Annotated in this window: 105 protein-coding genes (1 of these 105 only partly in view); 75 read left to right on the top strand and 30 right to left on the bottom strand. The window is 49.4% G+C overall.

The window, feature by feature from the left end; translation table 11 throughout:
* Nucleotides 1-16 precede the first annotated feature (16 nt).
* The 3 genes from mobB (at nt 17) to EJN92_RS02825 (ending at nt 1,434) form a co-directional block, all read left to right on the top strand.
* The gene (gene mobB, locus EJN92_RS02835) at nt 17-553 is read left to right on the top strand and encodes a molybdopterin-guanine dinucleotide biosynthesis protein B (RefSeq protein ID WP_126126438.1); all 537 of its coding nucleotides are present in this window, start codon (nt 17-19) and stop codon (nt 551-553) included.
* A 65-nt stretch (nt 554-618) separates the two neighbouring features.
* Entirely contained in the window at nt 619-819 is a 201-nt protein-coding gene (locus EJN92_RS02830) for a YjfB family protein (protein WP_126126437.1), read from the top strand.
* Between the two features lie 189 nt (nt 820-1,008).
* Nucleotides 1,009-1,434 (top strand): hemerythrin domain-containing protein, encoded by a 426-nt coding sequence (locus tag EJN92_RS02825; RefSeq protein ID WP_126129736.1) that lies wholly within the window; start codon nt 1,009-1,011, stop codon nt 1,432-1,434.
* Between the two features lie 10 nt (nt 1,435-1,444).
* Here the strand turns inward: EJN92_RS02825 and EJN92_RS02820 are convergent, their stop codons facing one another.
* Nucleotides 1,445-1,663, bottom strand: coding sequence for an RNA-binding S4 domain-containing protein (locus EJN92_RS02820; protein ID WP_126126436.1), 219 nt, complete (start codon nt 1,661-1,663; stop codon nt 1,445-1,447).
* Between the two features lie 239 nt (nt 1,664-1,902).
* Here EJN92_RS02820 and EJN92_RS02815 point away from each other — a divergent pair, with 239 nt between their 5' ends.
* The 8 genes from EJN92_RS02815 to EJN92_RS02780 all read left to right on the top strand — a co-directional run bounded on the left by EJN92_RS02815 (nt 1,903) and on the right by EJN92_RS02780 (nt 11,405).
* The gene (locus EJN92_RS02815; protein WP_126129735.1) at nt 1,903-2,157 is read left to right on the top strand and encodes a BufA1 family periplasmic bufferin-type metallophore; all 255 of its coding nucleotides are present in this window, start codon (nt 1,903-1,905) and stop codon (nt 2,155-2,157) included.
* Between the two features lie 32 nt (nt 2,158-2,189).
* Nucleotides 2,190-3,068: an MNIO family bufferin maturase gene (gene bufB, locus EJN92_RS02810; protein ID WP_227869677.1), complete on the top strand. Its 879-nt coding sequence runs from the start codon at nt 2,190-2,192 to the stop codon at nt 3,066-3,068.
* Entirely contained in the window at nt 3,061-3,873 is an 813-nt protein-coding gene (locus tag EJN92_RS02805) for an HvfC/BufC N-terminal domain-containing protein (protein ID WP_126126435.1), read from the top strand. Before bufB ends, EJN92_RS02805 begins: the two co-directional genes overlap by 8 nt.
* A gap of 85 nt (nt 3,874-3,958) precedes the next feature.
* Nucleotides 3,959-4,429: a DoxX family protein gene (locus tag EJN92_RS02800; RefSeq protein ID WP_126126434.1), complete on the top strand. Its 471-nt coding sequence runs from the start codon at nt 3,959-3,961 to the stop codon at nt 4,427-4,429.
* Between the two features lie 262 nt (nt 4,430-4,691).
* Nucleotides 4,692-5,921 (top strand): efflux RND transporter periplasmic adaptor subunit, encoded by a 1,230-nt coding sequence (locus EJN92_RS02795; protein ID WP_227869676.1) that lies wholly within the window; start codon nt 4,692-4,694, stop codon nt 5,919-5,921.
* A 2-nt stretch (nt 5,922-5,923) separates the two neighbouring features.
* Nucleotides 5,924-9,040 carry an efflux RND transporter permease subunit gene (locus tag EJN92_RS02790; protein ID WP_126126432.1) on the top strand — a complete coding sequence of 1,039 codons (3,117 nt, stop codon included), beginning with the start codon at nt 5,924-5,926 and terminating at the stop codon, nt 9,038-9,040.
* A 237-nt stretch (nt 9,041-9,277) separates the two neighbouring features.
* Nucleotides 9,278-10,633: an SGNH/GDSL hydrolase family protein gene (locus EJN92_RS02785; RefSeq protein ID WP_126126431.1), complete on the top strand. Its 1,356-nt coding sequence runs from the start codon at nt 9,278-9,280 to the stop codon at nt 10,631-10,633.
* Between the two features lie 91 nt (nt 10,634-10,724).
* Nucleotides 10,725-11,405: an OmpW/AlkL family protein gene (locus EJN92_RS02780; protein ID WP_194074958.1), complete on the top strand. Its 681-nt coding sequence runs from the start codon at nt 10,725-10,727 to the stop codon at nt 11,403-11,405.
* Between the two features lie 105 nt (nt 11,406-11,510).
* Here EJN92_RS02780 and EJN92_RS02775 read toward each other — a convergent pair whose 3' ends face one another.
* The 3 genes from EJN92_RS02775 to EJN92_RS02765 form a co-directional block, all read right to left on the bottom strand.
* Nucleotides 11,511-12,506, bottom strand: a complete 996-nt coding sequence (locus tag EJN92_RS02775) for a GGDEF domain-containing protein (protein WP_126126430.1) — start codon at nt 12,504-12,506, stop codon at nt 11,511-11,513.
* A 97-nt stretch (nt 12,507-12,603) separates the two neighbouring features.
* Nucleotides 12,604-13,467: an HDOD domain-containing protein gene (locus tag EJN92_RS02770; protein ID WP_126126429.1), complete on the bottom strand. Its 864-nt coding sequence runs from the start codon at nt 13,465-13,467 to the stop codon at nt 12,604-12,606.
* Complete coding sequence (locus EJN92_RS02765; RefSeq protein WP_126126428.1) at nt 13,464-13,790, bottom strand: hypothetical protein; 327 nt, start codon at nt 13,788-13,790, stop codon at nt 13,464-13,466. The genes EJN92_RS02770 and EJN92_RS02765 overlap by 4 nt, the downstream gene beginning before the upstream one ends.
* Before the next feature lie 367 nt (nt 13,791-14,157).
* Here EJN92_RS02765 and EJN92_RS02760 point away from each other — a divergent pair, with 367 nt between their 5' ends.
* From EJN92_RS02760 to EJN92_RS02750, 3 genes are all read left to right on the top strand, one after another.
* Nucleotides 14,158-14,814 carry a DUF1345 domain-containing protein gene (locus EJN92_RS02760; protein ID WP_126126427.1) on the top strand — a complete coding sequence of 219 codons (657 nt, stop codon included), beginning with the start codon at nt 14,158-14,160 and terminating at the stop codon, nt 14,812-14,814.
* An 89-nt stretch (nt 14,815-14,903) separates the two neighbouring features.
* Nucleotides 14,904-16,142: a nucleoside recognition domain-containing protein gene (locus EJN92_RS02755; protein ID WP_126126426.1), complete on the top strand. Its 1,239-nt coding sequence runs from the start codon at nt 14,904-14,906 to the stop codon at nt 16,140-16,142.
* 18 nt (nt 16,143-16,160) lie between these two features.
* Nucleotides 16,161-16,625, top strand: a complete 465-nt coding sequence (locus EJN92_RS02750; RefSeq protein WP_126126425.1) for a hypothetical protein — start codon at nt 16,161-16,163, stop codon at nt 16,623-16,625.
* A gap of 157 nt (nt 16,626-16,782) precedes the next feature.
* On the opposite strand, the gene EJN92_RS02745 is transcribed toward EJN92_RS02750, so the two are convergent.
* Nucleotides 16,783-18,096 (bottom strand): TRZ/ATZ family hydrolase, encoded by a 1,314-nt coding sequence (locus EJN92_RS02745; protein ID WP_126126424.1) that lies wholly within the window; start codon nt 18,094-18,096, stop codon nt 16,783-16,785.
* A 74-nt stretch (nt 18,097-18,170) separates the two neighbouring features.
* The gene (locus tag EJN92_RS02740; RefSeq protein WP_126126423.1) at nt 18,171-20,072 is read right to left on the bottom strand and encodes a response regulator; all 1,902 of its coding nucleotides are present in this window, start codon (nt 20,070-20,072) and stop codon (nt 18,171-18,173) included.
* A 549-nt stretch (nt 20,073-20,621) separates the two neighbouring features.
* On the opposite strand from EJN92_RS02740, the gene EJN92_RS02735 reads away from it, so the two are divergent.
* Entirely contained in the window at nt 20,622-21,410 is a 789-nt protein-coding gene (locus EJN92_RS02735) for a hypothetical protein (RefSeq protein ID WP_126126422.1), read from the top strand.
* A gap of 180 nt (nt 21,411-21,590) precedes the next feature.
* Nucleotides 21,591-23,159, top strand: a complete 1,569-nt coding sequence (locus tag EJN92_RS02730) for a methyl-accepting chemotaxis protein (RefSeq protein WP_126126421.1) — start codon at nt 21,591-21,593, stop codon at nt 23,157-23,159.
* Nucleotides 23,160-23,263: 104 nt separating this feature from the next.
* Here EJN92_RS02730 and EJN92_RS02725 read toward each other — a convergent pair whose 3' ends face one another.
* Nucleotides 23,264-25,363, bottom strand: a complete 2,100-nt coding sequence (locus tag EJN92_RS02725) for a M13 family metallopeptidase (protein WP_126129732.1) — start codon at nt 25,361-25,363, stop codon at nt 23,264-23,266.
* A 564-nt stretch (nt 25,364-25,927) separates the two neighbouring features.
* On the opposite strand from EJN92_RS02725, the gene EJN92_RS02720 reads away from it, so the two are divergent.
* The 5 genes from EJN92_RS02720 to EJN92_RS02700 are packed head-to-tail and all read left to right on the top strand — an operon-like array spanning nt 25,928 to nt 28,775.
* On the top strand, nt 25,928-26,209 hold the full coding sequence (locus EJN92_RS02720) for a hypothetical protein (protein ID WP_126126420.1): 282 nt from the start codon (nt 25,928-25,930) through the stop codon (nt 26,207-26,209).
* Between the two features lie 53 nt (nt 26,210-26,262).
* Nucleotides 26,263-26,787 carry a hypothetical protein gene (locus EJN92_RS02715; protein ID WP_227869674.1) on the top strand — a complete coding sequence of 175 codons (525 nt, stop codon included), beginning with the start codon at nt 26,263-26,265 and terminating at the stop codon, nt 26,785-26,787.
* 1 nt (nt 26,788) lies between these two features.
* Nucleotides 26,789-27,325, top strand: a complete 537-nt coding sequence (locus tag EJN92_RS02710) for a hypothetical protein (RefSeq protein WP_126126419.1) — start codon at nt 26,789-26,791, stop codon at nt 27,323-27,325.
* Nucleotides 27,326-27,366: 41 nt separating this feature from the next.
* The gene (locus EJN92_RS02705; protein ID WP_126126418.1) at nt 27,367-27,861 is read left to right on the top strand and encodes a hypothetical protein; all 495 of its coding nucleotides are present in this window, start codon (nt 27,367-27,369) and stop codon (nt 27,859-27,861) included.
* Nucleotides 27,862-27,887: 26 nt separating this feature from the next.
* Nucleotides 27,888-28,775: a hypothetical protein gene (locus EJN92_RS02700; RefSeq protein WP_126126417.1), complete on the top strand. Its 888-nt coding sequence runs from the start codon at nt 27,888-27,890 to the stop codon at nt 28,773-28,775.
* Nucleotides 28,776-29,053: 278 nt separating this feature from the next.
* Here the strand turns inward: EJN92_RS02700 and EJN92_RS02695 are convergent, their stop codons facing one another.
* Entirely contained in the window at nt 29,054-29,644 is a 591-nt protein-coding gene (locus EJN92_RS02695) for a response regulator transcription factor (protein WP_126126416.1), read from the bottom strand.
* A 182-nt stretch (nt 29,645-29,826) separates the two neighbouring features.
* On the bottom strand, nt 29,827-31,815 hold the full coding sequence (locus EJN92_RS02690) for a sensor histidine kinase (RefSeq protein WP_126126415.1): 1,989 nt from the start codon (nt 31,813-31,815) through the stop codon (nt 29,827-29,829).
* Nucleotides 31,816-32,002: 187 nt separating this feature from the next.
* Here EJN92_RS02690 and EJN92_RS02685 point away from each other — a divergent pair, with 187 nt between their 5' ends.
* The 5 genes from EJN92_RS02685 to xerD all read left to right on the top strand — a co-directional run bounded on the left by EJN92_RS02685 (nt 32,003) and on the right by xerD (nt 36,773).
* On the top strand, nt 32,003-33,007 hold the full coding sequence (locus EJN92_RS02685; protein WP_126126414.1) for a TRAP transporter substrate-binding protein: 1,005 nt from the start codon (nt 32,003-32,005) through the stop codon (nt 33,005-33,007).
* A gap of 79 nt (nt 33,008-33,086) precedes the next feature.
* Entirely contained in the window at nt 33,087-33,638 is a 552-nt protein-coding gene (locus tag EJN92_RS02680) for a TRAP transporter small permease (RefSeq protein ID WP_126126413.1), read from the top strand.
* Nucleotides 33,635-34,915, top strand: a complete 1,281-nt coding sequence (locus EJN92_RS02675) for a TRAP transporter large permease (protein ID WP_126126412.1) — start codon at nt 33,635-33,637, stop codon at nt 34,913-34,915. The genes EJN92_RS02680 and EJN92_RS02675 overlap by 4 nt, the downstream gene beginning before the upstream one ends.
* Before the next feature lie 416 nt (nt 34,916-35,331).
* A complete protein-coding gene (locus EJN92_RS02670; RefSeq protein ID WP_126126411.1) occupies nt 35,332-35,853 on the top strand; it encodes a methylated-DNA--[protein]-cysteine S-methyltransferase in 522 nt (173 codons plus the stop codon).
* Complete coding sequence (gene xerD / locus EJN92_RS02665; RefSeq protein WP_126129730.1) at nt 35,850-36,773, top strand: site-specific tyrosine recombinase XerD; 924 nt, start codon at nt 35,850-35,852, stop codon at nt 36,771-36,773. Before EJN92_RS02670 ends, xerD begins: the two co-directional genes overlap by 4 nt.
* 54 nt (nt 36,774-36,827) lie before the next feature.
* Here the strand turns inward: xerD and EJN92_RS02660 are convergent, their stop codons facing one another.
* Nucleotides 36,828-38,024: a glycerophosphodiester phosphodiesterase gene (locus EJN92_RS02660; protein WP_126126410.1), complete on the bottom strand. Its 1,197-nt coding sequence runs from the start codon at nt 38,022-38,024 to the stop codon at nt 36,828-36,830.
* A 74-nt stretch (nt 38,025-38,098) separates the two neighbouring features.
* Here EJN92_RS02660 and EJN92_RS02655 point away from each other — a divergent pair, with 74 nt between their 5' ends.
* The 3 genes from EJN92_RS02655 (at nt 38,099) to fabI (ending at nt 40,351) form a co-directional block, all read left to right on the top strand.
* Entirely contained in the window at nt 38,099-38,590 is a 492-nt protein-coding gene (locus tag EJN92_RS02655) for an aminoacyl-tRNA deacylase (RefSeq protein ID WP_126126409.1), read from the top strand.
* 98 nt (nt 38,591-38,688) lie between these two features.
* Nucleotides 38,689-39,294 (top strand): glycerol-3-phosphate 1-O-acyltransferase PlsY, encoded by a 606-nt coding sequence (gene plsY / locus EJN92_RS02650; RefSeq protein WP_126126408.1) that lies wholly within the window; start codon nt 38,689-38,691, stop codon nt 39,292-39,294.
* A gap of 274 nt (nt 39,295-39,568) precedes the next feature.
* The gene (gene fabI / locus EJN92_RS02645) at nt 39,569-40,351 is read left to right on the top strand and encodes an enoyl-ACP reductase FabI (RefSeq protein WP_126126407.1); all 783 of its coding nucleotides are present in this window, start codon (nt 39,569-39,571) and stop codon (nt 40,349-40,351) included.
* A gap of 66 nt (nt 40,352-40,417) precedes the next feature.
* On the opposite strand, the gene EJN92_RS02640 is transcribed toward fabI, so the two are convergent.
* Genes EJN92_RS02640 through modA form a run of 4 tightly spaced genes read right to left on the bottom strand, consistent with a single transcriptional unit; the run spans nt 40,418 to nt 43,383 of the window.
* Nucleotides 40,418-41,287, bottom strand: a complete 870-nt coding sequence (locus tag EJN92_RS02640; protein ID WP_126126406.1) for an ABC transporter ATP-binding protein — start codon at nt 41,285-41,287, stop codon at nt 40,418-40,420.
* A 13-nt stretch (nt 41,288-41,300) separates the two neighbouring features.
* Nucleotides 41,301-41,990 carry a molybdate ABC transporter permease subunit gene (gene modB, locus EJN92_RS02635; RefSeq protein WP_194074956.1) on the bottom strand — a complete coding sequence of 230 codons (690 nt, stop codon included), beginning with the start codon at nt 41,988-41,990 and terminating at the stop codon, nt 41,301-41,303.
* Nucleotides 41,987-42,397 carry a TOBE domain-containing protein gene (locus EJN92_RS02630; RefSeq protein WP_126126405.1) on the bottom strand — a complete coding sequence of 137 codons (411 nt, stop codon included), beginning with the start codon at nt 42,395-42,397 and terminating at the stop codon, nt 41,987-41,989. Before EJN92_RS02630 ends, modB begins: the two co-directional genes overlap by 4 nt.
* Nucleotides 42,394-43,383, bottom strand: coding sequence for a molybdate ABC transporter substrate-binding protein (gene modA / locus EJN92_RS02625; RefSeq protein ID WP_227869673.1), 990 nt, complete (start codon nt 43,381-43,383; stop codon nt 42,394-42,396). The genes EJN92_RS02630 and modA overlap by 4 nt, the downstream gene beginning before the upstream one ends.
* Nucleotides 43,384-43,606: 223 nt before the next feature.
* On the opposite strand from modA, the gene EJN92_RS02620 reads away from it, so the two are divergent.
* The 13 genes from EJN92_RS02620 (at nt 43,607) to EJN92_RS02560 (ending at nt 57,636) form a co-directional block, all read left to right on the top strand.
* Entirely contained in the window at nt 43,607-45,073 is a 1,467-nt protein-coding gene (locus EJN92_RS02620; protein ID WP_126126404.1) for a DEAD/DEAH box helicase, read from the top strand.
* A 405-nt stretch (nt 45,074-45,478) separates the two neighbouring features.
* Nucleotides 45,479-46,531: a selenide, water dikinase SelD gene (gene selD, locus EJN92_RS02615; RefSeq protein ID WP_126126403.1), complete on the top strand. Its 1,053-nt coding sequence runs from the start codon at nt 45,479-45,481 to the stop codon at nt 46,529-46,531.
* 22 nt (nt 46,532-46,553) lie between these two features.
* On the top strand, nt 46,554-47,489 hold the full coding sequence (gene tal, locus EJN92_RS02610) for a transaldolase (protein ID WP_126126402.1): 936 nt from the start codon (nt 46,554-46,556) through the stop codon (nt 47,487-47,489).
* Nucleotides 47,490-47,688: 199 nt separating this feature from the next.
* Nucleotides 47,689-48,729, top strand: coding sequence for a recombinase RecA (recA, locus tag EJN92_RS02605; protein ID WP_126126401.1), 1,041 nt, complete (start codon nt 47,689-47,691; stop codon nt 48,727-48,729).
* Between the two features lie 71 nt (nt 48,730-48,800).
* Entirely contained in the window at nt 48,801-49,265 is a 465-nt protein-coding gene (gene recX / locus EJN92_RS02600) for a recombination regulator RecX (RefSeq protein ID WP_126126400.1), read from the top strand.
* Between the two features lie 210 nt (nt 49,266-49,475).
* The gene (locus tag EJN92_RS02595) at nt 49,476-50,033 is read left to right on the top strand and encodes a DUF2889 domain-containing protein (RefSeq protein ID WP_126126399.1); all 558 of its coding nucleotides are present in this window, start codon (nt 49,476-49,478) and stop codon (nt 50,031-50,033) included.
* A gap of 77 nt (nt 50,034-50,110) precedes the next feature.
* Nucleotides 50,111-51,292: an ADP-forming succinate--CoA ligase subunit beta gene (sucC, locus tag EJN92_RS02590; RefSeq protein ID WP_407701547.1), complete on the top strand. Its 1,182-nt coding sequence runs from the start codon at nt 50,111-50,113 to the stop codon at nt 51,290-51,292.
* Nucleotides 51,293-51,306: 14 nt separating this feature from the next.
* Complete coding sequence (gene sucD / locus EJN92_RS02585) at nt 51,307-52,188, top strand: succinate--CoA ligase subunit alpha (protein ID WP_126126397.1); 882 nt, start codon at nt 51,307-51,309, stop codon at nt 52,186-52,188.
* A gap of 361 nt (nt 52,189-52,549) precedes the next feature.
* Nucleotides 52,550-53,356 (top strand): Stp1/IreP family PP2C-type Ser/Thr phosphatase, encoded by an 807-nt coding sequence (locus tag EJN92_RS02580; RefSeq protein ID WP_126126396.1) that lies wholly within the window; start codon nt 52,550-52,552, stop codon nt 53,354-53,356.
* A gap of 47 nt (nt 53,357-53,403) precedes the next feature.
* The gene (locus EJN92_RS02575; protein WP_126126395.1) at nt 53,404-54,033 is read left to right on the top strand and encodes an FHA domain-containing protein; all 630 of its coding nucleotides are present in this window, start codon (nt 53,404-53,406) and stop codon (nt 54,031-54,033) included.
* A 249-nt stretch (nt 54,034-54,282) separates the two neighbouring features.
* The gene (locus tag EJN92_RS02570; RefSeq protein ID WP_407701533.1) at nt 54,283-54,768 is read left to right on the top strand and encodes a pilin; all 486 of its coding nucleotides are present in this window, start codon (nt 54,283-54,285) and stop codon (nt 54,766-54,768) included.
* Between the two features lie 240 nt (nt 54,769-55,008).
* The gene (tfpZ, locus tag EJN92_RS02565; RefSeq protein WP_126126394.1) at nt 55,009-55,788 is read left to right on the top strand and encodes a TfpX/TfpZ family type IV pilin accessory protein; all 780 of its coding nucleotides are present in this window, start codon (nt 55,009-55,011) and stop codon (nt 55,786-55,788) included.
* 135 nt (nt 55,789-55,923) lie between these two features.
* On the top strand, nt 55,924-57,636 hold the full coding sequence (locus EJN92_RS02560; protein ID WP_126126393.1) for a PglL family O-oligosaccharyltransferase: 1,713 nt from the start codon (nt 55,924-55,926) through the stop codon (nt 57,634-57,636).
* Between the two features lie 160 nt (nt 57,637-57,796).
* Here the strand turns inward: EJN92_RS02560 and EJN92_RS02555 are convergent, their stop codons facing one another.
* The 3 genes from EJN92_RS02555 to moaC all read right to left on the bottom strand — a co-directional run bounded on the left by EJN92_RS02555 (nt 57,797) and on the right by moaC (nt 61,352).
* The gene (locus EJN92_RS02555; protein WP_126126392.1) at nt 57,797-58,030 is read right to left on the bottom strand and encodes a hypothetical protein; all 234 of its coding nucleotides are present in this window, start codon (nt 58,028-58,030) and stop codon (nt 57,797-57,799) included.
* The gene (locus tag EJN92_RS22060; protein ID WP_126126391.1) at nt 58,023-60,569 is read right to left on the bottom strand and encodes a putative bifunctional diguanylate cyclase/phosphodiesterase; all 2,547 of its coding nucleotides are present in this window, start codon (nt 60,567-60,569) and stop codon (nt 58,023-58,025) included. Before EJN92_RS22060 ends, EJN92_RS02555 begins: the two co-directional genes overlap by 8 nt.
* Nucleotides 60,570-60,815: 246 nt before the next feature.
* Entirely contained in the window at nt 60,816-61,352 is a 537-nt protein-coding gene (moaC, locus tag EJN92_RS02545) for a cyclic pyranopterin monophosphate synthase MoaC (RefSeq protein ID WP_126126390.1), read from the bottom strand.
* Nucleotides 61,353-61,480: 128 nt separating this feature from the next.
* Between moaC and EJN92_RS02540 the strand changes: the two genes are divergently transcribed.
* Nucleotides 61,481-63,022 carry a M48 family metalloprotease gene (locus EJN92_RS02540; RefSeq protein WP_126126389.1) on the top strand — a complete coding sequence of 514 codons (1,542 nt, stop codon included), beginning with the start codon at nt 61,481-61,483 and terminating at the stop codon, nt 63,020-63,022.
* Between the two features lie 60 nt (nt 63,023-63,082).
* Here EJN92_RS02540 and EJN92_RS02535 read toward each other — a convergent pair whose 3' ends face one another.
* The 4 genes from EJN92_RS02535 to EJN92_RS02520 all read right to left on the bottom strand — a co-directional run bounded on the left by EJN92_RS02535 (nt 63,083) and on the right by EJN92_RS02520 (nt 65,507).
* The gene (locus EJN92_RS02535; protein ID WP_126126388.1) at nt 63,083-63,721 is read right to left on the bottom strand and encodes a DUF2946 family protein; all 639 of its coding nucleotides are present in this window, start codon (nt 63,719-63,721) and stop codon (nt 63,083-63,085) included.
* Between the two features lies 1 nt (nt 63,722).
* Nucleotides 63,723-64,676, bottom strand: coding sequence for a hydrolase (locus EJN92_RS02530; protein ID WP_126126387.1), 954 nt, complete (start codon nt 64,674-64,676; stop codon nt 63,723-63,725).
* Between the two features lie 25 nt (nt 64,677-64,701).
* Nucleotides 64,702-65,133: a YybH family protein gene (locus tag EJN92_RS02525; protein ID WP_126126386.1), complete on the bottom strand. Its 432-nt coding sequence runs from the start codon at nt 65,131-65,133 to the stop codon at nt 64,702-64,704.
* Nucleotides 65,134-65,297: 164 nt separating this feature from the next.
* Nucleotides 65,298-65,507 (bottom strand): zinc-finger domain-containing protein, encoded by a 210-nt coding sequence (locus tag EJN92_RS02520; protein WP_126126385.1) that lies wholly within the window; start codon nt 65,505-65,507, stop codon nt 65,298-65,300.
* Nucleotides 65,508-65,764: 257 nt separating this feature from the next.
* Between EJN92_RS02520 and EJN92_RS02515 the strand changes: the two genes are divergently transcribed.
* The 9 genes from EJN92_RS02515 to EJN92_RS02475 all read left to right on the top strand — a co-directional run bounded on the left by EJN92_RS02515 (nt 65,765) and on the right by EJN92_RS02475 (nt 74,665).
* Nucleotides 65,765-66,484, top strand: a complete 720-nt coding sequence (locus EJN92_RS02515; RefSeq protein WP_126126384.1) for an AzlC family ABC transporter permease — start codon at nt 65,765-65,767, stop codon at nt 66,482-66,484.
* Nucleotides 66,481-66,804, top strand: a complete 324-nt coding sequence (locus EJN92_RS02510; protein ID WP_126126383.1) for an AzlD domain-containing protein — start codon at nt 66,481-66,483, stop codon at nt 66,802-66,804. Before EJN92_RS02515 ends, EJN92_RS02510 begins: the two co-directional genes overlap by 4 nt.
* Nucleotides 66,805-66,915: 111 nt before the next feature.
* Complete coding sequence (locus EJN92_RS02505) at nt 66,916-68,109, top strand: phosphoglycerate kinase (RefSeq protein WP_126126382.1); 1,194 nt, start codon at nt 66,916-66,918, stop codon at nt 68,107-68,109.
* A 58-nt stretch (nt 68,110-68,167) separates the two neighbouring features.
* A complete protein-coding gene (gene pyk, locus EJN92_RS02500) occupies nt 68,168-69,601 on the top strand; it encodes a pyruvate kinase (protein WP_126126381.1) in 1,434 nt (477 codons plus the stop codon).
* A gap of 21 nt (nt 69,602-69,622) precedes the next feature.
* Nucleotides 69,623-70,687 (top strand): class II fructose-bisphosphate aldolase, encoded by a 1,065-nt coding sequence (fba, locus tag EJN92_RS02495; RefSeq protein ID WP_126126380.1) that lies wholly within the window; start codon nt 69,623-69,625, stop codon nt 70,685-70,687.
* Between the two features lie 93 nt (nt 70,688-70,780).
* The gene (locus EJN92_RS02490) at nt 70,781-71,677 is read left to right on the top strand and encodes a phosphoribosylaminoimidazolesuccinocarboxamide synthase (RefSeq protein ID WP_126126379.1); all 897 of its coding nucleotides are present in this window, start codon (nt 70,781-70,783) and stop codon (nt 71,675-71,677) included.
* Between the two features lie 95 nt (nt 71,678-71,772).
* The gene (gene purE / locus EJN92_RS02485) at nt 71,773-72,234 is read left to right on the top strand and encodes a 5-(carboxyamino)imidazole ribonucleotide mutase (protein ID WP_407701546.1); all 462 of its coding nucleotides are present in this window, start codon (nt 71,773-71,775) and stop codon (nt 72,232-72,234) included.
* A gap of 113 nt (nt 72,235-72,347) precedes the next feature.
* On the top strand, nt 72,348-73,559 hold the full coding sequence (locus tag EJN92_RS02480; protein WP_126126377.1) for a 5-(carboxyamino)imidazole ribonucleotide synthase: 1,212 nt from the start codon (nt 72,348-72,350) through the stop codon (nt 73,557-73,559).
* Between the two features lie 92 nt (nt 73,560-73,651).
* Nucleotides 73,652-74,665, top strand: a complete 1,014-nt coding sequence (locus tag EJN92_RS02475) for an L-threonylcarbamoyladenylate synthase (protein WP_265415603.1) — start codon at nt 73,652-73,654, stop codon at nt 74,663-74,665.
* A gap of 15 nt (nt 74,666-74,680) precedes the next feature.
* On the opposite strand, the gene EJN92_RS02470 is transcribed toward EJN92_RS02475, so the two are convergent.
* Both EJN92_RS02470 and EJN92_RS02465 read right to left on the bottom strand, forming a co-directional pair.
* The gene (locus EJN92_RS02470; RefSeq protein ID WP_126126376.1) at nt 74,681-74,941 is read right to left on the bottom strand and encodes a SemiSWEET transporter; all 261 of its coding nucleotides are present in this window, start codon (nt 74,939-74,941) and stop codon (nt 74,681-74,683) included.
* A 63-nt stretch (nt 74,942-75,004) separates the two neighbouring features.
* Nucleotides 75,005-75,514, bottom strand: coding sequence for a flavin reductase family protein (locus EJN92_RS02465; protein WP_126126375.1), 510 nt, complete (start codon nt 75,512-75,514; stop codon nt 75,005-75,007).
* Between the two features lie 171 nt (nt 75,515-75,685).
* Here EJN92_RS02465 and EJN92_RS02460 point away from each other — a divergent pair, with 171 nt between their 5' ends.
* The 8 genes from EJN92_RS02460 to EJN92_RS02425 all read left to right on the top strand — a co-directional run bounded on the left by EJN92_RS02460 (nt 75,686) and on the right by EJN92_RS02425 (nt 82,609).
* Complete coding sequence (locus EJN92_RS02460) at nt 75,686-76,045, top strand: hypothetical protein (RefSeq protein ID WP_126126374.1); 360 nt, start codon at nt 75,686-75,688, stop codon at nt 76,043-76,045.
* 125 nt (nt 76,046-76,170) lie between these two features.
* The gene (gene miaB / locus EJN92_RS02455) at nt 76,171-77,496 is read left to right on the top strand and encodes a tRNA (N6-isopentenyl adenosine(37)-C2)-methylthiotransferase MiaB (protein WP_126126373.1); all 1,326 of its coding nucleotides are present in this window, start codon (nt 76,171-76,173) and stop codon (nt 77,494-77,496) included.
* Between the two features lie 221 nt (nt 77,497-77,717).
* Nucleotides 77,718-78,899: a PhoH family protein gene (locus tag EJN92_RS02450; RefSeq protein WP_407701545.1), complete on the top strand. Its 1,182-nt coding sequence runs from the start codon at nt 77,718-77,720 to the stop codon at nt 78,897-78,899.
* Complete coding sequence (gene ybeY, locus EJN92_RS02445) at nt 78,883-79,335, top strand: rRNA maturation RNase YbeY (protein ID WP_126126372.1); 453 nt, start codon at nt 78,883-78,885, stop codon at nt 79,333-79,335. The genes EJN92_RS02450 and ybeY overlap by 17 nt, the downstream gene beginning before the upstream one ends.
* A 477-nt stretch (nt 79,336-79,812) precedes the next feature.
* On the top strand, nt 79,813-80,715 hold the full coding sequence (locus tag EJN92_RS02440; RefSeq protein ID WP_170174857.1) for an ion channel: 903 nt from the start codon (nt 79,813-79,815) through the stop codon (nt 80,713-80,715).
* 128 nt (nt 80,716-80,843) lie between these two features.
* Nucleotides 80,844-81,281, top strand: coding sequence for an Mpo1 family 2-hydroxy fatty acid dioxygenase (locus EJN92_RS02435; RefSeq protein ID WP_126126370.1), 438 nt, complete (start codon nt 80,844-80,846; stop codon nt 81,279-81,281).
* A 192-nt stretch (nt 81,282-81,473) separates the two neighbouring features.
* A complete protein-coding gene (locus tag EJN92_RS02430) occupies nt 81,474-81,899 on the top strand; it encodes an outer membrane lipoprotein (protein ID WP_407701544.1) in 426 nt (141 codons plus the stop codon).
* A 104-nt stretch (nt 81,900-82,003) separates the two neighbouring features.
* Nucleotides 82,004-82,609 carry a DUF4337 domain-containing protein gene (locus EJN92_RS02425; protein WP_126126368.1) on the top strand — a complete coding sequence of 202 codons (606 nt, stop codon included), beginning with the start codon at nt 82,004-82,006 and terminating at the stop codon, nt 82,607-82,609.
* 297 nt (nt 82,610-82,906) lie between these two features.
* Here EJN92_RS02425 and htpG read toward each other — a convergent pair whose 3' ends face one another.
* From htpG to EJN92_RS02400, 5 genes are all read right to left on the bottom strand, one after another.
* Nucleotides 82,907-84,823 (bottom strand): molecular chaperone HtpG, encoded by a 1,917-nt coding sequence (gene htpG, locus EJN92_RS02420; RefSeq protein ID WP_126126367.1) that lies wholly within the window; start codon nt 84,821-84,823, stop codon nt 82,907-82,909.
* A gap of 292 nt (nt 84,824-85,115) precedes the next feature.
* Nucleotides 85,116-87,272: a sensor histidine kinase gene (locus EJN92_RS02415; RefSeq protein ID WP_227869671.1), complete on the bottom strand. Its 2,157-nt coding sequence runs from the start codon at nt 87,270-87,272 to the stop codon at nt 85,116-85,118.
* Nucleotides 87,273-87,374: 102 nt separating this feature from the next.
* The gene (locus EJN92_RS02410) at nt 87,375-88,283 is read right to left on the bottom strand and encodes a transglycosylase SLT domain-containing protein (protein ID WP_157984301.1); all 909 of its coding nucleotides are present in this window, start codon (nt 88,281-88,283) and stop codon (nt 87,375-87,377) included.
* Between the two features lie 75 nt (nt 88,284-88,358).
* Nucleotides 88,359-89,279, bottom strand: coding sequence for a transporter substrate-binding domain-containing protein (locus EJN92_RS02405; protein WP_126126364.1), 921 nt, complete (start codon nt 89,277-89,279; stop codon nt 88,359-88,361).
* A 61-nt stretch (nt 89,280-89,340) separates the two neighbouring features.
* Nucleotides 89,341-90,555, bottom strand: a complete 1,215-nt coding sequence (locus EJN92_RS02400; protein WP_126126363.1) for a GGDEF domain-containing response regulator — start codon at nt 90,553-90,555, stop codon at nt 89,341-89,343.
* Between the two features lie 585 nt (nt 90,556-91,140).
* On the opposite strand from EJN92_RS02400, the gene typA reads away from it, so the two are divergent.
* The 3 genes from typA to trhP all read left to right on the top strand — a co-directional run bounded on the left by typA (nt 91,141) and on the right by trhP (nt 95,551).
* Entirely contained in the window at nt 91,141-92,973 is a 1,833-nt protein-coding gene (gene typA / locus EJN92_RS02395; RefSeq protein ID WP_126126362.1) for a translational GTPase TypA, read from the top strand.
* A 244-nt stretch (nt 92,974-93,217) separates the two neighbouring features.
* Nucleotides 93,218-94,093 carry a DMT family transporter gene (locus EJN92_RS02390; protein ID WP_227869670.1) on the top strand — a complete coding sequence of 292 codons (876 nt, stop codon included), beginning with the start codon at nt 93,218-93,220 and terminating at the stop codon, nt 94,091-94,093.
* Between the two features lie 93 nt (nt 94,094-94,186).
* On the top strand, nt 94,187-95,551 hold the full coding sequence (gene trhP, locus EJN92_RS02385) for a prephenate-dependent tRNA uridine(34) hydroxylase TrhP (RefSeq protein WP_126126361.1): 1,365 nt from the start codon (nt 94,187-94,189) through the stop codon (nt 95,549-95,551).
* 259 nt (nt 95,552-95,810) lie between these two features.
* Here trhP and EJN92_RS02380 read toward each other — a convergent pair whose 3' ends face one another.
* Nucleotides 95,811-96,746 carry a methyltransferase domain-containing protein gene (locus tag EJN92_RS02380; protein WP_407701543.1) on the bottom strand — a complete coding sequence of 312 codons (936 nt, stop codon included), beginning with the start codon at nt 96,744-96,746 and terminating at the stop codon, nt 95,811-95,813.
* A 257-nt stretch (nt 96,747-97,003) separates the two neighbouring features.
* Nucleotides 97,004-97,990 carry a type II secretion system F family protein gene (locus EJN92_RS02375; protein WP_126126359.1) on the bottom strand — a complete coding sequence of 329 codons (987 nt, stop codon included), beginning with the start codon at nt 97,988-97,990 and terminating at the stop codon, nt 97,004-97,006.
* Between the two features lie 354 nt (nt 97,991-98,344).
* Between EJN92_RS02375 and EJN92_RS02370 the strand changes: the two genes are divergently transcribed.
* From EJN92_RS02370 to epsF, 12 genes are all read left to right on the top strand, one after another.
* A complete protein-coding gene (locus EJN92_RS02370; RefSeq protein WP_126126358.1) occupies nt 98,345-99,052 on the top strand; it encodes a DUF6445 family protein in 708 nt (235 codons plus the stop codon).
* A 259-nt stretch (nt 99,053-99,311) separates the two neighbouring features.
* Entirely contained in the window at nt 99,312-103,409 is a 4,098-nt protein-coding gene (locus tag EJN92_RS02365) for a DEAD/DEAH box helicase (protein ID WP_126126357.1), read from the top strand.
* A 643-nt stretch (nt 103,410-104,052) separates the two neighbouring features.
* Nucleotides 104,053-104,664 carry a hypothetical protein gene (locus EJN92_RS02360; RefSeq protein ID WP_227869668.1) on the top strand — a complete coding sequence of 204 codons (612 nt, stop codon included), beginning with the start codon at nt 104,053-104,055 and terminating at the stop codon, nt 104,662-104,664.
* A gap of 219 nt (nt 104,665-104,883) precedes the next feature.
* Nucleotides 104,884-106,842 carry an alkaline phosphatase gene (locus tag EJN92_RS02355; protein ID WP_126126356.1) on the top strand — a complete coding sequence of 653 codons (1,959 nt, stop codon included), beginning with the start codon at nt 104,884-104,886 and terminating at the stop codon, nt 106,840-106,842.
* Between the two features lie 87 nt (nt 106,843-106,929).
* Entirely contained in the window at nt 106,930-107,580 is a 651-nt protein-coding gene (locus EJN92_RS02350; protein WP_126126355.1) for a PEP-CTERM sorting domain-containing protein, read from the top strand.
* 95 nt (nt 107,581-107,675) lie between these two features.
* Entirely contained in the window at nt 107,676-108,257 is a 582-nt protein-coding gene (locus tag EJN92_RS02345) for a hypothetical protein (RefSeq protein ID WP_126126354.1), read from the top strand.
* Nucleotides 108,258-108,554: 297 nt separating this feature from the next.
* Nucleotides 108,555-108,980, top strand: coding sequence for a VanZ family protein (locus tag EJN92_RS02340; RefSeq protein ID WP_126126353.1), 426 nt, complete (start codon nt 108,555-108,557; stop codon nt 108,978-108,980).
* A 286-nt stretch (nt 108,981-109,266) separates the two neighbouring features.
* Nucleotides 109,267-110,511 (top strand): XrtB/PEP-CTERM-associated polysaccharide biosynthesis outer membrane protein EpsL, encoded by a 1,245-nt coding sequence (gene epsL / locus EJN92_RS02335; protein WP_157984300.1) that lies wholly within the window; start codon nt 109,267-109,269, stop codon nt 110,509-110,511.
* Nucleotides 110,511-111,896, top strand: coding sequence for an undecaprenyl-phosphate glucose phosphotransferase (locus EJN92_RS02330; protein ID WP_126126351.1), 1,386 nt, complete (start codon nt 110,511-110,513; stop codon nt 111,894-111,896). The genes epsL and EJN92_RS02330 overlap by 1 nt, the downstream gene beginning before the upstream one ends.
* 244 nt (nt 111,897-112,140) lie before the next feature.
* Nucleotides 112,141-113,142: an EpsD family peptidyl-prolyl cis-trans isomerase gene (locus EJN92_RS02325; RefSeq protein WP_227869806.1), complete on the top strand. Its 1,002-nt coding sequence runs from the start codon at nt 112,141-112,143 to the stop codon at nt 113,140-113,142.
* 56 nt (nt 113,143-113,198) lie between these two features.
* A complete protein-coding gene (gene epsE, locus EJN92_RS02320) occupies nt 113,199-113,990 on the top strand; it encodes a polysaccharide export protein EpsE (RefSeq protein WP_126126350.1) in 792 nt (263 codons plus the stop codon).
* Between the two features lie 133 nt (nt 113,991-114,123).
* A protein-coding gene (epsF, locus tag EJN92_RS02315; protein ID WP_126126349.1) for a chain length determinant protein EpsF crosses the window boundary here: on the top strand, nt 114,124-115,343 show its 5' portion. Its footprint extends 187 nt past the window's final position; 1,220 of the gene's 1,407 nt are visible here — the first part of the coding sequence; its start codon is at nt 114,124-114,126; its stop codon lies beyond the right edge, outside the window.

Below are 115,343 nucleotides of genomic sequence, written 5' to 3'. Positions count from 1 at the left end.
TTTTTGATGATTAAATATGGAACTCGGAACACAATTGCTAGGCGTAGTGGGATGGTCCGGCAGCGGTAAGACCACCTTGCTCGAATATCTGGTCTCGCACTTAGCGGCACAAGGCAAGCGGGTGAACGTGCTCAAGCATAGTCATCACGATATTATTCTCGAGCCAGCACACAAAGACAGCGCTAGACTCAGACGCGCTGGCGCGGCAGAAATTTTATTGGCCTCGCCGTATCGTTACGCGCTGGTGCATGAGTTGCGCGATGCTCCCGAGCCAACTTTGTCCGAATTATTATGCCGTCTGGCACCCTCCGATCTAATCCTGGTGGAAGGTTTTAAGTGGGAGCCTATCGCCAAACTTGAGATTCATAGACCCTCCATTGGTAAGCCTGCCATCTACCGCGAAGATAAGCATATCGTCGCGGTCGCCTCCGATGTGGCGGCGCCAGAAGACTTGCCAGCGGGCGTGATTTGGCTAGACTTGAATCAGCCCGCAATGGTGTTGGAATGGCTAAACCATGCCATGCAAAACGATTTATTTGCGATTCGTGCTTAAAAAACCTAAAGTATGCAAGCGCGCCTGCCGTTACCCTTAGTAGTTAGAGGATAAGGGGAATTGTCATGGACGTTAACGGTATTGCAAATGTAGCATCAACCCTGGCCGATGTCGGTACTAGCCAAGCTGTGAGTCTGGCGGTCCTGAAAAAGGCCATCGATTTTGGCACCGAGAGCGCCACAGCTCTGATAGAGGCGATCCCGCCGGCACCGACTACACCAAATTTACCTGCGCATCTTGGGCAAAATATTAATACTTCTGCCTGAATCGCCCGCACTGTATTTGTTAAATACCTATCATCCAAAATAGCGCTGCTAAGTCAGCGCTATTTTTTTGTCTACAAAACTAAGGCTGAGTCCATGCACCGTTAGTAAATTCTGAGCTTGCGCAAACTTTGCCAGGCACATTAGTGGATAATTCGTCTTAGTAAATAATTTGCAAAAAAAAGGAAAATGATGACAACAGCTGCGTGGGGATGGTCGGATCGACTGGTCTCGAAATTTGAACCTATGGATGAAACCCATCAGGAATTTGTCAGTTTATGTGCCGCGCTAGCGCTGGCTGATGACGAGAGTTTTTTGCAAAGTTTAGATGCCTTGATCGTACATACCGAACAGCATTTTGAACAAGAAAACCTCTGGATGCGCGAACACAGCTTCCCGCCTTTAGGCTGCCATCAAAAAGAGCATGACGCGGTACTCGAATTGATGCAGGAAGTGCGCCGCAGCGTCGCCGCGGGTGATACCGAACTAGGCGCACGCTTAGCTGAGGAATTACCACACTGGTTCGAGCACCATGTCGATAGCATGGACAATATGCTCGCGCGCTTCATGCTAAACCTTAGCGATGAAGTTGCTCCCTCGCTGACGCAATCGGCTTAATTGCATCTAATCAGGCGGCTTTGACCTTGATCGCGACGTCGCCTAGTGTCACCAATTGACCATGGCGAATCTTGGCGGTCTTGCGCAGTTCTAGTTTACCATCGACCTTGACGACGCCCTTGGCGACCAGCATCTTGCCGGCACCACCGCTATCGCACAAACCCGCCAATTTCAATAGTTGGTTCAGTTCTACGTATTCACCGTCTAGGGTAAAAGAAACTTGTTGCATAAATGGTCCGTTTTTGGGTTGAAGTTCTTGGGGCGAAGAGCATACACCATTTAGGCTTTTTATAGCGTAGACAATTCCATGTTAAAGTTCTAAGGCTTATATTTTAAGAAATTTTATTTGGCTTGCCGAAATTTTTTAAAAATAGGTGTAAGGTATTTTCGCTTTGATCGACTATTCTCTGTAGTCGCAATGATAGACCCGCTTAAGGGATGGTACTTTTTAAATTCAAGGAGATGGACATGAGTAACAAAGCATTGATCGCAGTGGCATTGGCTGGTTTGATGGGCTCTTCTATGGCAATGGCCGCTGATGGCGCAAAAACTGAAAAATGTTTTGGTGTGGCCAAGGCAGGACAAAATGATTGTGCAACAAAAAATGGTACACATTCATGCGCAGGTCAGGGCAAAAAAGATATGGATGCGAATGAATGGAAAAAAGTACCTGCCGGTACTTGTGAAAAAATGGGCGGCAAGCTCGAAGCACCTAAAGCTTAAATTTTTTAGCTTTACAGCAAAGATCATTATTTGTGGATATCCCGATTTCTACAGATAAGCTACGCAAACCCGCCGCCGCCTTGTCGGGCAATGGCGTCGGTTTGCGTAGTCAGCATTACCCGGATTTTCTGAAAGCACCAGTGGCGATAGACTGGTTAGAAGTTCATTCCGAAAATTATTTTGGTGCTGGTGGTTATGATTTGCATGTCTTACATCAATTGCGGCGCGACTATCCGATTAGTTTACATGGGGTCGGCCTTGGCCTCGGTTCTCAGCGCGGCTATTCAAGCCAACACCTAGAAAAATTGCAGCGTCTGGTGCAAAGAATCGAGCCTGGCCTCGTGTCTGAGCATCTGTGCTGGGGCAGTGTTGCTGGCCGCCAGATGAATGATTTACTCCCTATGCCTTTGACACGCGCGGCTTTTGATCTGCTTGTCAGCAGAGTGACTCAGCTCCAAGAGATACTGAAACGCCAGGTTTTAATTGAAAACGTCTCAACTTATCTGCGGTTTGCCGGAGATGAATTTTCAGAGTCTGAATTTTTGGTGCAATTAGCTAAAAAAACCGGCTGCGGTATTTTGCTCGATGTGAATAATTTGTATGTGAATCAATGTAATCACGCTGAGGATGCACATGCGGCATTGCAGTGCTTTAGTCAGCTTCCGGCCAGCAGCATAGGTGAAATCCATCTAGCTGGCCATTTACTGACGCCAGAGTGCGTGGTCGATCATCATGGTAGCCAGATCGCCGCTCCCGTGTGGGCTTTGTATCAAGATGCTTGCAGCTTGTTTGGCGCGGAAATTCCGACCTTAATCGAATGGGATACCGATATCCCTGAGCTCGATGTTTTGCTGGCGGAGGCGAATAAGGCCGAGCAGTGTCGCGTACTAGAACGGGCCCTAAATGGCTAACCCGACTAACCAGGCGAACATGGATGAGGACAGCACGACTGACTTGGAGACCGCGCAGTCCTTGTTTGCCGCGGCGCTGTTGGATATTTCAAATACTCACTCCGCCTTAGACTTATTTTCTAATGATGCGTCTCAGCGCGAAGGACGCTTGGCTTTTTACCGGGGAAATTTGAATGCAATCTGGAGCCAAGCTCTGGTAAATGCTTATCCGGTACTGCAGCAATTAGTCGGACAAGATTTTTTTGAGCAAATGGCGCGCGCCTACGGGATCACCTTTCCCTCAGCTTGCGGGGATTTAAATTATTTCGGAGCCGATCTGCCGCGCTTTTTAAGCGCCTCTAGTATGACCGCGGCGTATCCGTATTTTTCTGATGTCGCCGCTTTGGAGTGGCAGGTGCACCGCGCTTATTACGCCGCCGATGCCGATGTGCTGAGTCTGGGATCGTTGTTGGCAGGTGCTGGCCAGGATTTGCAAAGCGCTAGGCTTGATCTGCATCCTGCCACGCAATTGCATCAATCTGCGAGCTCCAGTGTGGATGTATGGCTGGCGCATCAGCCAGGCTCAGCGCTGAGCTTGCCTAGGGAATTGAATAGCAAAAATTTTGCGCTGGTCACTCGCAATGAGTGGCGGGTCCAGGTGCATGCTCTGGACCACGCAGCCTATCTGGCATTGCAGGCATTGGCTCAAGGAAATACCATAGAGCTGGCGCTGGAATTGGCGATGGAGCAGGACGCGCAGTTTGATATTGCGACGCAACTCAATCTATGGTTTTCGGCCTCCGCATTTTCAGCGTATTCTGTCTAGGCTGTTGCAACAATCGCGCTCAACAATGTAAGTAAATGCTGGCTGTTTCGACTTAAAGTAGTCAACAATAAATTTGGAAAATACTATGAACTACTTTTTGCAGCTACATCGTTTAAGTATGCGTTTTGATTCTTTGCTGGAAGAGTGGGGCGTCTCGGTATTAGCCTTGGCCTTGCGTATTTTCGTGGCGTGGCAGTTTCTGAAGGCGGGCTGGATCAAACTTGCGGACTGGGAATCGACTCTTTCTTTGTTTCGAGAAGAATACATGGTACCGCTTTTGTCGCCCGAGTTGGCCGCGGTAATGGGTGCAGGTGGCGAGCTATTCTTTCCGCTCTTGCTGATCGTTGGTGTCTTTTCCCGCCCAGCGGCCTTGGGCCTGTTTGCCGTCAATGCCATGGCGGTGATTTCTTACCCTCAGTTGTGGCAGTTTGAATGTCCTGCTGCCATCAATGATCATTTTTATTGGGGCTTGCTCTTGCTGGTTTTGATCATGGTGGGACCTGGCAGATTTTCTGTGGATCAGCGCATTAAGAACATGGATAGGCTGGCAAATTGAGTTCTTGAAATTGAGCGTGGGCTTTGGCAATTTAAAAGGAGGGCACAGTCTCTCCTTAGTCATTTAAGCGCATCGTAGTGCAGTTTTGTAAAAATTAATTTAAAGTAGCGTAAATGATAGCGTTTTGAGAACTTCTTCTCATTTGCCCGGTCAGAGTCTACAAAAGAAAATCTCAAGAATAAAAATTCAGACTTTGCTGCTATTTTTTGGCAAGCATTAAGCAAGGCCCTCGATGGCACCCTCACCAATGACAAAGAAAATTATGCACACAACTGGCCGCCTTACTGCCTCTTCCTTTCTACAACGCTGGCGGCTGCCCTTATTGGGCTTGTTAGTCATTCTCATTGCTGGCACAGCTTATTTAATCTATGCAAAAAAATCCAGTGCCGATGCGCAAGAGCATGCAGACAAAGACAGCAAGACTAAGCTCGTGTTTGAATTGGCAGCGATCGATGTACTCAAATCTGAAATCCGTGATTTGAATACCAGTCTGGCGATTTCTGGATCCTTGGTGCCTCTTAATCAGGTCACGGTGCGTGCCAAAGTGGGCGCAGAAGTACGCGAGACCCTAGTGCAAGAGGGAATGGCGGTGACTAAGGGGCAGGTCTTGACGCGCTTTGATGCTGCTGATTTACGTGCACGATTGATCACGCAAGACGCCAGTGTCGATGAGGCGCAGGCTAAGTTGGCGATGGCGAATAAAAATCGCAATTCGAATGAAAGTCTGCTCCAGCAAAAGTACATTTCTCAAAATGCCTTTGACGTGACGAATAATAGTGTGGAACTGGCGCAAGCGAGTCTCAAATCGGCCATGGCACAACGTCAGGTCGCACAATTGGCACTGGCCGACACCGAAGTGAAAGCACCCATTGATGGCATTGTCAGTAAGCGGCATGTACAGGCCGGCGACAAGGTGTCACTGGACAGTCCGCTATTTGCTATCGTTAACTTGTCACAATTGATCCTGGAAATGCCAGTTCCTGCGTCTGAAATTCCGCGAATTAAAATTGGCCAGTTGCTCAATTTCAAGGTAGATGGTTTTGGCACGCGTAGTTTTAGTGGCCAAGTAACTAGAATTAATCCTGCGGCCGAATCGGGCTCGCGTTCTATGCTGGTGTATGCAGCGGTGAATAACGCCGATGCGGCTTTAAAGGCAGGTATGTTCGCCAAGGGTAGTTTACTACTCGAAAAATCGTTGGCTATGCCTGTGATACCACTAGTCGCATTGCGTCAGCAAAATGGCAAAGACGTGGTCTACACCTTGGTGAATAACGTGGTGCAGGTCCAGACAGTTAAGCTAGGTGTGCGCAATGAAGATGAGGGCCTGGTGCAAGTGTTAAGCGGTTTAGCGCCGGGTGCGATTGTGATCTCTGCCAAATTGGATGCGATTAAACCGGGTAGTAAAGTAAGCCTACCTAAAGTGGAGGCTAAATCGGATGCGTCTATGCCCAGTATGCCCACTAAGTCCACAGCAACGACGCTAAAAGGTTAATCATGTGGGTCACTAAAGTCAGTATTCAAAATCCTGTGTTTGCGACCATGATGATGGTGGCACTACTGGTGTTGGGCGTGTTTTCCTATCAAGGTCTAGGCTTGGAGCAGATGCCGAATGTGCAGGCACCTGGGGTGTGGATGGAGGTACTGTATCCAGGCGCCTCACCAGAAATCGTCGAGAACGATATCACCAAGCCAGTCGAGAACGTCGTCAATACGATTAGCGGCGTGAAACGTATCATGGCAAGCTCGTATGAAGGGCGGGCTGGGATATGGATAGAGTTTCAGTTGTCAGTCAATGCTGATCGCGTATTGCAGGAAGTGCGCGATAAGGTCGCGCAGATACGTCCGAGTTTTCCTAAGGATGTGAAAGACCCGTTTATCATCCGTGGCGGACAAGACGGTAACGATAGACCGGTAGTGCAGATGGCAATTAGTTCTAAGCAACTGAGCCTGCGCGAATTATCGAGTTTAACCGATCAGATTATCGCCAAAAAATTCCAGAGTGTGCCTGGAGTCGGGCGCGTTGATGTACGTGGTGCGGTGGTGCGCCAGGTTCAGATTAAGCTCAATCCAGACCGGATGGCGGCCAATAATGTGGGCGTAAACGAAGTTTTGAGCGCGATCCAGGCGACTAACCAAAACATGCCTGCTGGTCTGATCACGCTTGGCTCTCAAGATCAATTAGTGCGTCTTGAGGCGAAAATTCAGGATGCCCGTGGCTTTAATAAAATCATCGTAGCACGGCGTGCTGGCACTCCGGTCTACCTGGAACAAGTCGCCGACGTGATGGATGGCGAAAGGGAAGAGTTTTCGATTTCTCGCTTGAACGGAGAACGCGCCATCGCTGTGGCAGTTTCAAAAATACAGGATGCCAATATCGTTGAGGTGGGCGACGGTGTGATTGCCGCTATCGCTGATTTAAAGACGCGCTTACCAAAAGATGTGGTGATTAGTGTCAGTGAAAATAATGCCGACTATATACGGCAAGCACTCAATGGCGTGAAAGAAACCATACTCGAAGGTGCCGTATTGACGGTACTGATTGTATTTTTATTTTTGCATTCATGGCGCAGTACGATTATTACCGGCCTGACTTTGCCGATCTCGGTGATCGCGACCTTCATCGCTTTGAAGGTCTTTGGTTTTACCCTTAATCTATTGACCATGATGGCGCTCTCTTTATGCATAGGCTTGCTAATCGATGATGCCATCGTGGTGCGCGAAAATATAGTGCGGCATCTGGGTATGGGGAAAAATCACCGGCAGGCAGCCGAAGACGGTACCAATGAAATAGGTTTGGCAGTGATGGCGACCACATTTGCGATCGTCGCCGTATTTATCCCTGTGGCATTCATGAAGGGCATGATAGGACAATTTTTTTTCCAGTTCGGGATTACTGTCTCGGTGGCGGTGTTAGTTTCTCTTTTTGTTAGTTTTACCCTAGACCCTATGTTGTCTTCAGTCTGGCATGACCCTAGTGAAAACCGGTTTCAACGCTTGCCGATACTGGGACGCATGATGGAAAAAATTGAACATGGCATAGAGTGGCTGCACGCAGTGTATGGACGTTTGCTGGAAATGGTATTGCGCAAACGTAAAACTACTCTGACTCTGGCGTTTGCACTATTCATAGGTAGTTTCTTTTTGCTGCCATTGATAGGCGCAGAATTTATACCTGAGTCCGACGAGAGTCAGATCATGTTAAATCTAAAAACACCGGTAGGTTCGAGTTTGCATTACACCGATGAAAAAACGCGTCAGGTCGAAGATATTTTGAAAAAGATGCCAGAGATAATCACACTCAATACCAGCATAGGCATAGAGAATGAAAGGAATACGGCACAAATCAATATCAAGCTACATCGCCCTAGTGCCATGCATAGAAAGTCGCAAAAACAATTGGAATCGCAAATACGCGAGCGTTTGCAGACTATACCCGGGATAGAGGTGGGGGTAGGTTTTGATAAACCAATTTATATCGCTATTTTGGGGCCAGATGCGGATAAATTACAGGAGGTGATTGCTGAAGTCATGCGCAAGGTCGGCGCGATTAAAGGCATCGCTGACTTAGAGAGTAGTTTGACGGGGGCCAATCCTACCGTTTTGGTAAAAGTAAATAATGAGCTTGCCAATGATTTGGGTTTATCGGTGCAGCAAATCGGCTCGGCACTGCGGCCTTTTGTTGCCGGTGACACCATAGGGCAATGGCAGGCGCCAGATGGACAAAATTACGAAATTAACGTGCAATTACCTAAATCTGGACGGCAGAAAATTTCTGACTTAGGCGATTTATCCTTGGCGAGTAGTCGTCTTGATGCCATTGGTAAGCCGGTGATGGTGCCCTTGCGGCAGGTGGTCGAGTTTGTTACCAGCACCAGTCCACGTGTGATCAAGCGTCAGAATTTACAGCGACGTGCTGCCATTTACGCCAACGTTGAGGGACGCCCTAGCGGAGACGTCGGCAACGAAGTTCAGAAGCTGGTAAAAACCATAGAATTGCCGCCTGGTTATCGCTTTGATATAGGTGGGCAAACTCAGGAAATGCAAGAGTCTTTCAAATCGGCGCTGGCAGCTTTGGGTATCGCGGTGATTTTTATTTACCTGATACTCGCCTCGCAATTTGGTAGTTTTTTGCAGCCGCTTGCGATCATGACGGCGTTGCCGTTTTCCTTGATAGGGGTGTTGCTTGCCTTGCTGGTCACGGGCAGCACTTTAAATATGTTTTCGATTATCGGCTTTATTATGCTGATGGGACTGGTGACAAAAAACGGGATCTTGCTGGTGGATTTTATCAATCAGGCGCAGCGCCATGGCATGTCACAACATGATGCGATACTGGCCGCCGGGCAGGTACGTCTACGCCCCATCATGATGACCACACTGGCGATGATCTTTGGCATGTTGCCGATGGCGATAGGCATGAGCGAAGGCGCCGAGTCCCAAGCGCCTATGGGACGAGCCGTGATAGGCGGTATCATTACTTCGACCATGCTCACTTTATTGGTGGTGCCTATTGTGTACACCTATCTGGATCATTGGGGCCGAAACGCTCAGAGGTATTTCTCCAAAAAGCCAAAGTCGCCAGACGAAAATATCAAAGCTGAGTCAATTTAAAAGCTCAAAATGCCCTTTAAATAAGGGCATTTTTTATGTTTGGTAAAGATGCTTCTGAGATATTTTTGAAAATGTCTCTTTTTTGTTAGAATAAATACTCTAAATAGTATTTTTCTGTATTCAGGCTTTCCAGCTGGGTGCGATACTCTTCTATAAGTTTTTAGTACGCTCGTTCCATTAATTTTAGTGGTGCGGGAAAGTTATTGACTTACATAAAATTAATTCATCGGAGACAAAATGCGTCAAACCAAATTTACCTTGGCACTTTTAACTGCAGTTGCAGTATTAGCTGGCTGCGGCGGTAGTACCAATAGCGCGGGAGATCAAACTCCAAAATTTAAATACAGCGCGCAAGTGTCTTTTGGCGATAGCCTCTCTGACGTCGGCACCTATGCAGTCGGCACGGTTCTGGCACTCAAGGGCGGAAAATTTAATATTAATGGCAATAGCGTTGCGACTAATCCCGCTTTGACAGGGAAAAACTGGACTGAGTTGATGGCTGCGCAGTTGAATTTGCCGGCACCATGTCCGGCAATGACGGGTTTGAATGGTAATGCTGCCAAAGGTTTATCTGTGCCGGTGGTAAATAATCCTGGCTGCTATGGCTATGGACAAGGCGGCGCACGTGTAACTAATCCAGTCGGTCCAGGTAATGCACTGACGGGCTCGGATTTAGGTGCCTTGACTGTACCAGTTGCCACCCAGATTAAAAATCACCTGGCCGCAGTCGGTGGTAAATTTAAAGGTGATGAGCTGGTGTTCGTGATGGCCGGTGGTAATGATGCCCTGATGCAGTTGGGAACGCTATCTGCTGGTGCAACTAAAACAGGTCAAGACAAATTTGCGAGCACCTTGGTTGGTTTGTTGGCCTCTGGCGCGACGAGTCCAGCTACGGCGGCACAAGCAATCGGTATCGCTATGGCGACCGAAAGTGCACGTGCAGGTCACACCGATGAGAGTGTAGTTGGCGCTGCTGTTGGCGCTGCCGCAATCCAAGCGGGAAATTCTTCGGTCGCAAGCCCAGCTGTGTACGGTCCTATGGTGGTTACTGCAAAAGCTGCAGCTACCACAGCGGGTTCCGATTACGCGAAAGCAAATGGACCAGCAGCCGTCGTGGCGATGGGGGTTGCCGGTGCCGAGCTGGTCGCTTTAGTCAAGACGCAAATTATCGCCAATGGCGCTACTCGCGTAGTCGTCAATAACCTGCCTGATCTGGGAACCACGCCAAATGGTCTTAGCCAAAGCGCTGAAACTCAGGGCTTGATCAATCTGATGGTGAAAACTTTTAACGACCAACTGAATGCAGGTCTGGCCAGTGAAGCGAAAGTTGTATTAGTCGATGTGTTCTCGGTTAGTCATGATCAAGCTACAAATCCAGCTCCTTATGGTCTGACTAATGTGAAAGACATGGCTTGCGATTTGAGTGTGGCGAAAAATCCACTGGAAAGTTCGCTCGCTTGCAATGCTGCGAATCTGGTGGCTGGTGATGTAAGTCACTATCAGTTCGCCGATTCGGTCCATCCTACTCCGTTTGGCTATTTGTTATTGGCACGTTATGTGACTGAACGCCTAGTGGTCAAAGGCTGGATGTGAGACTAGCGATGCCTGACTGTTTCATCAAAACAGTCAGGCTGACAGTATCTGCAAATGGCGTTAGCCATACTAAAATGAATCTGGAGACACAATGAAATTACATATACAGAGCGCAGTGAAAATGCTGGCAGTAGCGGCAGCGATGACAGTAGCGGCTAGCGCCTCGGCGCAAAGCGCAGGCCAATGGACAGTTAAGGCTGGTTTGAACGTGATCACACCTAAGGTTGAGAGTGGCGATTTGTCGGCTCCGGCCTTGCCTCATACCAAAGCGGCGGTCGGTACCGATACTGAGCCTGTGCTCATCATCACTTATAGCCTGACCGATCATATTGTTATGGAGCTTCCTTTAGGCTTGCCTTACGAGCATAACTTGTACGGTGCCGGTGCAATTGAAGGCACGGGGATGCTGGGTAGTTCTAAAGTGTTGCCAGTCACAGGCTTGGTACAATATCGTTTCCTGAGCCCAACCGCAACATTACGTCCTTATGTCGGTGTCGGCGCAACTTACGCTGTTTTCACCAAGACTACAGGCTCTGCACAATTGACTGCATTGTTGGATGTTGGTGGTCCGCCGGCAACGTTTAAACTCGATAATAAACTGGGCGCGACTTTGCAAGCTGGTGTTGCCGTTGCACTTAATGAAAAATGGTTTATGGATTTGAGTGTGACTAAGACTTATTTGAAAACTAAGGCAACTTTCTCTACTGGACAGACTCAGGATTTGAAATTTGATCCTTTGGCGGTCAGCTTTGGTGTCGGTTATAAGTTCTAAATCCGAGTCAGGTTTTTCGGCTGGTTTAGAAAATTAAAAAACCCGCGCTGCCTTAAAGCAGCGCGGGTTTTTTATGTACAGGTTTTAATGGCTAGGCTATAAATTCTAAAGCGAGACCTGATTTCTTCCCGCTTCTTTAGCCCGATACAGCGCCGCGTCTGCGGCTGCCACAAATACCGTACCATCTTGTGCTTCTCTGAGCATGGACAAACCAAATGAGGCGGTGATATGCGGTAATTTGATCGTTGAGTCGGCAAATACGCGGGCGTTTTGCAGGCGCTCACATAGCCGATTTGCCACTATCAAAGCCGATTGTTCATTGGTGTTGGGTAGAATAACGATCATTTCCTCGCCACCATAACGTGCCGCAAAATCGCTAGGGCGCAAACCCGCGTTCAACACTTTTGCTGCGGTTTGTAAGGCATCGTCGCCCATCACATGACCGTGGGTGTCATTGAATTTTTTAAAATGATCCAGATCGACCATGATGATGCTCAGCGGGACTCCGGTCGCGTGGGCATTCTCTATCATGATGGGCAATTGGCTATTGAGCCAGGCCCGGTTATGCAAGCCAGTCAGGCCGTCAACCATAGAAAGCTGGCGATAAAACTCTCCAACCTTTTGTCGCTTGCGAATTTGCGCATTTGCCGCGCGGATACGAAAAGAGAGTAGTTGCAAGAGGTTTCTGGCAACGCCATTCGATTCATCAATCAGCTTCCACATGGTTTCTGCTTCGACTACCAGCAATTCACTCTCGCACAGGGCTGAAATATTACTTGAGTAAATTTCTTCATCCAGCACAGAAATTTCACCTACACATTCGCCGGGTAGATACTGGTGTTTGGTATGTTCGGTAGCTTTGCTGTCTGGGCTTGCTGTCGTATTACTGGCCGTGTTTCCTAATGCGCCACTGAGCACGATGTAGAGGCGGGCGCCAAAGCTATGCGCATCCAACACGATCTGCCCGGCTTTTGCTTTGACCACAAAGCAGTTTTTGATGATGTGGGCTATTTGTTGCCTATCTTCTGGGGAAATGTTGCGAAATAGATGGATGCTATCAATGTCGTAATCGGCATTCTTAAAATACTTCAATTGTTCCAAAATAGATTTTCCAAATACGTTAATCGAAAAATAGGCGTTTGCAAAAATCAGCAGCGCTCGAGCAGTTACACACTAGCTAAGCAGCAGAGCTGTACGCTTATAAAACCTGATCCATCGCCTCAAAACGCAATTCAGTCTCGCGAAAAATAGCCAGATAATCGGCTTCGGTCAGTGCCAGCGTATCCCAAGCGGCTTTAGACAGCAAGGGCACCATCTCTTTTTCGGTCTGACTAAGGTCCAGCGCATGCGCAATCACATTGGCCACATGGACGATTGCGGCTACCGAGTTGAGTTCCTTATTTTCTGGCTCATGATGACCCCGAATCGCATCTTGTATCGCATCCGAAAATTGCCAATGCACCGCCAGTATCAAACCGGCCGCAACATGATCAATACCGAGAATAGCTTGCTCAGCATCGATCAGATGGCAATCTCTTTGCGCCTGGCAATCCAGCACTCTTGCGTATTCCTGGGGAAAGCGGGTGACCAAGACCAAGCGACCTATGTCGTGCAGCAGACCTGCGGTAAATGCGAAATCGTGCTTCATGTGCAGGGTACGCGAGATCAATTCTGCACAAATCGCGGTGGCGACGCTATGCCGCCAAAATGCTTTGAAATCAAAACCGCGGCAGCGCGATACCGGAAAACTATTCGTCAGCGAGGTCATGCGTATCAAGTTTTTGACATTTTTGACGCCGAGCATGGCCACCGCCTGTTGCAAGGTAACCACTTTCGAGTTAGCGCCATACAAGGAGGAATTGGCTAATTTTAAAGTCTTGGCTGCGAGTGACTGGTCTTGTGCTACTTTTTCACAAATGGCGTCGAGACTACTGTCTTCATCATCCAGATTGCACAACATCTGGCGTGCCAGTTCCGGCAAAGTCGGCAAGTCTTTGATCTGCTTGATCACAGCCTCTAAAGGCAATTGCTGGTCTGAATCTTCAATCAGGGAGCTGCTCATTGCGCCTCCTCTAGTCGATATTTTTGTAAGTAAGCGAGCAGCTTAGCGATAGGGCCATCTTTTTCTGCATGTCTGAATAGGCTATCTAGTCTCTGCATTTTTACTTGTAAGCTGATCGCAGCATCCGGTTCTGGTTCAGATGTGTCGTCAATCAAAATCGAGAGTTGATGTACATCATGATGGTGCATGGAGGCAATCATGGCTGGCGTTAAGCAAGTGCCAGCGGGTAGCAAAACATGGCCGAGTTTATCCAGCAGATTGTCGGCCAAGACCATGTCCGCGATAACGCTTTGCAGTGGCAGATAGTGGTGGCGCTTATTCATAAAATAGACTGACCCCGGCGGCAAATTAAAACTTAAGCAAAATCCTAACTGGATTCTTAATCACGACTAAGCAAGTGCTTCTGCTTTTAGTGTAATAAATTTTCAAGGAATTACCATGATTTTGTTGTTGATGAATAACAGTTTTCCTACTATATACTACGCTCTGGCTAAATAGTCATGATGTTGGCTTGCGCATGCATCTATTTTTGTTGCGATTAGGAATTATGCAAAAACGCCTCAGCACCCTTGCACTCGCCTTGCCGTATTAAAGTAAGTCTTAGTCGCTGCGCTTAACGGAAATAATTTTGCCTAAATCCTCACTCAGACGCATTTGGCTTGCTGTATTTTTTGGAAGAAAACACATTTAATGGATTTTTTTAAGAATTTATTTCATAGCCGTTCTAGGCTCAGTATCAGTGTGGTCTTGGGATTGCTGGCCTTTCTCTTATTGCCGGCGCAATGGGATGGCGTCACGCGCGCGCTTTTATGTTGGAACGTGGCGGCCTGGTGTTATTTGATCTTGATCTCTTGGTTGATGTTTAAGGACCATAAGGCCAGCGTGCGTCAGCTAGCCCAGCAAGAGGATGCCAGTGCGCTGGCGGTTTTGTTGATCATGTCGCTGTCTGCCGCGCTCAGTTTGATCGCGATCGTGTTTGAACTCTCCGGTATGAAGGGTTTGCCGCAGGATCTACGCTTACTCAAATATGCCTTAACCGTGGCAACCGTGTTTGGCTCCTGGTGTTTGCTGGCAACGATTTTTACCTTTCACTACGCGCTAATGTTTTACCGCTCCCCCAAAGATAAGCGGCCTTTGCGTTTTCCCGACGATGAGGCATGTCCCGATTATTGGGACTTTTTGTATTTTTCCTTCACCATCTCTTTGGCGGTGCAAACCTCAGATGTGACCATCATGTCGCGTCAAATGCGCAAGACGGTGTTGGGTCATGCGGTGTTAAGTTTCTTTTTCAATTTGGCGATACTCGGTTTCTCCATTAATATCGCCGCCAGTTTGGTCGGTAATTAGATGGCCTTGCTTGGCCATGCGCTAGTATCAGACTGCTTGCCGCACGCTGTTTTTTTTCGACACATTTCCGCTGTCCTTCATTAATTTCTATGGCACTTAATTTTCTCTGGACCGGCTTCTTTTTTATTGGCTTTATTGCGGCCTTAGCGCAGTGGTTGTTGTTAGGCGATGTTGAGGTTTTTAAACGCATCATCGACGGCACTTTTGAGTCGGCAAAAGTAGGCGTGATGGATATCGCTTTGCCTTTGGCCGGCGTCATGACCCTGTGGTTGGGTATCATGAATATCGGCGAGAAGGCGGGTGCGATCAATTTTATCGCCAGAATAATTGCGCCATTTTTTGCGCGGATTTTTCCAGGTGTGCCGGCTCAGCATCCTGCCAATGCACATATGGTGATGAATTTTTCTGCCAACTTATTGGGACTCGATAATGCCGCCACCCCGTTTGGGCTGAAGGCGATGGAGAGTCTGCAAACTTTAAACACGAATAAGGAAGAGGCCAGTGATGCGCAAATCATGTTTCTGGTCTTGCACACCTCCGGCTTGACCTTGATACCATTGGCGATCATGGCCCAGCGCGCCGTGTTGGGCGCGCGCGACCCTTCGGATATTTTTATCCCCTGCATGATCGCCACCTATGTTGCCACCGTGGTCGGCCTGATCGCAGTGGCGATCAAACAGCGTATTAATTTGCTCGACAGAGTGGTGCTGGCTTGGCTGGGCGGCATCACCAGCTTGATCGTGGCGCTGGTCTGGACTATGAGCCAGACGATGAGTCGTAGTGAGATTGAAGTGTTTTCCAAGCTCAGCAGTAATCTCTTGTTATTCACGATTATCGTGGTCTTCATGCTCGCTGCACTGCACAAGCGTGTCAATGTGTACGAAGCTTTTATCGAGGGCGCCAAGGGCGGCATGCAAACCTCGTTGACTATCATTCCTTATCTGGTCGGGATGCTGGTGGCGATAGGTGTGCTGCGTAATTCTGGCGTGCTCGATTTGATCGTGTCGGGCTTCAACTGGGTGTTCGTGCAACTGGGTATGAATACCGATTTTACGCCAGCCTTGCCGACTGCTTTGATGAAACCCTTGAGCGGCAGTGGCTCCAAAGCCATGATGGTCGATGCCATGCGTACCTATGGCGTAGACTCCTTCGTCGGTAGGCTAGCGTGTATTTTCCAAGGTTCGGCCGACACCACCCTGTACATCGTAGCCCTGTATTTCGGATCGGTAGGAATACGCAAGACCCGCTATGCGATTTCTATGGGTTTGCTGGCCGACTTTGCTGGCGTGGTGGCCGCTATTTTTGTAGCGTATTTATTTTTTCACTAAATATCGGGAGTCCCGACTATGCATGATCAAATCGAACATCGTCATGCTGACGCAGTGGGGTTAGAACGCACTATGCTCAGCCAGGAGTGGTTGCTACTGCAAAGCCAAAGTGAGCAACTGGAGCGCAGCTGTTTATTGATTAAACTGGTCTGCGTGCTGCTGCTTGCACTCGGCCTGATGCTGACTCTGAATTTATACTTGGCTGCAGCCTTGGTTTGTATACTCTGGCTACAGGAAGCGATCGTCAGAACTTCGCAAGCGCGTCTGGTCACGCGCATTTTGCAGCTAGAAACTTGGCTGCGGGACGCAGCTCTAGCCCAGGCCCTACCTCAGGCATTTCAACTGCACACGCAGTGGCAACAGCAACGCGGCGGTGCGCTTGGTCTGGTGCTGGAGTACCTCAAAAATGCAGCCAAACCCACCGTGGCTTTCCCTTATCTAGCCTTGCTGATGCTAGACGCCATGCTGCTGATGCTATGGTAGCCAGGGCAGAGTTAGGCTAGGCGGGATCAGCCTGCTTATACCTGATTTTAAAAAGGCATAGGCCCAAGGCGCAATCTGCATGCGGCTTGCGGGGCAGGCAGGCCGCAGACCCGCATGGAATATGCGCCAGCGGCCACCCTACGATTTTTTTTGAGCGCTATTGGCTAGCAATGCGCGTCTGCCACCAGGCGGCTTTATCCAGTAAGGCGCCCATTTCCATCGTCAATAATTGACGCTCACGCATCAGGCAGCGGCCATTCACCCAGACATGGCTGACTTGCTCGCGCCCGGCGGCATACACGATCTGCGAAATAGGATCGTAGACCGGCTGGGTTTCGAGTGCCGACAAATCGATCGCAATCAGATCGGCTTGTTTTCCGACCACCAGGCTACCAATTTGATCACCCATGCCCAGCGCTTTGGCACCGGCTAATGTCGCCATTTCTAAGGCGACGGCGGCACTTAGGGCGGTGGCATTGCCTGATTCGGCTTTGGCCAGTAAGGCTGCCATCCGCAAATCACCCAAAAGATCGAGCTTATTGTTGCTGGCGCTGCCATCGGTACCGATGCCGACGTTAATGCCCAGAGCTTGCATCGCATGTACGCGGGCAAAACCCGAGGCTAGTTTGAGATTGCTGGCAGGATTGTGCGCGATGTGCACTCCAGTTTGACTCAATAACGCCAGATCTGCGTCATTGGCATGCACCATGTGAGCGGCAATCAATTGTGGCGAGAGCAGACCCAATTGATGCAGGCGCTCTAGTGGACGCATGCCATATTGCTGCAAGCTGGTGGCCACTTCATCGGCGGTTTCGTGGATATGGCAATGGATACCGATCGCTAACTTATCAGCCAAGGCCACTACTTTTTTGAAGCTCTCATCACCGACTGTGTACGGGGCGTGCGGTGCCAGCTTGAAACTGACCCCGCTTTGTCCGGCAAAGGCTGAGTGCGCCGCCACTGCTTTGGCCAGATAGCCATCGGCATTGTCAGCGTACGCGGTCGGGAAATCTAAGACGCTGCAACCAACCACGGTACGCATACCCGATGCGATGCCGGCGCGGGCTACCGCCTGATCGTAAAAATACATGTCATTCACGGTGGTGGTGCCGCCGCGTAGCATTTCGGCCATCGCCTGCAAACTGCCGTCAAACACAAACTCATCCGAGACATGCTGCTTCTCGGCGGGCCAGATATGTTGGGTCAGCCAATCCATTAAATTCAGGTCATCGGCCAAGCCGCGTAACAGGCACATCGCTGAATGCGCGTGCAAGTTGACGAAGCCGGGCAGCAAGGCTTGCTGCGCCAGCACTATATGCTCAGCATCCGGGTAGTCTTGATACGCTTGCGCACTCGGCAGTAGGGCGTTGATTTTGTCGTCGCAGATGACTAGGGCGTGCTGCGTCAAGACGCAAGCACGCGGCTCCACCGGTATCAGCCAGGTGGGATGGAGGCAGGTGATTTTTTTCATGATGCTAGCCTGTGATAATGCGTTTAAAGTATAAGGGCGATCGCTCGGTGTGCATACTTGCTAAACGCTGCAATTTATCTCTGCAAAAGCCTTTGTATGTGACCGATCAACTCATCATCCGAATACGGCTTACCGAGCAAGACATCGATCCCTGCTTGTTTGGCCTTGTCGGCTAATTCGTGGCTGGCGCCCGATATCATGATGATAGGGAGGTGCATGGTTGCCGGGTTGCTGCGTAGTTGCTGGGTGAGGCCAAAGCCGTCCATGCCCGGCATTTCTACGTCGGTGATCAAGACGTCGGGCCGCGCTTCGGCAATTTTGCTAGCCGCTTCTATGCCATTTTCCGCCAGTGTAATTTGGTAGTTATTCTTGGTCAGCGCGCGGCTAATTTTGATGCGCACTACTTTAGAATCGTCGGCCACCATGATCATGGTGTTTTCCGGACTCTTCAATGTGGCGGGCTCGGACTGAGTCGGGCCTACGCTAGTTTCTGGCGCAACTGTCTCGGTCGGGGCCGCTGCGACTGGCGCTAAGGGCGTGGTCGCCGCTTGTTCGGCTAGTTTTTGTGCTTGTGCGCGTTGATTTTCTAGACGAGCCAGCTCATCTAGTGCGGCTTGCTCGCGTGCTTGCTGTGCTTGTTGTATTTCTTGCGCTTGCTGTGCCACGGCCCGTGCTAACTGCTCCCGCTCCAGTTGTTCGGCGGCTTTGGCAGCAGCTTCGGCCGCTAATTGGTTCTGTACTCGCTGCGCTTCCTGTTGTTCCGCCTGCTCAGCGGCGCGTTGGGCTTCTGCTTCGTTTGCTATTCTTGCGTTTTCTTCGCTGAGGCGCTGCGCTTCTAAGCGCGCCGCCTGCTGAGCTAGCTCAGCTAACTCAGCTAACTCAGCGTCCAAGCTAGCTTGCAATTGCGCTGCTTGCTCGGCGGCCTGCAACTCTTGCAGCTGCGCCTCGTGCTGTAGGCGCTCTTGCTCTAGTCTCTCAACTTCGGCAGCCGCCTGGGCGGCTTCAAGTTCTGCAGTTTGTCTTGCGCTTTCTAGGGCTAATAGGGCGGCGGCTGCCACTTTGGCATTTTCTTCGGCGATTCTTTGTGCTTGCAGATGGGCGGCGTGCTCCGCTTCTAATTGTGCGGCCAACGCGGCGCGTTCTTGCTCCAGCTTTTCTGCTAGTTCGGCCGCTAGTTGCGCCTGATATTGGGCTTCGCGCTGTGCCGCCAGTGCGGCTAATCTTGCTGCTTCGGCTTGCTGTAGCGCGACTATTTCGGCCTCATGTTCGGCTACTCGTGCGGCCTCTTGTGCTGCAGCAAGTTCCACTTCTGCAGCAGCCTGTGCTGCAGCTGCTGCTGTGTTTAGCTTATCTTGCTCTTGCTGCTCTTCGTTTTCAAAATCGACACCGTCAAACTCGGCAGACGCTAAGGCGACTGCCTCAAGTTCGCTAGGATCGAAAGCAGCCAAAGCTGCTGGTGCATCGTCCTGCATGCTGCTTACTAGCGCGGCAATTTCAAATTCGTTGGCCTGGGTATTATGGGTTTCGTGTCCGATTGGGGCCAGGCTAGTGATAGTAATTGGCGGGGCCAGCGGGGTTGCTGGCGCGCCGGCGAGTTTGTCCTGTTCCGCTTGCAACAGAGCGTTTTCATCGGGATAGAATACTGCTTCGCGGGCGTTTAATTTGGCATTGAGGCGCTGCAGTTCTAACTGCACTTCGCTTAAAGGCGGATGGCCGACCTCTATAATGTGCGGTGCCGCCTGAGGCACAGCTTGGCCCGTGACTTGGCTGAAAACACTTTGCTCGGTCTTCCAGGCTAAATTGGTTTCATAGCCTAAGGTCTGTTGATCGTCGCTAAGAGTACTGGCCAGTACGCTGTTGCCCGACTCGGGCTTGCTGCGTTCGCGTTTAGTTTTGGATTTATTCTTTAGGAGTAGCCAGGCCGAAAGTGCGCCTATCGATAAACCCAAAAAAAAGCTAATGATCATTTCAAACATAGTGAGCCTGCAATCGAAGTCGGTACAGTGTTAAGTGAGCGTATTTTGAGGAATTTCTTCTATAAAAATTGCGGTAGGCGCCTGCATATGCCGTTTTTGGGGCAAACTGCCGTCTTCCTCAGCGTATAGAATAAATCCCGAAACTCATTGTAGCGTAGTAGCGACATTCCGTAAAATTTGTTGCACTCAAGCTATGCTTGCTTATGCTGGGTTTTGAAAATAGATATTTTCGGCTAGTCAAAAAAAATCCGAAAGAATACCAAAAAATACGAAGGAAAATTTCGCATGTAAGCCTATGCCGCCACTGCCAAACGGGCTGAAATAAACAATCTAGTCATTGATGTTGGTCTAAGGCTGTTACGACCGAATGCGTTAATGCGAACACTAATCCATCGTTTTTTGCGTTTGCCCGGTGCGATTGGCGAATCTGGATAGCGAACTGTGTCAGGGCTAGGCCGAGATTAGACTTTTTGCTCGGTTTTTTGCGCGCACGCCGCATGTTAAAGTAAAGCCCGTATTTTCTGTCTTGCCCTTACGAATGGAAACCACATGTCTTTGCCTAGCTTGAAATTAAGTCTGATTGCCCTCGCTTTTGCTGCGCTGACTGCTTGTGGCGGGAATAGTGACGACAAGCCTTCGGTACCAGATGCAGCACCTATCATTCCGGCACCCGGTGGCGTCTACGTAGGCTATTTTCAGGAAGACGTGACGAATAATCCGGAAGATGCTATCGCTGGCGCTTTCGTACTCAGTGTGCCAGGTACTGATGCCAACAGTGGCACCAAGCTCACGATGACTTACGCTGGCTGTCAAACCAGTAATTTCGGCAATGACAATGGCATCAAGAATGGCAACGCCTATGGTGCTAGCTGGTCTGGTTTGCTTGATGCGACATCACAGTCAGGATCGATATTTGCGACCTATGATCCTGCCACCGGCTATTACAGCGGGGTGTACTCGAATGCCAAAGGCAAGCAATTACTGAATCTGCCTAACTGCACCCAATATTACATGGCAGCCTTGGGTAAATTTGAAGTTTTTCCTATAGAAAAAAATCTGCCCGCCAGCTTTACGCTGAGTGTCAACGCCAATACGCTGAGTTGGACTAGCGTGGCCGGTACCGCCAGCATTTTGGTGTATGTGCTAGACCCGGTTCTTGCACAGTCTGGCATTCTCAATCCGATTAAGGCTCACGCGCTATTGCCGGGTACTAGCGCTAGTTATAGTCTGGCTGCGGCTGGCTTAAGCAGCGGCAAGGAATATATTGCAGTGAGTCAGCAGAGTAATAGTAGTTCTGCCCGAATTGCATTCGCTAGTAAGCGCTTTGTTGCGCCTTGATTTACATGCTGACTCTGGCGATTCCGCCAGACCACTTTGTTTTGATTTAAGGAAGCCTTTCGATATGAAAGGCTTTTTTTTGCGACTTTTTTCTTGAAAAAGTCTACCGTAGGCTGAATGTGCCATAGTTTTTCATGAGTATTGTAGAATGACAATATTTTCAATTGAAAGGCTATCCGCATGAAGTTAAGCACACGTATCATCCTTCTCTGTGTCGTCACCTTGCTCGGTATTATCAGCGTCTCTGGCGTCTCCCTGTTTACGCTGCGCCAAACGATGGTCGAAGAGCGCAGCGCGCACATTAGTGAGTTCGTGGAATTGGCGCATGCTGCGGTGGAGAAAGCCTATGCCTTAGAACAATCTGGTAAGTTGAGCCACGAAGATGCCTTGCGTCAGGCAAAAACCGCCTTGAGCAGTTTTCATAAGGGCGATGATTATTTTTTTGTACGTGGGTTTAGCGATGATCTACTGTATGTGCATCCGAAAGCGGACAGAATTGGTGTGCCTCAGAAAAACATGAAGGAATCGGGTGATCGTTATCGCGCAGCGTTGGCGAAGCAAACTATTGGTATCGTGGTGGCTGACGGTACCCGTCCCGGCGTGAAAGAGCCGGTCGCTAAGATGTACGCAGTGATTAAATTTGCGCCTTGGGATTGGATCATCGGTTATGGCACCTATATCGATGATATCGACAGTGCGTTTTGGCGTCAGGCTAGCATTTTGTTGGCGATAGGTACTTTGCTGATGGCTGCGGTCGCTGCCTTGGCCTGGCATATGACACATAAAATTTTGGGACAACTGGGTGGCGAGCCTAGTTATGCGGCGAGCGTGGTTGAGGCGATTGCCGAAGGTGACTTAAGCGCGGATATCCTGACCAATGCCAAGGACCGCAGTAGCCTGTTGTTCGGAATTAAAGCGATGCGCGATAATCTGGCTAACGTCGTTAGTCAAGTACGCACAGGTTCTGATTCTATTGTTACCGCTTCCGGTGAAATTGCTGCCGGCAATCTGGATCTGTCGAATCGTACCGAGCAACAAGCCGGTGCTTTGGAAGAGACTTCATCGACCATGGAAGAGTTGACCTCTACCGTCAGACAAAATGCCGACAACGCCAGACAAGCCAATCAATTGGCGATCTCGGCCTCAGAAGTGGCATTGCAAGGCGGCGCCGTGGTGGGGCAGGTGGTACAGACCATGAATTCCATCAATGAGTCTTCCAAAAAAATCGTCGACATCATCAGCGTGATTGATGGTATCGCGTTTCAGACCAATATCCTGGCTCTGAATGCTGCGGTAGAAGCAGCCCGTGCCGGTGAGCAAGGTCGTGGATTTGCGGTGGTGGCTAGTGAGGTGCGCAATTTGGCGCAACGCTCGTCAGCCGCCGCCAAAGAGATTAAGCTGCTGATCGATAACTCAGCCGAGAAGGTCGACGAAGGCGGCAAGCTGGTAGTTTTGGCCGGATCTACCATGGAGAAAGTGGTTGCCAGTGTCAAGCGGGTGACGGATATCGTCGGTGAAATTTCCTCGGCTAGTCAGGAACAAAGTGCCGGTATTGAACAGGTCAATCATGCTATCGTCGAGATGGATAATATGACACAGCAAAACGCCGCCTTGGTGGAGCAAGCATCGGCCGCCGCGCAGGCTCTGCACGATCAAGCCGGTGGCTTAACCGAAGTGGTCAGTGTGTTTAAACTGGAGAAGGCGCAAAACTCTAATGTAAGAAGGGCGGGAGTCGCCTTGTCGCGCTAACCCGGATAGAAAACCTACATAAATATAAAGTCTTGTAATAAAAAAGCACATGGTCTTACGATCCATGTGCTTTTTTATTTAGTAATTACCTTCCACGTTTAGGATTACCAGATGGTGGTTCTTTGCTCCGGTGCGACATACATTTTATCGCCTGGTTTGACTCCAAAGGCCGAATAAAACTCTGGCAGATTGGTGAGTGGGCCGTTACCGCGGAACATGGCTGGCGAATGGGGATCGGTGGCGATCAGGCGTATCGCTTCGGCTTCGCGTGCCTTGCCGCGCCAGACCTGGCCCCAGCCCATGAACAGTCGTTGATTGCCGGTGTAACCATCGATGACAGGTGCCGCTTTACCGCCCAGAGAAATCTGATACGCCTTGTAGGCGATCGCCAGGCCCGAGTTGTCTGCAATGTTTTCACCCAGCGTCAGCGCACCATTGAGCTGGTAGCCGGGCAAAGGGCTATACGCGCTGTATTGGGCAACCAGGGCGGAGGTCAGTTTGCCGAAATTGGCTTTGTCGTCCTTGCTCCACCAGTCACGCAGATTGCCGTCACCATCCGATTGACTACCGGAATCGTCGAAACCGTGGCTGATTTCATGCCCGATTACCGCGCCGATGCCGCCGTAATTGACCGCATCATCGGCCTTGGCGTTAAAGAAGGGCGGTTGCAAAATAGCGGCAGGGAACACGATTTCATTCTGACGCGAATTGTAATAGGCATTCACGGTTTGCGGGCTCATACCCCATTCCTGGCGACTGACAGGCTTGCCCAGTTTTGCCAATTGACGTTGGTATTCTAGCTCGCGTCCGCGCATGATGTTGCCGACCAGGTCGTCTTTAGCAATCTCCAGCTTACTATAATCGCGCCACTGATCGGGGTAACCTATCTTAGGCGTAAATTTAGCCAGCTTGGCCAGCGCTTCTTTTTTGGTATCGTCACCCATCCAGCTCAGCGTTTGTATGCTTTGCTGATAAGCCAGCATCAGATTGCTGACCAGCGCCTGCATTTTTGCCTTGTACTCAGGCGGGAAATGTTTTTCTACATACAGTTCGCCCAGTGCTTCCGACATGCCTTCTTCTATGCGTGCCACGCCACGTTTCCAGCGCGCCTGATTGGTCGGGATGCCGCGCAGTGTGACGCTGGAGAATGCAAAATCCTGATCAACAAAACGCTTACTCAGGAAAGGCGCATAGGCGTTCAGGGTTTGCCATTTAAAGTAGGCCTGCCAGGTTGCCAAAGGCGTGTCTGCAATAATTTGCGCTAGACCCGTCAAATAGTCAGGTTGGCGTACGATCACGTAGCTCATTTTATCCTTGCTCCCGGCACTGGCGAAATACGCGTTCCAGTCAAAATTGGGTAGCAGTTCAGTGAGTTTTGCGATCTCGGTCTTGTTATAGGTTTTGACAGGATTACGGTTCTCTACCTTGCTCCATTGGATTTTCGCGATGGCCGTTTCCAGCGCCATGATGTCTAGCGCGGTTTTTTCGGCAGTGTCCTCGCTACTTACTTTTGCCATGCTCAGCATGCTGGCGATATGTTTGATGTAGGCAGCGCGAAAGCCCTTGAGCTTGGCGTCGTCTTGTTTCAAATAATAATCTCGGTCCGGCAAGCCTAGTCCGCCCTGATTCAGATAGACGGCATACACGCTAGAGTCACGCGCATCTTGATTGATGCCCGCTTGCAGTGGTAGTGCGACGCCGCGCTTGGCCAAGTGCGCCATTAATGCTGGCATCTCAGCCTTGTTGTTGAAGCCATCAATGCGTGCAAACTCGCCCTGCAAAGGCTGGATATCTAAGCTTTCGGCACGCGTCTCGTCCATGAAACTATTGTACAAATCGGCGATTTTTTTCTGATTAGTACCCGCTTGCAGTTTGCTATCCGCGGCTAAATTTTTGATGATATCGAAAGAGCGCTGCTCGGATAAATCCCGCAATTGATCAAACGATCCAAAGCGCGCGCGGTCGGCCGGGATCTCCACAGTAGCTAACCACTTGCCTGACATGAATTGAAAAAAATCATCCTGTGGCCGCACGTTTTTGTCTAGCCATTGCAACTCTAAACCTGAGCTAGGCGCAGTCACGATTTTTTTGCTATCGCTCGCTTTGGCGTTGCTGGTTTTTGGTGCAGTTTCGGCAATCGCCAAATTGACTGCGGTAGCGGAGAACAGGGCTGCCACTGCCAGCGAAATCAGAGATCTTTGCATATGCTTACCTTGGAGAGAAACGTGGGTGAAAAATCGAAAAAACTGACAGACAAACTGCCCTAAGCGAGCTTGCTGTATCAGACGCCTTTGCACAGTATCAGATTCCATACGGAAAATATAGTTCACATTCTCAGTGTGGAAATGTAAGTAAGTTTTCTTTTTATGGACGTGGCTTGCGTCTGACGCTAAGTCCTGGCAGCGACCGCATAGAGAAATGGAAGTGACCCTGCCCAGCGCGCATATTCCATGCGGTTTGCCGAGGAGGGTTGCTGGAAAGGCGCGTCGCTATTATGTGTTGGAAGAGGGGGCGGCAAAGTTGCTAAGAGCTGCCGAGATTGGATTTTTTTTGGGGAAAATGACACGGAAAATTACATTAAGTTATTAAAAAGTAATTTGTAAGTGTGCTTGTGAATGGAATTTACATCTGGAATAATCCAAAAAATAATAAATAAATATGTAAATTTATCTTTCCTATTTGAGCATTATTTGCACTATTTCTTGTGCTTTACTTTTGACAGATCTTGAGCATCACTCCCTTATTTGTATCGTCTTTTGGCTTAACTTATGCAAATCGCGCAACGTTATGGAGCAAAAGTTTCTCTTTCCCTAGCTGGCCGCGGCATGTTTTTAATTGTAGTGAAAAATCATGCATGTTTAGATCATTTAATAAAAAGTGTGGGCGGCAGCTTAATTGCTCGTCTTAATGCCAACCGCGCTTTGGTTGTGATGACGTTACCATCGTATCTTGGTCTGCGTGCTTCTAGCGAGGTCAGCTTCATAGGCCCCGTGAATGTAGATCAACAACGCCTAGCAGCCGTTTTGGGTGCGTATCAAGCACCTTCATAGGTTTATAACTGCCAATGCTCATTGGGAGCGACGGCTTAAGCAAGGAGATCAACATGGCTAGTAGCGTCGGACAAGAATTATTAGATGTGCCTCTACCTGATATGGTGTTGAAGTTGGCACTGGGTATCGCAGAAGCGCAAAAAGCACTCGATGAGAACTCGGTTGAGACCGCCAAAGTGTTGGCCGAAACCGAACTACCTCTGATTATGGGCGTCACTCAGACCATTGCTGCCGATGGCACCGTGTCTTACGTGAATGCCAGTCCGGTCAATGTCTCTTTGATACAAATCGGATTGATGCCGACCTTTTATCAATTTGCGGAGGCGACGATTGAGGTCACGATGGATATCAAAACCACGACCTCGGTTGAAACCAATCTGAAGGTTGGTGTCAAGGCAAAAGCCGGATTTGCCTGCTGGAGCGCTTCAGTTTCTGTCGATGTTTCGCATAATCGTAAGTTTGGTAAAGAAGTGCATGGCACCAGCCGGTTATTGACACGCATGGTACCGGTGCCACCGCCAGCACGTCTGGCACCTCAGCTCAATATCGTCGATAACCGAGCACCTAAGGTACCTTGATATGACACAGTTCGATAGCGCTAAGGCCTTTCGTGCGCCTATCTATGCACCTGAAGCGGCCGTGCAGGAAGCCGCTTCGGGTTCATTTGCCGACTTGGTGCGCTTGATGGCAGAGGGGATTGCAGACGCCCAATTAGCCTTGGATCGCAGTTCAGCAACGATGGTCCAAGAGTTGGCGGACACCTTTGTCGACATCGTTCCTGCAATTACCGAAAAAATTTCAGCCGATGGTAGGGTCAGCTTCGAGCATGCTGCTGCGCAAAGCGTGTCTTTATTGGCGTTAGGGGTGAAACCGACCTTCTATCAATTCTCACAAGCGACGATAGAAGTGAGTATGGATTTAAAACTGGTCGAACAATTAAATGAGGATGGCACCCGTAAAAAAGGCACGATGGGTTTATTCGCAGAGACGGCGAATATACGCTTTGAACGTAAGCTGAATCGGGATGTTTCTGTGCATTCAAAAATTACCGCGACCTTGGTGCCGGTTCCAGCCCCCTTGCGTTTAGATATACCCCGGCGTACCACTACTGAGTAAATTCCGTCGTAAATTGAGTCCATAGACAGGAGATGTTTGATATGGCAAGCACAGACATTAAACGGGCTCCCTTAAGTGCGCTACTGGGTACTGCGGGTGCTTCTTTGAGTAGTGCTCAAGCCGATTTGGGGATAGGTGTCGGCGTCTCGAGCGGGATGCTGATGTCGGATGCAACACTGGAAATTAAAGCGGCGATCTCGCGTAGTAGTAATGGAGAGTTAGAAGTAGAGCCGCTGTCGTCAGCGCATCTCAATGGTGCGTTAAATGCTTCTGCGGTGTCCACCATACGCGTTAATTTTGTTGCCACGGCGAGTGCTCCGACGCTCGCTGCAGATAATACGCCAGCGCATCCTCCGGTGCGCAGCCGAGAAGAAATCATAAAAATTTTTCGTGAGCGGGACGATCTGCAACGACTGGAAAAAATCATGGGTGAACTCGATATTCACGCAAGTTATTTAAGCGAAAATAAGCGCTGGCTAGTGAAGGCGACCGACCCGCGCGGGCAACTGATACGCGAACAATTGATCATGGATTAGAGTACATACCGACTAAGGCTTAGCACATGGCACCCGGCACCGACAAACCACTGAGCACAGTGCAATTACGTACTGCCTTACTGCAGACGAATAAGGAACTCGATTCCTTGCGTGGCAAACTTGAGAGCGAGCGTGCCGCAGCGCGCCAATCGCAAGATGAATTAATCTCGACCAGAGAAGCCTTGGCACGCGAGCGCGAGTTAAGTTCGGGTAATCAACAGATAGCGAGTAAAAAATTAGAAGACGCTTTAGATTTGATGTCCAGGCTAAAACTGGCGGCCACCAGTGCCAGTGACAGTGAAATTAAATTGAGCGCAGAGCTAGATGCCTTGCGTAAGGTGAATGCAGATTTACTGGCAAAATTGCGGCAATTGGAATTGCCAAACACCGACAATCAAGAACAGCTCAAACGCATGAAAGAGCAAATCGCTGCCTTGTTAGCCGAGAATCAGCGTCTGGCGCAATTTAGAGACGAGGCACAGAGTGACAATAAAGTTCTATTTGAACGCATCGAAAGCAGCGATGTAAGAGAGAAGGAGGCGGTGGCAGCAGCGATCGCTGTGAGCAGCGCCCAGCATGGCGAACAGCTCAAGGAATTAAACGAAACGACAAAACTTGCCGTTGCCAGAGTCGCCAGTTTGTCGGCGCAAATCGATAGCAATGGCAAACTGGAAGTATTGGCACCAGACCAAATTGGTAGGCTGATGAGCGGCTTCTTGCAACGCATAGAATCGGGTATGCCTAGCCTGCGTCTAGCCGAGGGTGAGCTTAAACTCAAATTAGGCTTGGCGCGTAGCGCACAGCAAGAAGGCTTCGTTATCTTGCCACCTAACGCCAGTGCAGAAATGCGCAGCAGTGTGCATGAAATATCTCTGCGTTTTGATCGGAGCGGCGCACTCACTACTATCAAGTAGCTTGTATTGTTCAAAGTCTAAAGGCTTAGCATTGGGGATGAACAGACGTATCAAAGCCATGCTTTGCATCAAAAATTTATTCAGGAAAACGCCGCTTTGCTGCGGCATGTGCGGGTGTTTGATACGCTCAGCCAAAGCTGAAGCCTGACTGAGGGCAGATAACTATTTTTTTTGCATGCCCGCCAAGGCGCATATTCCATGCGGGTTTGCGGGCATGCCAGGCTGTAGGCCGCATGGGATATGCGTGTTGGGTGTGCATCTTAGGCTAGCTGCTGTTTTTACTTCAATAAACCGGCCAGCTCGACCGCGGTTTTGACCTTCATCTTGTCGAAGATATGGGCGCGGTGGACCTCGACGGTGCGCATGCTGATGCCTAGTTTATCGGCGATCACCTTGTTCATTTTGCCTAGCAATATCAGGTCGAGCACTTCGCGCTCGCGCGCCGACAGGCTGGCCAGGCGCTCGTGCACTGCAGCCAGGGCACCAGCTTGGCGCGACAAGGCCAGTGCTTCCTCGACTCTATCCATCAGTTTATTATCGTTAAATGGCTTTTCAAAAAAATCGAAGGCACCGCGTTTTAAGGTGTCGACTGCCATAGGGACATCGCCATGCCCGGTTAAAAAAATCACTGGCAGGCGTTTGGTCAGCTGCTTGCTCGCCAGCACTTCAAACAAGGTGGTGCCGGAGAGCCCGGACATACGTACGTCGAGCAAGATGCAATCGCCGTCCACGTCGTAGTGGAAATTTTTATCCAGGCTGATCAGGAATTTTTCGCCACTTTCATAGCTGCTACTGTTAATGCTACGGGAGCGCGCCAGCCAAGCCAGCGCGTCGCGGATTACGTCTTCATCATCGACTATGTGTAGCACTCAGGTCTCCTCTATCTCTGTTATATGCGGGCCACTGACCGGCAATTTACTTCCTCTTTGGGAATCTTCTCATTAGAACCTTCGCAAAAGCGCCCCAGCGTTCTTGTATCCGTTTTGCCGTATTGAAGTAAGTCTTCGGTGAAACGCTTAGCTGGGGGAAATTTGCGTAAGTCCTTCTACTGCTATTTTACTGGTAGTGAAAATCTAAAAATGGTGCCGCCCAGAGGATTATTTTGATGTTCCAGACTGCCACCGTGAAACTCTATCGCGGTACGGCAGATATTTAAACCCATGCCCATGCCACTGGTTTTGGTCGTGAAAAACGGTGAGAACAATTGTTTGGCGATTTCTTCGGTAATCCCATGACCACGGTCTATCACTTCTATTATGACGTTATTTGCGGCCGCTGATTCGCCCCTCACTGCTTGCTCGCAGCGCGCGACGATGCGCAGCAAGCGTAGCTCTGGCGGGCAGTGTGCCATGGCCTCAATCGCATTTCTGGTCAGATTGAGTAGTACTTGTTCCAGCAGGACTTTGTCGGCCAATACCTCGGGTAACTGCGCTTCTAGCTGGATTTGTAGATGCACATGCGAGCCCTGCGCCTGTAACTCGACCAGGGGCAAAACGCTACGTATCAGATTGGGGATGCTGACCGCTTCTCGACTGCTTTCGGTTTTTTTGACGAATTCGTGCACGCTGCGAATGATGTGGCCAGCCCTTTGGGTTTGGGCGTTGGCTTTTTCTAATGCGCTCTGTAATAAGGCGTGATCGTTGCTGCCGGCCTTAATCAGATTGATGGCACCGGTGGTGTAGCTTGAAATTGCCGCCAGCGGTTGGTTCAGTTCATGCGCCAGCATAGAGGCAATTTCTCCCATGGTGGCCAGGCGCGCGCTGGCATGCAGTTTTTCTTGCTGCTGACGGGCCAGTTCCTGAGCATTTTTTAATTCCGAGATGTCGAGGATAGAACTCATCCAGCCAGTCTGTTTGCCATGTTCGTTGACCAGGGCCGACTCATAGATCAGGACCGGAAAACGCTCGCCATTAGCGCGCTGATAGATAGTCTCGAAACCTTTGGCCGGTACCGAACCGGATAGCATGAGCGTGAAACGCTCCTGATACTCTTGATAGGCTTCGGGCGCCCAATACGGCATAGGCGGGATGCGCCCAATCACATCCTCGGCAGGGTGGCCTATCATTTTGCAAAACGCCGGGTTGACATAGGTCAGGCGGCCTTCCATGTCGCGCGCGCGCAAGCCGGTGATCAGCGAGTTTTCCATCGCAGTACGAAATGCCACTTGCTGGCGCAGCGCGCCCTCGGCAGCAAGGCGGCGGGTAATGTCGCGCCACAGGGCCAGCAAACTCCAGATCAAACCTAGCGAGAGCAATACTACCGACAGTACCAGCAGATTGGAGAGCAGTTTGGGTTCGGTTTTGTTGCTATTGGTACGCAGAATCAGGCTCAAACCAGAGAATTCGAGTTGGCGGGTATGCGTGTAGACGTTTTTGCCCATGCCACCGGCGGAGCGATCGGCCAATATTTTTTCATCCATATTCAGGATGGAAATCTGATTGTCCTGAGCAAACCACCAGGGAGCCATTTCCTCGAGTATGCCTTGCAATCGATAGCTGACCACGATACTGCCATCGCGTTTATTTCCTCTTACCAGCGGTATCTGGCAACTCAGTAAATAGCTGTTCTTGCTGTCTGTTTCTAGGATAGGTTCCAGGCAACGGGTCTTGCTTTTTGCCTCTGGACCAGACAAGTTAGGCTGCAATGCTGCGCTCTGTTGGCTCTCGAATAGTGGCGATTCTGAGGTCGAATTGATGAGCTTGTCTTGCTCGTCAAACCAGTCTATCCGATGAATTTCGTAATTGCTTTTGAGTAGTTGGCGAAACCTGTCATTGGCGCTGTTGGGACTGAGTTTTTCCTGAATAATATCCTTACCTACTTGACGCAAAATTTCCTCGTTGCGGTCGAGTTGGAATTGTATTGCCTGTTCTACCCACAGTGTGTCGGCGATCAATTGCTCCTGACGCTCGTTCGCTTCCATGCGCTGAGCCTGCCAAGGTAGCCATATCAGTGTCGTCAAAAATAGTAGCACCAGAAGTATCGGCAGCAGCCAGCGCCACTTCTGATTGGACCAACGTTGGGAAAGGGGATGCTTGGACATGATGCACACAGTTTACTGCATCGCTAGCAAAACGCTTAGGTCCTTGTCGAGCTAAAGGCTGATTGTGGTGAATTTTGCGTGATTTTCATTGATTGTGGTTAACCACAGTTGCTTAATTTTATGAAATTCTGAATACTTCTTGCCAAGTAATAAAAATTCCTAAAAACAAACACTTTCGGAGATCAACATGAAGCTCACTTCTTTACTCTTTTCTATGCTGGCCGCTACTGTGGTCAGCGGCGTTGCCTTTGCGCAAGCCCCTATCGTCATTAAGTTTAGTCACGTGGTATCGGTCGATACCCCTAAGGGCAAGGCTGCGGAACGCTTCAAAGAACTCGCCGAAAAAGCCACTAAAGGTCGTGTTAAGGTCGAGCTGTATCCGAATAGCACACTGTACAAAGATAAAGAAGAGTTGGAGGCGCTGCAATTGGGCGCGGTGCAGATGTTGGCACCTTCACTGGCGAAGTTTGGACCTCTGGGTGTCAAGGAGTTTGAAGTGTTCGATTTGCCTTTTATCTTTCCGGATAAAGATGTCTTGTATCGCGTTACCGAAGGGCAAATCGGCAAAGACTTAATGAAGAAGCTGGAGCCTAAAGGTATCGTTGGTCTGGGTTTTTGGGATAACGGTTTTAAGGTGATGTCGGCGAATAAATCGATACATTTGCCTGGCGATTTAAAGGGACAGAAATTGCGCATACAGTCTTCTAAAGTGCTGGATGCTCAGATGCGTGCTTTAGGTGCGAACCCTCAGGTATTGGCTTTTTCTGAGGTGTATCAGGCCCTGCAGACTGGTGTCGTCGATGGTACTGAGAATCCACCTTCCAATCTGTACACCCAAAAAATGCACGAGGTGCAAAAACACGTGACCCTGACTAATCACGGTTACCTCGGTTACGCAGTGATCGTGAATAAAAAATTCTGGGATGGCTTACCAGCGGATATCCGCGGCGAACTCGATACCGCCATGAAATCGGCCACCAAGTACGCCAATGCGATCGCCCAGCAAGAAAATGATAAGGCCCTGGAAGCGATCAAAAAATCCGGCAAGAGCACCGTGTATCTACCTAGTGTTGCAGAGCGCAATGAGTGGCGCAAGGCGCTGTTGCCTGTGCAAAAAACCATGGAAGATAGAATCGGTAAAGAATTGATTGCCAACGTCAACAAAGAAGCCGCAGCGCTAGGCTACAAGTAATCTCACACGGTGTGCTGGCCTGGTCTGCTTGCTTACTTGCGAGCAGGTTTGCTTGCCCACCTTTCATATTGGAAATGCCATGAAATTTCTTGATCATCTGGAAGAGTGGTTAATTGCCACCTTGATGGGGGCGGCCACCATCGTGATCTTTGTTGCTGTCGTGCATCGCTATTTATCCGGCTTTGCTATCCCCTACGTACAGGACGCGCTGATTCAAATTAACACCAGTTGGGCACAAGAATTGACCATCTATATGTTCGTGTGGATGGCAAAGTTTGGCGCAGCTTACGGTGTGCGTACCGGTATCCACGTTGGGGTCGATGTACTAATCAATAAAATGAAGCCGACACGGCGCAATCAGTTCGTCATTTTTGGATTGTTGGCCGGCGCCTTGTTCACAGGTATTGTCGGTACTTTAGGCGCGAGTTTTGTCTGGGACATTGCGCACACAGATCAGACTTCGGCGGATCTGGAAATCCCTATGTGGTGGGTGTATATGGCAATACCGCTAGGCTCTTATCTGATGTGCTTCCGTTTCTTGCAAGTAACCTGGACTTTTATTAAAACCGGCGAATTACCTAAACATGATCATTCGCACGTAGAAGGTTTGGAAGACGAGGTGAAAGCATGAACGCCGCGATTATTTTTGTCTTACTGCTGGCGCTGATGCTGACGGGCATGCCGATTTCGATTTCTCTGGGCTTAACGGTCTTGGGATTCTTATTCACCATGACCAATGTGCCTATCGAATCGGTCGCCTTGAAACTGTTTACCGGGATAGAGAAATTCGAGATCATGGCGATCCCTTTCTTTATTCTGGCGGGTAATTTTCTGACGCATGGCGGGGTCGCCAGACGCATGATTAATTTTGCCACCTCTATGGTCGGTCACTGGCATGGTGGTCTGGCTTTGGCTGGAGTGATGGCGTGTGCGCTGTTTGCTGCGGTATCCGGATCTTCCCCGGCAACCGTGGTGGCGATTGGCTCCATCATCATGCCAGCGATGGTGAAGCAAGGTTATCCCAAAGGTTTTGGCGCAGGCGTGATCACTACTTCCGGGGCACTGGGGATATTGATACCGCCGTCTATCGTGATGGTGATGTATTCGGTCTCGACCAATACTTCAGTGGGGCAGTTGTTTATGGCGGGCGTGATACCAGGTTTGCTGTTGGCTATCTTATTGGGATTAACCACCTGGTTCCTGGCGCGCAAGCACAATTATCCACGCATGCCTAAATCCAGTTGGGCTGAGCGCTGGATCGCTTTCCGTAAAAGCGCCTGGGGTTTATTGCTGATCGTGATCGTCATGGGCGGTATTTATTCGGGCATGTTTACACCCACTGAGGCCGCTGCGGTCGCGGCCGTGTATGCCTTTGTGGTGGCGGTATTCGTCTACAAAGACATGACTTTAATGAAGGTGCCAAAAGTACTGCTAGATTCGGCGGCGATGTCAGCCATGCTGCTCTACATCATCACCAACGCCATGTTGTTTTCGTTTTTGATGACCAGCGAAAATATTCCGCAAGCAATGGCGGGTTGGATCTTGGGCAAAGGTTTTGGCGTGGTCAGCTTCTTGCTCGTTTGCAATGTCTTACTGCTTTTGGCTGGTAATGTGATGGAGCCATCCTCTATCGTCCTGATTATGGCGCCTATTTTGTTTCCGGTGGCGATGAAGCTGGGCATCGATCCCGTACATTTTGGTATCATCATGGTAGTGAATATGGAAGTCGGTATGTGCCATCCACCAGTTGGGCTTAATCTTTACGTCGCTTCGGGCATCACCAAGATGGGAATCACCGAGTTGACCATCGCAGTCATGCCTTGGTTAATGACGATGATAGGCTTCTTGATGCTGATTACTTATGTGCCTATCATTTCAACCTGGTTGCCGCAACTTATATACAAGTAACAAACGCCGAGTGTATTCAAGGAGGGGGGGGCTTAGCATCGTACCTCCCGTCTTTTTAAAAAATTGTGAAAAAAAGTAAATTGTCCAGAAATTTATTTCACTAATACGGTTTTTTACAAATTCGCAACATTTCATATTTTTCCCCAATTTTGCTTTTGAATCGCGCGAAATTGCATGTTATATTCTCGCCAGATCGAAATTTGCAGTACAGCAGTGCAAACAAGTTTTAAGGCGGAAGTGCAATAAAAAGCGGTATTCATACCGAACACACTGGGGAGACGCGCGTTTTAATATAAGCTGAGATTTATGCAAATAAGTCTAAACGGCCCGAAACGCGAAAGATGTTTTAAAGGCGCATCCTTGGATGCGCCTTTTTTCTTTTGGCTGCGCATTGCGCGTTTTTTTCTGGAGTAACTATGTTGGAAAGCGAAGCGGCTATTTTTTCGGCGATCGTCAGTGTGCCTTTCGGTTATATCGGCGTGCGCAGTGAGGGCAATTTCATCAGTGAATTGGTGTATCTGCCGCCCAGGTTTCAGGAAAAAGCACCGACAGATAAAATATCTGAGCAAGCGGCACAGCAAATTGAGTCTTACATAGAACAAGCCGACTTTCGTTTTAAGCTCGCTCTCAAACCTGCCGGTAGCGTATTTCAGCACAAAGTCTGGAATGCGATTTCATCTATACCGCGTGGTGAAGTGCGCACCTACGGACAAATTGCCAAACATATACAGTCAGCTCCACGTGCGGTTGGGCAGGCCTGCGGTGCCAACTGGTATCCTTTAGTGATTCCTTGTCATCGAGTCACTGCCGCAGCTGGCTTAGGCGGTTTTGCACATCACGATGATGAGACTGGTTTCCATCTAGGGGTGAAGCGCTGGTTGCTGACGCATGAACAGGTTGCTGGCTATACTCAGGAGTCTTTGTGGGCCGCCAAATAGATACAGCCACGCCTGTCATCGTATTGCCGGCACAAGTGCAGGCGCAAATTGATGCGTTTTGCGACAATCTCTGGCTAGAAGATGGCTTGGCTAAAAACTCTCTGGAAGCGTATCGACGTGATATGCGCCTATTTGCCGAGTGGCTGCAGCAAAAAAACGAAAAACATCTGTATCAAGTGAATGAGACGGATATTTTCGCCTACATTGCCGAGAAGCATAGCGCATCAAAAGCCACTTCCGCGAATCGCCGTATGAGCGTACTCAAGCGCTTTTATCAAATGGCTTTCAGGCAAAATCTGATTGCCGCTAATCCCTGTACCAAACTCAAGTCGGCGAAGCAAGCGAATCGCTTACCTAAAACATTGAGCGAAAAACAGGTCGAGGTCTTACTGCTGGCACCGGACGTAAATACTGCCTTGGGTTTGCGTGATCGCACCATGCTCGAATTGTTATATGCCTGTGGCTTACGTGTGACGGAGCTGGTGTCTTTGGCGGCGCTCGACATGAGTCTTAATGATGGTGTCTTGCGCATTACCGGCAAAGGGAATAAAACTCGCTTGGTGCCTTTTGGTGAAGTCGCCAGAACCTGGCTGGAGCGCTATTTGCGCGAGGGCAGGGCGGTGATTTTGGATGGACAGATTGATGACGCCCTGTTTGTGACGGCGCGCGGTGGCGCTATGACCAGACAAATGTTTTGGGTGCTGATAAAAAAATATGCCAGTCAGGCTGGCATAGTCGCGCCCTTATCACCACATACCCTGAGACATGCATTTGCTACCCATCTATTAAATCACGGTGCCGATTTAAGGGTGGTGCAATTACTGCTGGGGCATGCCGATATTTCGACGACTCAGATTTACACCCATGTTGCGCGCGAGCGTTTAAAACAATTACACGCGCAACATCATCCTAGGGGCTAGCTGAGCCTAGTCAGATAAGGATGAGTTCTGTTTTGAGCTCATCCCTGGAGCTGATTAACGTCCCGTTTCTTTCAAATACTCGGCACGCGCGGCTAAGGCCGTATCGGTAAAATCCGTAAAAATCCCATCGACACCCAAGCGGAAGAATTGTTTGTATTCTTCTTTTGGATCGCCTTTGTAATTGCTGGCAAGTCGGCGCTTTTCATTGCGGAAGGTGTAAGGATGCAGCATCAATCCCGCTTTATGGGCATCTGCGACTAAGCTCGTTGGCTCCATAGTCGTGGTGTCGGCATCGTTAATTTTTCCATCGCCGTTGATGTCGACTATCTTTCCATCTGCACCCACAGTGCCTTTGACGCTGACAATATAGCGTTTCCACGGACCTATGCCATCCGCGTAGGTTTTGATTTCGGCCAGACCTGCTGGTGTCACCATATCGGAGAACATACGTTTATCGCCCGCCAAGGCCCAGTCTACAGGCCGGTCGTAAGGCGCAGCGTAGGTCAATTTACCTGTTTTAAGATCGACGTCATCGGCATCAATCAGTTGGATTAATTTTGTTTTTAAACCTTTGGCGCGCATTTCTTTCAGACTGCCTGGCTCGAAGGATTGCACGAAGATAGGTGCGCTCTTATCGTTCCAGCCGGCTTGATTGATAATCGCGATCAGTTTGTCTTCCAAAGGCAGACCGAGGGCGCGATGATAACTAGGGTTTTTAGTTTCTGGATAGACCGAAATCGTGCGTCCAGTTTCTTTTGATTTGGCTTTGACCAGATCGATGATCTCTTGAAAGCTGACCAATTTGTAGAGCCCGTTAAATTGCTGTGGCCGTTCGGCATCGGTGGAAATGCCGCCCAAAGTTTTGATTTCAGCAAAAGTAAAGTCGCTGGCAAACCAGCCGGTTTGTGATTCTCCGTCGACACTCAGCGTTTTTTTGCGCGAGGCAAACTCTGGGTGATTGGCGACGTCGGTACTGCCGGCAAGATTAGGATCGTGTCTGGCGATCAGCACGCCGTCTTTAGTCGACACTAGGTCCGGCTCGATCGCATCAGCGCCTAGCTCTATGGCTTTGACATAGGCTTCGTAGGTTTCTTCAGGGATGTAACCAGAGGCACCACGATGTGCCACCACGAGAGGTTTTTCACCGTTTAAAGTTGGCAATGCGCTAGGTGCATCGCTGCTGCCGCAGGCTGCGATTAAAACACTGGCGGAGCAAACCAAAAGCAAAGCTGCATGACGTGGAATTTGCATGAAATTTCTCGTTGTGGATAAAAGCATAACGATATAATTCGGATATGACCTGCTTATGACATGAAGGAAACGTTTTGGCTAAAAAAGAACATGTATCAGAAACACCGGCGACCCAGTTTTTGCGTAAGCAAGCCGCTGTATTTAGTGAACACCCTTACACTTATGAAGAACATGGCGGCACCACGGTGTCGGCCCGTGAATTAGGGGTGGATGAACATAGCGTTGTCAAAACCCTGGTGATGCAGGATGAATTAGCCAAGCCTTTGATTGTTCTGATGCATGGTGACTGCAAAGTGTCGACCAAAAATCTGGCACGACAAATAGGCTGCAAATCGGTAGAGCCATGTAAGCCCGAGGTGGCGCAACGCCATTCCGGCTACATGGTCGGTGGCACCTCACCCTTCGCGACAAAAAAAGCCATGCCTGTGTATGTTGAACAGGGTATTCTTCTGCTGGATAAAATTTATATCAATGGCGGCAAGCGCGGCTATTTGTTAGGAATCAATCCTGCACTCCTGACGGAGCTACTGAAAGCGCAAGCTGTTGAGTGTGCTTTGGATGACTAGTTGATATAAAATATTTTGCTTGTCGGAAACAAGTAAATAAAAGTAAATCAAATTAAATAAAACAAACAATCTAGAAATAAGAAACTAGGAAAATAGAGATGAATACTTTACTGGCAATGTTGGCAGCCTATTTATTGGGATCAATTTCATTCGCTGTGGTAGTCAGCAAGTTGTTTCGCTTGTCTGACCCGCGTACTTATGGCTCCAAAAATCCGGGTGCTACCAATGTGCTGCGCAGTGGGAATAAGGCGGCAGCCGTGCTCACTTTGCTAGGTGACGGTGCGAAAGGTTGGTTGGCGGTGTGGTTGACGGTGCAATTTGGTACACAGTTTGGCTTGGGTGATACTGCGGTAGCCTTGGTGACGCTAGCCGTGTTTTTGGGACACTTATGGCCAATATTCTTTAAATTTGTGGGCGGCAAGGGCGTCGCTACTGCGCTCGGCGTCTTGCTTGGGATAAATCCCTGGTTGGGCTTGGCCACGCTGATTACCTGGATCGTGGTGGTGTATGCCTTCCGTTATTCGTCCTTAGGCGCTTTGATCGCGGCCATTTTCGCGCCGTTTTATTATGGCTTGTTGTTCGGCCCAGACCCGAAATTACTCGCTATTTTTATCATGAGTGCCTTGCTGGTGTATCGTCATTCCAGCAATATCGGTAATCTTATGCAGGGTAAAGAGAGTCGCCTCGGCAGCAAAAAGAAATAGTTTGGCGGCTACTTAGCTAGGTTTTCGCATTCTTGTTGTGGCAAAAATAGAATTAATATTTGCCCGTTTAAGCGCGAACAACTACAATTCCGCCCTATTGAGTAAATAGTGAGTAAACGCTCTAAAGGCTTGTTCTAGCGCAGAACCTGTTTAAATAGAGTAGATGCACACTGTATAAAATAAGTATAAAACCCTTAGCGCAGTATCCATGCGGTTCTTCAAGGCTTTTTGGCCTGTAAGCCGCACCAGTACTGCGCTAATACCTGGAGTTACCATGGCATTTCTGCAAGGCAAAAAAATTCTGATCACCGGTTTGTTGTCAAACCGTTCTATCGCTTATGGCATCGCACAGGCCTGTAAGCGCGAAGGCGCTGAATTGGCTTTCACTTATGTGGGCGAGCGTTTTAAAGACAGAATTACTGATTTCGCCAAAGAGTTCGGCAGCGACTTGATTTTTGATTGTGACGTCAGTAGCGATGAACAAATCGATGCGGTGTTTACCGATCTGGCCAAACATTGGGATCGCCTGGATGGCTTGGTGCATGCAATTGGTTTCGCTCCACGCGAAGCGATTGCCGGTGATTTCCTCGATGGCTTCTCACGCGAAGCATTTAAAGTCGCTCACGATATTTCAGCTTATAGCTTCCCGGCGATGACGAAAGCGGCATTGCCGCTGTTGCACGAAGGTTCTTCTGTTTTGACGTTGTCCTATCTGGGAGCGATACGTGCGATACCTTATTACAACACCATGGGCTTGGCTAAAGCGTCCTTAGAGGCTTCAGTACGCTATCTGGCAGAAAACCTGGGCAAAAAAGGCATACGTGTGAATGGCGTTTCAGCCGGTCCTATCAAGACTCTGGCGGCTAGCGGCATCAAGGATTTCAGTAAATTACTCGGCTTCGTGGCTGAACATGCTCCCTTGCGCCGCAATGTGACGATAGAAGAAGTGGGGAATACTGCCGCTTTCTTGTTGTCACCTTTGGCCAGCGGTATCACTGGTGAAATTACCTATGTCGATGGCGGTTTCTCGCACGTAATGGGCCTGACACCGGAATAGGCTGCGCTTTAATTTTGTGTGTTTGTGTATATTTATGGCGCATTGCAGTTCGAATGCGCCATAATTTTATAGCCTGAAAATCAAAGGGCTGAAAGCCTTGCTTGAGATCGCAATCTGATCTCCCACCTTCAAGCCCTTTATCTCATCTTCTCCCGCAATAATCTCTACGATATCCTGAGCGATTAATAGCGATAGTACGTAGATCACTTCTTCCCTACGGATTGCCAGCACTTGCGCGCGCAGATTGAGTTTGCCGGATAGTCGTTGCTGTAAAAAGACTTGTGCCGGAGTGCCTGACTTAATAATTTTGCCCATTTCCATCTGATGCACGCATTGCGAAAGTTTAAAAACCTCGCCTATGTCGTGACTAACCAAGATGCTGGTCAGTCGGCACTCCTGATGTAGTTGCAGTAACTCGTCTTGCAATTGTGAGCGCAAGCTGCCATCGAGTGCTGACAAGGGCTCATCCAGTAGCAAGAGCTTGGGTTTGCGTGCTAGGGCGCGCGCCAGCGCGACTCTTTGCTTTTGGCCGCCCGAGAGGGTGCTAGGCAAGCTATTTTTAAATTCGTTTAAGCCTGTTAGCTGCAATAAATGGTCTATCCATGCACCCTGATTTTTTTGCGCGCCATAGGTAACATTGTCCCTGACGTTCATATTCGGAAACAGTGCGTAGTCTTGGAATACCAAGCCTATAGAGCGTTGCTGCGGCGTTAGATTAATTTTTTTTGCCGAGTCAAACCAGGTCACGCCATCAAGCACCAGTCGCCCTTGATCCGGCTGTGTCAAGCCAGCCAGCATGCGCAACAGCGTGGTTTTACCGGCGCCGGAGGGCCCGAACAAAGACACGAAATCATGCGACTCTGCGGTAAAGCTGACCGCGATCTCTATCGAAGAGGAGTTGCTACGCAGATTTTTTTGCAGATCAAGTTCTAGCATGTGCGTGAGGTATTCAATTGCGCGTTAGCGGCAGGGCGGCGCGCCGATTATTGGTATAAACCAGCAGCAAGACCGCGAAGCTGATGAGCGATAACAGCAGTGCGTAAGTATGCGCAGCGGCATAATTTAGGCTCTCGACTTCATCGTAAATCGCGATGGAAGCCACTTTTGTCACACCAGGGATATTGCCACCTATCATCAAGACGACACCAAATTCACCTATGGTGTGAGCAAAGGTCATGACTATACCTGCCAGCACAGATGATTTGATATTCGGTAGCAGGACACGAAATAAGGTGTGCAAATCAGACTTGCCCAAAGTGCGAGACGCCTCGACCAGGGAATAGGGGATATTTTGCAATCCCGATTGTAGTGGGTGCACCATAAACGGCAAGCTAAAAATCACCGAGGCTATCACCAGTCCGGCAAAGCTGAACACCAGACGAATATCGAGGGTCTGCGCTAGCCATAGCCCTAAGCCCTGTTGCGGACTAAACGCCAGTAGCAGATAAAATCCCAGTACTGACGGCGGTAGCACTAAGGGCATACTGACACTGGCTTCAAACAAGGGCTTAAAGCGGCTACGCGAAAACGCTAGGCTATACGCGAGAGGGAGTCCTAGCAGGAATAGTATTAAAGTGGTGATTGCCGCTAATTTAAAAGTCAGCAGTAAGGGACCCCAGTCCAGGTTCAAAAAAATCATGCATCCTCTACCGAAATTAAACTCATTTCATTCGACTTTACTAAACCTTCAACCAGATCGCCGACCGCCAGTTGTAAACCGCGTGCTGAGCGTGAGGTAATGATAGAGCTGAACTGCAAACCATCCATATCTATGAGCGCGCGGGTTAAAACCTGTCCGACTTCGATGGCAGTTACCCGGCCGGGTAAGCGATTTCTGAGGCTGATTTGCCCAGATAAATTCTTTGCCAGCGCGACTTCACTCTCTTTAAACAGCAATTGCACCGACTGACCTGTTTTCCATTGAGTTAGTTGCTCAGGGCTGCCAAGTAGCGTAGCGGTAAATCGATGGCAGTCTACACTGACATCAACGATAGCAACGCTGCCATGCGCTTCAATTGCCGCGATCTGGCCGCATAAGATGTTCATGGTAGGGTATATCCGCTTTTTTGGAAGATCGCCCGCGCTTTTGCCGAAGATAGAAAATCGTAAAACTGTTGTGCAGGTATGGGGTTATTCTCCTTACCGTGCTTGAGTATGATCGCTCCTTGCGCGATAGGCTGATACGATTCGGGCGGAATTTCTATCCAGCTACCCTGATCTTTCATTTCACGGGAAAGTACCACAGACTTCGCAGTAAATCCTATATCTGCAAGGCCAGAATGGATGTACTGATTGGTCTGTGAAATGCTATCCCCAAACACTAGTTTCGGCTTTAAACGCGTCTCGAGTTTGTAGTAGCTCAGCGCGTTCATCGCTTCCCTTCCGTAGGGCGCAGTTTTAGGATTGGCCAAGGCAATTTTAGAGACTGAATTGCCAATTAACAGGCTTTGCCATTGAGCTAAATCCTGTTTTTTTATGCTCCATAATACTAAACTGCCATAGGCATAGATTTTCGGTGCGGCGGTGGCGTAAGACTGTTGATATAAGTAGTCTGGATACGCCATATCAGCTGAGAGGAATACGTCAAAAGGAGCACCATTGATAATTTGAGTCACAAACTTGCCCGACGAGCCGTAGCTTAACTGTAGATCTTGCCCAGTCTCCTTCTTGAATTCGGTTTTAATCTCCTCCAAGGCATATTGTAAATTCGCAGCGACTGCGACGGTGAGAGTCGCCGCGCTAGCAGTATGTTGAAAAAAAACTAGGCTAAATAATGCGATTGTCGGGGCAATGAGCAGTCTGTAGATCACGATGATTTTTTTTTGGTTATGGATAAGTTGTGTATTATGCAGGCTAGCTAGATATGAATGCATGTAATCGATCTTGTTAATGGAATTATGCGAGGACTCTTTGCTGAAAACCTGCAGCAAGTCAAGAATTAGGTGCATTTTTATTGGAAATACTGTATAGTCACTTTTTTGCACTGCAATATATTCTTGTGGTGCTACTGCAGCTCCGTAGCCTATGCGCATCTGGTAGTAATAGATGTAGCAATGTGAAAGCCCTCCCGCCCTGTATGTCTTGATCCTTAAAAGACATCATCCCGGCGCAAAGCTTTTGTGCCGAAATTTCATCGTATACCGCTCTCGTTTCATTTTGAAACTGGTTTTCTTTGTTCATTTCGCGTTGGTTGACGCTGCTTTTTTGCGCGCCTTGCTTTTGCCAGGCGTAGATATATAACGAAAGATAAATTAAATGACTTTTGAAACACTAGGCCTGCACACGTCCATACTCCGCGCTATCACTGACAGTGGTTACACAGACCCTACAGCGGTACAGATCCAGGCTGTGCCTGCCGCGATCGCGGGACGTGACTTGCTGGTTTCTTCCCAGACGGGTTCAGGAAAAACAGCGGCTTTTATGTTGCCAGCCTTGCATAAATTTGCAACTGCAGCCGACAGCCTCGAAGTAACTGCCGCTGACAAGACGCCAAATCAGGAGCGTCAGTCGGCCCGTTCACGTGGCGAACGTCCACGTTTTCAAGCAGCTAAACCAAAAATGTTGGTATTGACACCAACCCGTGAATTAGCCTTGCAAGTGACTACAGCAACAGAAAAATACAGTGCTTACTCACGTAAGATCAAGGCTGTGTCTATCTTGGGTGGTATGCCTTACCCTAAGCAAATGCAATTACTGTCACGCAATCCAGAAATTTTGGTCGCCACTCCAGGTCGTTTGATTGATCACATGGAATCGGGCAAGATCGATTTTTCTGAATTAGAAATTTTGGTTTTGGATGAAGCGGATCGCATGTTGGATATGGGTTTTATCGATGATATCGAAAAAATCGTTGCCGCGACTCCAGAGTCACGTCAAACCATGCTGTTCTCCGCTACGCTTGATGGCGTCGTCGGTAATATGGCGCGCCGTATCACTAAAGATCCTATGATCATTCAGATCGCCGGTTCTGCGACTAAGCACGAAAACATTACGCAAAAAGTTCACTTCGTTGATGATCTGTCGCACAAAAATCGTATGCTCGATCATTTGTTACGTGATGAGTCGGTTGATCAAGCCGTTGTATTTACTGCAACTAAGCGTGATGCTGATACCATCGCAGACCGTTTGAATATCGCTGGTTTTGCTGCTGCCGCCTTGCATGGCGACATGCATCAAGGTGCCCGTAACCGTACTTTAGATGCTTTGCGTCGTGGTCAGGTTCGTGTCTTGGTGGCGACCGACGTTGCTGCTCGTGGTATCGACGTTCCAGCGATTACTCACGTATTTAACTACGATTTACCTAAATTCCCAGAGGATTACGTCCATCGTATCGGTCGTACTGGTCGCGCTGGCCGTAATGGTGTAGCGATTTCTTTGGTAAATCATGCTGAAGGCATCAACGTAAAGCGTATCGAGCGCTTCACTAAACAATTGATACCAGTCGATGTCATCGAAGGTTTTGAGCCTAAGAAGAGTGCCGTTGCTTCACGCTCTACAGCGCGCAAACCAGGTGGCTGGAAACCGGGTGATACACGTTCTAGTGGCGGCGGCTATGGTGCGAACTCTAATGGCAATAGTAGCAAGCCAGGCCAGCGTACCTTCAGTAAACCAAATAGCCCATCTAGCAATGGACCACGTAGTGAGGTTGGTGGTGGTTACAAGGGTAGCAACCCACGCTCTGGCGATGCTAACGGTAACCGTCGCTCATTCGGCGATCGGTAATCGGCAAGAAGTTGCAACGCATCAGTAAATTAAAAACGGGCACGTAAGTGCCCGTTTTTTTATGGTCGCTTTCTTTTAACCGCAAGTTCAATTCAGACGCTAGCATCGGCAGATTCTAAATTCGTTAAAGTGTTCGCAAAGTTCCGACAGAATTTTTTATGTGGTAACGCATGAGTGAGTGTTTGCTCTGCTATTGAAATTTCGCGCGTGCAGGCGTTACCGAACGTGGTAACAGGCTCAGCGTATAATTGTGGGCTTAACTTAGCAGCGATGTCCGTTCATTTGTTGTGGTGCGCCGAGATTTTTTTTCGTTAGTGACATGCACTTCGATTGTTCTGTTGTTAAATACTAGCTTAGTACGAAATAATCGCTTGAAATACTAACGCACTCTAAAAGGTTGTCTAGATGAATACGAATGAAACTCCGATAAGGCTGACTTCTTTCTCGCACGGTGGTGGCTGCGGTTGCAAAATTGCGCCCGGTGTACTGGCCGAGATATTAAAAAAATCGACCGGCTTTCCGGTGCCTGCGGCCTTAATGGTTGGTATTGAAACCTCTGACGATGCCGCAGTATATAAACTCAACGACGAGCAGGCGCTGATTGCGACTACTGATTTTTTTATGCCTATCGTCGATGATCCTTATGATTTTGGCCGAATAGCTGCAACCAATGCGATTTCTGACGTCTATGCGATGGGCGGCACACCTATCATGGCCTTGGCTTTAGTGGGCATGCCAATTAACCAGTTGCCGTTAGAGGTGATTGGGCAAGTGATCCAGGGCGGTGAGAGTATTTGCGCGCAAGCGGGTATCCCAATAGCAGGTGGACATACGATAGATTCAGTAGAACCAATTTACGGTTTGGTGGTATTGGGCTTAATTCACCCTACTAAACTCAAGCGCAATTCCGATGCCAAAGTGGGTGACAAGCTCATACTTGGCAAGCCTATCGGCGTTGGCATCTTGTCGGCGGCGCTGAAAAAACAAGCCTTAGATGATGCCGGATATGCCAGCATGATTGCGAATACGACTAAGTTGAATAAGCCAGGGCAAGCACTGTCCGCCTTGGATGGGGTGAGTGCCATGACCGATGTTACTGGATTCGGTTTGCTTGGACACCTGTTGGAAGTGTGTCGTGGCGCGCAAGTTGGTGCGCGCTTGAACATGTCAACGATCCCTTTATTGCCACAAGTGGCGCAACTGGCTGAGGCCGGTTATATCACGGGCGCATCGGCACGAAATTGGGAGGCTTACGGTAAGGACGTCAAACTTAATGGAGTAAGTGCTGTACAGCAAGCTTTGTTGAGTGATCCGCAAACCTCGGGTGGCTTATTAGTAGCCTGTGATGCTGGCTCGGTAGAGCGGGTTTTAGAAATATTTAGAAGCGGTGATTTTTTGGATGCATCCGTAATAGGTGATATTGTTGCGGGAACAAGTATAGTAGAAGTAAACCCTTGATCTTTTTTACGCGAAATTTTATATGAATCAACTTGAACAACTCAAGCAGTACACCACCGTCGTTGCTGATACTGGCGACTTTCAATCCATGCAAGCGTATGCACCGCGTGACGCGACAACCAATCCATCCTTGATATTGAAAGCGGTGCAAAAAACCGAATATCTGCCATTATTGGAGCGAGTTTTACAGCAGCACGCGAGCAAATCGATAGATGAAATTATTGACCGTCTGTTGATTGCATTTGGTCTAAAAATCCTCGAAATCGTACCGGGTCGGGTCTCTACTGAAACGGATGCACGACTATCGTTTGATACAGAAAAAACGGTCGCCAAAGGTCGACATTTAATCGCCTTGTATCAAGAGGCCGGGATTCCTCAAGAGAGAGTATTGATAAAAATTGCCTCTACATGGGAGGGGATACAGGCTGCTCGAATATTAGAGAAAGAAGGCATACGCTGTAATATGACACTGTTATTTTGCCTGCCGCAAGCGATCGCCTGTGCGGAGGCTGGTGCACAATTAATCTCGCCATTCGTTGGTCGAATTTATGACTGGTATAAGAAACAGACTGGGCAAGAAATTTATGGTGCGGATGACCCAGGAGTCTTGTCTGTGAAAAAGATCTATACCTACTACCGAAAATTTGGCTACGCCACCGAAATTATGGGCGCGAGCTTCCGCAATACTTCCCAGATTTTAGAGCTGGCGGGCTGTGATTTACTCACGATTAGCCCTGACCTGTTGCAAAAATTAAGTGATTCCACCGTTAGCTTGACTCCAAAATTGAATAAAGAGGCGGCGCAGGCATCGGATTTGCAGAAGTTAGCCATGGATGAAAACTCTTTTCGCTTCCACTTAAATGAAGATGCAATGGCAACCGAAAAACTGGCAGAGGGGATACGTATGTTCTGTGCGGATACACTCAAATTGGAGCAGATGATTGCCACAATGCGTTGAGCGCCAGCATCAAGGTCTACGTTTGTTGTGCGATCGAGGGTTGCATACGGTTTTTGGGCTCATCGTCGGTGTATAAAAAAAGAGATTATTCAAATTTAATAAAATGATGCTTGCATAAACTACTGATTTTTTATACAGTGTCGTTATTGGACGCATTTTAAAGACTCATCTTGTTGCTTGCTCTTAACTGAAAGAATTTATGGACGATAAAAAATCTGACAACAGCTCTGAAAAGAGTAAGGCTCTAGCTGCCGCACTGGCGCAAATTGAAAAACAGTTTGGTAAGGGCTCGGTCATGCGCCTCGCTGATGGTGCAGTTATAGAAGAAATTCAAGTTGTTTCTACAGGCTCTTTGGGCTTAGATATTGCGCTGGGTGTCGGTGGCTTGCCGCGTGGTCGCGTGGTTGAGATTTACGGACCTGAGTCTTCCGGTAAGACCACTCTGACTTTGCAAGTCATTGCAGAAATGCAAAAACTAGGCGGAACATGTGCGTTTATTGATGCCGAGCATGCACTGGATGTCGGTTATGCCCAGAAATTAGGCGTTAATCTCCCTGATCTCTTGATTTCTCAACCTGATACTGGTGAGCAGGCATTGGAAATTACGGATGCTTTAGTGCGCTCAGGTAGTGTTGATCTGATTGTCATCGATTCTGTTGCTGCACTGACTCCACGCGCCGAAATTGAAGGTGATATGGGCGATTCTCTGCCAGGTTTGCAAGCGCGTCTAATGTCGCAGGCATTGCGAAAATTAACGGGCAGTATTAATCGTACCAATACTTTGGTGATTTTCATTAACCAAATTCGTATGAAAATCGGTGTTATGTTCGGCAGTCCAGAAACCACTACCGGTGGTAATGCATTGAAATTTTATGCTTCTGTTCGATTGGATATTCGACGTACCGGCTCGATCAAATCAGGCGATGAAGTGATCGGGAATGAGACTAAAGTTAAAGTCGTCAAGAATAAAGTTGCGCCGCCGTTTAAAGAGGCACATTTTGATATTCTTTATGGAGCAGGTACGTCGCGCGAAGGCGAAATTTTGGATCTGGGTGCCGATGCAAAAATTATTGAGAAAGCTGGTTCTTGGTATAGCTATAACGGTGAGCGTATTGGACAAGGTAAGGATAATGCGCGTAATTTCCTGGTAGAACGCCCAGCCTTGGCGCACGAAATAGAGAATAAAGTCAGGGTGCAACTAGGCGTGCCTTTATTACCACCGTTAGCAGTTAGCGAATAAGAATCAAATATTTAAGAACGCCGGCCTCCTTGATGTCTTAGGATTGCCGGCGTTTTTTTATGGGCGTCAAAATGTTTAAAGTAAAAGTAAGTCTTAAAGCAAGAGCATTGCGTTACCTTTCTATGCGCGAACATAGCCGTTTGGAATTGGGGCGAAAGTTGTCTCGCTATGCAGAGGAAGCTGACGATGTGCCTGCATTGCTCGACGTATTAGAAGCCGCACAATTCCTGTCAGAGGAGAGGTTTTCTGTGTCCTTGGTAAGGCGACGGCAGGCTAGGTTCGGCAATCAACGTATTTTTTTAGAGTTGCAAAGTCATAATATCGAGAAGACCGAAATTGAAAAAATAAAGTCGCAGTTGATTGAGTCGGAAGCCGTAAGAGCGATTGAGGTCCTGCATAGAAAATACCGACTCGAACCAGCAGATCATATAGAGCGCGCAAAGCAAATGCAGTTTTTGCAGAAGCGTGGCTTTTCCGGTGGGGCAATTCAAGCGGCAATGCGGGCAAAGAGAGATAACGGAGATGATGACGCCTGAGCATATTTCCGACTGCTTGTTATTGCCGAATTTTTCCTGAGCTTTATTTGTTAGCGGGGCGATGGCGTCGATGAAAATGGAATTAGTCTGCGAGCTGTGCTAAACTTCCTTTTTTTGCAGTGCCGCAAGAGCGGCTGTTATCGTAGAAGCTGCGGTAGCGACGCGCAATTGTGGCTATTTTTACACTGAATTAGCCCGTAACAGGCATTTATGCCCTTATCTCCACCTACAATTCGACGTGCGTTGAAGCATACGCGCACCATCACTATCCAAGCGTTCGCACGTGACGATGGATTGTGGGATTTTGACGCTCAAATTATTGACTGTAAAACGCGTGACATTGCGCTCGCTTCCGGCGTTCGTCCTAATGGTTCGGCCATTCATGATTTGAGTCTTCGCATTACGATCGATACTAGTTTAAATATCATTGACGCAAATGCTGTCTCTGATGCCGTACCATATCCAGGTTTTTGCAATACGATAGGGCCTGAATACAAAAAGCTTATCGGTCTCAATTTAATGCAGCAATTTCGTCAGGGCGTAAAGCAACGGCTCTCCGGCATTAATGGCTGCACGCATATTACCGAATTAGCACAAATTCTTCCAACCGCAGCAGTTCAGGCTTTTGCAGGTGATGTACTTAATACGCGTGATGGCGCAAATGATGACGCCCAGCACACGCAGCAACCGTTTCAACTCAATCGTTGTCATGCATTAAGGCTAGATGGTCCAGCCGTGGTGCAATATTATCCGCGCTGGGCAATCTAGTCGCTTAACGCAAAGCTGTACCGTTTTTGTTTTACTTGTCGTAAGTAATTTTACTAATTTAACTAATACCTCAGTGTCTGAAGGGAAGACGTATGAAAATTCATGAGTATCAGGGTAAAGAAATCCTCCGTAAATTTGGAGTGACAGTACCTCGCGGTATCCCGTGCCTGTCTGTTGACGAGGCAGTCAAAGCGGCAGAAACTCTGGGCGGCCCGGTATGGGTTGTCAAGGCGCAAATCCATGCGGGTGGCCGTGGTAAAGGCGGCGGCGTCAAAGTTGCAAAGTCCCTAGAGCAAGTACGCGAATACGCAGAAGCTATTCTGGGTATGCAGCTGATTACTCATCAGACCAGTCCAGAAGGACAAAAAGTTCGCCGGCTTCTGATCGAAGAAGGTGCTGACATTCAGAAGGAGTTGTATGTCAGTATGGTGACTGACCGTGTTAGCCAACGCGTAGTATTGATGGCGTCTTCTGAAGGTGGCATGGACATTGAGGAAGTGGCTGAAAGTCACCCTGAATTATTGCATTCGATCGCGATTGATCCTACAGCTGGTTTGCAAGACGAAGAAGCTGATGCGATCGCCCGTAAAATTGGCGTGCCAGACGCATCCGTGGTTGATGCACGCAATCAGTTAAAAGGTTTGTATGCTGCATTCATGGCAACTGACTGCTCACTGGCTGAAATCAATCCCTTGATTTTGACCGGTTCGGGCAAAGTCATCGCGCTTGATGCCAAGTTCAACTTCGATGCAAATGCCTTGTTCCGTCAACCAGAAATCGTTGCTTACCGCGATCTGGACGAAGAAGACCCAGCTGAAATCGAAGCCTCAAAATTCGACTTGGCTTACATTTCTCTTGATGGCAATATTGGCTGTCTGGTTAATGGCGCAGGTTTGGCGATGGCGACCATGGATACAATCAAGTTGTTCGGTGGTGAGCCGGCTAACTTCCTTGATGTTGGTGGTGGCGCGACGGCAGAGAAAGTTACCGAAGCCTTCAAAATCATGCTTAAAAACCCAGGTTTGAAAGCTATTTTGGTGAATATTTTTGGTGGCATCATGCGTTGTGACGTGATTGCGGAGGGCGTGATTACTGCGTCTAAAGCGGTTTCCTTGCAAGTACCTTTGGTAGTGCGTATGAAGGGGACTAACGAAGATATCGGCAAGAAGATGCTGGCTGACTCTGGTTTGCCTATCATTGCTGCAGACACCATGGAAGAAGCGGCGCAGAAAGTTGTTGCCGCTGCCCAAGCTAAATAATCGCAAGGAACAATATGTCGATCCTGATCAATAAAGATACAAAAGTTATTACCCAAGGTATTACCGGCAAGACTGGTCAATTCCATACTCGCATGTGTCGCGATTACGCTAACGGACAAAATTGTTTCGTGGCTGGCGTAAATCCGAAAAAAGCGGGCGAAGATTTTGAAGGTATTCCTATTTTCGCCAACGTATCAGAAGCCAAAGCTGCCACTGGCGCAACTGTTTCGGTAATCTATGTGCCGCCTGCTGGTGCCGCAGCTGCAATTTGGGAAGCGGTAGAAGCTGACCTCGATTTGGCGATTTGCATTACCGAAGGTATTCCTGTTCGCGACATGATGATGTTGAAAGACCGCATGGCGAAATCGGGCAGCAAGACAAAATTGTTGGGTCCTAACTGCCCAGGCTTGATCACTCCAGATGAAATCAAGATTGGCATCATGCCAGGTCACATCCATCGTAAAGGTCGTATCGGTGTGGTTTCACGTTCTGGTACCTTGACTTACGAAGCGGTTGGTCAATTGACTGCGCTTGGCCTGGGTCAATCTTCTGCGGTTGGTATTGGTGGCGATCCTATCAATGGCTTGAAGCACATCGACATCATGCAGATGTTTAATGATGATCCAGACACTGATGCCGTGATTATGATTGGTGAAATCGGCGGCCCGGATGAAGCCAATGCTTCTTACTGGGTGCGTGATAACATGAAGAAGCCTGTGGTCGGCTTCATTGCAGGTGTTACCGCTCCTCCAGGTAAGCGTATGGGTCATGCCGGCGCCTTGATTTCAGGTGGTGCGGATACTGCACAATCCAAGCTCGATATCATGGAAGAATGTGGCATCAAAGCGACAAAAAATCCGTCAGAAATGGCACGCTTGCTTAAAGCAATGTTGTAATCTGATTGGCAAATAAAAATAGGGAGCTTAGCTCCCTATTTTTATTTGTACTTTACGAAAACCTGTTTGGCACTGTCAAAATGCCTTGGTTTTATTGAAAGCCACTAATAATTTTATGAGTAGTGCAAAAAATCCAGCAGAAATAAGCAGATCACCTTTGCATTCAGATAAGATATTTAAACGTTAAATATCTTATCTGAATGCAATAATGTACCTAGCTAATGTTAAGCTTAGGCTCTCAGGTTTTTTGAGGCGCTAGACTTGCATCTGATCGCGACCCATTTTTGATAAGTGAGTCAACGCAGGTTCAGGTAGGATATCTAGCCCTGTTTAAATCCACTAAATAATCACAAATATAATTATGCCACTTCAATCCGTGCTCGAGTTTGCTGGTCGCTCCGATACTGGACGAGTGCGCGCGCAGAATGAAGATGCATTTGAAATATGTGAAGGCCTAGGTTTGGCTGTTCTTGCCGATGGTATGGGCGGCTATAACGCTGGCGAAGTCGCCAGTCGTATGTGTGTAGAACTAATCTCCGAATTCTTACAACAAAAACAACAAGCAGTCTGGATGCCAATATTTTCTCGACCAGCTGTGCTTGGAGTACGATGGTTGAATGACGCAATTACGCTTGCAAATACAAGTGTTTATGATGCTTCGCACGAGAACCAAGCCTATTTGGGAATGGGAACGACTGTCGTTGTTGCCTTGAGTCACCAGGATAAACTGCTGATCGCACATGTAGGCGATTCTCGCGCATATCGATTCCGACTGGGCGAGCTTTCGCAACTGACTAGGGATCATTCTGTCTTGCAGGCGCAGATAGACGCAGGTCTCATTTCTGAAAAAGACGCACGTTTTTCACCGATCAAGAACTTGATTACACGTGCCGTTGGAGCACAAGAGAGCGTGGAAATCGAAATACATGTACATCAAATGGAAGTAGGTGATGTGTATTTACTCTGTTCTGATGGGCTAACGGACATGCTCAACCACATAGAAATTCATCACATCATGCATCAATATAGCGCTCAGCTTGACGAATGTTGCCAAGTGCTCATTGAAAATGCCAACCAGTTTGGTGGCAAGGATAATATTTCCGTAGTCTTAATCAAAGTCACCGAACTCCATCAGCGAAAATTGATGGAATATATTTTTGCTAGCTAGTCGGGCACTTGATTTACCCAATATTGTGATAGAAGACAGAGAATGCTATGGCGAAAATTATCGTCACCCTCAATGGACAAGTCAAATACGACGTCAGCCTACTAAAAGCACGTTTCAGTATAGGACGGCGTCCAGAAAATGATTTAGTACTCGATCAAGCAACCGTTAGCGGCCACCATGCCGCGATAGACCGCACCTCGGTTGGTATTTTTATTCTTGATTTAGGCAGCACTAATGGCACTTTGGTGAATGGTCAACCAATTACTAAACATCTGCTTCAACATGAGGACGTGATTGAAGTCGGTAAATACCGGCTTAAATTTCAACATGGGCACAATAATTCGCACGAAGCGTCAGCCGTGCTGAGTACCGCAGCTTTGTCTGTCGGCGATGGCTCGCAATTACCCAAGCTAGTGGCTAAAGTAAAAGTGCTCAGTGGTACGAATGCCGGGCGTGAGTTGCTTCTGGATAAAGCAGTAACTAGCTTGGGTCGTGCGGGTGTGCTGGTCGTTACTATTAGTAAGCAACATCAGCATTACGTGGCGGCTAAGCTGGAGGGCGGTGCTGCGAGGATTAATGATCGCCTATTGGAGGCCGAGCCTGTATTACTGCGCGATGGCGATGAACTCGATCTTGCAGGAACCAGAATGAAGTTTTCCGTTGCGACTGAAAAATAGCGCGCCATCTGTATTCGTGAATACTGATTTCTGGTCTAAGGGGTGACAAATTTTGCAGAATTTATGCCTTTTGTTTTGCCAACTGCCAAACTTTGTCATAAGTATTTAAAGTTCCGCATCTTTTTTTGTCGAAAATTACTTGGGTACCCTCTAAATCGATCAATTTCAGTGCTGGCACGCTGTTTGCTCTAGAGTAGATGTAGCAAGCAGCATTTATGAAATTCCCAATTTTCCCTTAGGAGCATTAATATGAAATCCATGCAATTAAAACAACGCGCACAAGCAGGTTTTACTCTGATCGAATTGATGATCGTGGTTGCGATTATCGGTATTTTGGCTGCCGTTGCATTGCCAGCATATAAAGATTACACACTGCGTGCAAAAATGTCAGAAGTTGTCTTGGCTGGTTCTGCTTGCCGTACTGCAATTACAGAAGCTTATCAAACAGCAACTTCATTGCCTGCCGCAAATAAGTGGGGTTGTGAAGTTCCAACCGCTAGTGGCACTAAGTATGTCGATTCCATCGCTACCTCTGATGCAGGTGTTATTACAGTAAAAGCAACAACAGCATTTAAAGATGCACGTGCAGATGGATTGCTTGTCACTATGATTCCATTAAAGACCCTTCCTAGCACTGCTGTTACGGCTGCTGGTGATAGTATTGTAGCTTGGTTGTGTGGTGGTTCCGGTACGACAATTTCCGCTACATTATTGCCAGCATCTTGCCGCGGCTAATTTTGATGGAGTTGTTACAAAGAAAGTGAAGAATTCACTTCTAGAAAATAGACCGCCTTGGCGGTCTATTTTTTTTACCTAAGGCGATTAATCTCATTTGGGGATAAGGAAATTGCTGCTGGCGGGGGCGGGCTTCGCCTATTTTTAAATCAATTAAATATTAATTGGTAATAACATTAGGTATTTTGCATAATGTTGTCTGTTAATTTGTATAGTTCGATCATGGAGTAGACTCGTATTATGATAGCTGCCACTTTGTATTTTTCTAGTCGTTGGAAGGCATTTTCTCTGCATATCGCAATTTCGACATGCATTGCCTTACTAAGTGCTGCATTGGTGTTTGGGCTTTGGTATCCTTGGCCCTATCGTGTGCTTGCCGGCGGGCAAACCTTGTTTTTCATCGTTCTTGCGGTTGATCTTATCCTTGGCCCCTTACTAACTTTTGTTATATTTGATATCAGTAAATCCAAAGCGGCTATAGTTCTTGATTTGTGCGTAATCGGTGTGCTGCAAATAATTGGTTTAGGCTACGGTCTTCATATTGTTTTTCAGGCACGCCCGGTCGCCATGGTATTTGAGGTTGATCGCTTTCGTATCATTAGTGATCTTGATGTAAGAAAGCAGGAGTTGCCTAGTGCACTCCCTGGCTTGCAGCAACTCTCCTTATCGGGACCCAAACTGCTAGGTACTCGCAAACCAAAAAATGCGGATGAACAATTTGAAGCGATAGAACTTGGTATGCAGGGGGTAGATATTGGTGTCAGACCTTCATTCTGGCAGCCTTATTCCTTGTCGATTCCTGATGTGTTGAGTAAAGCCAGGCCTTTGTCCAGTATGTATTCGGCTTATCCCAAGCGCGTTGCCGAGATAAAAGAAGAACTAAAGAAAATAAACCGCTTACCGGATGATCTAAGATTTTTACCATTAACTGGACGGCAAGAAAACTGGTCGATCCTGGTTGATGCCAAGAGTGGAGAGGTGCTTGGATATCTTCCCGTAGATGGATTTTTGACTCAGTAAGTGATGGTATTTGCATTGAATGCTTGATAGCGGCGATAGCCAATGTACTACATAGCTCTATGATGGTAGCTTTTTTCCTCTGAAAGCCTATGTTGTCAGTTAAAATGGAATGATAAAAATACATGAAAAAATACAATGCTTTCTAATAAACAATTCAATGCCGCATTAGGTATTTTCGGCGCGCTGCTTTTTGCCTCGTTCATACTCCCTTATCATGTACGTCCGCTAAGTACTTATTATAATGATGCTCTGGTGGCACTCGGCGTATTATTGGCGATTAGCCTATTTGCCGCAAACCTAAAACCGAATCTAAGCTTGCCAAAAATAGCCATATTGCCTTTGGTGATAATAACGGTGGTATTTGTTCAGTTACTTTTGGGAATGGTGCAATTTGATCGGGTAGCGCTGCCTATCCTGTATCTGCTGCTTGCCACTGCAGCTATGCTTATCGGTGCGACTTGGAGTGGGCTTCCGAACGGAAATGATAAAATTTGCTTGATGATGACCAGCGTTCACCTGCTAGCGTCATTATCGTCTGTTGTCATGCAAGGTATACAGATTGCGGGCATAAATGCCACGCCTTTCATTATGTTCATTGAAAGAAATGCGCAGGCATTGAGACCTTATGCCAATGTCGCGCAACCGAATCAGTTGGCCTTGCTATTGTGCTTGGGGTTGGCGTCGATATGGTGGCTATATCAGTCTAGTCGCTTAGATCGTTGGACTTCCGTCTTGTTGGCTTTGCTTTTGCTTTGGGGGGTAGCACTTACCCAATCAAGAATTGGCTGGATCATCCTCCCGCTGTTTGTGATGTTTTGTTTTTCAAAACGATCAGATTCCAAGGCAATCAACAGGTATTTGCTGGTGTTATTGTTAGCGGTTTATGCGCTAATGGTGATTGCCTTACCTACGATTAGCAGTTATTTAGGGTTTTTTAGCGGTTCAGTTCAGGGGCATATCGGAGGCCGTTCAGAGCGTGTCGCGCTTATGCAACAGGCTTGGTATATGGCCACTCAGCATCCTTGGCTCGGCGTCGGCTGGTTTGGTTTTGGCCCTGAGCAGGTGAAAATTGCTGCGAGCTTTCCGGCGACCACTTATGCCGAGCACTCGCACAACCTGGTTTTGAACCTTGCGGCTGAACTTGGGTTTCCTGTGGCGATAATCATTTTATGTGTATTCGCGTGGTGGTTGCTACAAACCTGTGTACTCGCAAAAACGACAAGAGCTGTGCAATTTGCTAGTTTATGTTTCATCGCGATATTTGTACACAGTATGGTCGAATATCCTATGTGGTATGCGTTTGTATTAATACCATTTTCGCTGTTGGTCGGCATGGTGCATCAGACGCGCTACCCATCTGATGATGTTCCTGTCCCTCAGGCTGCGTTGGCATTTTGTTTTATGTTGGGGTTTGCTTTATTGTTATGGTTAACCGTGGATTTTCAGCGAGTCGTATTTGGTTACCGGGTATTGAATGTGGCTCCGGGAGTGCAAACTAGCTTGATCGAAAAGGAGTTGTTGGCAAAACCACAGCTAACAGTATTTTCTGATTACTACTCCTATTTTAAATTGACAAAACTGCTTCCCCGTGAGGGGATGGACGAGCGGGAAATCGACTTTGTAGCGGCAACCACCTCCCGATTTGGATATGTGCATGCGCTAAATAAGCTGGCGGAAGTCTATGCACTAAATGGAGCCCCATCTAAGGCTGCTCAAGTCATGCTGACCTTGCAGCGCTTGCATCCGTTTTCTTATGCTCAATATTTCGATTACTGGAAATCGCAGGCTGAGCTTGATCAGCGTTATGCTGCCGTGTTTATCGCTATGCCTAAACGCGATGCCGATTAGCATCATGCTTAGCGTTTGAAATGGTGGCCAGGCCAGCGCGCATATTCTATGCGCCTGCTGGCCCTGTCTGCCTTGAAAGCCGCATGGATACTGCGTCTTAGCGCTGCCCACCGTGACAGCCGCATGGAATATGCGCGCTGGCATGGTCATCAAAAAATAACTAAACCGACTCTTTATCGACAGGCAGGCGGCGTCGTTCAGGATGGCTAGGCTGGCGAGTCTCGATAATGAGCGCTTGGCCATCGCTCAAAGAAATCGCCAGTTTCTCTACCCCTTGATGCGTGATTTGATACAGCACGCTGGCACCGATTGCTTGTGAGTGCAGCACCGTGGCATCGGTTAATACTGCGGATAATTCTTTGAGTGAGTGTAGTTGCCAATCGAGTTTACTCATCACGTTCGCCTGCTAATGAGCTCTGTACTCGGTTGGCGAAGCTATTGGCATCCATGGGTCGGCCAAAATAATAACCTTGCACCTGATGACACTGCATTCCCAGTAATAACTCAACTTGCTCCTTTGTCTCCACGCCTTCGGCCACCACTTGTAGACCCAGACTGAGTGCCATCGCGACTATGGCACTGGCGATGGCGGCATCGTCGGGGTTTTCATGGATGTCGTTGATGAAGGACTTGTCTATCTTTAACTCATCGATAGGGAATTTTCTGAGATACGACAGGCTGGAGTAGCCAGTGCCAAAATCGTCTAGCGAGAGTGCCACGCCCAGGTTTTTTAGGGCGCGTAGCGTTACCAGGGTGCTCTCTACATCTTGCATCACCATGCTCTCGGTGAGTTCCAGGATAAAGTGTGCAGGCTGAGCGCCGGTGGCGGAGAATATCGCGGCAACGCGCTCCGACAGATCTTCCTGGCGAAATTGACGCGAAGACATATTGATGGCGAGTTTAAGCGCCGGTAAGCCCAACTTTTGCCAGGCGATTTGCTGGCGGCAGGCTTCGGCCAAAACCCATTCTCCCAACGGCAGGATTAAGCCGGTCTCTTCCGCTAAAGGAATGAATTCTATCGGGTGGATCAAGCCTATCTGCGGGTGTTGCCAGCGTACCAGCGCCTCGGCACCGATAATTTTATGTGAGCGTAAATCGATTTTTGCCTGGTAGTGCAAGACGAATTCGCCGCGGTCTAAGCCGCGTCTGAGTGCGCCTTCCATATTCAGGCGGCTAATCGCGGTCACCCCCATCTCAGGTATAAATTGACGCACGCTATTGCGGCCGTGCTCCTTGACCCTATACATGGCGATATCGGCGTAGCGTAACAGCGTCTCACCGTTCTCACCGTCTCTAGGGTAGAGCGATAGCCCGATGCTGGCAGTGACAAACATATTGTGTGCTTCGACCTGAAACGGTTTCGATAGCGCAGCCAAGACTTTTTCTGCAATCAGATTGGCTTCATCAGCGTTGGCAAGGTCGGTGAGAATAATAACGAACTCATCGCCGCCCAGACGCGCCACGGTATCGGTGTCGCGCACGCAGATAGACAGTCGTCGCGCTACCTCCTTGAGGACAATATCGCCGGTGCCATGCCCAGAGCCGTCGTTGATCAGTTTAAAGTGATCCAGGTCCAGTAATAACAATGCCACGGTTTGATCCTGGCGTTTGGCCCAGGCGATGGCCTGGGTAATTCTGTCATTGAGTAAATTTCGATTGGCTAAACCAGTCAGACTATCGTGGGTGGCCTGGAACTCTAGTTCTTTTTGATAATTGACGCGTTCGCTCACATCATTGATGACACTCACAAAGTGGGTGGTACTGGCACCGCTGGCATCTTTAACCGGCGATATGTGCAGCTCATTCCAGAATTGGCTGCCGTCTTTGCGGTAATTGCGCAGCAGCGCTTGAGCTTCGCGGCGTTCACGTAAGGCCGAACGTATCTCGTTGAGGCCAGCTTGCTGTAAATCGTCGCGCACCAGGAAGCGGCCTTCACGTCCTATTACTTCCTCTGCGCTATAACCGGTAATACGGCTGAACGCCGGATTGACGTAGACGATGGAGTGATCACTTTCGTCACTGCGCGTGATCATGATGCCATTGCTACTCGATACCAGGGCTTGCTCACGCAATAGTAAGGCTTGTTCGACTTCTTTAAATTGATGTTTACTACTATTGATGTCTTGTTTGACCGCAACCAGATGGCTAATTTTGCCGGTCGCGTCGCACAGCGGCGAAACGATTTGCCGTTCCCAGCACAGGCTATTGTCCTTGCGTCGGCTGAGGATTTCCCCTTCCCACTGCTGGCCTGGCTTGAGCGCCAGAAATTGGGATTGACGCGCCTCATCAAGGCCGTCGCCAGTACTCCAGAGCAGGGCGATATCGCGCGCATCCTCCAGCGTATAGCCAGACATGGCGGTAAAGCTGGCGTTGCAATATGCTAGCTGGCCTTGAATATTCGTAATCACGATAGCAAACGGGCTTTGTGCCATCGCTAATACCAGAATTTCGACGTCATCTTGCAGATCACTGTGCGGACTGGCCGCTATGCTGGTAGTCGAGAAGGCGAGTATCGCATTGCTTAGCTCTTTGGCGAGGCGATGCAGCAATTGGTAGGCATCAGTGTCTGGGCTCAGTGCAAAATCAGCTCTTAGGCCTAGCGTTCCAAGGCCATTTTGCAACGCAATTTCTAAACTGTTGAAATCTGAATTTGGTAGGCGATTGTCATCGGCATCGACCCGAAACAAGCGTTGCTGACTATCGTGCTGAACATCGGACTGAACATCGGACTGAACATCGTTCTGAGTATCTTGCTGTAGATCGATTGCTACGCTGAGATAGCCCGCCTTGCTGACCAGGATCTGGCAGAAATCTTGCAACATCGCAGACAGGCTAGGGGAGTACCACAGACAGTGTGATAAATTTCCTAGAGTCAGGAACCAGGCGTCGAGTCGGCTAGATTCTTGCGTGAGAGAGATAGAATCAGTCGGCATAATTTTATTTTGCTGTTATTTCTGCTGTTATTTTTGGATAGGCGAAAAATCTCTGGAGAAGCTTTTGCGCCAATTTTTGTCTCGGGCACGAAAGCCGTAATAGATTCTAAATCCGCGCATGCAATTTGCCATGAATTATTTATCAATCAAGCAAAATAGTTCGATGAAATGCGACTAGGCGCGCGAGCCCGCGCATTTGCGGTCGCCGCCATTGGCTGGTTTTAAAGCATGTTATGAATGTGTCGCTTACAGCGCAGCATCAGAGCCGTCAATTAAACTTACCCAATCGCCAGACTTGCCACCGTGTTTTTCCATAACGCGAATGTCGCTCATGACCATGCCGCGGTCCACTGCCTTGCACATATCGTAGATGGTTAATAATCCGACTTGGACTGCGGTTAAGGCTTCCATTTCTACGCCGGTTTTTCCGACTGTTTCAACTTGTGCGCGACACGCTATCTTGGCGTTTTCAGCGTCTACGCTAAAGTCAACGGTGACGCGGGTCAGTGCCAGCGGGTGGCATAGCGGGATCAAGTCGCTAGTACGTTTGGCAGCCATAATCGCGGCGATGCGCGCTATACCTAAGACATCACCTTTTTTTGCGGTTCCTTGGGTAATGATCGCAAGAGTTTCTGGCTTCATGCGTATAGTGCCACTGGCGACGGCGATGCGGTGGCTGTCTTTTTTCTCGGCGACATCGACCATATGGGCCTGACCAGTGCTATCAAAATGCGTTAGTCCGCTGTCATTTGGTGTTTCTTTTGGAGTGCTAGGCATGCTCATAGTGGGCGTCAAAGAGGAGAGGTAGGTATGAAAATGGGAACAAAAAAGGAACGCGACATGCAACGAAATAGCGAACGAAATGTGGAGCAAAATGGGGAACAAATCGCGTTTGTGAGTATCATAGCATTGTGAAATCAAATCTCCCCCTACTCCAGATCAAATTTTTGCGCTTGCTGCTAGTTGCGGCACTGGCGGCGCCGGCCTCTCTGCTGTCGACTTTGCCCAGTCATGCGCAGAATCTGCCAACCTTAGGCGATACCGCGCGCGAGGATTTATCTCCGTTTATGGAACGTAAGGTCGGCGAGCAAATTATGCTTAGCGTTCGACGTGATCCTGATTTTATCGATGATGGGCCTACCACCGAGTACTTGAATCGGCTCGGCAACCTCATGTTGGAAAAGCGTCCGGATGCGCGTGGCGAGGCGGTCGGTGATTTTGAGTTTTTTGCAGTGCGCGATCCGGTCTTAAATGCCTTTGCTTTTCCTGGCGGCTTCATCGGCTTTCATTCGGGCTTGATACTCTCGGCACAAACCGAATCGGAGCTGGCCTCGGTCATGGGGCATGAAATTGGCCATGTCTCGCAAAGGCATATCGCCCGCATGATAGGTAGCCAGAAACTCGATGTCTTAATTCCCTTAGCCAGCCTTTTGATCGGCGCTCTGGCAGCGCGCTCCAGCCCGGATGCGGCAATGGCGGTGATCATGGGCGGGCAGGGTGTTGCATTGCAGCGTCAGATTAATTTTACCCGCGAAGCTGAGCGTGAGGCCGATAGGGTGGGTTTCCAGATCTTGCGCGATGCCGGTTTTGATACTTCGGGTATGGTGAGTTTTTTTGGTCGCTTGCAGGGGGCTGGACGTAATTACACTGATACCGCACCGGATTATTTACGTAGCCATCCTCTGACCAGTGAGCGTATGGCCGACATTCAGGGACGCTTGCATGATCAGCGCTACAAGCAGCACGTTGATGGCCTGGACTTTTATTTGATACGCGCCAGGGTAAGGGTCTTGCAGGATAGTAGCGTCCAAGGCTTGATGGATGCCAAAGATTTTTTTGAGGCGCAGGCAAAAAACGATCAGTTAGAAAGTGCGGTCAGTGCTAAATATGGTTTGGCCTTTGTGGCCTACAAGCGGCATGATTATGTTAAGGCTTCAGCCTTGCTGGAGCAGGTGGTGGCACAGGTGGAGCGATCGGCGCCGCACCAGGCGATGTTAAAACAAACCAGCGCCTTTGCCAGCCTGGCGATAGACATAGCCGTCGCAAGCAAAAATTATGAACTCGCGATCAAGCTTTCACAGGCGGCGATGCAGCAATTGCCTTTGTCGCGTGGCTTGGTGTATCAACATGCAGAAACTCTGCTCACCGCAAATAGGGCAGAAGATGCCGCCCTGTTTTTGCGTGATCAACTGAGTTTGTATCGGCATGAGGTGGCCTTGCAAAACCTACTGGCTAAGTCGTATGAAGCCCAAGGTAAGCAGGCCTTACAGCACATTGCCTTGGCTGAAGCTTATGCGATAGAAGGCGCGCTGGCGGCGGCCTTGCAACAATTGGAAATTGCCAGGCGTGACGCGAAACTGCAATATTTTGATCTGTCGGTCATCGACGCACGCGAACGCGAATGGAAAGAAAAACTGAGAGTCGAAAATCTAGAAGATAAAAAGCGAAAATAGTCAGGGCTTGTGTGCGAGGGCTGAATTGCTGCGCGGAGCAATTTTTTTGTAAGTCTAAATCTATACCGGTTTTACTTTGGGATGTTGGATATAGCCAGCGCTGTGCATGAGTTGGTTTAGTTCGGCGCGCACTAGTGGATAGCGAACTGCCGTGTGGGGAGGCAGGCCGCTCGTCAATAGGATGCTGGCGCGACTTTGATTGGCATCCGCTGACTCCTTAGCGCCGAGTTCCAGCCATGTCATTAGATCTTCATCGCTGACTGGCTTGGCGTCTAGTTGCACTTGTGGTAAGCAGGTAGCCAGATCGCGGTCATCTAGTTGCGCCAAAATTTCACCAGCACGTAAGTAGAGTTGACCGCTGCTACTCATGAACGCCGCATCGATCGCTGGCAGCGCCACCGCCGTGTGCAAAATCAAACCGTCGGGTGTGGTATTGACGATATACGGTGCGCTTTCCAGGTCGACGTAGACCCGCTGCGGGCCATTTTGAAAATACCAGCAGCCATCTTGATCATGCTGATAATTGCGGTTAATAAAACCAAGCAGGGTAGGGTTGCGGATTTTGTCACCCGCTAACTGCAGAGCCTGCGCCCTTTCGTCGCGCATGCGCCAATTGCCGCGCGCATCTAAGCCTAACCAGCCATAGCAATGCGGTACATCTGGCCATTTGGCGATTGCCGCCAGTACGATCTCATCCATATTATTTGCCCTCGAAAAAATGCAGGATGCGCGTCGGTAGCCAGTCTAGTGTGCCGGGCAGGCTGCCGACCGCAAAGCCAACATGACCGCCATATTGAGGATACTCTAAACGCACCTGCGATGAGGCCTTGTGGGGTAAATGCTGAGCGGGTAAGAACGGATCGTTTTGCGCATTCAGCACCAAAGTTGGAATCCGTATCTGTTCTAATATGTGTTTGGCACTAGCTCTGTCCCAGTAGTCATTGGTGTCGCGGTAACCGTGCAGCGGGGCCGTGACTACATTGTCGAATTCATATAAATTCTTAGCTTGTAACATGGCGTCTTTATCAAACAGCCCTGGAAATTGTTCTAATTTCTTTAGGCATTTGGGCTTCAGGGACTGCAAGAACATGCGGGTGTAAATCAGATTGATGCCGCTAGAGAGTGAGGCCCCGCCAGCTGCCAGATCGAGTGGTGCCGAGATTGCGCAAGCCGCATCGACTATGCTTGCGGCTTGCTGAGTTTCGCCCAGCCAGCGCAATAGCGCATTGCCACCTAGGGAAACGCCACAGGCGAAAAATTTCGCCTTGGGGTGCTTGATGGCATATTCAGACTGCAGTCTTACTAGTATCCAGCCGATTTCTTGCGAGTCGCCGGAGTGGTAAAAGCGTGGCGCACGATTGAGTTCGCCCGAGCAGCCGCGAAAATGCACTACCACTCCTGACCAGTTTTTGCTCTGTAAGAGTGCCATCAGGGCGCGCGCGTAATGGCTGTCGCTGGAGCCTTCCAGCCCATGAAACAGTACCACGCAGGGTTGCTCAGCTGCGCCATCGACGAAGTCTAGATCAATGAAGTCATGATCTGGACTGCTCCAGCGCTCACGGCGAAATTGCACCGCTGGCTTACGTATGCAAAGGGCGGGGTAAATCGTTTGCAGGTGGCCGTTGGGCAACCAGGCTGGTGCTGGGTAATTCATGTCTTCCTGTAGTTAATGCAAAACGTTAATGCAAAACGCTGGCTTGGAATAAGTCTAGTGGCGCCTGGCCGGAAGAGATAGACGCGTGGTGGGTGGCGATGCGCCAGCCTTGCGGTGTTTTGACATAAACATTGGTTGCCACAATATGCAAATCTTGCGCTACGCCTTGCTTGGGCGGCATTTCTTCGATCACGCTGTGCACCGCGGTAAACATGTTATGCATGGCATGCAGCTGTATCGCATGGATCTGCAAGCTGCCGCGTTCAAAGATGGCTTCCCACGAGGCGCGGATTGCTGCGTGCCCGATCAGGCGTGGGGCACCCGGGTGGATGCAGACGATTTCTTCGTCTTCAGCCCATAACTCCATGAATGCTTCCAAGTCAGCCCGGCTGATCGCGTCATAAAACGCGGTTTCTAGCTCATCTGCACTGCCGTTAAATTGTTTTTTGGCTGCCATGGAAATTCCCTGGATTTACGAATAAGGGGATACTAGGGTGGAGTATGCTTGGTTGATGCAAGGATGCGCGCTATCTATATGCGCAAGCGCTTGCTAACTAAACATACTCCCTGTTTACCTCAAACTGTACTACCTCAAACTGCAATACTTCAAACTGTATTGGCTCAATGTGGCTTGAGTACGGTACCAGCTGCCAACTTGTACAGAGTGCCACAATACGGGCAAGTGGCGGCGCCACCATGCGACAAATCAAGGTAGACGCGCGGATGCGAGGACCACAAAGGCATAGAAGGATTAGGGCAATGCGCAGGCAAGTCGTGCGCCTGCAGTTCTATGGCCGCGTTCGAGTTAGCGTGGTTGGGGCTGGCTGACATACTATTCTCCGGAAAATAAAATCATGCTTGTTACCTGATCAATGCCGTGATTTTAACGGATTCCACCGCCAGTGCGGTGCACTCTGGCGCAAGTATCGTAGAAAAGCACCTGATAGCCGCAGAAAGCCCCGGAAAGCCTAAGTCTGGCAGCCCTCAGTGTGCGCTTGCTTCAATCGACTATCAGCAGTTTTCAGCAGAAACACGGCTTCCTCGTTACAATGGCCGTCTTTTATTGCAAATTTCCCCTCATAAGTATCATGACGACTGAAATTGATAAAGCCGCGTTCCAGGAGGGCTATAAAGTGGGTATGCCAACCTGGTTCGGGGTCGGTGCCTGGGGTTTGGTGGTGGGTGTTGCCATGATTAAGGCCGGATTGAGCGTGCCGCAGGCGCTAGGGATGACGCTGATCGTGTTTGCCGGATCGGCCCAATTGGCCTCATTACCCTTGATTGCCGCCCATGCGCCGCTGTGGGTGATTTTTACTACCGCCTTGGTCGTCAATCTGCGCTTCGTCATTTTTTCAGCTATCCTGGCACCGCATTTCTCGCATTTGTCATGGCGTACCAAGGCGGTGATGGGATATTTAACGGGTGATATTTCGGTTGCCCTGTTTATGCAAAAATATCCAGAGTTTGTCGAGACGCAAGGCAAGTTGGCGTATTTAAAAGGGCTGGTTTACCCAAACTGGAGTTCCTGGCAGATAGGATCGATCATCGGCATCTTGTTAGGTAGCCAGATTCCGGCCAGTTGGGGTCTGGGTTTTGCCGGCACTCTGGCAATTTTATGTGTGATGTTGCCTGCTGTGGTGAATAAGGCCGCGGTCTTGGGTGTATTCGTGGCAGGAGTCGCTGCGGTGTTGGCTGCCGGCCTACCGTATAAATTGGGCTTGTTACTGGCGGTGCTGATGGGGATGTCTGCCGCCATGGTGCTGGAAGAATGGTTGGAGAAACTGCATGCACCAGAGGGCGAGGCATGAGCAATACCGAAATCTGGCTGGTGATCGCTTTATTGGCGGTGGCAACTTTTATTGCCCGTAGCTCATTTTGGCTGATTGGTCATCACATTAGCTTGCCCAAACGGGTGCAAGAAGCGCTGCGTTACGCCCCCTCGTGTGCCTTGGCGGCGATTATTTTCCCAGATCTCTTATTGAGTAATGGCGCTATCTCGATCAGTTTTGATAATCCCAAACTCATCGCTGGTATTGCCGCGACAGCTTTTTTTCTGGTGAAACGAAATATGTTGTTCACCATCTATTTTGGGATGGCGGTGTACACCTATGTGCGCCTGGGATTATAGTTTTTACACGATTTTTTGACTATCCTGTCGAAAACCATAGGGTTGCACCTAGGTGTTTGGTAAAATACTGCTCTTGTCGTCCGACCTCAACCTTCATCATCGACCATTTCCATGCTATTTAATCGACTCAGTGACCTCATCGCCGCCAACCAGCTTCAAGGGAAACGTGTATTTATTCGCGCAGATCTGAACGTGCCACAAGACGATAGCGGCAAAATAACCGAAGATACGCGCATACGCGCTTCGGTTCCAGCGATCCAGCAAGCTCTGGCTGCTGGTGCTGCCGTGATGGTGACTTCGCATCTGGGTCGTCCTACCGAAGGTGAATTTAAACCCGAAGATAGTCTGGCACCGATCGCGCAAAGGCTTTCTGAGTTGTTAGGCATGACGGTAGAATTAAAACAAAACTGGCTAGACGGCGTTGACGTTGTGCCAGGTCAAGTGGTCTTGCTGGAAAATTGCCGTGTGAATAAAGGCGAAAAGAAAAATGACGATGCTCTGGCGCAAAAAATGGCCAGTCTTTGCGATATTTATGTCAACGATGCATTCGGCACCGCCCACAGAGCGGAAGCGAGCACCCATGGTATCGCCAAGTATGCAGCAATTGCTTGTGCCGGTCCTTTATTGTCGGCCGAGTTAGATGCTTTAGGTAAAGCGCTCGGTGCACCGGCACGCCCTTTGGTGGCGATCGTGGCTGGTTCCAAAGTATCGAGTAAGCTGACCATCCTGAAATCTCTGGCTGACAAGGTCGATAATCTGATCGTCGGTGGCGGTATTGCGAATACCTTTATGTTGGCAGCTGGTTTGAAAATCGGTAAATCTTTGGCAGAAACTAATCTGGTCGATGAAGCCAAGGCCATCATAGAGATGATGGCTAAGCGCGGTGCATCCGTACCGATTCCTAGCGATGTCGTGTGCGCTAAAGAATTCTCTCCGACCGCAATCGCAACCGTTAAAGCCGTGAGCGAAGTCGAAGACGACGATATGATCCTCGATATCGGTCCTGTCACTGCAGCTAAATTTGCCGAGCAAATCGCGCAAGCGGGCACGATAGTCTGGAATGGTCCGGTTGGTGTGTTCGAGTTCGATCAGTTTGGTAATGGTACTAAAACTCTGGCTATGGCAATTGCCGCCTCGAAAGGCTTCTCGATTGCTGGCGGCGGCGACACGCTGGCCGCGATCGCCAAGTATGGCATCACCGAACAAGTTGGTTATATCTCTACTGGTGGCGGGGCTTTCCTGGAATTTTTGGAAGGCAAGACTTTACCGGCGGTTGAGATTTTATTGCAACGCGCAGCGAAGTAGTTTGCAATAAAGTAGGCGCATATTTACAAGGCAAGTCCACAATTATTCAGGAGACCAGATGTCACGCGGAACCAAAATTGTAGCAACCATAGGCCCAGCATCCAACGATTTAGACACGCTCAAACGCATGTTGGAGGCGGGTGTGAATGTGGTCAGGCTAAACTTTTCGCATGGCAAGGCACAGGATCATATAGATAGAGCGAATATGGTCAGACAGGCCGCAACTGAATGTGGACGTGAAATCGCCATCATGGCCGATTTGCAAGGTCCGAAAATTCGCATTGGTAAGTTTGAAAACAATCGTATCGAGATTGCCAATGGAGACAAATTTATCCTTGATGCTGATTGTAAATTGGGCAATCAAGAACGGGTAGGCTTAGATTACAAGGCATTGCCACGCGATGTTAGACCTGGCGATGTTTTGCTGCTGAACGACGGCTTGATCGTGATGGTGGTCGACAAGATCGTCGCTAACGAGATTCACACTACCGTGCGTATCGGTGGTGAACTGTCGAACAATAAAGGCATTAATCGTCAGGGCGGCGGTCTTACTGCACCCGCTTTGACTGCTAAAGACATGGAAGACATCAAGACGGCGATGTCGTTTCAAGCCGATTACATCGCCGTGTCGTTTCCCAAAAATGCGACTGACATGGAAATGGCGCGTCAGTTGTCGAATATCGCCGGTGAGCCTTACGGCCACAAGCCTATGATGATCGCCAAAATCGAACGCGCTGAAGCGATTCCTTTGCTGCAAGAAATTCTTGATGCCTCCGATGGCATCATGGTGGCGCGTGGCGATCTGGCGGTAGAAGTCGGCAATGCTGCGGTTCCGGCCTTGCAAAAGCGCATGATTAAGATGGCGCGCGCTTCGAATAAATTGGCGATTACTGCTACCCAGATGATGGAGTCGATGATCGTCAATGCGGTGCCGACCCGCGCTGAAGTCTCTGACGTGGCCAATGCCGTGCTCGATGGTACTGATGCCGTGATGACTTCGGCTGAAACCGCTTCAGGCAAATATCCTATAGAAACCGTCGAGGCGATGGCGGCAATTTGTCTGGAAGCTGAGAAGTTCCAGGAGTGCAAGCTTGATGCTGATTTTTTGAACCTGACGTTCACCCGCATCGATCAATCGATCGCCTACGGCGCTTTGTTTACCGCCTATCATTTGCGCGTCAAAGCGATCGTTGCATTGACAGAATCTGGCTCTACCGCTTTATGGATGAGTCGCCACAATATCGACATTCCGCTATTTGCCTTGACGCCAAGTGTGGCGACGCAACGCAAAGCAGCTTTGTATCGCAATGTGCAAACCTTTAAAATGCCGCACTCAACTGATCGCGACGCGGTGCTTAAATCCGTCGAAAACCTGTTGCTGGAAAAAGGCGTAGTCAGCCGCGGCGATACGATCGTCGTCACCTGGGGCGAGCCTATGGGCCAAGTCGGCGGTACCAATGCGCTGAAAATCGTCAAGGTTGGCCAATACTGATTTTTTTATCTGGAGTAAATTATGTCACTCGTATCTATGCGTCAATTGCTGGACCATGCTGCTGAAAATGGCTATGGCATCCCAGCCTTCAATGTTAATAATCTGGAGCAGGTAACTGCGATCATGGAAGCGGCCAATGAGGTCGGCGCGCCCGTCATCATGCAAGCCTCTGCAGGTGCTCGTAAATATGCAGGCGAAGCTTTTCTGCGTCATTTGATCGAAGCCGCAGTTGAAGCTTATCCGCACATTCCTGTCGTTATGCATCAGGACCATGGTCAGTCGCCAGCAGTCTGTATGGCTGCCATCAAATCCGGTTTTACTTCGGTCATGATGGATGGTTCCTTAATGGAAGACGGTAAAAACGTTGCCAGCTACGACTACAACGTCGCGGTTTCGCGTGAAGTGGTGAAATTCTCGCATTCTATCGGTGTGACGGTAGAAGCAGAACTGGGTGTGCTCGGTTCTTTAGAGACCATGATGGGCGATAAAGAAGACGGTCATGGCGCTGATGGTAAAATGACGCGTGAACAGTTGTTGACCGACGTGGCACAAGCTGCTGACTTCGTTAAATTGACACAATGCGATGCATTGGCAATTGCGATCGGTACTTCGCACGGCGCTTACAAGTTTTCCCGTAAGCCTACCGGCGATATTCTGGCGATCGACCGTATCAAGGAAATTCATGCTCGCATTCCAAACACCCATTTGGTCATGCACGGTTCTTCTTCGGTACCGCAAGAATTACTCGAAGAGATACGTCAGTTTGGCGGCGACATGAAAGAAACTTACGGTGTGCCGGTTGAAGAGATCATCGTCGGTATTCAAAACGGTGTTCGCAAGATCAATATCGATACCGATATCCGTCTGGCCATGACTGCAGCGATCCGTCGTTACTTGTTTGAAAACCCAAGCAAGTTTGATCCGCGTGACTACCTCAAGCCAGCCCGTGAAGCGGCTAAATTGGTCTGCAAGGCAAGGTTCCTGTCGTTTGGTTGTGAAGGCCAGGCTGGCAAGATCAAACCTGTTACGCTAGAAAAAATGGCTGAGCAGTACAAGAAAGGCGCCCTGTCTCAGGTCGTCAACTAAGCTGAGGATTAACAAGCGAAGTAATTCGCTGGTATTTCGCAGGTGAGAACGGGGCGCAGTCTGCGCCCTGAGTACTTTTAAAAAGCAAACATTATGACTACGCAAATTAACTCCACTTTACATTCTTTGCCATTGCTGGGGCGCGGCAAGGTACGTGACAACTACGCGGTTGGCGACGACAAACTCTTGATCGTCACTAGCGATCGTTTATCCGCATTCGACGTGATTATGAACGAAGCGATTCCTGAAAAAGGTCGCGTGCTCAATCAAATGGCAAATTTCTGGTTTGAGAAGTTGGGTCATATTGTGCCAAACCACCTGACCGGCATTGTGCCTGAGTCGGTAGTTGCAGCTGATGAAGTGGAGCAAGTGCGTGGTCGTGCCGTGGTTGCCAAACGTCTTGAGCCTATCATGGTAGAAGCGGTCGTGCGTGGTTACATCATCGGTTCTGGCTGGAAGGATTATCAGGATACTGGTGCAATTTGCGGCATCACTTTGCCAGCAGGCTTGCCGCAGGCGGCTAAACTTGAGCAGCCAATTTTCACGCCGGCCGCCAAAGCTGAGATGGGTTCGCATGATGAGAATATCAGTTTTGCTGACATGGAAAGTCGCATCGGCACTGAGCTCGCTGCTGCTATGCGTGATATCAGTATTCGCCTGTATAGCGAAGCAGCAGAGTACGCTGCCACTCGCGGCATTATCATTGCCGACACCAAGTTTGAATTCGGTCTGGATGAAAACGGTGTATTACATTTGATGGATGAGGTTTTGACCGCCGATTCTTCGCGTTTTTGGCCAGCAGATTCCTATGCTACAGGGATCTCGCCACCATCTTTCGACAAGCAGTTTGTGCGCGACTATCTGGAAACGATCACTAGCTGGAATAAGACTGCACCGGCGCCGACTTTGCCGGATGACGTGGTGCAAAAAACAGCAGCTAAATATCGTGAGGCGCTCGAGCGTCTGACAGGCGAAAAACTCAAGGACTAAGAGACTAAGGATCAAAGATGACGCAAGCAACTAATAGCGCTGGCAGCAATGCTTCCGGCAACACGGCCAGCGCGACCCCTGTGATCGCTGTTGTGATGGGTTCGTCCTCAGACTGGGATGTGATGCAACATGCTGTCGCTATCTTGACTGAATTTGGCATTGCCCACGAAGCGCGCGTCGTCTCTGCGCACCGCATGCCGGACGAAATGTTTCGTTTTGCCGAAACCGCCAGAGAGCGCGGCTTACGTGGCATTATCGCTGGTGCTGGTGGCGCTGCGCATTTGCCAGGCATGATCGCGGCAAAAACCATTGTTCCAGTGTTCGGAGTTCCGGTTCCGTCTAAGTATTTACGTGGTGAAGATTCTTTGTTGTCTATACTGCAGATGCCAAAAGGCATACCGGTTGCCACTTTTGCAATCGGTGAGGCGGGTGCTGCCAATGCTGCATTAGCGGCAATTGCGACCTTGGCCACTACCGATGCGGTGCTGGCGAGTCGCTTGATCGACTATCGCGAAAAGCAAACCCAAGTCGCCACCGACATGCATCTGCCTTTGTAAAACTATCTACCTGTGTTGAATACGGTGATGTGTACGTCACCGGTAATTTGCCTCCTTGCCCTGCGTGTGCCTCAATATGCAGGGCAAAATTTTTCCGCCATCATAGAGCCATCATGGAAAATACCAAATCTTCGCCGCAACGTGCGGCGCAATTGCCAAATTCTTCTTCCAGTTATCTGGGCATGCTGGGTGGCGGTCAACTTGGCCGTATGTTCGTGCATGAAGCCCAAGCCCTGGGTTTTAAAGTGCTCGTGCTAGAGCCAGAAGCCGATTGCCCAGCAGGACAAGCGGCCGATCAACATCTACAGGCTGCGTATGACGATCCTGAGGCGCTGGCCAAAATGGCGGCTTTATGCGCATCGATCACGACCGAGTTTGAAAACGTTCCGGCTGCTAGTTTGGCCTGGTTGGCGCAAACACGTTTTGTGGCACCGAGTGCAGCCTGTGTCTCGATTGCGCAAAATCGCATAGAAGAGAAACAGTTTTTTAGTCGTTGCGCCTTGGAGACGGGTATCTATCCGGCACCGCATGCGGTAATCGCGAGTCTGGCCGATCTCGAGACTATCTCGGATGCATTGTTTCCCGGTATTTTAAAAACTGCACGCATGGGTTACGACGGCAAAGGGCAGGTGCGTGTCAAGAATTTAGAAGAGTTGCGCGATGCTTACTCGAATATGGATGGCGTTTTGTGCGTACTAGAAAAAATGCTGCCATTAGCTTACGAAATTTCTGTCTTGGTGGCGCGTGGCGCCAATGGCGAGGCGGTGGTTTACCCTATCGCTGAAAACGTCCACCGAGAAGGCGTCTTGTTCACTACCACGGTGCCAAGTCCCCATGTCTCTGCTGATGCAGCAAATCAGGCACAAAAAGCCGCACTTAAATTAATCGCTGATATTGGTTACGTAGGCGTACTCTGCATAGAATTTTTCGTATTAAAAGATGGCAGTATGGTCGTCAATGAGATGGCACCGCGTCCGCACAATAGCGGACATTACACCATGGACGCTTGCATGAGCAGCCAATTTGCCCAGCAAGTAAGAGCAATGGCCGGCTTGCCTCTGGGCGATGTGCGTCAGCATTCGCCCTGCGTGATGCTTAACATTCTGGGAGATATCTGGTTTGATGGCAGCACCTTACGTTCACCGGCCTGGGATAAGATTCTTGCCCTACCTAGTGCGCATCTGCATTTGTATGGCAAGGCCGAGCCTAGACCAGGACGCAAGATGGGGCATATCAGCTTCGTTGCTAGCAGCATGGAGCAGGCGCAAGCTGATTTGCGTAGTGCTTGCAAAATACTCGGCATCGCCTTGCGTTCCGAGTCTTGATGGGGGTAGTTGTGAGTGATTTTATTGAGCCAAGCAAGCAAACTGAGCACACTGAGCACACTGAGCACACTGAGCAAACCGAGCTTAGCCAAATTAGCTTGGCGGCACGCGCCTTAGAGGCTGGACACTTGGTCGCTTTTCCTACTGAAACCGTCTACGGCTTAGGCGCTGATGCTGAGAATCCAGCAGCGGTGGCAGGCATTTATGCCGCCAAAGGGCGGCCTGCTAATCATCCTGTGATCGTGCATCTGGCACCTGAGGCTGATCTTAGTTATTGGGTCAAAGACATACCAGCGCAAGCGCAAGCCTTGATCAAGGCGTTCTGGCCAGGTCCTTTGACCCTGATCTTGGCCAGGGCTGAGCACATCCCTGATGCGGTATCCGGTGGCCAAGATACTATCGGCGTGCGCTGTCCTTCGCATCCGGTGGCGCAGGCTTTGCTGCGCAGTTTCAAAGGCGGCAAGGGCGGTATCGCTGCGCCTTCGGCCAACAAGTTTGGCCATGTCAGCCCGACCACCGCGCAGCACGTCATCAATGAGTTTGAGCAAGAAACCCAGATTGGCGGGCTAATCGCCTCAGTCCTGGATGGTGGTCAAAGTGAGGTCGGGATAGAGTCGACCATTCTTGATCTGAGTCGCTTGGATAGCCATGGCCCGGTCTTACTCAGGCCTGGGCATATCTCCGTCAGTCAGTTGGCCGCGGTGTTGGGTGTCATGCCCTTAGCGGCCGATGTGGCGGCACCACGTGCTTCCGGCACCTTAGATGCGCACTATGCGCCGAATACGCCCGTGGTCTTGCTTGCCAGCGCCGAATTGGATAGCTGCATCCAGAATTTACTGATGACTGGTAAGCGGATTGCCGTGATGGCCTATGCTGAATTGGCGAGTGTTTCGTCGCTGACGGCCTATCTGCACATGCCCAAAGATCCGGTGCACTACGCACATGATTTGTATGCGGCTTTACGTGAGCTCGATCTGGCCGCTGCCGATGTGATTTTGGTGCAAGCACTGCCGGACGATAAAGCGTGGCAAGGCGTGAACGATAGATTGCAGCGCGCCGCCTTCGATAGTCGCGATGTGCTGGCGCAACTGCTGGCTAAGCCCTGACGCTTGGGTGTGGGCTTATTTGTAGATTAACTTCATCGCCAGGATAAACAGCGCCAACATCAGTGTGATGAAGTTGGCGATGATAATCGGCCAGGCGTGTAGCAAGACCCCGTAGGCTAACCAGAGGACGATACCACTCACCAGTATCACGTACATGCCCAGCGAGACGCCATCTGCATGTTTGTTTTTCCAGGTCAGCCAGGCTTGTGGAACGAAGGCGCTGGTAGTTAAGAAGGCGGCAATATAACCGACGAAATCAATCAGTGTTAGTGTCATAGCGAGAAATTAAATACTGAGTTAGCCCTGGCATAGTGCCGGACTCGAAAATAGCGCCGACTATTATTTATTTGTCGGCAGCAAGAATTGGCCTGAGTGAAACACCAGCGGAGCTTGCGCCGTAAACTCACAGCGCTCGACTTCGCCGACAAAAATCACATGGTCGCCTTCTGGGTAGCGGCTGCGGTTATGACATTCAAACCAAGCCGAAACCCCATTCAAAATAGGGTGGCCGGTATGTGACAGCGTATATGCCACGCCTTCAAATCTATCTTTCTTCTTGCTGGCAAATTGTTCTGCCAGCGCCGCTTGCTCAGCCGATAAGATGTTCACAACATAATGCGAGTTGCCGCTAAAAACCGGCATGCTAGTAGCCGTATTGGCTAGACTCCAGAGCACCAGTGGCGGGTCGAGTGAGACCGAATTAAAGGAACTGGCGGTCAAACCCAGAAACGTGCCATCAGCCAGGCGCGTGGTGATCACGGTCACACCAGTGGCGAATTGAGACAGGGCGTGGCGAAAATGACGGGTATCAAATTCACGTTTTTCAGCGCGGGGAGAGCGAGTGTGCATCAAATTTCCAGATTTATTTGCTGACATTATCCCAGATTTTCCATGTAAGCATGTAGCGCTCAGACTATCCTCAAGCCTAGCCCCGCTTGTGTTAAACTGACGCCCTCATTAAAGCCAAGTTAATATTTGTAAGTACTTGATTTTTAAGTTTATTTAAACGGGATAATCTTCATGTTCAGAATAAAAACCTTAGTGAAGTTACTAATGAAGTTACTAGTGAAGCCGCTAGTGACGATGCTGTTCGCCAGTTTTGCCCTGAGCGCCATGGCCGAAGGCCGCGAATTTCCTGCTAACGCCAAACGTGCCGAGTTAAGTGTTACCAAACTTGGCGACATGGTGATCGATGGCAAACTCAGAGAAACTAATCCGTCTACCCGGATTTTTAATGAAGAAGGCTTTAGCGTCACTACCAGTAATCTGGACAGTGTGAAAGCGCCGATTTTGTACACAGAGACCGAGATCGGTGAAATTCAGCGTATCTGGTTACTGACCAAGCAAGAGGCAATCCTGTACAAACTGAAAAAGCGTTAGGCGCTTAACGATTGGATATTGGCAAAATAGCTGTGGCCGTTTTTTAGTTTTGATTTTAGTTTCGGTTTTAATTTCGATTTGAATCGAATGAGTAAAATTTATAAAAAAGTAGTGTAGAGAATTTCATGCAAAAAAAAGTATTTATTAAAACCTTCGGCTGCCAGATGAACGAGTACGACTCGGACAAAATGCAGGATGTGCTGCAAGCGGCGGACGGTATGATCAAAACCGACAAGGCCGAAGACGCTGATGTGATTTTGCTTAACACCTGTAGCGTGCGCGAAAAAGCCTCGGAAAAAGTGTTTTCTGATCTGGGCCGTTTGCGCGAACTCAAACTGAATAATCCTGCTTTGCTGATCGGCGTCGGTGGATGTGTCGCCTCGCAAGAAGGTGCTGCCATCATCAAACGCGCACCGTATGTGGACATCGTGTTTGGCCCTCAGACTTTGCATCGTTTGCCGCAATTGATTAAGGAGCGCGTGCGCAGCGGCATTTCGCAAGTCGATATCAGTTTTCCTGAAATCGAAAAATTTGATCACCTGCCACCGGCCAAGGTTGACGGTGCCACCGCCTTCGTCTCCATCATGGAAGGTTGCAGCAAATATTGCAGTTATTGCGTGGTGCCTTACACGCGTGGTGAAGAAGTTTCGCGTCCGTTTAACGATGTGCTGGCCGAAGTGGCTGGTCTGGCGGCGCAGGGCGTTAAAGAAATCACTTTGCTGGGACAAAACGTCAACGCCTACCGTGGCGTGATGGACGATGGCGAGATCGCCGATTTTGCCTTGCTACTGGAATACGTGGCTGAGTTCCCCGAGATAGAGCGGATACGCTTCGTTACCAGTCATCCTAAAGAATTTACTCAACGCCTGATCGACGCCTACGGCAAAATTCCTAAGCTGGCCAATCACGTGTTCCTGCCTGCCCAACATGGCTCGGACCGTATCTTGTCGGCGATGAAGCGCGGTTATACTTCGCTAGAATATAAATCGGTGGTGCGGCGCCTGCGTGCCGTACGTCCTGATATTGCGATTTCTTCCGATTTTATTGTTGGTTTTCCTGGCGAGACCGAGCAAGATTTTGATGCGCTGATGAAACTCATCGCGGATATAGAATTCGATAATAGTTTTAGCTTTATTTTTAGTCCGCGTCCGGGCACCCCGGCGGCTAATCTGGAAGATGAAACTCCTTATGAACTCAAGCTCAAGCGCCTGCAACATCTGCAAGCGGTGATCGATACCAATACCAAAAAATACAGCAGCGCCATGATAGGCAGCGTGCAGCGTATTTTGGTCGAAGGTCCTTCGGTCAAGGATGCCAATGAGTTGCAAGGACGTAGCGAAAATAATCGGGTGGTCAATTTTGCCGGTCCTAAAGAATTGATCGGTACTCTGGTGGATACCCGCATTACCGAGTCTTATAATTACACGCTGCGTGGTGAATTAATCGCCTAGCTCCCAAGGGAACTTCTAAAAACCCTATACTCGGGCGCATCGCGGCGTTGCAAATCCTCGCAATACCGACGTATTGCTCCGGTTTGCGCCTTGCGCTGCATCCCGATTAACGGGTTTTTAGAAGTTCCCCCAAGTGGCATGCGCAATATCCATGCGGCTTGGCAGGCTAAAATGGCCTGCAAGCCGCAGCAGATATGCGTGATCGATTTTGAAAAATAGATATTTTGAAAAATACACCTGTTCCCGTCCTGTATTTTAGCCCGCAGCCCATGGATAACTTGCGGCTAGCGCATTTGTGCGGGCCGCTTGATGAAAACCTCAGGCAGATTTCAGCCGCGCTCGATTTGAGTATCTTTCGACGTGGCGATAAATTTATCGTCAGCGGCGATAATGCCGAACGTGGTTTGGCGATGCTGGAACATTTTTATTCTATCGCCAAGAAGATCATCAGCATCGATGAAGTGCAATTGGCCTTGGTCGAGCAAAGGCTGAGTTCTGGACTGAAAAAAGCAAGCCCAACTTCGGCAGCTAAAACCACGCGGGCCAAAAAAGTAAACAGCCTCGATGCCTTGGAGTCGGATGGGGCCGCGCTGGCGCTGCTTGCTACTTTGGACGACTCGACAGAGGCTGTGCAAGCTGAAACTTTCGAGTTGGAGAGCCCGGTACTAAAGACCCGTCGCAGCGATTTGCGCGGGCGCACTCCACATCAGAACAATTATTTACACGCCATCGTCGAGCACGATATTACCTTCGGCATAGGGCCAGCCGGTACCGGTAAAACTTATCTGGCGGTGGCTTGCGCAGTCGATGCTTTGGAGCGGGATGCGGTCAAACGCATCGTGCTGACGCGCCCGGCAGTCGAGGCCGGCGAGCGTCTGGGTTTCTTGCCCGGCGATCTGGCGCAAAAGGTCGATCCGTATTTGCGTCCCCTGTATGACGCACTCTACGATTTGCTGGGCTACGATAAAACTCAGAAAATGTTCGAAAAACAGGTGATAGAGATCGCGCCGCTGGCGTATATGCGCGGGCGCACTCTGAACCACGCTTTTGTGATTTTGGACGAGGCGCAAAATACCACGCCCGAACAAATGAAAATGTTTTTAACCCGCATAGGTTTCGGCAGTAAAGCGGTGATCACCGGTGACGTCACTCAGATTGATTTGCAGCGCAATCAGAAGAGCGGTCTGGTGGACGCGTGTCAGGTGCTCAAGGATGTGCGTGGCATCGCCTTTGCACAGTTTTCCAGTATCGACGTGGTGCGCCATCCGCTGGTCGGACGCATCGTCGACGCCTATGAAGACGCTAATGAATTGCAGCATCAGCACAGCGCCGACATCGGCAATCTAAAACAGGCAACACCGCTTAGTCATCACTTACAAAATCATCATGGCCGTAAAAAATAAACTCACTTTATCTGTTCAATATCCTGATCCGCGTCTGCAAGAACTGTTGACTCGTCCTTTGCTGCGCAAGACGGTGCAAGCGGCTTTATTCTTCCCCGCCGAGTTGACTTTGCGGTTTGTCGATGCCGAAGAAGGCCGCACGCTGAACCGCGAATATCGAGGTAAGGATTATGCGACCAATGTCTTGACCTTTGCCTACACCGAAGACAGTGATGCCGAAGTCACGCAAGCCGACCTGATTTTTTGTACCGAGGTGTTGGAGAAGGAAGCGGCTGAGCAAAACAAGTCGGTGATCGCACACGCCCAGCATCTGGTGGTGCATGGTGTGCTGCACGCGCAAGGCTACGACCACGAAGAAGATGAAGAAGCCGAAGAAATGGAAGCCTTGGAAATACAGATACTGGCTGGCCTGGGTCTGGAAAACCCTTACGAATAAATGTTGGCGTGGCAGTCTAGGTGCTTAAATACGGGCGGCGACGTAACTGTTCAGCCCGCTGTGAACATCCCCTCGCCCGCTGGCGGGAGAGGGTCGGGGTGAGGGTGATTGAGCAACGCTTGCTTTCAAATAGCTGATGCGCTTAGCGCTATGAAGTATCAAATATTGTGCAAATTTGAACTACCCTCATCCCAACCCTTCTCCCGCAAGCGGGAGAAGGGCTTTGTATAGCGAGCTGAACAATTACGCGGCGATTCTTGAATTTTTAGGCACCGCGCCAGCGCGCAGTATCCATGCGGGTTTCCAGCCTGCCTTGGCCTGTAAGGCGCATGGATACTGCGCGCTGGGCCATGCCTGATTTGAAATTGTGAACACTGCGTATGCAGTTCATACCCATCCTGAACCAGTGTTGCCAGTGTTAGGGACACTGTTCAGGAATACCTCAAACATCTAAAATCCTAGCGAGTTAATATGGCGATGTCATTTTTTAAAAAGCATCAACGCACAGTCAATATCGGTGACCGCGACGTCGTCACCTATGGCTTGCGCACGCAGTTCTGGCAGGATATTTACTATTACACGATGACGATCTCGTGGCCGGTGTTCTTTGTGTTTTTTGCGCTGCTGTTTGTTTCGCTCAATCTGGTATTTGCCGGGCTCTACATGCTGGGGCAAAACGCCATCGGCAATTTAATGCCGGATAATTTTCTCGGTGCCTTTTTCTTTAGCGTGGAGACACTGGCGACCGTTGGTTACGGTGATATGCATCCACAAACCGTGTATGGCCATACCATCGCAACCCTGGAAATCTTCATCGGTATGTCGGGGATAGCCCTGATCACCGGCGTCATGTTCGCGCGCTTTTCGCGGCCGCGCTCCAGCATCATTTTTGCCGAGCATCCGGTCAGCCACGAGGTCGACGGGCGTCGCATACTGATGGTGCGCTTAGCCAATGCGCGCATGAATATTATCAGTGAGGCCGGCGCCAAACTGCGACTGATACGCGATGAAAACTTAACCGGTAGCGGTAATTTTCGTAAAATTCATGATCTACGTCTGGAACGCGAGCAGCATCCTATTTTTATCCTGGGCTGGACCGTGATGCATGTGATTGATCAGAGTAGCCCTTTATACGGCCTCACCGTAGAGGAGCTAAAAGAGATGCGGGCGGCGTTGATCTTGAGTATAGACGGGATCGATGACACCACCAATCAATCGCAGCGGGCACGCCATTATTATCCCTGCGAGTTGATACGCTGGAGTCATCGTTATGTGGATATTTTTAGCAGCGATGCAGCGGGACAACAGCATATACATTATTCCCGCTTCCATGAATCAGAATTGTTGGAGACCACGGTGCCGCAGGCTAAGGAAGGGTGAGTGTTTTTTTGCCTGTGGTTTTGTTGCGGTGCAATAACAGAAGTGCAACTCTAAAATCTGTGCATTTGTGCCCGGCAAGGGCGGCTAATGCTATTGTGTGCAAATAAAAACACTTAAGGAGACTTAGTATGGATACGCTTAGAACCGTCGATCAATTGCTCAATCAATATGCGGAAAGCCACCGCAATCACGTAAATGAATTAATCCATTTTGTGTGCGTGCCCGTCATTATGTGGACCGTGCTGGGTTTGCTGTGGGCAGCGCATCCGGTGCTGGCGCTAGTGGCAGCCTTGTTAGCACTGGCCTATTATTTTTCGCTTTCGGTGCCCTTTGCTGTGGGGATGAGCCTGATGGCAGCGGCCATGCTGGCGATACTCTACCTGTTGCCGGCCGCAGCAGTATTGCCATCCGCTTTGGGTCTATTCGTCATCGCCTGGATTTTTCAATTTATCGGACATAAGATAGAAGGCAAGAAACCCTCGTTTTTTGATGACCTACGCTTTCTTTTGATCGGGCCCCTGTTTGTTTTGGGGTTTTTATATAGACGCTTGAAAATTGCCTACTAGCATGAGGGCAGTTGGACCAGCGGTAGAACATGCGGCCGTCAACCGCGGTATTTTTCTATCCTTGAGCGATTTACGGAACAAAGCGGTCAACCATTGGTCTATATAGACGTTAAAATAAGATATCACTAGAAGTGTGTTCTGGTGAGTCGTCTCAAATAGGAGCTTACCGTGAAAAAAATTCTTATCCTTGCAATGATTGCTAGCTTGACGGCTTGTGCTAGTCAGCCAACTTCCAATAGCGTGTATCGTCCGCATCAGGCGCAAAATGAGCAAACTATCCGTATGGGTGTGGTGGAGTCGGTACGTGAAGTGACTATCGATCCGGGTCAGAGTGGTGTTGGCACCATGGCCGGCGCCGCCTTGGGTGGAATTGCCGCCGGTTCTAGTATAGGCAAAGGCAATGGTGCAATCGCCGCCGGCATCGTTGGTGCGGTGGTGGGTGGCATGGTAGGCCAGAGCGTAGAATCAAAAGTAAATAATCGCAAAGGCCTGGAGATTACCGTCAGGCTCGATAATGGCGAGATGAAGGCGATTACCCAAGACGCCGATGAAGCGTTTCGTGCAGGCGAGCGAGTGCGTTTGCTCCATAGCGGCGGCGTGACTCGGGTAACGCATTAAGGTTTTTTTACTGAAGTTGATTCAGCTGGCTTTACACAATTAAAAAATCCCTCGCTATGCGAGGGATTTTTTTGTCGATAAAAATTTAATAAATTAAGGTACACATGGACATTGATCCTTTGGAAACGGTAGCAAATTTGGAGGAGGCCAAGCCTGGAGACCGGGCCGCTTTTCGTTTGAACATGCTAGTCGCGATTACGGTCGCTATCCTCGCTACTTTTATGGGTATCTGTAAGGTCAAGGACGATAATATCGTGCAGTCCATGCAGCAGGCTCAGGCTAATAAACTCGATCACTGGGCTTTTTATCAGGCACGTAATATCCGCGAAGAAGTCGCCAAAGCTACCATTGTGCAACTGAAGTTGGCCGCCATGTCACGCACCGGAGCCGAGGCAACTGCCTATCAGGCAGCGATTGCCGACTATGAAAAAATCGCCGCTGAGCAATCCCGTAAAAAGGAAGAATTAAAGGGGCAGGCCGAGCAAGACCAAAAAGACTACGATGCGGCTAATTTTAAAGATGATCAGTTTGACTTATCTGATGCCCTCATTGCCATTGCAATCTCGCTGTTGGCAGTGACCGCTTTAACGCATCAAAAGTGGTTGTATTGGGGTGCTCTGATACCGACTGGTTTCGGTATCTTCATGGGCTTGTCAGGCTTACTGGGCTGGGCCGTGCATCCAGATAGTTTAATTCGTCTGCTCTCATGAAGACGCAATCCCCATGCGCCTCACAGGCCGAAAAGCGGCTGTAGGGCGCATGGATACTGCGCACTTGATTTTGGGAGCTTCTAAAAAACCTATACTCGGGCGCATCGCGGCGTCGATTGTACGATGCGATCCTCGCAATACTGGCGTATTGCTCCGGGTTGTGCGTTACGCTGCATCCCGATTTGCGGGTTTTTCTAGCTTCCATTTTTGTCGCTTCCTTTTCGCCTAGCGCTGCTTTCGCTTAGCCAATAAAAAAGCCCACCGACTTCGGTGGGCTTTTTTTTGTTTAGCCGTCGCTTAGGATTTGACGTTCAACAGCATTTCGTTGAGGCGTTTCACAAAGCCGGCTGGGTCAACCAATGAGCCACCTTCTGCCAGCATGGCTTGATCAAATAGGATGTGTGACCAGTCAGCAAATTTGCTGTCTTCATACTTGAGCTTTTGGACTAAAGGATGATCTGGGTTAACTTCCAGAATCGGTTTCGATTCCGGTGCTGATTGGCCTGCCGCTTTCAACATGCGCATCAGATTGCCGGACAGCTCGTTATCGTCCGCTACCAGGCAGGCTGGCGAGTCGGTCAGACGGAAAGTGACGCGTACATCCTTGGCTTTATCTGCCAACGCTACTTTCATCTTCTCGACCAGATCCTTGAACTCGGTCTCGGTTTCTTCGTGCTGCTTTTTCTCGGCTTCGTCTTCCAGTTTGCCCAGATCCAGATCGCCTTTGGCAACTGAGACCAGCTCTTTGCCTTCAAACTCAGTCAGGAAGGACAACATCCATTCATCAACGCGATCAGTCAACAGCAACACTTCCACGCCTTTTTTACGGAAAATTTCCAGGTGCGGGCTGTTTTTGCCAGCGATATAGCTGTCGGCCGTGACGTAGTAAATCTTGTCCTGACCTTCTTTGACGCGGCTCAGGTAATCGGCCAGAGAGACGTTTTGCGCATCGCTGTCGTTATGGGTAGAGGCAAAACGCAATAGCTTGGCGATGCGGTCTTTGTTGCTGGCGTCTTCGCCTATACCTTCTTTTAAGACTTGGCCAAACTCTTTCCAGAAGCCCGCAAATTTTTCTTGCTTGGCGCTAGAATCGTCTTCACCTTCGGCATTTGCCAATTCTTCCAGCATACCTAGTACACGCTTGGTCGAACCCTCGCGGATCGCCTTGATGTCGCGCGACTCTTGCAAAATTTCGCGTGACACGTTCAGCGGCAAATCATTGGTGTCGATGATGCCTTTGACGAAGCGCAGGTAGACTGGCATCAGTTGTTCGGCATCGTCCATGATGAAGACGCGCTTGACGTACAGCTTGATGCCGCCGCGTTTGTTTCTGTCCCACATGTCAAACGGTGCACGACTAGGAATGTACAGTAATTGCGTATATTCGCTGCGGCCTTCAACGCGGTTGTGCGTATGCGTCAGCGGTGCTGTGTAATCGTGCGAGATGTGTTTGTAGAACTCTTCGTATTGCTCAGGCGTGATGTCGTTCTTGTTGCGGGCCCACAGGGCGCTGGCTTGATTGACTGTTTCCAGTTCATCGCGCAACACCTGTTCTTTTTTCTCTTCGTCCCACTCTTCTTTTTGCATCATGATAGGCAAAGAGATATGGTCGGAATAAGTGCGGATCACACTCTTAAGCTTGTAGGCCGACAGGAAATCGTCTTCGCCTTCGCGCAGATGCAGCGTGATGGCGGTGCCGCGATCGGATTTAACGATGGCTTCCACGCTAAAGTCACCGGCGCCGGTAGATTCCCAGCGTACGCCTTCAGTGGCGGTAGTGCCGGCACGGCGTGACTCGACCGTAATCTTATCGGCAACGATAAAGCCGGAATAGAAACCAACGCCGAATTGGCCTATCATGGCCGCGTCTTTTTGCTGGTCACCGGAGAGTTTGCCGAAAAATTCTTTGGTGCCGGATTTTGCAATCGTACCCAAATGCAAGATCGCTTCATCGCGTGTCATGCCGATGCCGTTGTCGGCAATCGTGATGGTACGGGCGGCTTTGTCAAAACTTACCTTGATCTTCAGATCGGAGTCGTCTTCAAACAGGCTGGCATCGTTGATGGCTTCAAAGCGCAGTTTGTCGGCCGCATCGGAAGCGTTGGAGATCAGTTCGCGCAGGAAAATTTCTTTGTTCGAGTACAAAGAGTGAATCATCAATTGCAGTAATTGCGCAACTTCAGCCTGAAAGCCTAGGGTTTGTTTTTCTGACATGCTTGCCTCAAAAAGGAGAAAGTTTTATGAAAAAATGACACTGAAAATACAGATATGCTACGAGGTATGGGTGTTTGCCGAATTTTCAAGATGCTTCTTTGACGCCGATGCCTGGGAAACAAAATAATATGCCGAGCGCTATAAATGTTGACGCCTATATTTTGTTTGCAAGGGATAGCAAATGCTCGCTGTGACCTTAGATTCGGAAATTGCGTGTCTGATAAAGCTTACTTTGCGATGTGATTTTTTAACGTGAATGGAGAAGTGTGAATAAAATACAAATCACTGATTCTTAATTTCCTAGTCTTAAAGGCAATCGCAGCTTGAAACAACTGCCAATCTTTGGCTCGCTGCTAAAGCTTAAATTGCCACCATGTTTTTCGACTATGCCATAAACGATAGAGAGTCCTAAGCCGGTACCGGAACCGACTTCCTTGGTCGTGAAAAATGGCTCCATAATATGTGCTTTAGCCTGCGCTTCAATGCCAATACCGTCGTCCTCAAAACTGATAACGAGCTGGTTAAGTTCGCGTTTTAGATGTATGTGAATATGACCGCAGACCTCACTTGTTAAGAGTTTCTGTTTTTCGGCTATCGCCTGACAAGCATTGACCAAGATGTTCATGAAAACTTGATTCAATAAGGTTGGCCAGCACTCAATTTCGAGGTCTTCGGAAAAATCGCTGGTGAATTCCACTCTATCTTGCCACCCTGTACGCACTAAATTTATGGTTGAGTTTAAACATTCCGAAATATGTATGGTGCGTTTATCGGAATCGCCTAGACGGGTAAATGTACGCAAATCTTTGACTATGGTTTTGATACGTTCGGTGCCGTTAAGCATTGTTGCCACATGCTGTGACAGTTTGCTGAAGCGTTGTTCGAAGCCTTGCAGTATTTGTGCAGCCTCATCAGGTTCTACCAATTCTTCGACGAAATGTTGAAATTCCCGGATATCAACCTGCAGATTTTGCGCCGCGACATGGGCAAAATTGGTAGGGTTGTTGATTTCGTGAGCAATGCCTGCAGTCAAGATGCCCAAACCTGCCATTTTTTCTTGTTGCGCCAATTGCTGTTGCGTAGACTGCAAATTATATAAAGTCACTTCTAAAGTTTGATTGCTCTCGGATAAGGCTTCCGAGCGTAGTTCCAGTTCGCGGTAGGATGAGTCCAGTTCCTGTGTTTTTTGCACTAATTTTTTACTGATGTTTTGTTGGTTTTTTAGTGTTTCTTGTAATTGTGTGGTGCGCCTCTGTACTTGTTGCTCCAAAGATTGATTTAATTCTTCTTTAATCAGATCATTTTTTTGTAGCTGCTCATTTTGGGTTTGAATTAAGTTAATTTTTTCTTTAATAGCAGCTTGCATGCGTATAAAACTCACCGCCAAACTTCCCAACTCGTCTTTGCTTTCAAGATCAAAAAAATGCTCTCCTTCTTCTGATACTAAGCGCGCTGCGTTGCTTGTAGAAGCCGACGTTTTTTGTAGGCTCATGCTGGTTGTTGCTTGCGATTCGGCTGAGAAATTTAGATGCTCGTGCGCCAACTGTTCGGCTTTGGCGGTGAGTTTGAGTATTGGTGCGCTTAATCGACCCGACAGAAAAATCGCAGCCCATATGCCTAAGGCCAAAGATAGTAGACCGAATCCTACCGAAAAATAGATGAGATTGATAATGGGTTCCCGAATATCATTACGGGAAGCAACGCCCACAATGGCGAATGGGCGCCCGATGAGTTCTTGTTGCCGGATAACGATAGAATTGTGTTGCTCGGGAAGATCGCTGAAACTGCGCCAATGTTGACTAAGTTCCAAATAGTTTTTTCTCTCTTCGGTGTTAATTTCAACGCGCTGCGGAAGCACGATTTCCCCATTTTCAGCTTTGGCAAGTGTAGAGATGAAACCTTTTTTTCCAATTTGTATCTTGCCAAATAGTTTTTCATCAATCTTGGAGAAATTAAGTATCAATACGAGATTGGCTTCATTGAGTGAAATACCTTCTTTGCTGAACGCTCGTTTGAATATCAATATCGGTTTTCTCCTTTGTGAGTCAAAGCGATGTAAGTGCATGACCGCAACCCCTTGGGGTGGCATTGCCGCCAAATTCGACATGTTGTCGCCCGAGGAATTGAATTCGCTTAGAAACTCATCGATATCGAGATAGCTGTAAAGGACTTTTCGACCTTTGAGTAATAAAATATTCTCTATCCATGGTTCTTGTTCTTTAAATTTAGAAAAATAGGTATGCAGACTAGGTAGAAATACTTTTGCCAGTCCCGGGTCGCTATACATTGCCTCTACCAATGGACTCGTTAACCAAAGCCCCACATTACCCTCTCTAACATCAAGGAAATTCGATAACAAGGCCGTACTTTGTTCCAAGCTCTGAAATAGTTGGCGATTGGATTCCATGCGCAAAATATTCGCTGCGATTAAGGCGATGACAGAGGTCAATATCAGCACCACACTGACCACGATAGTGCAGCTCATTGCAATGAGCCTTACCCTGATCGAACTCTTGAGGAACTGTCTGAATAGATTCAGCATAGAAAGTAATTAGGGCGTCGACTTTACCAAGGCGATGAATTTAATGAGATTAATACCGAAATGTTTTTTCCATAACTGATTGAATTCCGAATTTTCACGCTCTTTCTGGTCTTCGAAAAATCGCTGTGCTGCAGCCTGTAAATCTCTATCTTGTTTGCGAAACCCCCAACCAATTTCCTCTGTGGGGCCAACCGGAAAGCTAACGCTAGAGTTTTTTAATTCGTGCTGAGTGGCTGAAATAGCTAGATCGGAGTCGGCTAAAGTGAAGTCGACCTTGCCGCTATCAACCGCAACGAAACTTTCGTGTGTCGAAATAATTTGTATTTTTACTGGATTTTCTTTGAATCCAGTCTGGTTTTGCTCTCCTAACCAGGTATGGTAAGATGTGTCTTTGTCTACTGCTGCGATTTTTCCTGCTAAGTCATGCAGATTCTTATATTCCTTTTGTTTCGATTTGTTCACGATCGCCATCATGCGACTTGGAAATAAATAGATGATGTCTAATTTTTTCAAGCGCCATTCGTTTCTTGTTAGGTTGTTGGGGTAAACATCGCATTTCCCCGATGCTAATAATTCCGGAGTATAGATTCCGTTGCGAACTACCTCGCTATTCTTATTGAAAAATTGCTCGTCCCAATCTAGCCTGAGAAACTTCGCCTGTATTTGCGGACCCAAAAATTTACTGAAAACCTGGATCTCTTCAAACACAAGTCCGCTAAATTTGCAATTTCCCCTGCAATTTTCCGGCTCCGCGCGGATGAAATCCGGGTGATAGGCAACTACGCATACGCGTAATTCTTTACTCTTGATTATTTCACTTAAAGAGCGTGCTTGCGTATGTGCGTGTATTAATCCCAATAAAGCGAGTAGTAAGGCATGTTTGAATCTGTATAAATGCGGTCCATATTTTCGATTCATGATCATCTCCAAATTATCATCTAAACAAAAATATTAAGTTTTATGCAAAATATTTGGTATGTGCTCTAAACGACATTATTTCATCGACATCATAAGCGCAACAAATTCGTTCAGCGTGCGCCCAAAATATTTTTTCCAGATACGATTTAATTCAGTATCTGAATTCTTTCTTTGTTGATCGAAAAAATTTTGAGCGGCAGCTTGCAAGTCTTTATCTTCTTTACGGAACGCCCAGCCGATTTCCTCCGTTATCCCTATTGGAAATGCGACTGTGGCATTTTTTAATTGATGGCGGGCTGACCACATGGCCATATCGGAATCTAGTAAGGTGAAATCTACCTTGCCCGTGTCCACTGCGTCTAAGCTATCGGCCGAACTCATTAGCTCTATCTGGATGGGATTATTCGCGAGTGGGGCGCGGTTCTGCTCCTGTATCCAAGTATGAAACGATGTATTTTTTTCTACTGCGACTTTTTTTCCGGCTAAATCTAAGAGCGACCTCATTTGAGACTCTAAGCCCTGTTTTGAAATAACCATCATGCGGCTGGGGAAAAGCACGACAAAATCTATTTTTTTTAATCGCCACTCATTTTTGGTGAGATTGTTAGGATAAATATCGCATTGGCCAGTGGCCAGTAACTCGGGTGTGTAACTGGTTTCGCGTATGGTTTTGCCTACTTTATTGAAGAATTGTTCATCCCAGTTGATGCGTAAGAATTTTCCGCGCACATCCCTCCCTAAACTGTTGGTAAATGCTTGTATCTCCTCATAGATAGGTCCAGATAATTTGCAGTTCTCGCGGCAATTGGCTGGCTCTGTGCTGCCGTGCGCGGGTGACAAGAAAGCGATGCAAACACGCAGCTCTTTACTCTTGTAAATGTCTTCCAATGAGCGCGCCTGTGTGGGGACAGTGCCAATCAAAAGCGTGAAAAATAAAAACAGCGCGGGCAGTAATCGTTGTTGATGAAGGGGGGGCAGCGGCAGCGAGAGGCTCATAGGGTATTCCTACGTTGAGATTTATGTTTGAAATGCTTTGCTCGCGACAACACGCTGCACGTTAAATCCAGTTGAGTTTGCTTGCGAGGTGCTTTGACTCCACTTGCAGTTGGCCTTTTTCTAGCATGTGGGGAATGTCTTTGTGATCCATTAGCTTAGGCGGCGCCTCGCTCACTTCGTCTCCTGCGCTTAAGCCCACCCATGTATTGCGCCCACTTTGTTTTGCGCAGTACATGGCGCAATCAGCAAATTTGACTATTTGCGACCAATCTAGGGCAGTTGGCGCTGAACTTAAAAAAGGGAATGCGGCAAAACCTATGGAACAGGTTCTTTGTAAATATTCTCCGTTGGCCAAAACCAGTCTCATGTCGGCCATGGTTTGACGCAGACGTTCAGCCATTTCGGACGCAAGTGAGCGTTTGATGAAGCGAGCAACGACTAAAAATTCTTCGCCACCCCAGCGTATCAAATAATCCGATTCTCGAAAGACCTGGCGTAATACGCTGGCAATGGCGCATAGCATTTGGTCTCCCACATCGTGCCCGTGGGTGTCATTTACCATCTTGAAGTGATCACAATCAATCAAGAAAAACACAAGGTCGTCGCTGTTTTTCGTATTTGATGCTTGGTTTGCTGGATGTTCTCGTCTTGCGATGGCTAGATCCTTTTCTATTACGTTTTGCAAATAGCGTCGATTGTGCAAACCGGTTAAGGGATCTGTAATGCTAAACCGTTCTAATTGTTGATAGGCGCAATGTAATTCTTCATTGCGTTGCTGTAATTCTTGTGTACGGGCGATAACCTTGGTTTCCAGATTTAAAACATAATCATTCAGATCACGTTTCATTTCATAGGCCTCGACAGCACGTTGCACCGTCAACTCAAAGTCGTGGCGATCAAAAGGTTTTATTACGAATTGGTAAATTTTTGCGCGATTGACAGAATCTACTATGGCATCGACATCAATGTAGCCGGTAATGATGATGCGCAAAGTTTCCGGAGAGAGCGCGCATAGTTGCTCGCATAGTTGAACGCCGCTTAAGCGAGGCATGCGTTGATCGCTGATTACTAAGCTGAGTAGTTCTGGACGCTGCATTTGGGTAACAAGTTCCAATGCCTCTTGTCCGTCCCTGGCAACTAGGATGTGATAACGATCACTAAGAATCGCACTCAGAACATCTAGGTTGTCAGGCTCATCGTCCACCAAGAGTATGGTGTGAAGTAAATTGGAAGCAGGCGTTGCAGAAGCTAATAATTCTTTTTTGAAAACGGCCATTTTTTCTACTCCCAGTGTGAGAATAAACCTTAGCTGTGCTCGCCATGGTCAGGAACAATACCTTCGTCTAATCAAACTTAAAGCATGCTGAATATGACCTTGCTTACGAAGTATCGCTTTATTTTTTTGCAACGTCAAGAAAGCCTATGATGCACATATGGACTCAATTTTTAGGTAAATAATGCTGATGTGACGTGGACTTACGCAAAATGCTTCGCTTAAGAGTGCCGGCGCAGACGGTAGCTAAGTGCTGTGAGGTCGGGGCAAAGAAGATGGGTCGGCTTGACCTAAGAGAAATCGAAGTGTGCGTCGCGGAGAAACTGTTTGATACGGCGGGGGAAGAGCGCATGCTTGCACTTTTCTAGCTTTCAACTAGGATGGTATTTCAGTTATTTCTTTTAGCAAGTTTAAAAATTTCCGTATTTTTGTCATCGTTCGGTAGTCTATTTTTGCGACAATACGATGTTTAGTTGCGAGCTAGTATCAGCCATTCTGCCCACATTTAAGATGCATTAAGTTGTTTTGCATCGCAACATGTTATAATTGTGGGTTACCCGAATCATTCCCAAAGCAAAACTACAAATCATGTCCACTACAAAACGCGCTATACGCAACATCGCCATTATCGCCCACGTTGATCACGGCAAAACCACGCTGGTTGATCAATTGCTGCGCCAATCCGGTACTTTCCGTGACAATCAGCAAGTTGACGCTCGCGTCATGGATTCAAACGATATCGAAAAAGAACGCGGCATCACGATTCTGTCGAAGAACTGCGCTGTTGAGTACAAAGGCACGCACATCAACATCGTCGATACCCCAGGCCATGCCGATTTCGGTGGCGAAGTTGAGCGCGTATTGTCTATGGTTGATAGCGTTTTGTTGCTGGTTGATGCACAAGAAGGCCCGATGCCACAAACGCGTTTTGTGACACGTAAAGCTTTGGCTCTGGGTTTGAAGCCTATCGTTGTTGTGAATAAAGTCGATCGTGAAAATGCCGATCCTCAAAAAGCGGTCAACGCCACTTTTGAATTGTTCGACAAACTCGGCGCGACCGATGAGCAATTAGATTTCCCTATCATCTACGCATCAGGCTTCAAGGGCTATGCAAGCTTGGTCGATACTGTACGTGAAGGCAATATGGATCCGCTGTTCGACGCGATCCTTAAACACGTTCCTGCACGTGAAGATGATCCAGATGGTCCTTTGCAATTGCAAATCACTTCGCTGGAATATTCTTCTTACGTCGGTAAGATCGGCGTTGGCCGTATCTTGCGTGGTCGTGTTAAGCCTTTGCAAGACATCGTTTGGATGAATGGTCCAGATGATAAGCCAACTAAGGCACGTATTAACCAGGTTTTGACTTTCAAAGGTCTGGATCGCGTATTGGTCGAAGAAGCGCTGGCTGGTGACATCGTACTGATTAACGGTATTGAAGAAATTGGTATTGGTTCTACTCTGTGCGCTCCAGATTTCCCGGATGCTTTGCCGATGTTGAAGGTCGATGAGCCTACCTTGACAATGAACTTCATGGTGAACAATTCGCCATTGGCTGGTCGCGAAGGTAAATTCGTGACAACGCGTCAGATTCGTGATCGTTTGGATCGCGAACTCAAAGGCAATATGGCTTTGCGTGTAGTTCAAGCTGAGAACGATGATTCGACTTACGAAGTATCTGGTCGCGGCGAGTTGCATCTGACTATCCTGATCGAAAACATGCGTCGTGAAGGTTTCGAATTGGCTGTGTCCCGTCCACGCGTAGTTTTCAAAATGGTAGACGGTGTACGTCATGAGCCGTTTGAGAATCTGACTGTAGACGTAGAAGAGTCCAACCAAGGTGGCGTCATGGAAGAACTCGGTCGTCGTCGTGGCGATCTGCAAAACATGGAACCGGATGGTAAAGGTCGTGTTCGTCTGGAATACCATATTCCTGCACGTGGCCTGATCGGTTTTCAGGGCGAATTCATGACATTGACACGCGGTACTGGCTTGATGAGCCACGTGTTTGATGAATACGGTCCTGTCGATAACACTAAAGGTGAACTCGGTGGTCGTCGTAATGGTGTATTGATTTCTCAAGATGACGGCGCTGCTGTTGCTTACGCTATCTGGAAACTGCAAGATCGCGGCCGTATGTTCGTTAGCCATAACGATCCAGTTTATGAAGGTATGATCATCGGTATCCATTCCCGTGAAAATGACCTGGTTGTGAATCCGATTAAGGGTAAGCAATTGACCAACGTTCGTTCTTCCGGTACGGATGAAGCGGTACGTCTGGTACCACCAATTCTGGTGAATCTGGAATACGCGGTTGAATTTATTGATGATGATGAACTGGTTGAAGTAACGCCTAAGAGCATTCGTCTGCGTAAGCGTTTCTTGAAAGAGCACGAGCGTAAAAAAGCATCACGCGATTAATCGGAAAAATGTATTGAGCCTTAGCCACTAAGGCTCAATATCCAAAAAACCCGTTTGCTACGCCACTGATGTGGTGTGACAAACGGGTTTTTTGTTTTTAGGATTTACGCAAAAACGCCCCAACGTCGTTGCACTCGCCTTGCCGTACTAAAGTACTGTCTTCGGCGGCACGCCTAGCTGGAATAATTTTGCGTAAGTCTTAATTTTGTCAGAATTGACGTAAAACCTAGTTCTTAAATTTGATATGCAAAATAAACCGACTCACCGTCAGGCCCTGTTTCTGATGATTATCGCCGCCACTCTGTGGAGTATGGCCGGCGTGTTGACGCGCCATCTTGAGGCCGCGCGCGATTTTGAAGTCACCTTTTGGCGTAGCTTGTTTGCGGCGATTTACGTTGCTGGCGCGATGCTGTGGCAGCATAAGGCGCAGGCGCTGCCGCGCTTATTGGCAGTGGGGCGCTTTGGCATGATATCCGGCGCAATGTGGGCCATCATGTTCTCGTGTTTTATGATCGCGCTGACCATGACGACGGTGGCCAATACCTTAATCGTGATGAGTATCTCGCCTTTACTGACCGCTTTGTTTGCGCGGATTTTTTTGCATCAGCAGATTGCGGCGCGCACCTGGCTGGCAATTTGTGTCGCCACCGCGGGTATTTTTTGGATGTTCATCGATGGCTTTTCGCAACTAGATGCGCGCGGCCTGGCGGGCATGATGATCGCCCTCGGTGTACCGCTGGCAGCGGCTGTGAATGTGATTAGTATGAAAAAAGGTGGGCATGCGGTCGATCTGATCCCGGCGGTTCTGATAGGCGGTGTGCTCTCAGCGCTAGCGATGTTACCTATGGCTTGGCCGTTTCAGGCTTCACTGCATGATCTGCTGATCTTGGCTTTACTCGGCTTCTTTCAGCTGGGCTTCCCTTGTATGCTGATGGTGCGTGCGGCGCGTAGTTTGTCAGCGCCGGAATTGTCTCTGCTGGCGCTGCTCGAAGTTTTGCTGGGGCCGATCTGGGCCTGGCTCGGCGCGGGCGAAGTGCCGGCTCAGGCAACATTGCTGGGCGGTAGTGTGGTGCTGAGTGCCTTGGTATTTAACGAATTGTTAGCATTGCGAAAAGCCTAAGTTGATATGGATCAAGAACCGGCGAGATCGGACTGCAAATCGCTGCAGGCGGAATTATAATCGCGAACATTTTTCTTTTCGGATTGCCTTGCTATGCTAAAAGCCCCTGAACTTCTGTTGCCCGCCGGTTCGCTGGCAAAAATGCATGCCGCCTTTGATTTTGGCGCGGATGCAGTGTATGCCGGTCAGCCACGCTATAGCCTGCGCGCCCGGAATAATGAATTCTCTACACTCGATGTGCTGCAGCAGGGTATTAGCGACGCCCATGCACGCGGCAAATTATTCTTTGTCGCCAGCAATATTTTTCCGCATAACGCCAAGCTTAAGACTTACATCAACGACATGGCGCCGGTGATAGAAATGAAGCCGGACGCTATCATCATGGCCGATCCTGGCTTGATCATGATGGTGCGCGAAAAGTGGCCGGAAGTGAATGTCCATTTGTCGGTGCAGGCCAATGCGGTGAACTGGGCCGACGTCAAATTCTGGCAAAGCATGGGCTTAACCCGTGTGATTTTGTCGCGTGAACTCTCGCTGGACGAGATCGAAGAAATCAAACAGCGCTGCCCTGAGATGGAAATCGAAGTGTTTGTGCACGGTGCCTTGTGCATCGCTTATTCCGGCCGCTGCCTGTTATCCGGTTACTTCAATCACCGCGATCCGAATCAGGGTACCTGCACCAATTCCTGCCGCTGGGATTACAAGGTCGAAAACGCCACCGAAAACGAAACCGGCGATCTTGCCCGTATTCCAGTCGAAACCATTAAGCTCAATTTCAACGAGGCCCTGGAAGAAGCCAATCAATCGTTTTCAGCGATGGGCGACATGCCGCGCCATCCCTTGGCCGACCGCCCTTATCTGATCGAGGAGTCCGGCCGTCCCGGCAGCTTTATGCCGATACTGGAAGACGAGCACGGCACCTACATCATGAACTCGAAAGACTTGCGCGCTATCGAGCACGTTGCGCGTCTGGCCAAAATTGGGGTTGATTCATTGAAGGTGGAAGGGCGCACCAAGTCGCTGTATTACGTTTCGCGCACTGCGCAAGCGTATCGGCGTGCGATTGATGATGCAGTCGCAGGGCGGCCGTTTAACGAGCAATTGCTAGGCCAATTGGATGGCCTGGCCAATCGTGGTTATACCGATGGTTTCTACCAGCGTCACCACACTCAGGAGCATCAGAACTACATGGAAGGCGTCTCGAAAGCGCATCGCAGTCAATACGTGGCGCAAGTCTTGAACGTGGTCGATGGCTGGGCAGAAGTGGAAGTGAAAAACCGTTTTGCGGTGGGCGACCAGATCGAGATCATCCATCCTTGCGGTAACGAGATCATCACCCTGGCCGAGATGCGCAACCAGCACAATGCGCCTATCAGCATCATCGGTGGTGCTGGCCATAAAGTGCGCATCCCGCTGGACGCGAAATACGATAAGGCCTTATTGGCACGCATGCTGTAAAAAACACACCCTGCCACTGCGCATATTCCATGCGCTTCTCCAAGGCATATGCCCGCCAAGCCGCATGGACTATGCGCGCTGGCGGGGGGGAACTTCTAAAAACCCCATACTCGGGCGCATCGCGGCGTCGATTGTTCAATGCGATCCTCGCAATACCGACGTATTGCTCCGGTTTGCGCCTTGCGCTGCATCCCGATTAACGGGTTTTAGAAGTTCCCAGGTGGGGGCTTAAAATTTTATTGAGCGGCACTATGTCGCTTCAGGCAAATACGGCTTCGCCGTGCACGGTGATTGATTCAGGCTGGCGGATGACCGCTTGCAGCGCGTTTTGCAAAGAAGCGATAGAGGCACCGCCGCGATAGCGGAAGCTGACGTCTATGATGTCGCCAGCCTTCACTTGCAAGGCACTTGGTAAGGGCAAGACCATGTAGTGATTGAGCCAGTCTATGGTGCTGCTCTGCTGTTGCAGTACCGAGAGTATATTTTTGGTGATAAAGCGCAAGGCATTCAAATTGCCATCTTCTGTCATGCTAAAGCTACCTTGCCAGCTAATCAGCATATCGATGGGCGCGCTGAAGTCAATGATGCTGTAGACCGCCGGCTCGGCCAGTTGCCGGCTATTGGCGTAGATCGCATTAGTTTCCTGAAACTGCACGATGGGCGCGCTATAGCCTTCAAAGTTGTATTCCTGCTGCATAGGCTGGACCGCCATGATGATCGCTTCTGGCATGAAGATGGGCAAAAGACCGCCGAATTTTTCCAGATAGCGTTGCTTGAAATTAGCGATCACCTCTAGCAATTTTTCGCGCAGCATGGCGACATGGATCATCTCGCAGATCACCACGTCGACCGGCTCGGGTGGCAGATATTCAAAGGCGTCGGCATGGATGACTTCCACCTTTTCGCCTTGTGGGTTTTGCGCCAGCAGACGCCTGGCCTCATTGACCATGTCGGGATTAAATTCTACGCACCAGACTTTTTCGGCTTGCTGCGCTGCGAACCAGGACAGCACGCCTGTGCCGCCACCAAGTTCCAATACCTTGGCGCCGGGACGCACCACATGCTGGATCGCCGTCTTAAAGGCTTGCATGCGATTGCTATCCATTAACATATTGTGATGGTAGTGCAGCGGGATAAATTGACCCAGGTAGCAGCTCTCGGCTTCGCGTTCGTTTAGCATGGTTGTCCTGTTGATGGTAATCAAGATCGATCTCCTTACTGCGCTGCGAATCGAGTGCCACTAAATCAGTGTCACCAAAAATGAGTAAATTCTACGCTGCCCAAGAATGGAGAGTGTTCCGCTATCGATGATCCTTAGACGGTGGCGTTTGCGAAGGCAAATGCCGCCATGAGCTAAGGATGGAACTGTCTCCATTATCCCTAAATAGATACAAATCTAACTGCCGAGCTAGTCGACTTTTTCCTTGCTGCTTAGTCTTTTGCGGCTACATCCTATTTTAATTCATCTGGTAATTGCGGCATAAAAGCCCCGCTGCTCAGTAAGCTGTAGGCCATGCTCAGCATGACCGCGCCATACACCAGGCGCGGTAGCCAATCGGCCAATTGCTGTTGAAAACGCATCAGTATCTCGGTCTCGCCGCTGGCGTAACGCAGCAAAGTATCTGGCAGGGTGCCACTGGCTTCGCCGCTTTGTATCAAACTAATCAAGTAGGGTTCAGGCAGATGCTTGAGATGAGCGCTGGCCTCGGCCAGCGTCGCGCCACGCTGCACTCGGCTGAAGAGTTGCTCGAACTCTGCGCGCAGCAGCTGATTGCCCATGGTCTGGCTGGCCTTGGGCAGCGCTTCTAACATAGGCAGCCCAGCCTCCAGCATCAAACCTAAGCTCTCAAAAAAATCCCGCACGTTGTGGCGCACATGCATGACGCCAAAAATGGGCAGTTGTAGCAACAGGCGGTCTAGCCCCAGACTGAATAGGGAATTGCTGCGCCTATTGAGAATGGCGCGCCCCAGGTAATACAGCGCTGCCAAGATCAGTGGTGGCCGCAGACAGCCCCACAGATAGGCTTTGGCGCTCAGGCTGCCGCTCACCAGAGCAGGCAAGGGTTGGATTAGCAAAGATAAGATAAAAATCGCGACGGGTAAGCGCATGCGAGCCAGTATGGTTTGACGCATGCTCGCCTTCTGGGCATACATCTCGGCCAGGCGCTGATAGCTTTTGGCCGGGCTGCCGGCACTGGTGGCAGCGCGCAGTAGCTGTGCGTCTAGCTCGCCAAATAAACCCGATTGCTGACCGGCGCTGGCGATGTCTTTGCCGCGCCCCAATAGCTTACGAGCTTGATCCACTCTCTGCTTGGCCGGTGCTGCCAGCTTGAGTAAGGCAAACGCCTTATCGGTAGGCAAGCCGGCTTTCTCCATTGCGGCCAGATGCTGATACAGCTGGGCGCGCAGTGCAAAACTGAGTGGACTAAAACTGGACATGGGGGCGTTGGCTTAGCTGCGCGAAATAACGAGAATTAATGATAAAAATAGGCCTTACGCAAAATTGTCCCAGTTAGGCGTGCCGCCGAAGACAGTACTTCAGTACGGCAAGGCGGATACAACGACACTGGGGCGGTTTTGCGTAAGTCCTAAAATTGCTAGTGTAGGTGAATTAGGCTAGCTTGGGGAGCGAATGCGAGCGCTACCTGCGCGCATTGCGTGGGCAAATAACGACGCATGCTTAAATGCTATTTGACTAAGAATGCGCCTTGCAGAGATACTTGCTCCGGGTTTTATTGCGCGGCATAGCTTAGCTCTGCCATTGTTCATCTTGAGTCCTGCCTGGGTTTGTCTATGTTGCCAGTTCCTGCTGCGAATATCGTGTTACCTGCCATCCATCCGGCCGCACCTACGCTGGCCTATGAAAAGTTAGAACAAGGAAAAAATTACTGGGTCGTCGACGATGTCTTGCCCAATGCGCAGGAAGTTGCCGAGCGCTGTTTTTCGCATCAGGCCTGGGAATATGGCTTGCCGTATCAGCCTGAGTCCTGGCCCGGCATGCGTTTTCATGGCGCACTGTTGCCCGCTGAGTTAGCGGCGCTAGAACAGCGCGTCAAGAGTTTGATAGGCAAAGATAAAATCTGGATGGCGCAGCCGCCCGGTGCTTTGCGCTTGGATTGCAATGTGGCGCAATTGGTCGGTGCGACCGAAAGTAGCTCGCATCCGCATACCGATAGCCGCAGCCTGTGTCGTTACGCGTGCGTGATTTATCTGAGTCCAGATCCTGATCCTGCGTGTGGCACCAGCTTTTGCCGCCTGCGTTATCCGAATGCTGCGATGGGTGGCAATCTGGTGACTGCCCCTTACAATAATCTGCTCGATGCGCTCAAGGTGCGCGGCTTGCCTATCGAAGCCTGGTATGAAGACCTGAAAGTGGAGAATGTGTTTAATCGCATGCTTTTGTACAAGGCGAATTTAGTGCATTGTGCCAGCGGCTATTTTGGCAAAGAGCTGCGCGAAAAACGCCTGACCACGGTGTTTTTCTGGATGGCAGAGGATTAGATATTCTGATTTGCTGTGCGCAATGCGCATGCGCTCTGCAGGGCAAAATGCCGCCAGCAGGCGCATGGCGCTTGCGTCTAGCTTTTGGGGGCACGCTAAGCGCAGCGGTCTGCCTCGTAAAAGCCGCCAATCGCCCGCAAATAGCGCGCCTGTTTAGTCGTAGATCGATTAAACTTATGGGCTAATTTTTTGTACGTTCAGCTTGTCTACGCAACAGTGGCGCTGGCGTCATCACTGTGTTTGCTTTCCCTATATCTCTATGACCCAACAGTCCGATCTGTACGATCTCTCGGCACTCAGCTCCGAGCAATTTCCTCTGGTGTATGCGATGGCGCTGTTTGATGCGCCTTTAAGCCAGGGCGCGCTGCTGGAACTACTGCACAGCCATCATCAGCCTGATGCGCAGGGCGCACCGTATACCTCGGCCTTGATTAAAGAATGTCTCACTAGCCTGTGCAAGAATCTGCTGGTACGTCAGGAGATAGGCCTGGGGTACATGCTGCGCGAAGATTTGCGGATGGCGGTTTTATTGCATCTGCAGCAGACCGGCACAATCAAGAGTTGGGTCAAGAGCGTGCGCGATTTGCTCAAGCGGCATGGCGAGTACCGCCAGTGGAAACCGTTTAACGTTGCCTTCTGTAGACGCGAAGTGATGTTTTCGGTGCTGGCATCGAATAATCAAGAGGTGATGGAATGGCGCGAAAAATTCTATCAGTGCCCAAGTAATGAGCACATTCCGCCAAGTACGGTGTTTTTCGCCAATGCCGATGGGCTAGCCTTGTTTGCCACGCTGCATCCGGTCAGCCAGGATTTGATGCTCAGTGATTTGCTGGTGGTGGCCAACTGGAAACTCAGTGCCTGTACCACGGCGTATGAATATGCCTGTCAGCATGCGCCTACGCATCTGAAATCCTGGCCCGGCAGCTTAGCCCTGCTTTGCCTGCAAGCCCAATTGCGCGGCGATTTTCAGCAATTATTTGACTTGCAGCTGGGGCTGAGCCCGGTACAACAGCAAGATAGTATGTTTGTCACGGCGTTGCAGCGCGGTGAATTTGCTGCCGCGCTGGAGATCTCCGAAATCCTGATTAAAGTACGTAAAGCGGAAACCGGCAAGCGCAAAATTTTTATCGCCGATTTACCCGGCTTGTTATACACCGTGGCCTTGCTGGCGACCAATACCGCTGCCAGCTTGAAGCGCGCCAAAGAACAAGTCGATGAAGGCGTCAGGCATCAAAATGCCTTTGCCTATTTGTATTTACAACCGCTGGTACATCATCTGGCGTTGGGCGTGCCGCTGGCCATTCCACATAAATTTATACGGGTAGAGCGCGACGTCGATGGTCTGTTTGAAGGTTTGGCACTGTATTGGCAAGATGCGCCTAAAGACAAAAAAATGCACGACAAACTGGTCGATTTGCGCAGCTATTGCCAACGCCTGGGCTATCACTGGGTGGTGGCTGAGCTGGATGTTTTATTGCAGACTCAGTACGGCGATGCAGCGCTACTACCTGACTGGCATGCCGCGCATCAGATCAAGCCTTTGCTGGGTGCGCTACATCGCGAAGAAACCTGGCAGCGCGCTTTAACTGCCTTATCCCAACTGAAATCTGGTGCCGCAGTGGCCGCACCTAGCGGCAGCGATGTGCGCATCGCCTGGTCGCTGGAACTGCAACATGGCTTGGTTCAGCTCGATCCGCGTGAGCAAAAACGTAGTGCCAAAGGGGTCTGGAGTAAGGGCCGCGCCGTGGCACTGAAACGCCTGGCACATGAGCAAGATAGCCTGCCCGGCATGAGCGAGCAAGACAAGCGTCTAGCCACCTGCGTACGTAAAACCTATGACAATTACTACGGCGGCAGCGAGTACGAGATGCATGCCGAAAAAGCCCTGAGCTTTTTGATTGGCCACCCCGCTGTGTTTTGGTCGGATGCGCCGGATGTGCGTATCGACATCATCAAGGGCGAGATCACCTTGCAACTCAAAGAGAAGGGCGGTTTGATTAGCCTGCAGCTAGACCCACCGATGATGGCAGAGGCCGTGGTTAGCTGGCGTAAAGAAACCCCGACTCGCTTAGCAGTGTACGCCTCTAGCCCCGAGATCAAACAGATCGCCGGTATTCTTGGTACAGGTCTGACCGTGCCTAGCGCCGCCAAGGCGCAGCTGGTCGATGTGATCGCTGCGATTGCACCGCATCTGTCTATCCATTCTGATTTACCGGAGTTGGCCCAGCACATCAGCAGCATCCCCGCCAACCCTGTCTTGTTTGCGCATTTACTGCCTTTAAAAGACGGCTTGCGTCTGCAAATTTTGGTGCGGCCGCTGGCCGACGGTGGCTGGTTCGCGCCCGGCAAAGGTTCGGCTAATGTGCTCGGTGAACAAGAGGGGGTTGCGGTGCAAGCGAGCCGCTCTTTAAAAGACGAGCAAAAATCGCTCAAGCAAGTGATTGCCACTTGTAGCGCTTTAGAGCAGGCCGAAGAAAGCGACGAGGAATGGCAATTACAAGATCCAGAACTCTGTCTGGAATTACTTGGTCAACTCAAAGCGCTGCCGGAAGGCGTGTTGGAATTGGTGTGGCCCGAGGGCGAGCGCTTCCGCCTAAAAGGGAGCCGCACTTTACAGAACATGCGATTAACCATTAAGAAGCAGGGCGAATGGTTTGTCGCTGGCGGTGAGCTGACTTTAGATGATGGCAGGGTTTTGGCGCTGCGTGAACTGATGCACTTGGCGGAAGGCGCGACCGGACGTTTCCTCAAATTGGGCGACAACGATTATCTGGCGCTGACCGATAACTTCCGCAAACGTCTAGCCGAGTTGCGTGCCTTGAGTGATTTAGTCGGCAAAGACGGCGTTAGGATTAATCCTCTGGCAGCCCCTGCTCTGGCCGAATTGGCGGCCGAAGTCGGTGAATTGCAAGCCGATAGCGCCTGGCGCGAACAAGTCGTCAAGCTCGATAGTCTGGCCGATTTTGTGACTACCGTGCCATCGACTTTGCAAGCCGAACTGCGCGACTATCAGCTGGAAGGCTATCAATGGCTGGCTAGACTAGCGCATTGGGGTGTCGGCGCCTGTCTGGCCGATGATATGGGTTTGGGCAAAACCGTGCAGGCGCTGGCGCTGTTATTAGACCGCGCCCCGAACGGGCCTGCCTTGGTGGTGGCACCGATCTCGGTGGCGATGAACTGGCAAGCCGAAGTCGCCCGCTTTGCCCCGACTCTGAAAGTGCGCGCTTACCATAGCAATCGCTCGCTGGCGGATCTCGGTCCTTTCGATATCGTGATCGCCAGTTATGGCATGTTGCAGTCGGACGCAGAAGTGTTTAGCGCGCAGCACTGGCATAGCGTGGTGCTGGATGAGGCGCAAGTGATCAAGAACGCCGCCACTAAACGCAGCCAGGCGGCGATGGCTTTGACCGCCGATTTTAAAATGATCGCTAGCGGTACGCCGGTAGAGAACCATCTGGGCGAGTTATGGAATCTATTTCGCTTCATCAATCCCGGCCTGCTGGGATCGAAAGAGCGCTTTGCCGAACGCTTTAGTAACCCGATAGAACGTGGCGATAAACCGGCCCGTTTGCACCTGAAAAAATTGATACAGCCTTTCATTTTGCGCCGCACCAAGACCCAGGTCTTGAGCGAGCTGCCGTCGCGCACCGAGATCACTCTGCAGGTAGAACTCAGTGTGGAAGAGCGCCATCTGTATGAGGCACTCAGGCAAGAAGCCATCATAAAAATCGCCAACTTAAAAACTGGCGACGGCCAATCCTTGCAAGTGCTGGCCGAGATTACCAAGCTGCGCCGGTTCTGCTGCAACCCCAAACTGGTGCTGAAAAATTCGAATGTGGCGGGTAGCAAGTTGTCTGTATTTGCCGAGACGGTAGAGGAGCTACTGGATAATCGCCATAAGGCGCTGGTGTTCAGCCAGTTTGTCGATCATCTGGCGATCGTGCGTGAATGGCTGGATCAGCAAGGGATTTCTTATCAATATCTGGACGGCAGCACCCCGGCACTAGAGCGCAAAAAACGGGTCGATGCCTTTCAGGCCGGGCAGGGCGATATCTTCCTGATCAGCTTGAAAGCCGGTGGCACGGGTCTGAATTTAACCGCTGCCGATTACGTGATTCATCTCGATCCATGGTGGAATCCAGCGGTAGAAGATCAAGCTTCAGACCGCGCCCATCGCATGGGGCAATTGCGGCCGGTGACGATTTACCGCTTGGTGGCGCAAGACACCATAGAAGAAAAAATCATCGCCCTGCACGCGCAAAAACGCGATCTGGCCGACAGCCTGCTAGACGGTGGCGACGCCGCCGGCCGCATGGATACCGCGGCCTTGCTACGCTTATTGAAGGAAAGCGTCTAAGTCATCGCTGTCTAGGATGTCGCGCAGATGTGAGGCTAAATCGCTAGCCTCGTCGTATGGCTTTTTTCTAAAATAGCATACTGCCAGCGCGCATATCCCATGCGGGTTTGCAGCCTGCCTGGCCTGCAGCCCGCATGGGATATGGGCCTCCGGCCTATGCTCATTCTTAGTAATGCCGCTTTGTAATTGTTCAGCTCGCTATACAAAGCCCTTCTCCCGCTCGCGGGAGAAGGGTTGGGATGAGGGTAGTTCAAATTTGCACAATGTTTGATACTTCATAGTGCTAAGCGCAACAGCTATTTGAAGGCAGGCCTTACTCAACCACCCTCACCCCGGCCCTCTCCCGCCAGCGGGCGAGGGAGTGTTCACAGCGGGCTGAACAGTTATGCCGCTTTTAACGGGCTGCGCCATTTCTGTGATGGCGCGGTTCCATCTTGCGCCTAAACCTAGGCCTCTCGCTCAAACCCCCTCTTACGCAGCATGACTGAATTTTTTCAGTGTCTGGAAGAATCTTGCCGTAGAAAAAGGTATCCGTTCGGACTATCTGCGCTTCATCAGCCTGTCATCCTAGCACCTTACTATCTGTGCATAGACTTATATTAAACGCATTTCTTTTTGGTAATATTTTTGATTGGGGTTAGCTTTGTCAAGTTCTACTATCGCGCAGCAGTTTGCAAAAATTTTAGTGTTCTCGTTCGCTAGCTTGGCGGCGCTACATGCCTATGCGGGTGAGCCGCGTACGCTCGCTAGTCAGGTGGCGCTAGAGCGTTCAGCTGCGGATGCGACCGACTTGAAATTTCGTGAGTTTTTCAAAATGCCGATAGGTCCGCGCGGTCTGGAAGCCTCTGAAAAACTACTCTCGCTGGTCGGTAAGCGGGTGCGTATCGTCGGTCATATGGCGCGCCAGGGTACCCCAACTGCCGGCTTCTTTATTCTGGCTGCCTTGCCGGTCACTTTGGGCGATGAAGACGATAGCTTGTCGGACGATATGCCGGCCAGCGCCCTGTTTATTCATCTCGATACCGAGGGCCAGCTCCCAGCATCCGCTCCTGTGCCGTATTACCCTGGCTTGTTGCGTCTGACTGGCATCTTGAGTTTAGGTCCGTATGAAGAAAGTGATGGTCATGTCTCTACCGTCAGATTGCAGTTAGATCCTGAGCTAGTCACGCAGCTTTTGGCAAAGCCTGGCAATCAAAAAAGCGCGGCACTTCAGTCAGAGTTAGCAGTAGGCGTGTCAAATAAGGGTGTCCATTAAGGACGTGAATTTAAGAAGTAGTGAAACCTAGTGAATCAGCCGTATTGAATCAGCCGTATTGAATAAACAGCAGTGAATTAGCAGTATTGAATAAGCCTTAGTGTCAGCACAAATTTAGTCCCATGTTTCTGTAAGTCTTTTTTATTTAAATCACGCCTGCCAATTACGGTTGGCACTTTTTGCACTTTTTAATCCTTTAATTTACCGATGAAAAATTCTATGTTCAAGCATAAAACCCTCAGCCTGATGATCCTTGCCACACTCGGTGCTAGTGCCAGCCTCAGCTTTGCAGCACCGACCATTTCGCGTCTGACGCCACCTAGTAATCCGCTAGTTGCCGGCGCATCGACCTTGGCGCGCTTTTTGCCAGGTCAGCGTTTTGACTTGCAAGCAACGGTGATACCCGAAGCCGGAAAAACGATTACAGCCGTTAGTTTTGCGGTTGATGGCGTACCGGTAGTCGCACCGCTTGCCAATACCAGCATCTTGCCTGCGACCGCGATCAATGTCGCCAAGCCGGGCGCGGTAGCGGCTTCTTTGCGTGCTTACTCAAATAGCACAGTCGGCGTACACAGCTTGACAGCGACCGCCACCCAAAGCGATGGCACTAGCACGGTTGCGACAGGTAATTTTGAAGTGATGCCGATTCTGACTGGCCAAGGACGTACTGCTAAAAACGTGATTTTATTATTGGGCGACGGCATGGGCGCAGCGCACCGTACTGCGGCACGTGTGATGGTGAAGGGGTACGCACAAGGGATGGCGCAAGGCAAATTGGCGATGGATACTTTCCCATTCACAGGTATGGTGATGACGGCATCCTTAAATTCTATCGTGACCGATTCTGCACCAGGTATGGCCAACTATGTCACAGGAAACAAGGCGCAAAATAATCAAGAAGGCGTGTTCCCGGATGACACCACCGATGCTTTCGATAATCCACGCGTAGAGTATTTGTCTGAATACCTGCATCGTACCAAGGGCAAGTCACTCGGTATCGTCACCACCGCCGACGTGTTTGATGCGACTCCTGCAGCGAATGCCGTGCATACCTCGAACCGTGGTAGCGGCACCGGTATCGTGGATCAATATTTGGATGATAGAAGCTTGACTGGCTTAACCGTCTTGATGGGGGGCGGCCGTAAATGGTTCATCCCGAAAAATTCAGCAATCGCGGCGGCCAATCCGGTCAATGTCGGTAACGGCTCAGTGCGTTCTACTTCGAATGACTATGTGTTGCCTGCAGATTTGGTCGCAGGCTGGGGCGCAGCACCAGGCGCCAAGGATCCAAATCGCGATTTGATCAGCGACTTCCAAACTGCCGGTTACGCCTATGCCTCTGACAAAACATCGATGGATGCCAGCGGTACTCCAGACAAGCTGCTGGGTCTGTTTAGCTACTCCAACATGAACGTGGCCTTTGATAAAATCAACAAGCGTCGCGGTACTTCTACCATCGTCGATGACTATGGTTTCCCTGACCAACCTATGCTCGATGAAATGACCAGCAAGGCGATCAGCGTTTTAAATAAGAACAACACAAATGGTTTTTATCTGATGGTTGAGGGTGCATCGATAGACAAACAATCGCATTTGATGGATAGCGATCGCTGGATAGAAGAGACGATAGAGTTTGATCGTGCGGTAAAAGTTGCGCAAGATTTTGCTGCCAGCAATCCAGATACCTTGGTGATAGTAACGGCCGATCATGAATGTGCCGGCGTAGGTATTATCGGTGCGTACACTGGTACTGGTGCCAGCAGCGCCAATGTGGCAACTTACGATGCCGCTAAGTTTCCAAAATACGCGATACAGGCCGACGGTTATCCTTTGACGACTGACGTACCCGGCAAGATGGTCATCGGTTATGCCGGTAATGCAGATCGCTACGAAACCTGGCAGTCGAATGCCCAGCCTAGCCAAGATTCACAGCAGCCTTTCATCGGTGCCGCACCTTTGAACACTTATCCAGTTACTCTGATTGGCCAGCCAAATACACGCAATGTCAGTACTGGCTATCTGATCACGGGTCAGGTCGCTGGTGATCAGGGTGTGCACACTGCAACCGACATTCCTTTGTCGGCCTATGGCCGTGGTGCGATGCTGTTTTCGGGTGTGATGGATAACACCGATGTGTTCTTTAAAATTGGCCAGGTTGTGCTGGGCGGTTCTAAATAAGCTAGCTTAAAACTAAGCGCATTTGAGTCGCTAACGAGCACTGCAACGCAGTGCTCGCCATGAATTTTATTTCCAAGGATAAGCATCATGTTCACACTTGTACAATTAAAACGCAGCTTATTGGCTGCTACTTTTGGCGCAGTCAGCGTGCTTGCAAGTACAGCGCAAGCGGCCGATTACCATTTCGATTTCTCGCAAGCCAATAGTCTCACTAAATATGCCGGCGTGAGTTTTAGCAATGCCATCAATGCCGATATCTACGATGCCAATTTCAACATCATTGGTCAGCACTGGATCACCGACACCGATGTTAATACGCCAGCGGTCGGCCTGGAAGCCATGTCGACTTACGGTTACCAAGGCAGTGCAGCCAGCGGCGTGACCGGTTTGCAAGCACTCTGGCAACCTGTGTTGATGAGCTTCGCTAGCCCGATCTCGCTCTCGTCCTTCTCTTTGAAGCAAGACGATAGTTCTTTCGGTTTTCCCGGTCACACCCAAATCCGTTTTCTGGATGCAAATGGTCAGCAAATCGGTAGCGAAATCGATTACCTCCAAAGCGGCACGGTTAACATCAGTTCAGCAATGGCACGCACCGGTGTCAGTAGCATCATGCTCGCCAGCGGCAAGTTTTACACCAATATCGATGTGATCTCAGCGGTTCCAGAAGCCGAGACTTACGCCATGTTGTTGGCTGGTTTAGTGGTACTGGCAGTCGCCAGTCGCCGCCGCGCCGCTTAATTAAGTTCGCTAAGTTAGTGAGCTGAGCGACACAAAAGGCAGTGTTGCGCGTGCAGCGCTGTCTTTCACATTGCAATCATCTTCCCAAGTTATCCATGATGCGCCGACTAACTCGTTCTCTCGCGTTGACGCTGCTGCTGTGTTACCAGACTAGCTTCAGCCTGGCGATCGCAAACTCACCGCCCGCCATCGAGCAAGAGATACAGTCCTGGCTAGATGAGCAGGGCACGCCGGTGTTTAGCAACGTCAGCAGTGCCGCGCAAAATCTGCCAATAGTGCAAGCACCAGCACAAGCAAAAGCACTTCAGCAAGCGCAGTCAGCAGCACGGCGCAGTCAACGTAAGCCGCTAGCCATCCCTAAGCCGGAACGGGGTAGCTTGGCAAGTCTGCTCAGCGTACCCAATCAGGATTGCCAAAACGCCCCGACGCAAGAGCCTGGCGAAAACCAGATAGAAATGCGTGAGCAGTCCGACGGTACACTTAGTTTCAATAATATTGCGGCCGGTTCGGATCGGCCTCCGTCCAGTCGTATTGCGTGTCCTAAAACAGCGCCGCTGCTCACTCTGCCACCGTCTGCAGCAAGGCAGTTGCTAGCTAGTCTCGATACTTTCAGCAGTCAGAGCGGTTCAGGCATAGAGAAAAATCCAGCCGAGCACGATGCCTTGGAAGATCATTAGATCTGTCAGAAATCTATTCGGCACTAGCCCAGCGCGCATATTTCATGCGGGTTTTCAGCCTGCCTGGCCTGCGGCCCGCATGGGATATGCGCCTCTGGACTATGCTATTTTAAAAGCGCTTTAGTGGCATCTTATCCGCAAATTTTTAGCGACTCAATTGTCATAGTAATGTCATCTTGCTATGGCTGCACGCATCGTATAATGACGCCACTTTTAGATGAATCTAGTTTTTTTCTGATGTGAGCGTGCTAGATCATTGCTTAAACACCGCCGTCAACCTACAGGATTTCCTCAATAATGTCTTTTCAAGCTTTCCATCTCAGGCTGCGCAATATGCTGAGTTATCGTCGCAGTTTTCTACTCGGCGCGATTTTCTTTGCAACTATGGTGGCGATCGGTGCGATACCCGGTGAGGCGACAGCACTCTCTGCCAGGATACCCGACAAACTCTTGCACTTTGTCGCGTATTCTTTTCTGACTTGCTGCATCTTTGGTAGTCTCAAGGGTGGCTTATGGAGCCGCTCCTGGCGCAGCATAGTCTATGTTGGCATGCTGGGCGCCTTGGATGAAAACATACAGCGCTTCATGCCTTACCGTAGTTGTGACATTGCCGATTGGGCCTTCGATATGCTGGCAGCGACGCTCAGTGTGCTGATTTTGTCGCTGATTTATCGACTGCTTAACCCCGTTCCTACATCAGAAGAATTGCTTAAAAGTATTTAATTCGAATCAATAAAAATGCTTAAAAGTATTTAATGTTGCAATGCGGAAAATTAATCAAAGAAAAACATAAGTAAATAGCAAAGGCATTACATTTAGTAACAATAAATTAATAAAACACTCACAGTATATTTGCAGGCTAGATATAATACGCGGCGCTTACCGGTGAGGTTTTTAGATGGTGTATGGCCAGCAGGGGTTGGTCAGCTCCTCATCTTATGAGCGATTTTTGCTTGGGAGGGGAGTCACAAATTTTCTTCTCATGTTTATTGAAAAGCACTTTATTTTTATGTTTCTGTTACAAGCCTGTTCTTACCCGCAGTACCGCTATCTGGGTCTAGTCACTTTTCTTGCTGCCTTGAGTGCCAGTTTTTCTGCAGTTGCAGCATCGGATGACGTGTTTTCCCCTTATCTCGATTTTTCGGTGATCCATGAGGATAATTTGCTGCGCTTTCATGACGCCGCAAGCGCGCTGGCGGTGACGGGCAGTGAAGTGATGGCCGATACCATCAAGCGTACTAGCGCAGGTCTGCGCATCAATAAAATCATCAGCCAACAAACTCTTATTGCCGACCTGAGTATGAGTCGCAATCGCTACAGCCATTTCAGTCAATACGATTATGCCGGTAAAGATGCCAGTGCTAATTGGGGCTGGCAGTTAGGTAGTCATGTGTCGGGTAATCTGGGGGGGAGTTATAGCGAAGGGCAAACCCCGTTCCAGGATTTTCGGGCGATAGAGCCGAATATCAATCGGCAACGGCGTGAAAACTTCGATGCCGCCTGGCAGTTTCACCCTAGCTGGCGGGTGCGCGGCGGCTATAGCCAATATGCGCTGGCCTACGATTTAGCCGTGCTGCAATACAACGATAGAAAACTGGCGACCACCGAGTTTGGGCTCGATTTTGTTCAGCCTACCAATAGCACGGTCGGCGTACAGTTGCGGCATATCCGTGGCGACTATCCAAATAATCTCATCGTCAGTATTTTTTCTGTCGACAATAATTATTCGCAAAATGAGTTCAAAGGAAAAGTCGATTGGCGCGTCTCTGAGACGGCGTCTATCCAGTTCCTTGGTGGCTTGGTGCGCAAAAATTATGATGCGCTGACTAAGCGTAATTTCAGCGGTACCAATTCCAGGTTGGTTGCTAACTGGTCGGCCAGCGCCAAACTCAATCTCAACGTCAACGCCTGGAATGAAGTCGGTTCTAGTAGTGACTTGTCCGCCAATTTCTCGACCAATCGTGGTGTGAGTAGCGACTTGGGGTGGGAGTTGGCTTCCAAAGTCAGAGTCAATGCCTCGCTCAGAGGCGAGCGCAGAGATTACACCGGGGTTGCCGCAGTAATTGGCGCGCAGGCGTTGGAGCGTAAAGATAACTATACCGCTGCGAGTATAGGCCTCAGTTACATGCCGATACGCCATTTGCAATTGAGTGCCTCACTTGCCAACGAGGCGCTGAGCTCTAATTTTGAACGCAATGGCTATCGCGATAATAAATTGCAGTTTAACGGTCGTTACGATTTGGGTCTGGATTAATGAAAACCAGTAATAATGTTTTTGCGGTTGCCCTGCATAACCGCCTATTGGATCCATTGGTGATTTTAGGCAGTTTGTACGCCAGTATGCTGGCCTTTGACGAGCGCCTTAATGGCTATTATCTGGTGTTGGGGATCATCACGTTTTTCATTTGCTCTTATGTGTTTGAGCAAGTTGATCAGCGTCGCTCTTTTGACAAAATTACGCTTTGGACCATCACGCGTGAGATTATTGTCGAGTGGATTATCATCGTAGCGGTGATCCTGTTTATGGGCGTGGCAACCGGTTTAGCGTTTCAGTTTTCTGAACCAGTGGTCGAAGTGTGGTTCGTGATCGCACCGCTCGCTTTGATCGCTACCAGGTCTATCCTGCAAAAAATAAACGCCAACCTCAACGAGGGCGGCGGTCAACGTTCTGCCGTGATCGTCGGGGTCAATGAAGTCGGCTTGAAACTAGCGCGTCGCACTTCGGAATACCATAACGTCGATATCAATGTGCACGGTTTTTTTGATGACCGAGATATTTCACGTCAAACATCTGCTGAAAAAATTCAGCCTCTGGGTGGTATGGCCGATATTGCTGCCTATGTGCGTCAACATAACATCAACATCATTTACATCAGCCAGCCTATCTCCGCGCAGCCACGTATCTTGCAATTGCTGGAAGACTTGCAAGACACCACCGCCTCGATTTATTTTTTGCCAGATATTTATGTGTTCGATCTGATACAGCCGCGCTTTGATTATGTCGGCGGCATGCCGGTGGTAGCGATCTGCGAATCGCCGTTTACCGGTATCGATCACATCATCAAACGCAGCAGCGACATCGTGCTGGCTTTGGCGATACAAATTTTATTACTGCCCATCATGCTATGCATCGCGCTGGCGGTAAAGCTCACTTCACCTGGTCCGGTTATCTTCAGGCAACGTCGTTATGGCTTAGATGGGGAAGAAATCATGGTGTATAAATTTCGCTCTATGGCGGTGTGTGACGATGGTGACAATATCGTGCAAGCCACCAAGGGTGACCTGCGTGTGACCAAACTGGGCGGCTTTTTACGCCGCACTTCGCTCGATGAATTGCCGCAATTTATCAATGTCTTGCAAGGGCGTATGAGCATCGTTGGGCCGCGTCCGCATGCGGTGGCGCATAACGAGCTGTATCGCAAGCAAATCAAAGGTTACATGCTGCGGCATAAGGTCAGACCAGGCATTACTGGTTGGGCGCAAGTGAATGGCTCACGCGGTGAGACCGATACCTTGGATAAGATGAAAACCAGAATCGACCTGGATCTGGATTATTTGCGACGCTGGTCGCTGATGCTGGATTTAAGCATCATCTTCAAAACTGTCATGGTGGTTTTGAAGCGTGAGAATGCCCACTGAAGTTAGTTGAAAGCGGGATAAATTTGCCGCTGGGCAAATAGGAGATTTTTGTTTTTTGTGCAACAATGCGGCTCGCTAAATTAGTCCCTCAGTCATTGCACTTAGGTCAGCCTTAAAAGGTCGCCAAAACAAGCTCTGCTTGTGCGGGTGTTGTGAGTGCATAACAACAGATGTAAAAATTAGTAGGGCTCTATACATGCCTTACCAAGATAAATTTTAAAGATCGTTTAGGAGTGAAATTTTGATGCGTACGACAATTGAAATGCCTGCAGCACTGACTACAGCCACCCCGGGTACGCGACTCTTGTGCAGTGCCTTAATTGCGCTTGCTGTGCTTGGTCTGTCAGCATGTGGCAGCAAAGAAAAAGCACCTGGTCAAGCGATTGCCAAAGTCAATGGCGATGAGATTACCGTACATCAACTGAATGAAGAATTGCAAAGACTGGGCGGCCAGCAAGGCGTCACCAATAAGCAAGTGCTAGAAGCGCTAGTGGATAGGCAGTTGATTTTAGGTGAAGCCTTAAAAGAAAAAACCGATAGAGATCCAGCCGTAATGCAGGCGGTAGAGCGCGCCAAGGCGCAGATCTATGTACAAGCCTATCTGCAAAAGAAAATCGGCAACAGCGCCAAGCCAAGCAAGACGGATGTCGATAGTTTTTTTGAGAAAAATCCTGATCTGTTCACACAGCGCAAACAATACGATTTAAAAGAACTGGTGATAGAAACAAAAAACTTCAGCCCTGAGTTAAGCGCGATGATGGATACCGCAAAATCTCTGGATGAAGTCGCTGCGTGGTTAGAAGCCAAAAATATTCAGTTCAGTCGCGCCCAGATCTCACGCACCAGTACCGATCTGCCAGCCGAGATGATCAAGTCGCTCAAGGGCATGCAAAAGGGTCAGTTATTTACCATCAAAGAAGGTGGTCGTAGCTTGCTGGTGTCGCTGCACGAGATTAAAGATGCGGCAGTAACAGCCGCAGTCGCAGCGCCGCAAATCGAACAATTTTTGATTAGTAAAAAGAATAAAGAAGCCAGCGAAGCCGAACTGGCGCGCTTGCGCACGACCGGCAAGATTGAATATCTGAATGCAGAGATTATCAATAAAGGCCAGCCTGCGGATGCCGCACCAGCTTCGGTCGCTAGCAATGTGGCAGTTGCTCCAGCAGCCAATGCAGTCGCAGCCAACAAGCTAGAAAATAAGCCAGATGATGCGGTTATCAATCGCGGCGTAGCAGGTTTAAAGTAATTCAATTCATAGCGCGTACTTTGATTTTTACCCTGCAGTTTAAATAGGAAATTGTCATGATCAAGAAATATAGGTTGGCCATAATGGCGTTGCTGCTAGCGGCTTGGATGAGTTTAGGTTTGGCGGCAGATGTGCAATTGGGCGCAGGCGATGTTCTCAAGATCACGGTCTACGATCACCCTGATTTGTCTTTGGAAACCAGGGTCAGTGAAGCCGGAAGTATTTCTTATCCTTTGATCGGGCAAGTGACAGTAGGCGGTATTTCTTCGGCCGCTGCGGAGAAAAAAATTGCTGGTCTGTTAGAGGGGGGCAAGTTCATCCGTAATGCGCAAGTGAACATTATCGTGACCGTGATGCAGAGTCAGCAAGTCTCGATACTGGGGCAGGTAAACCGCCCAGGGCGTTACCCGATAGAGGGGCGTCGCAGTATTTTAGAGATACTGGCATTAGCCGGTGGTGTGAATAGCGAAGCAGGCGACACCGCCACACTAGTGCGCAATCGCAATGGGAATTCGAAGAAAGAAGTGATCGATATCCTGGGTATGGTACAGAGCGGCGATCTAGCCTTGAACGCAGAAGTATTGGCGGGCGATATCGTCTACGTCGCCAGAGCCCAGAAGTTTTATATTTACGGCCAGGTGCAGCGCCCGGGCATGTATCGCCTAGAGCGTGGCATGACCGTGTTGCAGGCCTTGTCGGTTGGTGGCGGTTTGAACGCACGCGGTACCGAGCGCGGCATACGCATCAAACGCAGCGATCTGAGCGGCGTCATGCAAGAGATACCGGTCAAGCACGATGATCTGATTCATACCGACGATGTGGTCTACATACAAGAGAGTTTGTTTTAGTTCTGAGCTGGCGCAGTGCTAGAGCGATGGTAGCGCCGCAAATGCATAGCGCCACCAGCGCGCAGCGCGTATCCAATAATGCAGTAATCAGGCGCAGATGTGATGCGCTTCATTTAGTTTTGAGAGTAATCAAATGAATTTCACCCAGTTTCTACTTATCTTACGCGCTCGCTACAAGATCATCCTGATCACCTTACTGGTGACAGTGACGACCACGGTAGTCGTTAGTTTGCTATTGCCTAAGACCTATAAGGCGACAGCCTCGTTGGTACTTAATTTTAAAGGTGCTGATCCTGTCACTGGCATGATATTGCCAGTGCAGTTAATGCCCTCTTATATCGCAACCCAGGTCGATATTATTAATAGTCGGCGCGTCGCATTAAGAGTGGTTGATGATCTTAAAATGGCAGAAGGCGCAGCCGTGCAAGCGCAATTTATGGATGCGACAGAAGGTAAAGGCAATATCCGTGACTGGTTGGCAGATTTGTTGTTGAAAAAGGTGGATGTCGCACCTTCGCGCGAGAGCAGTGTGCTCGAACTGAGCTATAAGGGTAATGATCCGCAGTTTGTTGCCGCTGTCGCCAATGCGTTTGCCGCCGCCTATCAGCAGGTGAGTCTGCAACTGAAAGTGGAACCATCGCAAAAGGCCTCGGGCTATTTTATTGAGCAGATTAAGCAATTACGCGAGAAGCTAGAAACGGCACAAGCTAAGTTGTCTAGCTATCAGCAAGAACATGGCATTGTCAGTGCAGACAATCGTCTGGATGTAGAGTCTGCACGACTCAATGAATTATCCAGCCAGTTAGTGATGGCGCAAGGCCAGTCTATGGAGGCTGGTTCGCGTCAGCGTCAGGCACAAAGCGCAAATGGAGCCTCCCCAGATGTATTGGCAAACCCTATCGTACAAAACCTGAAGGTGAGTCTCTCGATGGCAGAAGTTAAGTTTGCGGAGACTTCACAAAAGCTTGATAAAAATCATCCGCAGTATCAGGCCGCAAAATCAGAAGTGGATAAATTGCGCTCTAATCTAGATGATCAAATTAAACTGGCGAGTAGCGGTGTAGCAGGTAATGCACATATTTTCCAGCAACGTGAGGCCGAGATCCGTGCCGCCTTAGCCGCACAAAAAGCCAAGGTCATGGCATTGGGTGGTGCGCGTGATGAGATCAAGGTCTTGGTCAATGAGATGGAAACAGCGCAACGCGCTTACGAAGGTGCATCACAGCGCTTTAATCAAACCAATATGGAAGGGCAGTCAAACCAAACCGATATCGCGGTCTTAAACCCTGCGGTAGCGCCACTTGATCCTGCTGGTCCTAAAGTGTTGCTCAATACCCTTGCATCTATTTTTCT

Origin of the sequence: Undibacterium parvum, from assembly GCF_003955735.1 — a bacterium.
GTDB classification, from domain to species: domain Bacteria; phylum Pseudomonadota; class Gammaproteobacteria; order Burkholderiales; family Burkholderiaceae_D; genus Undibacterium; species Undibacterium parvum.
The sequence above is the reverse complement of the archived record's forward strand: the minus strand, read 5'-3'. Positions and strand labels throughout refer to the sequence as shown.

Bases quoted from the DNA above. Each gene is read 5' to 3' on its own strand.
- EJN92_RS02515 (WP_126126384.1), top strand. From the start codon at position 65,765: ATGACGACTGAAATTGATAAAGCCGCGTTCCAGGAGGGCTATAAAGTG.
- EJN92_RS02830 (WP_126126437.1), top strand. From the start codon at position 619: ATGGACGTTAACGGTATTGCAAATGTAGCATCAACCCTGGCCGATGTC.
- EJN92_RS02715 (WP_227869674.1), top strand. From the start codon at position 26,263: ATGGCTAGTAGCGTCGGACAAGAATTATTAGATGTGCCTCTACCTGAT.
- tal (WP_126126402.1), top strand. From the start codon at position 46,554: ATGAATCAACTTGAACAACTCAAGCAGTACACCACCGTCGTTGCTGAT.
- EJN92_RS02575 (WP_126126395.1), top strand. From the start codon at position 53,404: ATGGCGAAAATTATCGTCACCCTCAATGGACAAGTCAAATACGACGTC.
- miaB (WP_126126373.1), top strand. From the start codon at position 76,171: ATGCAAAAAAAAGTATTTATTAAAACCTTCGGCTGCCAGATGAACGAG.
- modB (WP_194074956.1), bottom strand. From the start codon at position 41,990: ATGATTTTTTTGAACCTGGACTGGGGTCCCTTACTGCTGACTTTTAAA.
- plsY (WP_126126408.1), top strand. From the start codon at position 38,689: ATGAATACTTTACTGGCAATGTTGGCAGCCTATTTATTGGGATCAATT.
- fabI (WP_126126407.1), top strand. From the start codon at position 39,569: ATGGCATTTCTGCAAGGCAAAAAAATTCTGATCACCGGTTTGTTGTCA.
- EJN92_RS02535 (WP_126126388.1), bottom strand. From the start codon at position 63,721: ATGGATGAGATCGTACTGGCGGCAATCGCCAAATGGCCAGATGTACCG.
- EJN92_RS02350 (WP_126126355.1), top strand. From the start codon at position 106,930: ATGTTCACACTTGTACAATTAAAACGCAGCTTATTGGCTGCTACTTTT.
- fba (WP_126126380.1), top strand. From the start codon at position 69,623: ATGTCACTCGTATCTATGCGTCAATTGCTGGACCATGCTGCTGAAAAT.
- EJN92_RS02400 (WP_126126363.1), bottom strand. From the start codon at position 90,555: ATGGCCGTTTTCAAAAAAGAATTATTAGCTTCTGCAACGCCTGCTTCC.
- EJN92_RS02660 (WP_126126410.1), bottom strand. From the start codon at position 38,024: ATGCAAATTCCACGTCATGCAGCTTTGCTTTTGGTTTGCTCCGCCAGT.
- modA (WP_227869673.1), bottom strand. From the start codon at position 43,383: ATGCGCATAGGCTACGGAGCTGCAGTAGCACCACAAGAATATATTGCA.
- EJN92_RS02580 (WP_126126396.1), top strand. From the start codon at position 52,550: ATGCCACTTCAATCCGTGCTCGAGTTTGCTGGTCGCTCCGATACTGGA.
- EJN92_RS02710 (WP_126126419.1), top strand. From the start codon at position 26,789: ATGACACAGTTCGATAGCGCTAAGGCCTTTCGTGCGCCTATCTATGCA.
- pyk (WP_126126381.1), top strand. From the start codon at position 68,168: ATGTCACGCGGAACCAAAATTGTAGCAACCATAGGCCCAGCATCCAAC.
- EJN92_RS02680 (WP_126126413.1), top strand. From the start codon at position 33,087: ATGAAATTTCTTGATCATCTGGAAGAGTGGTTAATTGCCACCTTGATG.
- EJN92_RS02760 (WP_126126427.1), top strand. From the start codon at position 14,158: ATGGATTTTTTTAAGAATTTATTTCATAGCCGTTCTAGGCTCAGTATC.
- EJN92_RS02510 (WP_126126383.1), top strand. From the start codon at position 66,481: ATGAGCAATACCGAAATCTGGCTGGTGATCGCTTTATTGGCGGTGGCA.
- EJN92_RS02520 (WP_126126385.1), bottom strand. From the start codon at position 65,507: ATGTCAGCCAGCCCCAACCACGCTAACTCGAACGCGGCCATAGAACTG.
- EJN92_RS02730 (WP_126126421.1), top strand. From the start codon at position 21,591: ATGAAGTTAAGCACACGTATCATCCTTCTCTGTGTCGTCACCTTGCTC.
- EJN92_RS02825 (WP_126129736.1), top strand. From the start codon at position 1,009: ATGACAACAGCTGCGTGGGGATGGTCGGATCGACTGGTCTCGAAATTT.
- EJN92_RS02700 (WP_126126417.1), top strand. From the start codon at position 27,888: ATGGCACCCGGCACCGACAAACCACTGAGCACAGTGCAATTACGTACT.
- EJN92_RS02725 (WP_126129732.1), bottom strand. From the start codon at position 25,363: ATGCAAAGATCTCTGATTTCGCTGGCAGTGGCAGCCCTGTTCTCCGCT.
- EJN92_RS02735 (WP_126126422.1), top strand. From the start codon at position 20,622: ATGTCTTTGCCTAGCTTGAAATTAAGTCTGATTGCCCTCGCTTTTGCT.
- EJN92_RS02815 (WP_126129735.1), top strand. From the start codon at position 1,903: ATGAGTAACAAAGCATTGATCGCAGTGGCATTGGCTGGTTTGATGGGC.
- EJN92_RS02670 (WP_126126411.1), top strand. From the start codon at position 35,332: ATGTTGGAAAGCGAAGCGGCTATTTTTTCGGCGATCGTCAGTGTGCCT.
- EJN92_RS02740 (WP_126126423.1), bottom strand. From the start codon at position 20,072: ATGTTTGAAATGATCATTAGCTTTTTTTTGGGTTTATCGATAGGCGCA.
- typA (WP_126126362.1), top strand. From the start codon at position 91,141: ATGTCCACTACAAAACGCGCTATACGCAACATCGCCATTATCGCCCAC.
- trhP (WP_126126361.1), top strand. From the start codon at position 94,187: ATGCTAAAAGCCCCTGAACTTCTGTTGCCCGCCGGTTCGCTGGCAAAA.
- EJN92_RS02755 (WP_126126426.1), top strand. From the start codon at position 14,904: ATGGCACTTAATTTTCTCTGGACCGGCTTCTTTTTTATTGGCTTTATT.
- EJN92_RS02595 (WP_126126399.1), top strand. From the start codon at position 49,476: ATGCCCTTATCTCCACCTACAATTCGACGTGCGTTGAAGCATACGCGC.
- EJN92_RS02370 (WP_126126358.1), top strand. From the start codon at position 98,345: ATGTTGCCAGTTCCTGCTGCGAATATCGTGTTACCTGCCATCCATCCG.
- EJN92_RS02570 (WP_407701533.1), top strand. From the start codon at position 54,283: ATGAAATCCATGCAATTAAAACAACGCGCACAAGCAGGTTTTACTCTG.
- EJN92_RS02330 (WP_126126351.1), top strand. From the start codon at position 110,511: ATGAAAACCAGTAATAATGTTTTTGCGGTTGCCCTGCATAACCGCCTA.
- EJN92_RS02340 (WP_126126353.1), top strand. From the start codon at position 108,555: ATGTCTTTTCAAGCTTTCCATCTCAGGCTGCGCAATATGCTGAGTTAT.
- EJN92_RS02750 (WP_126126425.1), top strand. From the start codon at position 16,161: ATGCATGATCAAATCGAACATCGTCATGCTGACGCAGTGGGGTTAGAA.
- EJN92_RS02640 (WP_126126406.1), bottom strand. From the start codon at position 41,287: ATGCTAGAACTTGATCTGCAAAAAAATCTGCGTAGCAACTCCTCTTCG.
- epsE (WP_126126350.1), top strand. From the start codon at position 113,199: ATGATCAAGAAATATAGGTTGGCCATAATGGCGTTGCTGCTAGCGGCT.
- EJN92_RS02345 (WP_126126354.1), top strand. From the start codon at position 107,676: ATGATGCGCCGACTAACTCGTTCTCTCGCGTTGACGCTGCTGCTGTGT.
- EJN92_RS02805 (WP_126126435.1), top strand. From the start codon at position 3,061: ATGGCTAACCCGACTAACCAGGCGAACATGGATGAGGACAGCACGACT.
- EJN92_RS02765 (WP_126126428.1), bottom strand. From the start codon at position 13,790: ATGAATAAGCGCCACCACTATCTGCCACTGCAAAGCGTTATCGCGGAC.
- EJN92_RS02780 (WP_194074958.1), top strand. From the start codon at position 10,725: ATGAAATTACATATACAGAGCGCAGTGAAAATGCTGGCAGTAGCGGCA.
- selD (WP_126126403.1), top strand. From the start codon at position 45,479: ATGAATACGAATGAAACTCCGATAAGGCTGACTTCTTTCTCGCACGGT.
- EJN92_RS02790 (WP_126126432.1), top strand. From the start codon at position 5,924: ATGTGGGTCACTAAAGTCAGTATTCAAAATCCTGTGTTTGCGACCATG.
- EJN92_RS02525 (WP_126126386.1), bottom strand. From the start codon at position 65,133: ATGGCAGCCAAAAAACAATTTAACGGCAGTGCAGATGAGCTAGAAACC.
- EJN92_RS02620 (WP_126126404.1), top strand. From the start codon at position 43,607: ATGACTTTTGAAACACTAGGCCTGCACACGTCCATACTCCGCGCTATC.
- EJN92_RS02425 (WP_126126368.1), top strand. From the start codon at position 82,004: ATGGACATTGATCCTTTGGAAACGGTAGCAAATTTGGAGGAGGCCAAG.
- EJN92_RS02630 (WP_126126405.1), bottom strand. From the start codon at position 42,397: ATGAACATCTTATGCGGCCAGATCGCGGCAATTGAAGCGCATGGCAGC.
- EJN92_RS02685 (WP_126126414.1), top strand. From the start codon at position 32,003: ATGAAGCTCACTTCTTTACTCTTTTCTATGCTGGCCGCTACTGTGGTC.
- EJN92_RS02705 (WP_126126418.1), top strand. From the start codon at position 27,367: ATGGCAAGCACAGACATTAAACGGGCTCCCTTAAGTGCGCTACTGGGT.
- EJN92_RS02785 (WP_126126431.1), top strand. From the start codon at position 9,278: ATGCGTCAAACCAAATTTACCTTGGCACTTTTAACTGCAGTTGCAGTA.
- EJN92_RS02770 (WP_126126429.1), bottom strand. From the start codon at position 13,467: ATGAGCAGCTCCCTGATTGAAGATTCAGACCAGCAATTGCCTTTAGAG.
- EJN92_RS02460 (WP_126126374.1), top strand. From the start codon at position 75,686: ATGTTCAGAATAAAAACCTTAGTGAAGTTACTAATGAAGTTACTAGTG.
- EJN92_RS02365 (WP_126126357.1), top strand. From the start codon at position 99,312: ATGACCCAACAGTCCGATCTGTACGATCTCTCGGCACTCAGCTCCGAG.
- EJN92_RS02530 (WP_126126387.1), bottom strand. From the start codon at position 64,676: ATGAATTACCCAGCACCAGCCTGGTTGCCCAACGGCCACCTGCAAACG.
- ybeY (WP_126126372.1), top strand. From the start codon at position 78,883: ATGGCCGTAAAAAATAAACTCACTTTATCTGTTCAATATCCTGATCCG.
- EJN92_RS02720 (WP_126126420.1), top strand. From the start codon at position 25,928: ATGCAAATCGCGCAACGTTATGGAGCAAAAGTTTCTCTTTCCCTAGCT.
- EJN92_RS02795 (WP_227869676.1), top strand. From the start codon at position 4,692: ATGCACACAACTGGCCGCCTTACTGCCTCTTCCTTTCTACAACGCTGG.
- EJN92_RS02405 (WP_126126364.1), bottom strand. From the start codon at position 89,279: ATGAGCCTCTCGCTGCCGCTGCCCCCCCTTCATCAACAACGATTACTG.
- EJN92_RS02430 (WP_407701544.1), top strand. From the start codon at position 81,474: ATGATTGCTAGCTTGACGGCTTGTGCTAGTCAGCCAACTTCCAATAGC.
- recA (WP_126126401.1), top strand. From the start codon at position 47,689: ATGGACGATAAAAAATCTGACAACAGCTCTGAAAAGAGTAAGGCTCTA.
- htpG (WP_126126367.1), bottom strand. From the start codon at position 84,823: ATGTCAGAAAAACAAACCCTAGGCTTTCAGGCTGAAGTTGCGCAATTA.
- EJN92_RS02505 (WP_126126382.1), top strand. From the start codon at position 66,916: ATGCTATTTAATCGACTCAGTGACCTCATCGCCGCCAACCAGCTTCAA.
- EJN92_RS02410 (WP_157984301.1), bottom strand. From the start codon at position 88,283: ATGAATCGAAAATATGGACCGCATTTATACAGATTCAAACATGCCTTA.
- sucD (WP_126126397.1), top strand. From the start codon at position 51,307: ATGTCGATCCTGATCAATAAAGATACAAAAGTTATTACCCAAGGTATT.
- mobB (WP_126126438.1), top strand. From the start codon at position 17: ATGGAACTCGGAACACAATTGCTAGGCGTAGTGGGATGGTCCGGCAGC.
- EJN92_RS02375 (WP_126126359.1), bottom strand. From the start codon at position 97,990: ATGTCCAGTTTTAGTCCACTCAGTTTTGCACTGCGCGCCCAGCTGTAT.
- EJN92_RS02490 (WP_126126379.1), top strand. From the start codon at position 70,781: ATGACTACGCAAATTAACTCCACTTTACATTCTTTGCCATTGCTGGGG.
- EJN92_RS02555 (WP_126126392.1), bottom strand. From the start codon at position 58,030: ATGAGTAAACTCGATTGGCAACTACACTCACTCAAAGAATTATCCGCA.
- tfpZ (WP_126126394.1), top strand. From the start codon at position 55,009: ATGATAGCTGCCACTTTGTATTTTTCTAGTCGTTGGAAGGCATTTTCT.
- EJN92_RS02690 (WP_126126415.1), bottom strand. From the start codon at position 31,815: ATGTCCAAGCATCCCCTTTCCCAACGTTGGTCCAATCAGAAGTGGCGC.
- EJN92_RS02800 (WP_126126434.1), top strand. From the start codon at position 3,959: ATGAACTACTTTTTGCAGCTACATCGTTTAAGTATGCGTTTTGATTCT.
- EJN92_RS02820 (WP_126126436.1), bottom strand. From the start codon at position 1,663: ATGCAACAAGTTTCTTTTACCCTAGACGGTGAATACGTAGAACTGAAC.
- moaC (WP_126126390.1), bottom strand. From the start codon at position 61,352: ATGAGCATGCCTAGCACTCCAAAAGAAACACCAAATGACAGCGGACTA.
- EJN92_RS02745 (WP_126126424.1), bottom strand. From the start codon at position 18,096: ATGAAAAAAATCACCTGCCTCCATCCCACCTGGCTGATACCGGTGGAG.
- EJN92_RS02325 (WP_227869806.1), top strand. From the start codon at position 112,141: ATGCGTACGACAATTGAAATGCCTGCAGCACTGACTACAGCCACCCCG.
- EJN92_RS02435 (WP_126126370.1), top strand. From the start codon at position 80,844: ATGGATACGCTTAGAACCGTCGATCAATTGCTCAATCAATATGCGGAA.
- EJN92_RS02470 (WP_126126376.1), bottom strand. From the start codon at position 74,941: ATGACACTAACACTGATTGATTTCGTCGGTTATATTGCCGCCTTCTTA.
- EJN92_RS02390 (WP_227869670.1), top strand. From the start codon at position 93,218: ATGCAAAATAAACCGACTCACCGTCAGGCCCTGTTTCTGATGATTATC.
- EJN92_RS22060 (WP_126126391.1), bottom strand. From the start codon at position 60,569: ATGCCGACTGATTCTATCTCTCTCACGCAAGAATCTAGCCGACTCGAC.
- EJN92_RS02465 (WP_126126375.1), bottom strand. From the start codon at position 75,514: ATGCACACTCGCTCTCCCCGCGCTGAAAAACGTGAATTTGATACCCGT.
- EJN92_RS02480 (WP_126126377.1), top strand. From the start codon at position 72,348: ATGGAAAATACCAAATCTTCGCCGCAACGTGCGGCGCAATTGCCAAAT.
- recX (WP_126126400.1), top strand. From the start codon at position 48,801: ATGTTTAAAGTAAAAGTAAGTCTTAAAGCAAGAGCATTGCGTTACCTT.
- purE (WP_407701546.1), top strand. From the start codon at position 71,773: ATGGGTTCGTCCTCAGACTGGGATGTGATGCAACATGCTGTCGCTATC.
- EJN92_RS02560 (WP_126126393.1), top strand. From the start codon at position 55,924: ATGCTTTCTAATAAACAATTCAATGCCGCATTAGGTATTTTCGGCGCG.
- epsL (WP_157984300.1), top strand. From the start codon at position 109,267: ATGTTTCTGTTACAAGCCTGTTCTTACCCGCAGTACCGCTATCTGGGT.
- EJN92_RS02355 (WP_126126356.1), top strand. From the start codon at position 104,884: ATGTTCAAGCATAAAACCCTCAGCCTGATGATCCTTGCCACACTCGGT.
- EJN92_RS02440 (WP_170174857.1), top strand. From the start codon at position 79,813: ATGTCATTTTTTAAAAAGCATCAACGCACAGTCAATATCGGTGACCGC.
- EJN92_RS02675 (WP_126126412.1), top strand. From the start codon at position 33,635: ATGAACGCCGCGATTATTTTTGTCTTACTGCTGGCGCTGATGCTGACG.